The following is a 113,323-nucleotide window of genomic DNA, read 5'->3' on the forward strand; positions in this document are numbered from 1 at the left end:
CGGCGCCGTCGATCACCGGCGGGCGGTCGGCGTAGCGGGCGGCCATCTCGTCGATCACGACGCGCGCGATCTCGTCCGGGCTGAGCTGTGCGCCGAGGGTTTCCACCAGGTAGCGCGCCCATTCCGGCGTGCTCATCCCCTGTTGCGCGCGCGTCGCCTCCGGCCGCCAGGTTCCGCCGTGCTCGGCTACTACGGAGCGGCGCACCTCGTCCCACGTCGTCTCGGAGTCCACCAGTACGCCGTCGAGGTCGAAGATCACCGCATCCACCGGACCAGCCTAGGCGTACTGGCCTGGACCACCTTGTGAGCCGAATTACTTCGCCACCCTAACTAATTTTTGTTAGCCTGCCTAAGTGACTTCCTCGACGGGCGATCTGGCGCAGCGGCTGCGGCCGGTGGTGTTCCGGCTGTACTACCTGGTGCGCCGCGAATCCGCGCAGCTGCTGACCTTGACCCAGGGGTCGGTGCTGTCGGAGCTGGTCGGCCGGGGGCCGAGCCGGATGAGCAGGCTCTCCCGGCTCGAGCGCGTGCGGATGCCGTCGATGACGGACGTCGTGCGCAGGCTCGAACGGCTCGGCATGGTGACCCGGCGCCCCGATCCGGAGGACGGGCGCGCCGTGCTCGTGGAGGCCACACCGGAAGGCGAGCGGTTCTACGCCGAGATGATCGCCGGCCGGGAGGCGGAGCTGCGGGCGCTGCTCGACCGTCTCGACCCGGGCGAGCGCGCCGCCATCGACGCCGCGCTTCCCGCTCTCACCAAGCTGATCGCCGATTTCCACCGCGACGACCCGCACTCCACAGAAGCCCCCGAACTCCCGAAGGAGGAACTGATCCGCAATGAGCGCTGAGCACCACTCAAGCCTGCTGGACGCGGTCAAAGGCCAGCCAAAACAGGTGTGGATCACCGCGTTCGCCGCGGTCATCGCGTTCATGGGCATCGGCCTCGTCGACCCGATCCTGCTGTCCATCGCCAAGGGCCTGAACGCTTCGCCGTCCCAGGTCACGCTGCTGTTCACGTCGTATCTCGGCGTGCAGGTGATCGCGATGCTCTTCACCGGCGCGATGTCGGCCCGGTTCGGGGCCAAGCGGACCGTGCTGGTCGGGCTGACGCTGATCGTCGCCGCGACCGCGCTGTGCGCCGCGGCTGGTTCGATCGAACAGCTCGTCGGCCTGCGCGCGGTGTGGGGGCTCGGCAACGCCTTCTTCATCGCGACCGCGCTGTCGGTGATCGTCGGAGCGGCGACCGGCGGCCAATCCGGCGCGATCCTGCTGTACGAGGCCGCGCTGGGCGTCGGGCTCGCGGTTGGCCCGCTGCTCGGCGCGCTGCTGGGCACGATCTCGTGGCGCGGTCCGTTCCTCGGCACCGCGGTGCTGATGATCGCCGCGCTGGTGCTGTGCTCGATCTTCCTGAAGAGCGATTCGCACGAGAAACGCGAACCGATCAAGCTGCTCGACCCGATCCGCGCGCTCAAGCACCCCGGCCTGCTGCGCACGTCGATCGCCTCGGCGCTCTACACCGCCGCGTTCTTCGCGGTGCTCGCCTGGTCCCCGTTCGTGCTCGGCTGGAACGCCATCGCCGTCGGCCTGATCTTCTGCGGCTGGGGCCTGTGCGTGGCGATCGCCGGGGTGGTGCTCGCCCCGAAGATGGCCGCCCGCTTCGGCGAACGGCACGCGGCCGCGCTGGCGGTGACCGGCTACACCGTGCTGATGCTGGTGCTCGCCATTCCGAGCAAGCCGGTGGTGGTCGTCGGGATCATCGTGTCCGGGCTGGTCTCCGGGCTGCTGAACACGCTGTTCACCGGTACCGCGATGTCGATCAGCGACGCGCCCCGGCCGGTCGCGAGCGCCGGGTACAACTTCTGCCGCTGGTTCGGCGGCGCGGTCGCGGCCACGCTCGTCGGGCACATCGCCGAGTGGATGGGCTGGGAGCAGGGTCCGTTCCTGGTCGCCGCCGTGCTCTGCGTGATCGCCGCAGTCCTGCTTTCGCAGCGCGAGAAGAAGGCCGATCCGCACACCGTGCCGAAGGAGGCCGCGCTCGTCGGCGACGAGGAGTTCTGAGCCACCTTCACCACACTCGGCGATCGCCCCCGGACTGTCTGTTCGGGGGCGATCGTCGTCTTTGGCGGAATACACCCGCTGTTCACCTTTTAGTCCGGTTCAGGGGGTTTTCGCCGCATACGGTCGCTCCGTTCCCACCGAGAAGCGACCCTGGAGGCCCCGTGTCCCTGGAGCCCGGACGACTGCTGCCCTTGTTCACCGCGCATTCCGGCGGCCGGTCACCGATCACCTGCGAATACCGCTGCGGCAACGCCTGCGCGCACGAGGCCCCGAACCCGACCGGCAACGAGTACTTCGGCGACATCGCCAAGGGCGTCTCGCGGCGCGGCGTGTTCAAGGCCGGTGCGGTGATGGCCGCGGCGGCGGGCGGGTTCGCCGCGCTGTCCGGCACTGCGGCGGCAGCCACGCCGACCCAGGCGCAGGCCCCGGCTCCGCTGGCGAAGGGCCGCGCGGTGCCCGGCACCGACTTCACGCCGGTACCGCCGAACAAGCTCGACGTCGTCAGCATCCCCGACGGTTACGCCCAGCACGTGGTGATCCGCTGGGGCGACCCGGTGGTCCCCGGCGCGCCGAAGTTCGATTTCCGCAAGCAGACCGCGGCCGCGCAGGCCAAGCAGTTCGGCTACAACAACGACTTCGTCGGCCTGATCCCGCAGGATCCGCTCGGCCTGCGCAACCTGCTGGTGGTCAACCACGAGTACACCACCGAGGTGCACCTCTTCCCGGCTGATCAGTACGACCCGGCCAATCCCACCGAGGAGCAGGTGAAGATCGCCTGGGCGGCGCACGGATTGTCGGTGCTGCAGACGCTTCGCGACCCGATCGGCGGCGCGCTGCGCACCGTCCCGAGCCCGCTGAACCGGCGGATCACGCTCGACACGATCTTCGAGGTGCGCGGTCCGGCGGCCGGCTCGAAGTACCTCAAGACGTCGGCCGATCCGTCCGGCAAGCGCGTGCGCGGCACGCAGAACAACTGCTCCGGCGGCGTCACGCCGTGGGGCACCGTGCTGTCCGGCGAGGAGAACTTCCACCAGTACTTCGCTCACGCGGACAAGGTTTCCGAACCGACGGAGGCCGCGCGGCTCAAGCGGTACGCGATCGGTACCGGCGAGAGCACGCGCAAATGGGAGCGCTTCGACAAGCGCTGGGACGTCTCCCGCGAGCCCAACGAGCCCAACCGGTTCGGCTGGGTCGTGGAAATCGACCCGAACGACCCGAACTCCACGCCGGTGAAACACACCGCGCTCGGCCGGTTCAAGCACGAGGCGGCGAACGTCAAGATCACCGCCGACGGCCGGGTCGCGGTGTACTCCGGCGACGACGAGCGGTTCGAGTACATCTACAAGTTCGTGTCGAAGGGCAAGTACAAGAAGGGACATTCCGCGCTCGCCCGGCGGCACAACTCGGCGCTGCTGGACGACGGAACCCTGTACGTCGCCAAGTTCTCCGGCAACAGCCCCGGCGAGATCGACGGCTCCGGCAAGCTGCCCGCCGACGGCGAATTCGACGGCGCCGGCGAGTGGATTCCCCTTGCCAGCGGCGACAAGTCCTTTGTGGACGGATTCACCGCGGAGGAGGTCTACGTGTTCACCCGGCAGGCCGCCGACCACGCCGGGGCGACCAAAATGGACCGTCCGGAGGACATCGAGCCGAACCCGGTCAACGGCCGGATCTACGCCGCGCTCACCAACAACTCCGACCGCGGCGCGGCGGGCAAGGCGGCCCCGGACGAGGCGAACCCGCGCACCCGCAACAAAAACGGGCACATCCTCGAATGGGACGAGGACCGCGGAGACAGCGCCGCGACCCGGTTCTCCTGGCGGCTGCTGCTCGTCTGCGGCGATCCGGCCACGGCCGACACCTACTTCGGCGGTTTCCCGAAGGACCAGGTCAGCCCGATCTCGTGCCCGGACAACGTGGCCTTCGACCCGCACGGCAACCTGTGGATCTCGACCGACGGCAACACCCTCGGCGCGAACGACGGCCTCTTCTCGGTTCCGGTGACCGGTCCCGAGCGCGGGCACGTGAAGCAGTTCCTGTCCGTGCCGGTCGGCGCCGAGACGTGCGGTCCGGTCGTCACCGAAAACCTCGTGCTCGTCGCCGTGCAGCATCCGGGCGAGGACGCGCCGAGTTCGGCGAACCCGACCTCGCACTGGCCGGACGGCGGCAGCTCTCAGCCGCGGCCGGCGATCGTGTCGGTGTGGAAGAAGGGCGCCTTCGGATTGCCCGGCCGGATCGGCCGCAAGTAACTCTTTGGGGTGTTTCTCACCGCCGATCGGCCTTCCTGGGTCTAGCTTCACCGCGTGAGGCGGGCAAGGAAAGTCGCGATCGGACGCACGGCGGGCGCGGCGGCCAGTACTGCGATGCTGGTCGGCGCGCTCGCCGTCGTTTCTCCAGGGTCTGCTCCCGCCGAGGGGGCTCCGGATTGCGGCGGCATCGCGGCCAACCCGAGCATGGAGGACGCCGGTTCGCCCGGCGGACCGCCGCGGGGGTACCTGTTCAGCCCCGCCGCACCGGTTCCGCGCAGCACCCCGCCGGACCGGGTGCCGAAGCTGGGCACCAGCACCGCGCACGCGGTCGACGGGCAGGTCAACGCCCAGATCCAGACGCCGGACGGCCGGGTCAGCTCGGCCAGCCAGCAGGTGAAGTCGGTGCCCGGCGGGCAATACTCGCTGTCGGTGTGGGCGGGCACGGCGCAATCCGGTCTCGGCTCGCACGCGAGCGCGACCACCGGCTTGCGCTTCGCTGACAGCACCGGCCGGGTGCTGGTGGAGAAACCGCTCGCGGTGACGCACGACGTCGCGTCCGACGGCAAGCTCGCGCAGCAGGAGCTGGCACCGGTCATCGCGCCGGACGACACCGCGGCGGTCTCGTTTTTCGCCAGCACCAACCACAACTGGGTGTTGTGGGATTGCGTGCACGTTGCTCTCGCCGCGTTCGCGGTGAAGATGGAGGTGCGGAATCCGGCGGACGGAACGTGGGGCTCGTCGGCTGCCATCCCGGCCGGCGATGCCGCGCACTTCCGCATCTCCGTCTCCAACACCGGTTCCCAGCCGCTCACCGGGTTGCTCGTGAAGGACCCGTGGTGCGCTGGTCTTCCCGGCGCGTTCGACCTCGCCGCCAGCGCGTCCCGGGAACTCACCTGCGATCACCCGAACCTCACCGAGGACGACAACGGGCACGTCAACACCGCGAAGGTCACCGCCACCGCTGCGGGCGGCCCGCTTGCCGAGCAGAAGGCGACCGCGACGGTCACGGTCACGCCGCAGCCCGCGGTCGGCAAGGTCGGCGACCGGGCGTGGAAAGACGTGAACCGCAACGGCATGCAGGACGACGACGAACCCGGCTACCCGGACCTGCCGGTGACGCTCAAGGACGGCGCGGGCGGCACGGTCGCCGCCGCACGCACGAACTCCGACGGCAGCTACCTGTTCGACCAGCGCAAGGACGGCACCTACCAGGTGTGCTTCGACGTCTCGAAGCTGCCGGACGGCCTCACCGTCACCCAGCGCGGCGCGGGCGCACCGGGTCTCGACTCGGCCGTCGACCCGGCGACCGGCTGCACCTCGCCGTTCACCCTCGGCGGCAAAGACCGCGAGCGGATGGACCTGGACATCGGCCTCGCCCCGCCAGCACCGACCGTCCCGCCTGCACCGCCTGCACCGACCGCGTCACCCTCGCCGAGCGTCCCGCCCTCGCCGACCGCCTCCGCCGCGTCTGTCCCGGAGTAGCCGTCCGCGAAAGTTCTTCACGAACCTTGGCCGACCACTGAGCGTCACGTCCAGCCGGATGCGAGACTGTGGCTGCACACCACGTCTCGGGGAGGTCTGGACCAATCATGACCGCGTCCGCCGGCGCGCCGCCGGACGACCCGACTCCGTGGTACCGCCGCCCGATGACCTGGACGTGGGCCGCCACTGGGGCGGTCCTCGTGCTGTACACGGTGCTGGCTTGGCAGCGCCGGTGGATGAGCGACGACGGGCTGCTCGTGCTCCGCACCGTCCGGCAGATCCTCGCCGGGAACGGGCCGGTGTTCAACGTCGGCGAGCGCGTCGAGGCGAGCACGAGTCCGTTGTGGACCTGGCTTCTCGCCGGAGTCGGCACGATCCCCGGCCCGTCGCTGGAATGGGTCGCGGTGATCACCGGTCTGCTGTGCGCGGTCGGCGGTCTCTTCTTCGGCCTCGACGGCGCCCGTCGCCTCTACGCCGGACCGGTCGCCCCCGCCGGGGCGCTGGTCGTGTGCGCGCTCCCGCCGTTCCGGGACTTCGCGACCTCCGGACTTGAAACCGGTTTGGTGCTGCTGTGGCTAGGACTGAGCTGGTGGCTGCTGGTGCGCGGCAAAACGCCGGTCGCCACCGCGATCGTGCTCGGACTGGGCCCGCTCGTGCGGCCGGATCTGGCGTTGTTCAGCGTGACTGGCTTCATCGCACTCGTCCTGCTGCACCGTCCGCGATGGCTTGCCGCGCTGGGCTGGCTCGGCGCAGGCGTCGCGATTCCGTTGGCGTATCAGGTGTTCCGGATGGGCTACTACGGACTGCTCACGCCGAACACCGCACTCGCCAAGGAAGCGGCCAACAGCGACTGGCCGCGCGGCTTCGCGTACCTGGTCGACTTGATCAGCCCGTACGTGCTGTGGATTCCGTTGCTGCTGCTCGTGATCGTCGCGATCCTGGTACGCCGGTCGCGGATCCTGTTGCTGACTTCGTTGGTGGGCGGGCTTTTGCTCGCGCTGTATGTCGTCCGCGTCGGCGGCGATTTCATGCACGGCCGGATGCTGCTGCCCGCGCTGTTCGTGCTGGTGCTTCCGGTCATGGCGATTCCGTTGACCCAGAAGACGATCGCGGTCGCCGCCGGGGTCGCGGCGTGGGCCGCGGTCGCGGGCGGCTGGCTGCGCGTGCCGTACGAGAACACCCATCAAGCAGTGAGCGTCACTGACGAACGCGGCTACTGGGCGTGGGCGACCAGCCGCGATCACCCGGTGCTGGCAACGGATTACCTAGGCCAGGATGTCATCCGCCACGCCGTCGACGCGGTGGAAGGGACGAAGCAGCCAGCGGTGCTCGTCTACAGCTACGGCGACGTGAAGAAGTGGTTCCGCTTCCCGACCGACCGGCCGTACGTGACCATGGCGGCCGACAGCATGGGCGCGATCAGCAACATCGTGTCCTTGGACGTCCGCATCCACGACGGCTACGGCCTGGCGAGCGACCTGGCCGCGCACTCGTCGTCCATCCCGAACGGCCGCCCTGGGCACTCGAAGTGGCTGGTCGGGGCGTGGGAGGTCGCCGAAGCCGGGCACGGCGATTTCGCCACCGACGGTCAGATCCGGATGTTCCAGCCCACCGAGATCGACGCCGCCCGCCGAGCGCTGCGCTGCCCGGACGTCCAGGAGGTGCTCGCCTCGACCCGCGAGCCGCTCACCTGGAGTCGGTTTATCGACAATCTCACCGGCGCGCTGCATCGGACGGAAATCCGCTACCCGCGCGACCCGTTGGCCGCGGCCTCCTGCGCCCCGGCGAAGTGATCGCCGCCTCCCCGGACTGGCGAATCAGCGGCGGACGCCTACCGTGGCCGGTATGACCGACCTCCCGCTCGCCCTGATCACCGGTGCCTCCCGGGGCATCGGCGCGGCCATCGCGCACCAGCTGTCCCCGACGCACCGTCTCCTCCTGGGCGGCCGCGACACCGACGCACTGGCGAAGGTGGCCGAGGAACTCCCCGGAGCCGAGCCCTGGCAGGTCGACCTCACCGACGCCGCGTCCCTGGAGGCCGCCGCGAGCAAGATCGACCGCCTGGACGTTCTCGTCCACTCCGCGGGAATCGGGAAGATCGGCACTGTCGCCGACTCGCCGTCCTCCGTCTGGCGCACGAACCTCGAGGTGAACGTCATCGCGGTAGCCGAACTGACCCGGCTGCTGCTGCCCGCGCTCCGCGCCGCGAACGGCCACGTCGTCGTGATCAACTCCGGAGCCGGCTACACCGCCCGCCCCGGTTGGGGTCCTTACGCCGCAAGCAAATTCGCCGTCCGCGCCTTCACCGACTCACTCCGCGCCGAAGAGCCGGACCTGCGCGTCACGTCGATCTTCCCCGGCCGCACCGACACCGACATGCAACGCGAGGCCCGCGCCCAAGAAGGCGGCGACTACGAAGCCGACAAATACCTGCGCCCGGATTCCGTGGCGACGGCCGTGCTCACCGCGGTAACCGCCACCCCGGAAGCCCACTTCACCGAAATCCAGGTCCGGCCTCGCTGAAGTCCGTGAAGGACTCCTTGAGGGAACCAGATTCCCTCAAGGAGTCCTTCACGGACCGGGTCAGGCCCGCAGCCGGGCGGCGGTGTCGGCCACCGTCGCCTGGATCTCGCGGCGGTCGACCCGCGTCGGCTCGGCGTCGGCGACGACCTGCTCGCCCGCGACCCACACGTCCCGCACCCGACGAGAGCCGGCCGCCCACACGAGGTTCGCCAGCAGCTGCTCGTCCGGCACGTCCAGGCCAGTCGCGAACGCCGGGTCGTCGAGGTCGACGTGCACCAGATCCGCCCAGCGGCCCGGTTCCAGCACGCCGAGGTCGTGCCGGCCGAGCGCTTCGGCGCCGCCGCGGGTGGCCATCAGGAACATGTCCTTCGCGGTCACCACGGTGGAATCGTTGTCCGCCAGCCGGGCCAGCATCGCCGTCAGCTGCAGCTCTTCCCACAGGTCGATGTCGTCGTTCGACGCGGGCCCGTCGGTCCCAAGCCCGATCGCGACCCCGGCCGCCCGCAAATCCTTGATCCGCGCGATCCCCGAAGCCAGCTTCGCGTTCGACCCAGGGCAGTGCGCCATCCCGACCCCGCGCGCGGCGAAGATCGCGATGTCCTCATCCGACAAATGCACCGAATGCGCCGCCAGAGTGCGCCCGTCGAACATCCCCAGCGAATCCAGCAGCTTCGGCACCGACCCGTGCTCCTTGCGCTGCTCAAGATCCTCCGCGGCCGCCTCGGCCACGTGAATCTGCACCAGCGCGCCCCGCGCAGCCGCGGATTCCGCGGTCGCCCGCAGGCCGTCCGGGTTCAGCATGTACGCCGAATGCGGGCCGTAACCCAGCTCGATCCGTTCCCCTGGCCCGAACCGCAGCCCGTCGGCGTCGATCCACCGGTCGATCGCGGCCAGCGTCTCGCGCCAGTCCATCCCGGGCAGCTCGATCACCGGCGGCGCGACGAGCACCCGGCCGCCGGTGGTGAGCACCGCGTCCACGAGCTGTTCGCCCTCGAAATACATTTCCGCGCTGGTCGTCACGCCGTGCCGGAGCATTTCGACCGACCCGAGCAGCATGCCGGTGCGCACGTCGGCCGGCTTCAGCTTCGCCTCGGTCGGCCAGATGATCTCGCGCAGCCAGCGCAGCAGCGGAAGGTCGCCGCCCATGCCGCGCAGCAGCGTCATCGGGCTGTGCGCGTGCGAGTTCACCAAGCCCGGCAACAGGATTCCGGTCAGCCGGGTTTCCTCGCCAGCGAACTCCGGCGCGCTCGAAGCCGGTCCGACGAACGAAATCCGGCCCTCGTCGTCGACATCCACGACGGCGTCGCGGAGCAGCGAGCAGGACAGGTCGGCGGGCAGAACTACCGGGGCATGGAATCGACGCGACATAGCGAGATAGTACGGCCGTGCCAGTAGCGGTTAATCCACTACGCCGCTACGCCAAGCCCAAGCTGCGATTTCCACTCGGTTACGCGCGCCGACTTTGCCCTGCACCGAAGCCAAATGCGTCTTGACCGTCGACAGCGACAGGAACAGCTCCGCGCCGATCTCGGTGTTCGTGAGCCCGCGGGCGGCGGCCTTCACCACGTCCATCTCGCGCGCGGTCAGCGGTTCCGACGGCGCCGGAGCCTCGCGCTTGGCGGTGGTGCCGCCGTCGAAATGCTTCAACAGCCGCACGGTGATCTGCGGCGACACCAGCGCGTCGCCGCGATCGGCCGCGCGCACCGCCTCGATCAGCAGCGCGGGACCGGCGTCCTTGAGCAGGAAGCCGCTCGCGCCGTTGCGCAGTGCGGTGTGCACGTATTCGTCGAGGTCGAAGGTGGTGACCACGACGACCTTCAACGGGTCGGCGACGTCCGGTCCGGCCAGCTGGCGGGTGACCTCCAGCCCGTCGAGCCCCGGCATGCGGATGTCCAGCAGGCAGACGTCCGGGCGCAGTTCGCGCGCCTTCGAGACCGCGGAGATCCCGTCCGGCACGTCCGCGACCACCTCGATGTCGTCCTGGGCGTCCAGGATCATGCGGAAGCCCATCCGCACCATTTCCTGGTCGTCCGCGATCAGTACCCGGATCACCCGTCTGTCTCCCCGTTCGCCTCGAGCGGCAGCCACGCCTCGACCCGCCAGCCGCCGTTCGGCTCGCGGCCTGCCGAAAGCCTGCCGTGCAGCAGCGCGACGCGTTCGCGCATGCCGACCAGACCGTATCCGCCCGACCCGCCCGCCGGACGATGAGTCTGCCCGCTGCCGTTGTCGGTCACCCGCAAGTGCAGTTCGCCGTCGACGACCTCGGCCAGCGCGAGCGCCTCGGTGGCGTCCGAGGCGTGCTTGCCGACGTTGGTGAGTGACTCCTGGATCAGCCGCAGCGCCGACCGGCCGACCTCGTGCGGCAGGTCCGGCGGAAGGTTGAGCTCCAGCTTCGTGGGCACGCCGTGGTTGCCCGCGTCGACGAGCCGGTGCAGGTCGGCGGCCAGATCGGTGGTCGCCTGCTCGGTGAACTCGCCCGAACCGGCCTGCGCGTCGCCGCGCATGCTGCGGACCAGGCGGCGCATCGCGGCGAGCGCCTCCACGCCGGCGTTCTCGATCCGGCCCATCGCCTCCAGCGCGAGCTCCGGGTTCTTCTCCCCCATCATCCGCGCGGCCTGCGCCTGCACGACGATCCCGGTCACGTGGTGTGCGACCACGTCGTGCAGCTCCCTGGCCAGCGCCATCCGCTCGGACGTCTGCGCGTCGGTGACCGCCGATTTCACCACCTGCGCGCGCTCGGAATCGCGGGAGCGCAGGTAGAGGCCGATCGCGATGGCGATGCCGAGCAGCAGGACCGCGACGGTGGCGAGCATTCCAAGCGTCGCCGGGTCGGTGAGCAGGCGGCCGGTGCGGTACTGGCTGAAGTTCAGGATCGTGCCGACCGCGACCACGCCGGACAGCAGCGCGATCCGCGGCCACGCCCGCGCGAGCGGCACCGCGCGCACGACGTTCACGACCACGCCGAAGGCGGCCACGATCTGGGTCGGCGGGATGCCGCCGAGAAGCTGATAGCTGTGGCTGGGATGCAGGAACGGCGTCGCGAGCGCGGACAGCAGCAGGATCCCGGCCACCACCAGGATCGAATCGCGAGGACGGCGCGGCGACAGCGCGGTCACCGCGGCGGCGCCGATCGAGCAGGCCAGCAGCGGGAAACCGCGGCTGCCGCTTTCGTAGGTGTAGCCGAATTCGATCAGCACGCCGACGGCGAGCATGCCGATCAACGGCCACTGGCCGCGCACTAATTCGGTGAACCGGTGCATATTGCGCAGGCGTTCCACCGTCGCCGGGTCGCGTTCGCGGCGCGGACGCCCGACCGCGCCGGTGATCACCGTTCCGACGAGGAACAGGAAGCCGAACAGCATGGTCTGTGCGATGGAGCTGGTGCTCAGCTCGCGGTAGGAGCCGCGGCCGAAGACCGCGGTGAGCGCGCCCATCACCAGCGCGCTGATCACCGCGAAGGCGACCCCGGGACGGGCCCGGCGGGCGAGGAAATAGACCATCTCGATCCCGGCGACGAACTCGGTGACGGTCAGGTTCGCCAGCACGCTGGAGTAAGTCGGGACGCCGAGATAGCGGATGACGAAGGTGCAGAACATCAGCGTCAGCGCGCCGAATACGCCCGCCACCGCCGCGCGTTTGCGGGCCCAGAACGCGCACGCCGCCATCGAGAAAACGCCAGGGAACAGGCCGAGGTCGACGAATCGAGGGCCGACGTTGTCGAGTGCCGCGTCGGTCACGAACACGAGGTCGAACGCCAATGCGGCGAGCAACACGAGGACGGACATGTCGAGGCGGCGGGCGAGTTCGGTCGCCCGCGCGGCAAGCGTTTTCGACGGCGGGGAGTGCGGCACACCGTGACGGTAGATGATTCGCGCCCGCTCGCACCTTGGCCAGGTGGTTCGTCGCCATCGGCCGATCGGCCGATGGCGGCCCCGCCGTTACCGGCCGTCTGCCCGAAGTGGACCTCCGCTCGAATCCGCGAAGCTGCCTTCCGTCGCAGTCGAAGACGAATGACGGAAACAGGGAGAGAGCTGGCGGATGACGAATCCACAGTGGAGTGCCGGACCGGTGTTGTCGGGGCGCGGGCTGGTGAAGCGCTACGGGCAGCAGCACGCGCTGGCCGGAATCGACATCGACGTCCAGCCGGGCGAGGCGATCGCCATCGTCGGCCCGTCCGGATCCGGCAAAACGTCGCTGCTGCACGTGCTGGCCGGCATCCTGCGCGCCGATTCCGGCGAGATCTGGTTGCAGGGACAGCGGATCGACCAGTTCGGCGAAAAGCGGCGCAGCGAACTGCGGCGTACCGAATTCGGTTTCGTCTTCCAGTCCGGAATGCTCGTGTCCGAACTGACCGCCGAAGAGAATGTCGCACTTCCTTCGCTGCTGGCCGGCGGAACTCGTGGCGAAGCGATGGCCGCGGCGAAGGAATGGCTCGGCAAACTCGGGCTGGCGGGGAAGGAAGCCCGTCTTCCCGGCGAGCTTTCCGGCGGCGAGGCGCAGCGCGTGGCGATCGCCCGCGCGCTCACCCACCGGCCGAAGGTGATCTTCGCCGACGAGCCGACCGGCGCGCTCGACACCCGCACCGGCCGCGAGACGATGGACGCGCTGCTGGCCGCCGCGCAGGCGTCCGGCGCCGCGGTGCTCGTGGTGACGCACGACCGGGAACTCGCCGAATCGATGCCGCGCACCGTGGCGATCCGCGACGGCCTGATCGCGACGAGGCTCGCGGCATGAACCCGTTCCAGCTCGCCCTTCGGGTGCTGCGCGGCGACCGGCGCACGCGCACCTCGGCGATCCTCACCGCGGTCGGCGTCGCCGTCGCGACCGGGCTCGTCCTGCTGCTGGCGACGCTGCCGTACGCCACTCAGGCGCGCGAGCAGCGGGCGCTGTGGCAGAGCAGCGGCCGGTACGACTCCGGTCAGCAGAACGCTCTGCTCGTCAACTCCTCCAAGGACTACTTCGACGGCAAGCAGGTCGCCCGCGTCGACATCGCGGTCACCGGTCCGGTCGACTCGCTGCGACTGCCCCCGGGCATTCCGCAGCTGCCCGGCCCCGGCGAGACGATCGTGTCGCCCGCGCTCGGGAAACTGCTCAACGCCACCCCGGCCGACCAGCTGGGGAACCGCTTCGGCAAACCGGTCGCGGCCTTCGGCGACGAGGCGCTGCGGTACCCGGAACAGCTCGTCGCGCTCGTCGGGCACAGCACGCAGGAGATGCGTCCCTACGGCCACAAGGACCTGCCCGGCCAGGACGCGTTCCCGGCCTCGGCCTTCCCCGGGGGACAGGGACATCCGGACGGCCTGCTCACGGTCTTGTCCTGGGTCGGCATCATCGTGCTGCTCGTGCCGAGCCTGGTGCTCGTCGCGTCGTCGGCCCGGCTCACCGCCGCCCGCCGCGAACAACGGCTCGCCGCGATCCGCTTGGCTGGAGCGACCCCGGGCCAGGTGACCGCGATGGTCGCCGCCGAAACCGGATTGTCCGCGGGCGTCGGCGCGCTGCTCGGCCTGCTGCTGAGCCCGGCGCTGCGCGGAATGGCCACGTTCGTGCCGTGGGACGGCGGGACCTGGCTGGCGTCGGACTTCGCGCTGCCGGTCGGGCTGACCGTGCTCGCCGTGCTGCTGGTCCCGGTGCTTGTCGTGCTCGCCGGGGTGCTCGGCCTCCGCCGGGTGGTGCGCACGCCGCTGTTCGCGAGCGGCGGGCACACGGTGAAACCGTTGCGCTGGTGGAGGTTGCTCGCCCTGCCCGCGGCCGGATTGTTCTTCTTCTACACCGTTTTCGGCGCGCGGAGCGGCGGCAGCAGCAACCTGGTTTTGTTCGGCTTGTTGCTGGTGGTCGCTTCGGCGATGGTGGTCGGACCGTGGGTGACCTCGGCGGTCGGCGGCACGTTCGTGCGGATCTGGCGGCGGCCGTCGTCGCTGCTGGCCGGACGTCGGCTGCGCAACGACCCGAAGGGCTCCTACCGGGCTTCGGCGGGGATCGTGCTCGCGGTGTTCACCGGGTCGATGGCGCTCACCTTGCTGCCGTCGATCGAATCCCTCGCCGGCGGCGGACGCCAATACGTGGACTCGGCGCTGTACGCCGACGTCAACGCGGACCGGGCTCCCGAGGCGACCGAGCGGACCAACACGACGCTCGCGAAGGCCGGACTGTCCGAACGCGTCGTCCAGGTGGCCAGCGTCTACGTGATGCAGGGCGAGGGGAACTACCGGTCGATGCAGCGCGCGTACGTCATGACCTGCGCCGACGCCGCCAAGCTGACCCGGCTCGGGATCAGCCAGCAGGACTGCAAGCCCGGGGTCGGGCTGTACACGCCGTACCAGCTGGACACGAGCAACCTGCGCGTCGCGCGATACGGCGGCGAGGACAGCACGGGCACTCCGCTCGGCGCGGTCACCACGGGCACGTATCACCCGGAAAGGCACAACAACTACGGCGAGTACGTGATCGACCCGTCCGCGGTGCCCGCCGGCGTCAAACCGAGCCAGGTCACTCTGGTCGTGCCGACCGCCGAAGCGAACCGCGAGATCGTGCGGACCGCTCTGGTGCCCAACGCGGTCGGGAAGGAAATCGGCAGCCGCGAGCAGTACCTCTACGGACAGCAGGTGCAGCTCAGCGACCTGCGCCGGGTCACCGTGATCGGCCTGATCGCGGCGGGCATTCTCGCCGGCTGCAGCGCCGCCGTCGCGACCGCTGGCTCAGTCATGGACCGTCGCCGGACGTTCGGCGCCCTGATGGCGGCAGGCACGCCGGTGCGGGTGCTGTCGCGGGCGTTGCGGATGGAGGCCGCGCTGCCCGCGCTGGTGGCGACCATCGGAGCGGGCGTGACCGGCGTCGTGGTGGGGCTGGGGCTGTTCATGGCGACGATGGAACGGGGGTCGGTCGTGTTCAGCCCGTGGATCGCCGCGCCGGTGGTGCTGGGAATCGGGGTCGCACTGCTCGGCGCGTCGGTCTGCACGCCCGCGCTGAAGCGGGTGCAGACGGAACCACTGGCCGACGAATAGCTGGCGGCCGCCCCTCGTCGGGGGAGGGGCGGCACCGGGGGTGAAGGAAACGAAGGGCCGTTGCCGGGGATGGGAACCCGGCGACGGCCCTTCGTCACGCTCACCCGCTCCGCCGGTCCGTGAAGGACTCCTTGCGGGAATCAGATTCCTTCAAGGAGTCCTTCACGGATTTCTGGCATCACCCCGGCGGGGCGCTTCAGTCCAGGGTCAGCGCTTCTCGAAGATCAAGTCGTGCGAGACCCGGCCTTCCCGGTCCGCCCGCTGTTCGAACTTCGTCACCGGCCGCCATTCCGGCCGGGGCGCCCAGCCGCCGGGCTCGTCGGCGTAGCGATTGCGCAGCGCGGGCTCCGCCGAGCACACCTCGAGCATCTGCTCCGCGTAGTGCTCCCAGTCCGTCGCCATATGGAACGTCCCGCCGGTCGCCAGCCGCGAAGCGATCAGCGCCACGAACTCCGGCTGCACGATCCGCCGCTTGTGGTGGCGCTTCTTCGGCCACGGGTCCGGGAAGAACAACCGCACGCCGGACAGCGTGCCGGGCTCGACGTGCGACGTCAGCAGGACCACCGCGTCACCGTGCATCAGCCGCAGGTTCGTCACGCCCAGCTTTTCCGCGCGCAGCATCAGCTGCCCGAGCCCGGGGTCGTACACCTCGGCGGCGACATAGTTCAGCTCCGGCGCGGCGGCGGCCAGCTGCGACGTCGTCTCGCCCATGCCGGACCCGATCTCCAGCATGACCGGCGCTTCCCTGCCGAACCATGCGGTGAAGTCGACCGGTCCCTCCGGCAGCTGCGATACCGTCCGGCCGAGCCGCGGCCAGTGTTCTTCCCAGGCTCGCTGCTGGCCGACGGTCATCCGTCCGCCGCGTTTGACGTAGCTGACCACGCTGCGCAGCCGTGGCTGGTCCTCGTTTTCCACCACGACAACATACGGGCGGGTCAGCGGACCGCTTCGAACTCCCCGAGCCGGGAGCGCAGTCCGGCCAGTCCGGCGACCGCCACCGGCTCCGGAGCGCGGGCGGAATGCGCGGGCAGCACGTCGATCCAGCCGTCGTGCCGGTCGGTGTTCAGCACGGTCGTCGGGATCGAGTGCCCGGAGGCGCCGCGTTCGGACGGCATGAATTCCCAGTACCCGGATTCGCCGTCGGCCGCCCACGGCACGAACTCCCAGCCCATCCGCTTGCCGAGCAGCTGGGCCACCCGGTCCTCGATGCGGAAGCCGAGTTCGCGCGATTCGAGCCGTCCGCTCGCGACGGCGCGCAGCCACCACGGCGCGGGGAGCGTGTCGTCCGTGCCGCTCGTCCGCCGGTACAGCCCGAGCACCGCGTCCTCGGGGGCTCGGTGCACCCACGCCTGGCGCAGTTCGGCGGGCCGGGTCGCGGGCAGCGCGAACCGGGGCAGTTCGATCGCCTGGGACCATTCGAGGTCCAGCATCGGCTCGAGCCGGGGGGTCGGTACCGCAGCGTCGCGGGAAATGAGTTCCTGATCAACGTCCACCGTCACGGTTCACCTCCGGAGAGCTGAGACGGGGCTCTGCAATGAATATCCGTGGCTTTCCGACAGTATGTCCGCTCCCTGTGAGAGAAGCCACACCGGTTTACGTGAATTTAATCCGATTGCCTGCCGCGCAATCGGGAATGTGCACGTGCAGGTCAGGCGTCCCGCCGATTCGCGGTGGCCACCCCCACGGCGAACAACACCACGCTGATCGCTGCGAAATACGCGAGATAACCCCACGGCCCGAAAGGCGGCGACAGTTTCAGCGTCGTCCTGGTGAAATCGCCACCGGCGAACTGCGAGGCGGCGTAGAACGGCATCCACTGGTAGAGATCGCTGCCGATCTTGGGAATCAGCAGCACCAGGCCCTCGACCAGCTGGGTCCACACGAGCACGATCGCCAGGGTCAGCGCGGAACTGCGCAGCAGCAGGCCGACGCCGACGCCGAGCAGACCGGTCAGCGCGAACGTCAGGATCTGGCCGAACACGATCCGCCAGTCCGCTCCCGAATGCAGGCCGAGGTCGGCGTCCGGCCGCACGAGATGCGCCATCCCCCACGAGCCGACGCCGGCGAGCAGGCCGAGCACCGCGCAGGCCGCGAACACCACGGCGCCCTTGGCGAGCAGCGCCGGCGTCCGCGTCGGCACTGCTTGAAAAGTCAACCGCAGCGTGCCCCAGGTGAAGTCGGCGGTCGCGGCGAGCACCGCCAGCACCAGCGCGACCGTGCGGCCGGTGCTCGTGGCGAGCTGAGTGTTGCTCACGTCCGCGGTGATTTCCGCCCCGGAAAGCCCGAGGAACAACGCGGTGAACGCGATCGGCGCGGCCACCGCGATCAGTGCGCACCACCACGGCGCGCGAGTGCTGAAAAGCTTGATCCGTTCCGCCCGCAGCAGATTCACCGCGCACCTCCACTGGTGAATTCGGCCGCCTGGCCGGTCAATTCGAGGTAGGCGTGTTCGAGGGAACCGGCCAGCGGGCTCAGCTCGTGCAGCGTGGCGCGCGCGGCGTAGGCGAGTTCGCCGATCGCGTCACTGTCCATTTCGGACACCAGGAACGCACCGGAATCCTCGGTGAAAACCGCGCGTGCTTCGGTGAGCGCTTTCCGCAGCGCGTCGGCGTGCGGCGTGCGCACCCGGACGCCGCGAGAACCGGCGCGGGCCACGAAATCGGCCATGGTGCCCTGATAGATGAGCTGTCCGCGGCCGATCACCACGAGATCCTGCGCGGTCTGCTCCATCTCCGGCAGCAGATGGCTCGACACGAACACCGTGCGGCCTTCCGCGGCGAGCCCGTGCAGCAGCTGGCGCACCCAGTGCACGCCTTCGGGGTCGAGGCCGTTCACCGGTTCGTCGAACAGCAGCACGCGCGGGTCGCCGAGCAATGCGCTCGCGATGCCGAGCCGCTGCAGCATGCCGAGCGAGAACGTGCCCGCTCGCTTGCGTGCCACCGCGGACAGCCCGACGAGATCCAGCACCTCGTCGGCGCGCCGGTCCGGAAGTCCGTTCGTCGCGGCGAGGAAACGCAGGTGCTGGCGGGCGGAGCGACCGGGGTGCCGCCACGTCGCGTCGAGCAGCGCGCCGACCGTGCGCAGCGGATCGGACAGCTGCCGGTACGGCTTGCCCTCGATGTGCGCGGTGCCCGCGGTGGGTGCGTCGAGCCCGAGCAGCAGCCGCATCGTGGTGGATTTTCCGGCCCCGTTCGGGCCGAGGAATCCGGTGACGCGACCGGCCTGCGCGGTGAACGTCAGGTCCCGCACCGCGACGGTGTCGCCGTAGGACTTGGTGAGTCCAGTCGCTTGGAGCACGCCGTCCCCCTTCTCGTGGACCCGAACTCTACCGAAACGGAAAGATCCGGGCCGCCCCCCGAATGGCGACCCGGATCTTGTTCCCCTTTTCCCCTTTTTCCCCTTGTTCGGCTCCGCCGGCCCCCGCCTGACTCGTCCGAACGTTCCCTGTGGGTCTTTACGCGTCGCGCTTCTTCGCGACGCCGATCGCGATGGCCAGCAGCACCACGGACACGCCGGCGAAGTAGGCCAGCGAGCCCCACTGCGACAGGGCCGCGTCCGGCAGGCCCGGACCTCGCGAGGAAGCCGAACCGCCGAGGAAGCGCTCCGCGACGTTGAACGGCATCCACTGGTGGATCTTCGGGCCGACCGTCGGGATCAGCTGCACGAGGCTTTCCACTGCCAGCACGTAGATCAGCAGCAGGGAGAGCGCGCCGGCGCTGTGCCGGATCAGCGTGCCGACCGCCACCGCGATGACCGCGGCGAAAGCGAACACGATGCCGACGCCCGCGACGTTGATCCAGTCCGCGGAGGTGTGCAGCGCCACCGAGTCCGACGGACGGATCGCGTAGCCGAGCGCCCACGCGCCGAAGGCGGCGATCTCGCCGATCACGAACGACAGCAGCGCGACGACGGTGGCCTTGGCGACGAGCACGCTGCCCCGGTGCGGCACCGCCTGGAACGTGGTGCGGATCGTGCCGAAGCGGTATTCGGTGGTCACCGCGAGCGCCGCCAGCACCATGATCACCGCGATGCCGAACTGGTGCCCGACCTGGGTGTTGGCGACGGTGAGCTGCTCCCCGCTCGGGGCGGCGCCTGCCATCAGGCCGGCGAATCCGATGGTGAGGCCCAGCGCGATGAGGGCGCACCACCACGGCGACCGGGTGGTGAAGAGCTTGATGCGTTCGACCGCGAGCAAAGTCATGATGTTTCTCTTCCCAACGAGAGTGTGGTCAGCGGATGGCCGCGGCCTGCTGCGCCTCTGCCTCGAGCCCGGTGTGGTACTCGACGGAGTCGCCGGTGATCTGCATGAAGGCCTGCTCGAGCGAGCCGGTCTGCGGGCTCAGCTCGTGCAGCACGAGGTTCGCCGAAGCGGCGATCTCGCCGATCTTCGCACTGTCCATTCCGGACACGATGAGCGCTTCGCCGGAATCGGTGACCTGCGCGCTGGCGGAGATCAGCTGCTGGCGCAGCGCCGGAAGCTGCGGCGAGCGCACCTTCACGGTGTTCTCCGCGGCCCGCGCCACGAATTCCTCAGTGGTGGACTGCGCGATCAGCTGGCCCTTGCCGATGACCACGAGATCGGTCGCGGTGAGCGCCATCTCCGAAAGCAGGTGGCTCGACACGAACACGGTGCGGCCCTCGGCGGCGAGGCGCTGCATGAACTTCCGGATCCAGAGGATGCCCTCCGGGTCGAGGCCGTTCACCGGCTCGTCGAACAGCAGCACCTCCGGGTCGCCGAGCAGCGCGGCGGCGATCCCCAGCCGCTGCGACATGCCGAGCGAGAACCCGCCCGCCCGCTTGCCCGCGACGCTGGTGAGGCCGACGGTGTCGAGCACCTCGTCCACCCGCGCCGCCGGGATCCGGTTGGACCGGGCCATCCACTGCAGGTGCGCGCGGGCCGAGCGGTTGGGGTGCACCCATTTCGCGTCGAGCAGCGCGCCGACCGTGCGCAGCGGTTCCTTCAGGTCGTGGTACAGCTTTCCGCCGATCCGGACCTGGCCCCCGGTGGGGTTGTCCAGGCCGAGGATCATGCGCATCGTGGTGGACTTGCCGGCGCCGTTCGGGCCGAGGAATCCGGTGACTTTCCCCGCTGCCACGCTGAACGACAGGTTGTTCACCGCGAGCGTGCTCCCGTAACGCTTGGTGAGACCTGTTGCCTCGATCATCCCCTGCTCCCTCTACGGCGGTGCTAACGGAATTCATCCTGTCTCAGCGCGGCCGTTTTCGCGTCATCCTGTGGATCGAACTGGCTACCCGACCTGAGTAGTACTCAATCGTGTCGCGAGGTGGAGCACGATGGGGGATGCCCCTGAGCCGACCCTGAGTTTTGCCGGATACGCCGGGACCCCGCCGCGGAATCCGCAGCGGGGTCCGGTGTGGACAGTGTCCGAATCGGACGGTTCAGCCGATCCCCGGCCGGGCGAGCCCGGTCTCGTACGCGAGGACGACCGCCTGCACCCGGTCGCGCAGGTCGAGCTTCGACAGGATCCGCCCCACGTGTGTTTTCACCGTAGCCTCGGAAAGGAACAACGTCTCGGCGATTTCGATGTTCGACATGCCTTTCGCGATCAGCACGAGCACTTCGCGTTCGCGGTCGGTCAGCACGTCGAGTTCGGCCGGGTCGCGCATTTCCGCGCCGCCGGAGCCGACGAACCGGTCGAGCAACCGCCGCGTGACCGAGGGCGACATCACCGCGTCGCCGTCGGCGACCGAACGCAGCGCGGACACCAGGTAGTCCGGCTGGGTGTCCTTGAGCAGGAAGCCGGAAGCCCCGCCCTGCAGCGCGGCGTAGACGTACTCGTCGAGGTCGAAGGTGGTCATCACGAGCACCCGCGCGGTGCCGGCCGCGACGATCTGTTTCGTCGCCTCGACGCCGTCGAGCACCGGCATCCGCACGTCCATCAGCACGACGTCGGGCCGCAGTTCCGCGGCCATCCGCACGGCTTGCGCGCCGTCGCCCGCCTCCCCGACCACGTCGATGTCGGCCTGCGCGCCCAGCACCATCCGGAACCCGACGCGCATCAGTTCCTGGTCGTCGACGACCACCACTCGGATCACGAGTTCAACCTAACCGGCAGCACCGCTCGCACCTGCCAGCCACCGCCGGCGGCGGGGCCCACCTCCAGTGTTCCGCCGTACACGTTCGCCCGCTCCCGCATCCCGATCAGCCCGTTCCCGCCCGCGACCGACAGTCGCGGCGCCGGTTGCCGAGCCGTCGCAGTCGTTCCCGCCGCGCCCGCGCCGACTTGTTCCAGCCTCCGGGCCCGGCCCGCGCCGTCGTCGCGCACGAGCACCTCGACCTGGTCGCCGGTCCGCTGCACCCGCACCGCCGCGCTCGCTCCGGAACCGGCGTGCTTGAGCGTGTTGGTGAGCGATTCCTGGACGATCCGGTAGATCCCGAGCGACACCCCGGCGGGCAGTTCGTCCAGCCCGTCGCCGAGGACGAGGTCCACCGGGACGCCCGCGGCACGCATCCGCTCGGCGAGGTCGCCCAGCGCGGTCGCGTCCGGCTGCGGCACCCGCGGTTCGTCGTCACCGCTGTCGTTGCGCAGCACGTCGAGCAACCGGCGCAGTTCGCCGAGCGCGCCGCGGCCGGTTTCGGAGATCGTCCCCAGCGCGCGCCCGGCCAGCTCCGGATTGGACTTAAGGGCGAGCGCCGCGCCGTCGGCCTGCACGACCATCACGCTCACCGAATGCGCCACCACGTCGTGCAGTTCCCTGGCGATCCGGCCGCGCTCCTCGGCCACCGCGATGCGCGCGGCCTGGTCGCGTTCGGTCTCCAGCAGATGCAGCCGGGCCTCCAGCTCGCGCTGGTAGGCGCGGCGGGCGTACATGAATTCGCCGAGCAGCCAGCAGAAGGCGATGGTGAAGGCGCTGAACAGCAACTGGGCCGCCATCGACGGCTCGGGTTTGACGATCGCGGTGACGACCATGGCCACCACGAACGCGCCGCCGTAGAGCAGCCCCTGCTTGCGTCCGACGTAGACCTGGACCGAGTAGAGGCTGATCGCGAGCGCGGCCAGACCGGATACTCCGAGGTCGAGCGCGCTGTGCGCGTACGAAATCACGTACACGATGTACGCGGCGAGGACCGGCCGTTTGCGGCGGAAGACCAGCGGCGCGACCACGGCGAGGTCGATCGGGACCGCGACGTACCACTCGGGGCCGGGCAGTTCGGGGTCGATGCCGCCGGTGGCGAACACCAGGATGTCGAACGCCGCGAGAAAGAGCGCGAGCAGCGAGTCCCCCACCATCGGGTGGGCACGCATCCAGAGACTGAGCCGTCGCACGATTCAACAGTAGGTCGCGCGACCGGCGGCCGCGTCGGTCGCGGGTAGCACCTTCGGTGCGACCGAAGGATGACCGGCATGCGACGATTCCTGCTCGGGTGAGCGAACGAGCCGGAAGGGGGCCGGGGCGGTGACGGCAGCGGCGGAACGGGGACGGCTCGCCGGCCCACTGTCCGCGTCGGTGGCGGAGCTGTGCCACCGGCTGAGGTCCCAGGTGTCCCCGCGCACGGCCGCCGGGTTCGCCGAGGTGCTGCGCCGGCTGGGCGCACCGCTGCAGGTGGCGGTCGCCGGGCGGATCAAATCGGGCAAGTCGACGCTGGTCAACGCGCTGATCGGACGGCTCGTCGCGCCCACCGACGTCGGCGAGTGCACGCGGCTGGTCACGCGGTTTCAGTACGGCACGGTCGACCGCGTCGAGGTGGTGTTCCTCGACGGCCGCAAGCAGGTGCTGCCGTTCGCGGCGGACGGGTCGATCCCGGCCGAGCTCGGCGTCGACATCTCCGAGGTCTCGCACCTTGAGGCGTACCTGACCAACGCGGTGCTGCAGGACATGACGGTGATCGACACGCCGGGCCTCGGCTCGCTGGACGCGGCGTCGGTGTCGCGGACCGAGCAGCTGCTGGGCGCGGCCGAGCAGGACGAGGGTTCCGACGACCTCGACGACACCTCGCGCAACGCCGTCGCGGGCGCGGAGGCCGTGCTCTACGTGGTGACCCAGGGCGTGCGCGCGGACGATCAGCAAGCGCTGGCCGCGTTCACCGCCGCCACCGCGAGCCGCGAAGCGGGGCCGGTCAACGCGATCGCGGTGTTGAACAAGGCGGACACGGTCGTCGCGGAATCTGTCGAAGGCTCCGGTGGGGACGTCTGGAAGGCCGCGCAACTGCTCGCCGAGAAACAGGCGTCGACGCTGAAGCCGCGCGTCGCGGACGTCCTGCCGGTGATCGGCCTGATCGCCGAATCGGCCGAGTCCGGCGGTTTTACTTCCGCGGACGCCGAAGCCCTCGGCCAGCTAGCCGCGCTCGACGACGACATTCTCGAAACGATGCTCATCGCGGCGGACATCTTCACCAGCTGGGAGTGCGACATCCCGACCGGAATCCGGTTGCGGTTGCTGGAAAAGCTCGATCTCTTCGGAATCCGCTGCGCGGTCGACGCGATCCGCGCGGAACCGGAGATCACCGCGGGAGCGTTGCGCCGCAAGCTTCTCGACATCTCGGGCCTCGACGCGGTCCGCCGCCGCTTGTCGATCGTCTTCGCCGCGCGCGCGGACGGAATCAAGGCCGCGGCCGCGCTGGCGTCGGTGACCGCGCTTGCGCACACGTCCGGCGATCCGGGCGAACGGCAGCGCGTGCACGACGCGATCGAGGTGCTGCTGGCCCGCCCGGAAGCGCATCAGCTGCGGTTGCTGGAGGCGTTGACGCTCGTCGCCTCGGGTGCTGTCGCGATGCCGGAAGACCTGGCGGAAGAGGTGCTTCGGGTCGGCAGCAACGCCGACATCGGCGCGCAGCTCGGCCTTCCCGGCGCCCCGCGGCCGGAGCTGGCGGCGCACGCGCTGGAACGCGCCGGCTGGTGGCGTTCTTTCGCGTCCTTCGGCGCGACTCCGGCGCAAAGCCGCGTGGCTCACGTCGTGCACCGCGCCTATTTCCTGATCTGGCAACAGATTCGCGAACAGTAAACAACTCGCCCGCGACGCGTAGGCTGAATGTCGTGCGGCTGGAGGACACCACCTCGTGGCGGGTGAACTGGGGGAGCGACCACGACGTCGACGTGGCGTTGTTCCTCCGGGACGTGCTCGCGCTCTCGATCGCCGACGGCCAGCTGCTACCCCCGGTGGAGCCCGCGGTCCCGGTGCACGTCCCGCCCGCTCTCGACCGCGCGGCGGTGCAGGTGCAGTGGGAACCGTGGTGGAACGGCCTGCTGACCTTCCTGCGCGAGCGCGGTTCCGCGCGCACCCGACGGAAAAGCCCTGCTCCCGGCGACGGTTCGGCGATCGACCTCGCGGCACAGCACTTCGCTCCCGCGGCGGCTGAACACTTCGCCACCGCACGCCGTCCGGTCTCGTCCGGCTTCCACCGCCGCCAGATCCTCGCCGGCGAACGGCTGGGCCGCCTCGTCCGCGAAACCGAGGTCGAACTGGGCCGCCGCGCCCGGCCGTTCCGGCTGTCGGTGCTGGAGATCCCGGTCGCGGGCCGGGTGTGGCTGCGCACGGCGGAGCATCAGCTGCTGGTGTCGTCCCGGCTGGCCGCGGACGTCCCGGCGCTGGATCAGGCCATGCGCTCGCTGATCCGCGAAATCGCCTAACCCCTGCCGCAGATGCGCTGACCTGGGTTTTCGTACCCTGCTTTTGATAAACCGAGTGCTCGGTCTAATAATGATCGACATGGAGACAGTGGTCGACGAACCGGCGTGGGTGCGCCGCGGGTCCTGGCTGGCCTGCCCGGTCGCCGGGGCGCTGCTGGGCTGGGGCGTGCAAGCGCTCGCGGACTGGATCACGTCGCTGGAATGGTTCCCCGTGCAGTACGTGTTCCGGCTGCTGCATTCGGTTCCGCAGCCGTGGCGGCTGATCGGCGCGGTCGCTGTCGGCGTGCTGCTCGGGGTGGCGTTCGCCTGGTTCTGGGCGTGGGACCGGCTGATCGTGACGGTGTCCGCCACCCGCGTCACCCTCGAACGACGTGAGCGCCGCCGGAGGATCGACACTCCCCTCGCCGCCGTGTTCGTGGACGACGGCAAGCTCGTGCTGCTCGGCGAGAACGACCGGGAAATCGCGCGGGAGAAGACGGACTTGCCTCGCCGCCAACTGGCCGAAGCGTTCACCTCGCACGGTCGTCCGTGGCTCGACGAACCGCCGCCCGAGCGATGAGGACCGTCGATCCCGAGAAGCACGCGGCGAAACGGCGCGCGATTCTCGACGCGGCAGCCGGTTGCTTCGCCCGCAACGGCTTCGAAAAGACCTCCACCGCGGACATCTGCCGCGCCGCGGAGATCAGCTCCGGCAGCCTGTTCCACTACTTCCCCAGCAAACGCGCGGTTTTCATCGGCATTTTCGAGGCGGACACCGCCGACAACGAGGAACTGCTTGCCGCGGCGGCGGAAATGGCCGACCCGTGGGAAGGCGTGCTCGCCGTGGTCGCGCAGATGACGTCGCCGCTCGTGCTGCCCGGCGTCGTGCGGCTGATCCTCGAAGCAGCCGCGCAGGCCGCTCGCGATCCGGAGTTCGCCCAGCTGATCCGCGGCAATGACGACCGCATGCGCACCGGTCTCGCCGGACTGGTCGAGCACGGCGTCCGTACCGGCCGCTTCTCCCCCGTGCTGGCTCCGGCCGACGCGGGAAACTGGATCTTCGCGCTGGTCGATGCCCTGCTTTCCCGCGCGAGCCTCGATCCCGACCTGGACGTCGAGCACGAGCAGGCGGTGCTGCGGCAGTTGCTGACGCGGATTCTCGGCCCGTCTGAGTGATCCGCCCCCGCCGCGCGGCGCAGTGCCGCAAACTGGTGAAATCACCCGGACGACCAGGGGAGGGTCTTGATGGCGTGGTTCGGCCACGAGGAACCCGCCGACGCGGCGGAGGCGCCGACCGGCGAGATCAGCGCGGAAGCCCTCGCGCGGATCATCGCCGAAGCGGACGGAACCGACGCCGCGGCGGATGCGTCGGATCCCGATGTGGACCTCGTAGCCGCCCCGGGTGACCTCGAACGCGCGCTTTCCGACCGGCAGGCGCTCATCCAGCTTTGCCTGTACGCGCTGGACCGTGCCCGCAGCAACGGCGTCGTGGAACGGCTCGAACACGGGCTCGCCGCCATCGGCGTCACCGCGTTGCGCGCCGAGGGCGAGCGATTCGACCCGGCTCGCCACGAGGCGGGCGGTGCCGTGCCCACCGACGATCCGGAGCTGGAAGGCGTCGTCGCGGAGACCGAGGTCGTCGGGTTCGCCGATCAGGAACGGCTGTTGCGCGCGCCGATCGTCACCGTCTACGCGAAGCGGGCGCAGTGACCGCACCGACGCTTCCCGCCCAGGTCCAGGCCGCTCGCGAACAGCTGCTCGGTGTCGTCCGCGAGGCTGACCCGCAGGCCGCCAAATGGGTCGAGGACCAGCGCAAGGCCCGGTCGGAGAAACCGTCCGTGGTGGTCGTCGGCGAGACGAACCGCGGGAAGAGTTCGCTGGTCAACGCCCTGCTCGCGACCCCGGGACTGTCCCCTGTGGACGCTGACGTGGCCACCGCGACCTACCTCGTTTTCGAGCACGCGCAGCAGTGGGGCGCGCAGGCCTGCTACCCCGGTCAGCTGGCTTCGGTGCCGTTCGACCTGACGCAGCTGGTCGACTGGGTGTCCGCCGCGCACGAACTGCCGCCGGGACAGCTGCCGCCGCGCTACGTCGAGGTGTCCGGCCCGGTCCCGCTCCTGGAACGGCTGACCCTGGTCGACACCCCGGGCGTCGGCGGGCTCGATTCGCTGCACGGCGAGCTGGCCAAGGAGGCCGCCGCGGGCGCGACCGCGCTGGTGTTCGTGGTCGACGCGTCGGCCCCGTTCACCTCCACTGAGCTGCAGTTCCTGCGCGAGGTCGCGGACCGCGTCGAGACGGTTGTCTTCGTGCTGGCCAAAACCGACGCCTTCCGCGGCTGGCGCGAGATCCTGGAAGCCGACCGGCAACTGCTCGCCGAACACGCGCCGCGCTTCGCCGACGCGGTGTTCCACCCGGTGTCGGCGCGCGTGTTCGAGACCGCGGCGAAGGCTCCGAACGAGCAGGTCGCCGCCATGCTGCGGGAGAAGTCCGGCATCGCCGCGGTGCAGGTCGCGCTGCAGGAGCTGCTGGTCGGCCGGTCGATGATGTTGAAGGAAGCCAACACGCTCCGCTCGCTTTCGAGTGCGCTGGCCGGCATCAAAGCGAAGCTGCAAGCCGAAAGCCGGGCCCTGTCGGCAGGCGAAGCGGAAGCCGAACAACTCCGCGCCCGCCGCGACGATCTCCAGTCCCAGCGCCGCACTTCCACCCGTGGCTGGCAGTTGCGGCTGCGCGGCGAAATCCAGCGCACGCGGGTCGAGGTCGGCCACGAGAGCAGCCGCGAAATGCGCGAGGCGCAGGCGCATTTCCGCCAGCGCATCGACGGCGCCAAGCGCGACGAGCTGGCCGCGCTGCCGCAGGAAGTGGACATCGCGCTGCAGACCGCGTCGCAGCGAGTGTCGATGCAGCTGTCGCAACGGCTGAACCAGGTCACGAACACGGCGCTGTCGGAGCTGTTCTCCGCTGAGGAACTGGACGTGATCCGCGCCCAGTTCGCCCGCGCCGGCGGCCCGCCGGTCGTGCTGCGCCCGCCGGACAAGAAACCGCCGACGGCCGAAGACAAACTGCTGGTGTTCATGGGCATTTCCGGTGGTGTCGGCGCGGGAAAGATCGCCGCGCTGCCGCTGGCCGGGGTCGCGATCCTCAACCCGGTAGTGCTTCCGGCGACGATCGTGATCGGCCTCGGCGCGGGCTGGTGGATGGCGCGTACTCGCAAGCACGCCTCGGACAAGCAGCACCTGAAGCAATGGCTGGTCGAAGCCATCGCCGACGCCCGCTCGACGCTTGACCAGCTGATCGCCGAACAGCTCATCGAGGCCGAACAGCAGTTGTCGCTGGCCCTCGACGAGGCGTTGGGCCGCCGCATCGAGGCGATCGAGGCGGAGCTGAAGGAGGTGGACCAGACGATCAAAATGAGCGCGCAGGAGCGGGCGAAGAAGATCGCGATCGTCTCGAAACGCCTGAAGGACGTGACCGAGAGCCACACCCGGGCCGAAACTCTGCTTTCCCGCATCCGCACGGTCCGCGATCGGGCATGATCAGCGGGTGACGTACGGACCTGGATCTCCGCCTGGGCCGCAGCCGCCGCAGTGCTTCTCGCTGGTGGCGGCGTCGCCATCTTCATCGTCGCGACCGACGACAGCGTCGAGGTGCATCGCCCGGCAGGCGGTCCCGGGTCGTCGTCCGGGCTTACGTCGACGCGGTCAGCAAACGCGACCCGATCGGCCTGCAGAACGTGGATTGCCACGCGTCCACCGAGTACCCGGCGACCCGGTCGGTCCAGCGCTTCGCCCAGGACAACGTCGCGATCCGCCTCGGCAAGCCGACCACCGGACCCGGCGACGGCGCGTTCTTCGAGGTCGAGGTCAGCCGGAACGCGCATCCGCCGGCCACCACCCGGCTGGATCTGAACCGCGAGGAAGCCGGGACCTGGTGCGTCTTCGTCACCGGCAGCGGCCTGCCGGTCAACCTGCCGCCGTGACCCCGTGATCGGCTTGTGGACGGGAACCGAACCGGCCTAACGTGAGTCATACCGAGCGAACCAGCGGCAGACCCGGCGTAATGAGGGGGACCAACCCATGTGGGTCGACGAGAGCGGCGGCACTGACTCGACCGGCCACGAGGCCTTGACCGTCCACGTCGACGGCCAGGAGTACCAGGCCGAGGTCAACTACGACACCGACCACGACGGGGTCTCCGACACCGCGGTCGTCGAGCACGACGACGGCACCGCGCAGGCGTTCGCCGACACCGACCACGACGGCGTCGCCGACCACTACGCGGTGCTCGACTCGACCGGGCACGTCGTGGACCAGGCGGTTTACGACGAGAAGACCGGCAGCTGGGTCGAATCCGGCCACGGCCAGTCCGGCTCGGACGGCACCGACACGCATTCGCAGGACACCTCGACCACCGGTCACATCCACGCCGACCTGCCGGACGGCAACGTCGACGCCGGGGTCGCCACCATCGACACCGACCACGACGGGCACAACGACACCGCGGTCGTCGAGACGAAGTCCGGCGGCACGATCGCCTTCACCGACACCAACGGCGACGGCCAGGCCGACGTCGCGGTGCAGGTCGGCGCGGACGGTTCCACCCACACCTTCGAGCACACCGGCCAGGGCCAGTGGACCGAGACCGACGGCGCGAACCACGCGCTCGACTCGGCGGCCGCGGCCGACCCTGGCAGCGATTCGGCCTGGGGCGGCGAGGGCGCGCAGCTGCTCAGCGGCGTCGCGAAGATCGACAGCGGAACTGGGCAGTGGATCAGCCCCAACTGAACCTTCGGTAACTGACGTCACACGAACGGGTCCGGCCGCGCGCCGGGCCCGTTTCGTCGTCTCCGGGACGTCAAAGCCCGGCGCCGTCCGCCCGGGTCCGGCGAACCGGCGCCCGGCAGCGTCCGGCGAAGATCAGGACTGATCAGCCCAGCTCCGGCATCCGGCACGAATGCGACGCGGGCCACGCGGAAAGATTTTCGGCGCTGGCCCGTTCCGGTGAAACTGAATCGATTCCCTTATCGTTCTTGTGAGAGAACCGACAGGTCAGCTCTCGGTTACCTGCCGTCCATCCGGCTACAGTCGGGGAATCCCAAAACCCGCACACCGGTCTTCCGCCGGTGTGCGAAGCCATTCGGTCGCCGGCAACGAAGCCCGCACCAAGAACACTGTCGTTCGCGGTGTGGGCTCTTTTGTCGTCGGAAGTCAGGAGTAGAGATGACCGCAGTCGCCATCCCCGGACTGGACACAGCGCCGACGACGCACAGTGGCGTGCTGTCCTGGGTCCGGGAGGTCGCCGAGCTGACCACCCCGGACCGCGTGGTGTGGGTCGACGGGTCTGACGAGGAAGCCGCCCGGATCAACCAGGAGCTGGTCGACGCCGGCACCTTCGTGAAGCTGGACGCGAAGCCGAACTCCTACTGGGCCACCTCGGACCCCGACGACGTCGCGCGGGTCGAGAACCGCACCTTCATCTGTTCGAAGGAAGAGAAGGACGCGGGCCCGACGAACAACTGGGTGGCCCCGGCCGAGATGAAGGCCACCATGACGGAGCTGTACCGCGGCTGCATGGCCGGCCGGACGATGTACGTCATCCCGTTCTGCATGGGCCCGCTCGGCGACGAAAACCCCAAGCTGGGCATCGAAATCACCGACTTCGCCTACGTCGTCGCGTCGATGCGCGTGATGACCCGCGCCGGCAAGGCCGCGCTGGACAAGTTCGTCAAGGCGGACGGCACCGAGGCCGAGTTCGTGCCCGCGCTGCACTCGGTCGGCAAGCCGCTGGCCCCCGGCGAGAAGGACGTCGCCTGGCCGTGCAGCGAGACCAAGTACATCTCGCACTTCCCGGAGGAGCGGCTGATCTGGAGCTACGGCTCTGGCTACGGCGGCAACTCGTTGCTGGGCAAGAAGTGCTACTCGCTGCGCATCGGCTCGGTCATCGCGCGCGACGAGGGCTGGCTCGCCGAGCACATGCTGATCCTCAAGCTGATCTCGCCCGAGGACAAGGTCCACTACGTCGCGGCGGCGTTCCCGAGCGCCTGCGGCAAGACCAACCTCGCCATGCTGCAGCCGACCATCCCGGGCTGGCGCGCGGAGACCCTCGGCGACGACATCGCGTGGATGCGCTTCGGCGAGGACGGCCGGCTGTACGCGGTGAACCCGGAGTTCGGCTTCTTCGGCGTCGCGCCGGGCACCGACAACCACACGAACCCGAACGCCATGCGCACCATCGAGAAGGGCAACACGGTCTTCACGAACGTGGCGCTCACCGACGACGGCGACGTGTGGTGGGAGGGCATGGAGAACAAGCCCGCGCACGCCACCTCGTGGAAGCACCAGGACTGGACGCCCGACTCCGAGGAGAAGGCCGCCCACCCGAACTCGCGCTACTGCGTGCCGATGTCGCAGTGCCCGATCCTCGCGCCGGAGTGGGACGATCCGAAGGGCGTGCCGATCTCGGCGATCCTGTTCGGCGGCCGCCGCAAGACCACGGTGCCGCTGGTGAACCAGGCCCGCGACTGGCAGCACGGCGTGTTCATGGGCGCGACCATGTCGTCGGAGACCACCGCCGCGGCGGTCGGCGCGGTCGGCAACGTCCGCCGCGACCCGATGGCGATGCTGCCGTTCCTCGGCTACCACGCCGGCGACTACTTCAAGCACTGGCTGGACCTCGGCAAGAACGCCGACGCGAACAAGCTGCCGAAGATCTTCTACGTCAACTGGTTCCGCCGCGGCGACGACGGCCGTTTCCTGTGGCCGGGCTTCAGCGAGAACTCGCGCGTGCTCAAGTGGGTGCTCGAGCGCGTCGAGGGCACTGGCAACGCGGTCGAGACTCCGATCGGCTTCGTGCCGAACGCCCAGGACCTCGACCTGGACGGCCTGTCCGAGCCGGTCGAGGACATCCAGGCCGCGCTGGAGGTGCGCAACGAGGAGTGGCGCGAGGAGCTGCCGCTCATCGAGGAGTGGTTCGCGAAGATCGGCGAGGTGCCGTCCTCGCTGCGCGACGAGCTGGACGCGCTGGCCCAGCGCCTCGGCTGAGGTAGCTGCTTGAAGAAGGGGACGTTCGCGCCGGACGCGGACGTCCCCTTCTTCGTGCGCGGGGAAACGGTAGCGTGGCCGCATGGTCTCTGATGGGGAGAAGACTTTCCGGTTCGGCGTGAACATGGTGCTGCCGGGCTCGCGCGACGAGTGGATCGCGAAGTGCCGGCGGGTCGAAGAACTCGGCTACGACGTGTTGAGCGTGGCCGACCATCTCGGCATCGCGCCGCCGTTTCCTGCGCTCGTGCTCGCCGGTGCGGTCACCGAACGGGTGCGGCTCAACACTTTCGTGCTCAACGCGCCGTTCTACAACCCGGTGCTGCTCGCGCGGGACGTCGCGGGCACGGACCAATTCGTGTCCGGACGGCTCGAACTCGGCCTCGGCGCCGGATATGTGAAAGCGGAGTTCGAAGCGGCCGGAATGCCGTTTCCGAGCGCGAGCGCGCGGGTTGATCATCTCGAACTCACGATCAAGGAACTCCGGCGGTTGTACGCGGATCCGGAATACGCGCCTCAGCCCGCGCAATCCGGCGGTCCCCCGTTGATGATCGGCGGCCGCGGAGACCGGCTGCTTTCGCTCGCCGCCGAGCACGCGGCGACGATTGCCTTCAGCGGCACGGCAAAGGTGCGCGACGGTGCGCCGCCGGTATTGGCACCGGCGGACTCGGTGGAAGAACGCACGCGGTTTGTCGCCGAGCGGCTCGCCGGCCGTGAAGCAGAATTCAACTTGCTCGTGCAATTCGTCCAGATCACCGATGATCGCGAAGGCGCATTGCGGGAAATCCATGCCCGCCTTGGCGACACGCTCACTCTCGAAGAACTGGCCGAAGTTCCCACGGTGCTGGTCGGGACGGTCGAGGAAATCGCTGACCAGCTGGTCGCGCACCGCGCCCGGTTCGGCTTCAGCTATTCCACGGTCCTCGAACCCAACCTCGAAGTGCTGGCCCCGGTGGTGGATCTGCTGTGTCCGCGATAGTCGACGCCCGCGGGCTCGGCGTGAAGGCCGGTGACCTGTGGTTGTTGGAAGATCTCGATTTCTCCGTCGATCCGGGCGAATGCGCGGTGCTCGTCGGGCCTAACGGCGTCGGCAAATCCACCCTGATGCGGTGTCTGTACGGAATGCAGGAACCGCAGCGGGGCCGGGTGCTCATCGACGGCGAGAAGCCGAACGAACGCAGTGTTTCCTTCCGTCGCAAGGTTTCCGTGCTTTTCGACGATTCCGACTTCTTCGCCGAACTCACCCCGATGCAACACTTGGAGCTGCTCTCCGGTTCGTTCGGCGAAGACCTCGGCGATTTCGAAGAACTGATCGTGGACGCGGGGCTCGCCGAACGCGCCCGCGTCACCGCCGGGCATTTCTCGGCCGGACAGCGTCGCCGGTTGCTGCTGCTGGGCGTCACCGCGCGGCCGCATCGAGTGCTGTTGCTGGACGAACCCGAACGCGCGCTCGACACCGCGGGCAAGGAATGGCTGGTCAAGCTGATCGGCCGCTCCACCGCGGCGGGTGCGGCAGTTGTCGTTGCCACGCACCATAAACCGTTGCTGGATACGGCAGACAGCGTGCTCGAACTGTGGTGACCCGGTTGCGCGTGCCCGGCCGCAAGCGGTTCGGCGGCATCTTCAGCGGCGACAGTCCCACGTTTGTGCTGATTTTCGGCGTCGGCTTCCTGTTCACCGCCTTCTTCCGTACCGACGCCTGGCATAGAGTCCTCTTTGGACCGTCCGCTGTGGACTACTCGGCGGTGCTCGGCCTGGTCGCGTTGTGCGCCGCCGTGGGCTGGCGAAGCCTGCTGCGGCGCGGTTTCGTCTGGGCCGAACCGGCCGAGCTGACCTGGATGGACTTCGCCGAGGTGGACCGCCGCCGCGTCGTCGCGACCCGGTTGGCCGGCGTGCTGACCGGATTCGTGGTGGTGATCGGATATCTCGCCGCGCTGATGCTGGCGGTCGGCGGAAGCTCGATCGACTGGTGGTGCGCCGCGGCAGCGCTCGTCGCGGGCGGCACGATTCTCGCCTTCACCACCGCTCGCCGCACTGCGTTCGTTCTCGAAGCCGCCGGACCGTTGCTCCTCGCCGTGGCTGGCGTGGTCACCGCCGCAGCTCGCCTCGACGCAATGGCCGTGCAGTACGTCGGCGCGGCGCTCGCGTTATGCGGTCTGCTGCTGGCTTTTGGCGGCGAGGCAGTAAGCGGCGCCGGGCGCGCGGTGTTGCTCGACGGCTGGAACGCGCGGGTCCTGCGCGCGATGGCGGTGACGTTCCTCGACCCGATGATGATGCTGCCGGAGTCCGCGCCCGCGGGCTCGTGGTCGCTGCGCCCGCCCACCGCGTTCCGGCTCGCGTGGGCCGGGATCGTCGGCCGTTCCCGGTACGCGGGCGCGGTCTTGTTAGTGGCTTTCGCGGTAGCCGTCGGACATGTTGCTGTCCCCACTCTGCCGGGACCGGTGCTCGTCGGGATCGGCGCGTACGTCGCGCTTACTCCTTTCGGGGCCGGTCTTGGCGTGCTGTGGCGGAATCCGGGTCGCCGGAGGTGGCTGGGTTCGTCGTCGCAGGAGCTGGTGATCGCACACGGAATCGCCCTGGTAGTGGTCGGCCTGGTCTGGTCGGCTCTGCTCTCAGTGGCTCTTTTGGCTTTGGGTACCGCGTTTTCGGCGCTCTCGTGGGTGACCGTCGCCCTGGCGGTGCTTTCGGTGTTGCGCACCGTCACGCGTGGGCCGGTCGACTACAGCAGCGCGGGTTTCGTCGACACCCCCGCCGGTCCGATGCCGGCAAACCTTATGCGGCAACTGTTCCGCGGCCCGGACCTGCTGGCGATCGGCATCTTCGTGCTGGCACAAGTCAGCTGAACGGGCGCGCTCGGGTTAGGCTCCGTGCCGACGAGAGGAGCCGAACGTGGGCGGTGGACACGCTTCCGGCATCGGCCGCAGGGCGACCTGCGAATTTCCGTCCGGCTGGAGCGACGAGCAGATCATCGCCGTGGTCAAGGACGTCGCCAACGATCCGGGCGAACCCCGGCGGCAGCAGTACAACGGCCGCTGGCGCTGCGTCGGCGAACGGTACGGCGTGCGCGTGGTCGTCCTGGTCAACGGCGACGGTCTCGTGCACACCAGCTTCCCGATGCCGGGCCCCGGCGTCGTCCGGAACCCGGACGCCGCGCGAGACCCGGCGAATCCGACCGTCGACGACCAGTCGGGCAACCGGATCAGCTACTTCGTCGACAGCGTCCTGCGCCTGCTCGCCGACCGCATGCCGGCCGACGATCTGGAGTACTACCGCGATCTGCAGTGGTCCGGCGAATGGGAAGAACTCGCCGACACCATGGCCGCGCACTTCGAGGTCACCGGCATCCAGCTCAACCCGGACGAGTACGCGGACTTCGAGAAGCTGCTGAACTCCTTCGAGCTGCCAGTCCGCGACTGCCGCTACCTCAACGACCGGGAACGGGTGCTCGCCGACCTGCGCGGTTGAGAAGTCACCAGGGGACCACCCCGGCGTCGTCGAAGAACCCGCCGCGCGGCCCGTCGTCCGGCAAGGTCGCGAGCTTGACCGCGATCGCCGCGCCCTGCTCGGGCGTGCGTGTTCCGGCGTAACCAGTGAAATCCGTTGCCACGTAACCGGGGCAGGCGGCGTTGATGATGACGTTCGTGTCGGCGAGCGTGCGGGCGTATTGCACGGTGATGCTGTTGAGCATCGACTTCGACGGGGCGTAGGCAGCGAGAACGGGCCCAGTTCGCAGTTCGAGCGAGCCCATGTTGCTGGACATGTTGACGATGCGCGGCGACTTCGCCTTGCGCAGCAGCGGCAGCATCGCGTTCGTGACCCGGACGACGCCGAAGACGTTCGTGTCGAGGACGGTGCGGACGACGTCGAGGTCGAGCGTCGTCGGGTCCTGGGCGCCGCCGTCGATCCGGCCGCCGATGCCTGCGTTGTTGACCAGGACGTCGAGCCGTTCGAGGGCCTTGGCCGCGGCGGCGACGCTTTCTTCGGAGGTGACGTCGAGCGCGACCCCGAACGCGTCGATGCCCTTACCTCGTAACTCTTCAACAGCCTTCTCGCGGTTGGTTTCGTCCCGCGCGCCCACGGCGACGGTGAAGCCGATCGAGCCGAGGCCGTGCGCGATGGCGAGGCCGATTCCCTTGTTCGCGCCGGTGACCAGCGCGATCTTCGTGTCGTTCACTCCACCCATGGTCGGCTCGGACCTCACGTTTTGGCCAAGACCGATCCGGTCCAGTGTGATACCCGCCGGGTATTACGCTGGTTGGAGTGGACGACCTCGAGACCCGCGAGCTTCGCTACTTCGCCGCAGTCGCGGATGAATTGCACTTCGGCCGCGCCGCCGAACGGCTCGGGATCGCCCAGCCGCCGCTGTCCCGCGCGATCGCGCAGCTGGAGCGTCGGCTCGGCGTCCAGCTCCTCGACCGAAACCGCCGCGGCGTCGCGCTGACCGAGGCCGGTCGGGTGCTGCTCCGCGAATCCCGCCTGGCTCTCGACGCAGTCGCGGCCGCCGCCCGCCGCACGCGTCGAGCCGGGACTCATCCGCTGGTGCTGGCGACCAAAGCCGGAGCGTCGCACGAAGTTCTGCAACGGCTGCTGGACGCCCCGGACGCGCCGCCGGTCGAGGTTTTGCTGTGCGAGGTCGGCGAACAGGCCGGACTGCTCCGCGACGGTTCCGCGGACGTGGCGATCGTGCACCACCCGTACGACGACCTCGCCGGATTCGACACCGAGGCGCTGCAGACGGAGGGCCAGGTCGCGATCCTCCCGGCGGCTCATCCGCTCGCCGCCCGGGAAACGCTCACGCTCGCCGAGGTCAGCGACGTGCCGGACCTGCCGATCGCCCGCTGGCCCCGCCTCGACGGCAGCTATCCGGACGGTCCAGGGCCGGAGGTGCGCACCCAGTCGAAACTCGCCCAGCTCGTCGCACTCGGCCGGACGCTGCTGGTCATCCCGGCATCGAGCCGCGCCTGGCAGTGGCCAGAGCACGTCGCGGTCCCGGTCGTCGACGCAGCGGAGGTCACGACGATGCTTGCCTGGCCGTCCACGAGCCGCTCCCCGGGAGTGGCGGCGTTTGTCCGGGCTGCGGTTGCGCTTCGCTTCGAGGCTTGAGCTGTCCACCGATGTCGGGTGCCAGCCTCTCGCCGGAGGTGGTCGCTTTTGCCCGGGCTGAGGCCGCGCTTCGCGTCGGGTCCTGAGTTGTCCACAGTTGCCAACCGACATCGGGCTCCGGCTGCTCGCCGGAGGTGGCCGCGTTTATCCGGCCCGTGGTCGCGCTTCGCTTCGAGGCTTGAGCTGTCCCGCAACTGCCCACAGGGCGCTTGCCGCTCCCCGGAGGCGGCCGCCTTTGTCCGATCCGTGGTCGCGCTTCGCACCGAGGCTTGAGCTGTCCACAGTTGTCCACAGGCCGCTTGCCCGTTCTGCTCGCCGAGCCTGCCCCCGGCGGCCGGACTCAGCCGCTCTGCCCGTCCGTCTCGACCGGCTGCCCGATCACCCCCGCAAGCCCGGCAAACGTCAACTGGCCTGCGAAAACGCCGCCGGATCGCCGTCGCACGCGACGCGCAGCCGGTCCAGCGGCATGCCCACCGCGTCGGCGATCGCCGCGACGGTGAAGAACGCGGGCGTCGGAATCCGGCCGGTTTCGATTTTGCGCAGGGTTTCGACCGAAATGCCCGCTTCGGCGGCCACGTCGACCATGCTGCGGCTGGCCCGGGCGGCGCGCAGCACCAGGCCGAGCCGCTCGCCGCGGGAGCGTTCTTCGTCGGTGAGGGGCACGCGGACCATGCCGCCCAGTTTAGCCACAGAGTTGTCCACTGCCTGTGGATAACTCTGTGCACAAGCTGCCGAACCCCGTGGACAACCGCCGGTCGGCACAAGTTCTTGGGTCATTCGGAGCGGCCCGGTCCCGCCGATAGGGGTAGCGAACGGCCCGCCGAGGCGGTGCGGGAGCGGGTTGTCCCCGAGGTTGTCCACACCCTGGAACGTGTTCGTAGTGCTGATCGAATCGATATCGAAGTCGTATGACGGCGGGATGAGCGCGGTCTAGGGTCAGGCGGTCGCGTGTCACGTGAGTGTTAGGTGAGGTTCGATGTCCACTGCCAAACCGGGCGGTCGGGTGCGCGGGTTCCAGTTCAGTGCCTGGAACCTGCTGTTGCTGATCCCGTTGCTGATCCTGGTCACGCCGCTGTTCAACTTCGACGGGCCGCGGCTGTTCGGCCTTCCGTTCTTCTACTGGTTCCAGCTGGCGTTCGTCGTGCTGGGCGTGCTGTGCACCGGCATCGTCTACCTGGCGACCAAGGACAAGCCGCGCAACCAGGGCCAGGACGAGCTGAGCGTTGACGACTTGGACGAGGGGGACGCCCGATGAACAACATTCAGTGGGTCGAACTGATCGTCTTCGCGTTCCTGTTCGTCGTCGTCACCGTGCTCGGCTTCGTCGCCTCGCGCTGGAAGGCCGGCGGCAGCCTCGACCACCTCGACGAATGGGGTCTCGGCGGGCGCAAGTTCGGTTCGTGGATCACCTGGTTCCTGCTCGGCGGCGACCTCTACACCGCCTATACCTTCGTCGCCGTGCCCGCGCTCGTGTTCAGCGCCGGCGCGCTCGGCCTGTACGCGCTGCCTTACACGATCGTCGTCTACCCGATCGTCCTGCTGCCCGCGCTGCGCATGTGGTCGGTCAGCCGTTCGCGCGGCTACGTGACTCCCGCCGACTTCGTCCGCGGTCGTTTCGGTTCGCCGACTCTGGCGTTGCTGATCGCGATCACCGGCATCGTCGCGACCATGCCGTACATCGCGTTGCAGCTGGTCGGCCTCGAAGCCGTGCTGCGCACGATGGGCATCAACGGTTCCGGCATCGTCGGGCACCTGCCGCTGCTGATCGCGTTCGTGATCCTGGCGCTCTACACGTATCAGTCGGGCCTGCGCGCGCCCGCGCTGATCGCGTTCGTCAAGGACATCCTGATCTACATCGTGATCATCGTGGCGATCATCTACCTGCCCTCGAAACTCGGCGGCTGGGACCACATTTTCAGCACCGCCAAGGAAACGCTCGCCAAGCCGAACCCGAAGACGGGCAAGCCGGCCGGGTCGATCCTGCTGACGTCGAGCAACCAGCTGCAGTACGCGACGCTGGCGCTCGGTTCGGCGCTCGCGCTGTTCCTGTACCCGCACTCGCTCACGAGCGTGCTCGCCTCGCGCGGCCGCAACGTGATCAAGCGGAACATGGTGGCGCTGCCGGCTTACTCGTTCGTGCTGGGTCTGCTGGCGCTGCTGGGCTACGTCGCGATTTCGGCAGGCGTCAAGCCGCTGACGAACGCGGCCACCGGCAAGCCGGACGGCAACACGATCGTCCCGCTGCTGTTCGATTCGCAGTTCACGAACTGGTTCGCGGGCATCGCCTTCGCCGCGATCGGCATCGGTGCGCTGGTGCCCGCCGCGATCATGTCGATCGCCGCGGCGAACCTGTGGACGCGCAACATCTACAAGGAGTACATCCGCAAGGACGCGACGCCGAAGCAGGAGGCGAAGCAGGCCAAACTGGCGTCGCTGGTGGTCAAGCTGGGCGCGGTGCTGGTGATCATCCTCATCGACCCGCAGTTCTCGATCGACCTGCAGCTCATCGGCGGCGTGCTGATCCTGCAGACCCTGCCCGCGGTCGCCATCGCCCTGTACACGCGCTGGTTCCACAAGGCGGGCCTCATCGCCGGCTGGATCGTCGGCATGGGCTGGGGCCTGATCATGCTGTACGGAATCCCCAACCCAGCCAACGGAAAACTCCACTTCGGCGGCTCCGCGCTGGCGATGGGCAACCTGTCGATCTTCGGCTGGCACCCGTTCAGCGGCACCGGTCTCGCGGTGGTGCAGATCTACCCCGGTTTCGTGGCTTTGATCGCGAACATCGTGGTAGCCGCGGTGGTTTCGGTCATCGCACGGGCGCTGAAGTGGAGCCCGGGCAACGACGAAACCGCGCCCGAGGACTACCACGCCGACGAACACGACAAGGACCTGCGCCCGATCGGCGCGCACTGAGTCCTTTTTAGACAGAGGCCCCCTCGCCGTCGTCCGGCGAGGGGGCCTCTTCTGTTTTGCCGATCATTGCCTTCGCGACGATGTAGAGCACAACCGAGTTCAGCACATGCCAGAGGAAATGCGTGCCCGCTGGGAAGTCCCCGCAGACCACCTCGTCAATGCTCCGAAACGCCAAGGACAACGCGAACACCGCGGCAGCCATGGTGAAGTCCAGCCAGTACGAATCGCGCTTGACCCCCAATGCGACGGCGAACCCCGCGAGCCCGACGAGCGCCGGCAGGTACAACCCGCCGCCGAGCGCCACTGACGCGACCGTGAGTGCGAGGAACGCCGGTGCGCCGAGCCAGGCCCACTTGGCTTTGGCTTTAAAGAAGACCCGGGGAAAGAGCGCGGCGTAGAACAGCACGAAGAGCAAGATGGCGGTGGAGTCGGCGACCGCGCCCCATCGGGTGGCGACCAGGTGAAACACGCTGCTGGCAACGAAGACCAACCCGATCAGGACGGCGAGCACCCGCCCGGTTCGCTGCCCGTTGGCATACCACCAGACCATCCCGGCGGCGACGAGAAAGGCCAGGTTGGCCACGTCGTTGAGCGGCTCGCCCCAGAGTCCGGGCGCGGTGCGCTCGCAGTAACCGTCCACGTACGCGGTCCAGTTCACGGGGGTAAGCAAACCCCTTCCGGGTGAACGGGGTACATCCGGGGGTCAGGTGGTTCGGGTCAGCGGGGCCCAGCCGTCCTCGGGGTCGCCGAGAGTCCATCCTTCCGGCCAGTTGTGCAGCACCGGTCCCTCGCGGTCCAGCCGCACTAGGGTGCGTCCAAGTTCGGATGCCCCGGTGAACTCCGACTCTCCGAAATCGAAGTCTCCACCGAATCGGACCTCGTAAAAACTCACCGGGCCGTCGAAACGGATCGAGCGCAGACCCGCATAGCGCTGGAAGGACACGCCCGCAAAGGACGTGCTGTCGGCGAAACGTGACCTGTGCAGGGAGACGTCGTGCCTGAACTTCGCGTGGTCGAACGAGGTGTGCCCGCCGAACCTGGCTTGCTGGAACGCGGCGGGTTCGGCGAACACTGAGCCGTCGAAGGAAGTTCTGCCGCGGAACTTCGCGTCGCGAAAACGTGCGTCGGCGAAGGTCGCCATGTCGAAATGCGCGTCGGCGAAGCGGACACTCGAGAACGTCGCGGTGCCGGTGAAGTCCGCACCGCGGAAGTCAGCCTCTACGGGAAATCTCGCGTTCTCGAAGTCCGCCGCCTCGCCGAAACTCGCTCCGATGAAACCGGCGCGGACGGTGAACACCGCGCCCGCGAAGTTGGCGATGCCGGTGAAGGTGGTTCCGGTGAAGAGGATGGTGTCGAACCGGCATTGGCCGAAATCGACCTGGTCGAGGTTCGCCCCGGAGAAATCGAGGTGCAGCCCCGGCCAGTGTCGCCCGTCAGCCGGGCGGGAATGGTTCGCGATGATCTTCTGCGCAGTCCGCCGAACCTGCACCTCCTCCACTGTGTCATCGGACGGCATCCGGAGATAAGCGCACAACACATCGGCGATCATCTGCCGCAGCCGACCATCCGCATGGTCCTGCCCAAGCCGCTCCAGCGCGTACAACCCGCCCAACCGCACCGGCGCTCGGTCCGACCCAAGCTGGTCGACAGCCTTCCCATACTGCTCAGTCACCCGCCGAGCGAGCGCATCCTCCCGAGTATCAGCGGCCGTACGAAGCTGATGTTCCCGAGTGTCCGCGGCGACCTGTTCCGCAAGCCGATGCGCCGCCTCCTTCTGCAGCAAGTCCAACTCCGTCGACCGCTGCCGTCGCACGGCCAACCACAACGCCACCGCGCCACCCAGCCCGACCCCGAGCGTGCCACCAGTCCGGATTGCATCCAGCTGGGCCGAATCCGGCGCGAAGGCGAGCAACACCCACACCGCCACCGCGGCAAGCGCCACCATCGCCGGAAGCCCAGCCCAGATCACCCACCGCGGTATCGGCCGCAACGCCGGTCGCTCGTCCATCCGGCTACCTTGGCCCACCCGACCCCCTGCCGTCCGCCGATCGCGCGGGTTAGCGTGGGCGGCATGACCAACCCCGTGAGCCGGTTCCCCGTGACGGAACTCGAAGACCTTCCCGACGATCTCCGCGAGCGCATCGGTGCCATCGCGGAGAAATCCGGCTTCACACCGAACATCTTCCGCGCGCTGGGTCACCGCCCAGCCGAGCTGAGGGCTTTCCTCGACTACCACGACGCGCTCATGGAACGCGACGGTGGACTCACCAAAGCCGAACGCGAACTGGTCGTCGTAGCCACCTCCGGCGCGAACCACTGCACTTACTGCATCGTCGCGCACGGAGCGATCCTGCGGATCCGCGCGAAGGACCCCGAACTGTCCGACCAGGTCGCGACGAACCCGTGGCAGGTCGAACTCGACGAGCGCGGCCGGGCGATTGTCGATCTCGCCTTGGCGTTGTCCCGCGATTCCGCGTTGTTCGGCGAGGGCGACCTCGCGATGGCGCGCGAGGCGGGGCTGTCGGAGGACGAGATCTGGGACGTCGGCGCGATCACCGCGTTGTTCGCGATGTCCAACCGGCTCGCGCATCTGACCGCGCTCAAGCCGAATCCGGAGTTTTACTTGATGGGGCGTCAGAAACGGTAGAACGGGCCTGGCAGGTCGCGGCTCATCTCGAACCGGGTTCGCAGCCAGCCGCGCAGGCGGTGCACCGGTTTCGTCCACGCTCGCGGCGCGGGCCCGAAATACCTCGGGTCCGCGTGCGGGGTGAACGCGTCGCCGGTCAGGATGACCGCGGCGTGGCCCAGCGGGCAGTGGCCGGACACGGAGATCACGCCGCGCGTCAGGTTCTCGACCCAATCGACCTCGTCGACGCCCAGCAGCGTCCGGCGATCGCACACCGGGCAGTACAAGACGAACATCTATAACTCCCGCCGCCAGGTTTCGCCGGTCACGAGGGGGCCGAACGCGTCCGTCTTCTCCTCGCCGACGAGTTCGAATCCGGCGCTGCGGTAGATCCCGCGCGCGGCGGCGAGCAGCGACAGCGTCCACAGTTCCATCGCGCGATACCCCTGCGCCGCGGCGAATTCGACGCATTCGCGCACCAGGCGTTTGCCGACGCCGTGTCCGCGCGCGGCCGGTTCCAGCAGGAGCAGCCGGAGTTTCGCGGTGTCTTCCTCGTCGCCGGGGGTGCAGAAAATGCTGCCGACCCGTTCGCCGTCGAGTTCGGCGATCCAGCCGGCCTGGCGCGGGTCGTCGCGGCGTTCGGCGAAATCGGCGACCACGCGCGCGACCATGGCTTCGAAGCGTTCGTCGAGGTCGTACTCCTCGGCGTACAGCGCGCCGTGCCGGTGCACCACCCAGCCGAGGTCGCCCGGCCGTGGCGCGCGCACGGTGACCGCCGGTTCCGGTGCCTGTTCGCCGACGAGCGCGGTGATGGTCCCCATCGCGCCGAGCAGGCGGCGCTGGTCGGCGTCCGCGAACTGGTCGAGGAGACCGCCGATCTGGCTGGCCGACCGGTGGTCGAGATCGGCGAACGCGGCGTGCCCTTCGGCGGTGAGCGTGACGAGCTGGCGGCGCGCGTCGTCCGCGCAGCGTTCGCGGGTGACGAGGCCGCGGGTTTCCAGGCGGCCGAGCAGCCTGCTCGCGTAGCCGCCGTCCAGTGCCAGCCGTTTGCGCAGATCGCTGACCTGCAGCTGGTCCTGTTGGGCCAGTTCGAACAGCACCCGCGCTTCACTCAGCGAGTACTCGGCGTCGGCCGGTCCCTCGTCGAGGACGCCGATCACTCCGGTGTAGAGCCGGTTGAAAGCGCGAACCGTGGCGACGCGTTCGGTGAGGACTGAATCCGGCACGGGGACCACCTTGACTCGATCGTTGACTGAGTCAAGCATCTCCCCGCCGCCCGCTCGGGGCAAGGGAATTCCCCCGGTGGTGGACACGGGGCGAGAATGGTCCAGACATATGGAAACCCCGTGATGCTGCCAGGTCGGGGGTCCGCCAGCATCACGGGGTCGTAGTGGGTATCGACGCGGCTCTCCGCGGCGTTACACCCAGGATTCGCTGTGGTCTAGATCACTCACGTGAGTGACACACCAACAGGTTGGTTGTGCAGGTCAGCGCATGAACGGCTGACGCGCCTGGGCGAGGGCGATGAGCTCCTGCCGGACCGTCGAGGTGGCCGCGGTGTCGATCGCCCGGTTCAGCGCCCGGCGAGTGCGAGCCTCGGCGCGACGGGCACGGAGCTTGGCGGCGATGTTGCTCATGGTCTCTTGCATCCCCTTCAGAGATCTTCGGTGGCTGTGTCTCTAGTATGCACCTTTTTTCACAAGGAAGCCAACGAATCTACGGTGACATGGGGCACTTGCCGAAGAATCATCGGCACTCTCCTGAAGATCGCCGGACAGATCGCGTGTCGGCAGTCACAAGCCGCTAACGCGCTAACGTCCTCTACGGCTATCTAGCAAAATTCCTATAAATAGCTAGGCAGCCGCATAGACCGGTAGCGAGAGGAAGATTCGCTCAGTCGCGGCCGAGCAGGTAGTGCCCGAAGTGCGGCACGGTGAAGGCGATCTGCCCGCGTTCGGCGGAGTAGACCAGGCCTTTCTTCATCAGACTGTCGCGCGCCGGCGACAGAGACGAAGGCTTGCGCCCCAGGTAGACGGCCACATCGGCGGTGCCGGCGGCCTCGTCGCGGCCTTGGGTCATCTCCGCCATTGCGAGCAGGTACTCGCGTTCGGCGGGCGTCGCGCGTTCGTAGCGCGACCCGAAGAACCCGACCGCCAGCTCAGACTCCGCCTCAGGCGCGGCGACCTGCACGTCCTTGACTGTGATCGGGTCCGCGGGCGCGGCGTCCCAGGCGGCCTTGCCGTAGGCCTGGATGAAGTACGGGTAGCCGCCGGAGGCGTCGAAGAGCGCGTCGAGCGCCTCCGGTTCGATCCCGGCCTCCTCGCGTTCTATCGGAGCCATCACCGCGTAGTCGGCGTCCTCGCGGCTGAGCCGGTCGATGCGCGAGTACCGGAAGAGCCGCTCGGAGTACGACTTCGACGCCGACAGCACCGCCGGCACATGCGGCAGCCCCGCCCCGACCACGACCAGCGGCGCGCCGGATTGCGACAGCTCATGGCAAGCCGCGCACAGCGCCGAAACGTCGTCCGGCTGCAGGTCTTGGATCTCGTCGATCAGCAGCGCGACGCCGGTGCCGACGTCCGCGGCCAGCTCGGCGACATCGGTGAACAGCTCGACCAGGTCGATCTCGATGTCGCCGGAGTCCGCCCGGCCCTGTGCGGCGGGCACGTCGATGCCGGGTTGCCAGCGGTCGCGCAGTTTCGCGTCCGGCTTGTTCGCCTTGAGCGCGAACGCCTTCAGCACCCCGAGCACTTCCTCGACCCGGTCCGGCGCGCGATGCCGCACGGCGAGGTCGCGGATCGCCCGATGCAGGGCCGCCGACAGCGGACGCCGCAGTTCCGCGTCCGGTCGCGCCTCGATCTTGCCCGCACCCCACCGGTGCCGGACGGCCATCGACCGCAGCTCCCCCAGCAGCACCGTCTTGCCGACGCCACGCAGGCCGGTCAGCACGAGACTGCGTTCCGGCCGTCCGCGAGCGACGCGTTCGAGAACGACCTCGAACGCCTTCAGCTCCCTTTCCCGGCCTGCCAGCTCCGGCGGCCGCTGCCCGGCGCCGGGCGCGAAGGGATTGCGGATGGGGTCCACTCTGTCACCGTATCGAGGTATCTAGAGCTAGCCCGATATTCGCGCATATACAGCTAGTGCGTGTCGTAGAAAGATGGCCGGGTCTGCAGCCCCGTCCATCCTTACCCCCAGCGCCTACTCTGACGGAGCGTTAGTCCGTCAGGTTCCGCTCCGCGTAGATCTTCATCGCGTCGCGGATGTACTCGGCGGTGCCGGGGCCGTGCTTCTCGTCGTACGAGCCGTACCGCGGGTCGTCGACATACATCTGTCCGAGACCGGTGAAGTAGCACTTCGAGACGGTCCCCGCGGCGGGTTGCAGCCAGGCGTGCAGCCGTGCGGTGACAGCCTGCGTCTCGTCCGAACCAGGGTCGTAGCCGTCCTTGCGGGCAGCTCCGAACGCGGCCGAGATGTCCAGCTGTTCCTGCTGGAAAGCCTTCTTGTCGGCCTCGGTCAGCGACTTCCACCACTGGTTGCTCTTGCGGTAGGCGTCGGCGCCCCAGCGCTGGGTGACCTCTTCCTTGTACTGGGTGTGGTCGAACCCGTCGAACATTTCCTCTGCCATCAGTTGTTCACCTCCCTTCAGTTTCCGAAGCGTGGTCCGTACGGAATCGATCTGCCGCCCGATCCGCTGCTGCTCTTGCTTCAGCAGCGCCAGGTGCGTCTCGAGTGCCGCGACACCGTCGCGTTCTCCGTCGAGCACCTCGGCGATCGCGGGCAGACCCAAGCCCAGTTCGCGCAGCAGCAGGATCCGCTGCAACCGGACGAGTGAGTTCTCGTCGTAGTAGCGGTAGCCGTTGCCGCCGATCCGCGTCGGCGGCAGGAGCCCGACGGCGTCGTAATGCCGCAGGGTCCTGCTCGTCGTGCCCGCGGACCGGGCGATGTCCTGGATCGACCATTCCGTCCTGACCACGGCTTCGACGGTAGAGGTTGACGCAGCGTCAAGGTCAAGCCCGAAGCCCGATAGAACTGTCTAGGGGAATCTAGGGTCAGAGCAATATTCGCCTAGGTATCGCTAGCTCGGTTCGGCGGGGAGCGTGGCGGGCAATCCCGGTTGTAGGTTCTTCTTCAGGGATTCCAGACCAGAGAGGCGAGACCGTGATACTGCGCCGGGTGGCACGTCCACTGCTCGCGTCGATCTTCGTGTTCGGTGGCATCGGTGCCCTGCGCGACACCCAGGGCCACGCGAAGGCGGCCGAGCCGTTCCTCACCGAGACCTTCGACAAGGTCGAGGGCCTGGTTCCGGACCAGGTCCCGCGCGATCCGGCCACGCTGGTGCGGATCGACGCGGCGGTCAAGATCGGAGCCGGGCTCGCACTGGCGAGCGGCAAGGCCCCGCGGCTGGCGGCGGTGGCGCTGCTCGGGTCGCTGGTGCCGACGACCCTGTCCGCGCACCGGTTCTGGGCGCTGACCGATCCGGCCGAGAAGCAGGCTCAGCAGATCCAGTTCATCAAGAACGCGTCGCTGGCCGGCGGGCTGCTGCTGGCTGCCGGCGACACGGCGGGCAAGCCGTCGCTGGGCTGGCGGGCCCGGCGCGCGGCGAAGAAAGCGGGCAAGCGCGCCGACAAACTGGCCAAGCGCGCGGAGAAGTCGCTCACCGACTGAACGCACGAAAAAGGCCGCCGCCCGAGTGTTCGGGCGGCGGCCTTTCGCGCGCTTACTTCTCCAGGATCGCGGTGACGCCCTGGCCGCCTGCCGCGCAAATGGAGATCAGGCCGCGTCCGGAACCCTTCTCGTTCAGCAGCTTCGCGAGCGTCGCGACGATCCGGCCGCCGGTCGCGGCGAACGGGTGTCCAGCCGCCAGCGAGGAGCCGTTGACGTTGAGCTTCGTCCGGTCGATCGAGCCGAGCGGCGCGTCGAGGCCGAGCTTCTCCTTGGCGAACGCCGGGTCCTCCCACGCCTTGAGCGTGGCGAGCACCTGCGAAGCGAACGCCTCGTGGATCTCGTAGAAGTCGAAGTCCTGCAACGTCAATCCGGCGCGCTCGAGCATCCGCGGCACGGCGTACGCCGGGGCCATCAGCAGACCCTCGTCGCCGTGCACGTAGTCGACAGCGGCGGTCTGGCTGAATGTCAGGTACGCCAGCACCGGCAGCTTGTGCGCCTTCGCCCACTGCTCGGTCGCGAGCAGGACGGTCGACGCGCCGTCGGTGAGCGGCGTCGAGTTGCCCGCCGTCATCGTTCCGTCCGGGCCGCCGTAGACCGGCTTGAGCTTGGCGAGCTTTTCGACCGAGGAGTCCGGGCGGAGGTTCTGGTCGCGGGCGAGCTTGAGATACGGCGTGACCAGGTCGTCGAAGAATCCGCGGTCGTAGGCGGCGGCGAGGTTGCGATGGCTGGTCGCGGCCAGTTCGTCCTGCGCCTCGCGGGTGACGTCCCAGACCTGCGCGGTGAGCGCGGCGTGCTCCCCCATCGACAGGCCGGTGCGCGGTTCGGCGTTGCGCGGGATCTCCGGCACGATGTGGCCCGGACGGAGCTTCGCGACCAGCTTGAGCCGGTCGCCGAGCGTCTTCGCCGCGTTGAGCTGCACGAGGATCTGGCGCAGGTTGGCGTTCACCGCCAGCGGGGCGTCACTCGTGGTGTCCACGCCGCCCGCGATCGCCGAATCGATTTCCCCGAGGGCGATCTTGTGGGCGACGTTGATGACTGCCTGCAAGCCGGTGCCGCACGCCATCTGGACGTCCGAGGCCGGGGTCGCGGGCGAGAGCTTGCTGCCCAGCACGCTCTCGCGGGCGAGGTTGAAGTCCTTGGAGTGCTTGAGCACCGCGCCGGCGGCGACCTCCCCGATCACCTCGCCCTGCAGCGAAAACCGGCTGACCAGACCGTCCAGCGCGGCGGTGAACATGTCCTGGTTCGAGGCCCGGGAGTACGGGCCGTTCGACCGCGCGAAGGGGATCCGGTTCCCGCCGACGATCGCGACCTTGCGCACCGCCGGGGTTTTCCTGGTCGCCATGCCGTCCACCTCTCTGGAGTCGTGCCTTTCACACTGTAACCTACTAGCGAGTAGGTTAGACTGCGACGTGACGCAGACTGCACGGGAGGCACGTGATGGCGGACAGGTACCAGCAGTTCACGAGGACCCCGCTGGGGAAATTCGTGGTGCCGAAGCTCGGCCTGCCCAACCCCGCGACGTTGCGCCGGTACCGTCCCGGCCAACCCGCACTCGAGGGTCCCGCACTTCTCGGCGCCGCGCCTGGCGGACGGCTGGAGAAGAGCGTTCGGGCGCAGCTCACCGAGGCCGGCATCGAGGTGATCAGCGCGCCCGCCGACCGGCACGCGGCGCTGGTTTTCGACGCCACCGGCGTGAAGGATCCGGGACAGCTGCGTGAGGTCTACCGGTTCTTCCACCCGGTAATCCGCAAGGTGGGTTCCTCCGGCCGGGTGGTCGTGCTCGGCACGCCGCCGGAGCTGGCCGAGGGCCGCGAGCGGATCGCGCAGCGCGCGCTGGAGGGTTTCGTCCGCTCGGTCGGCAAGGAACTGAAGCGCGGCGCGACGGCGCAGCTGGTGTACGTCGCCGAAGGGGCGGAGGACGCGGCCGAGTCGACGCTGCGGTTCCTGCTGTCGGCGAAGTCGGCGTTCGTCGATGGCCAGGTCATCCGCGTCGGCACGCACGCGAAGACCGCGCCCACGCCGGAGAACTGGGACAAGCCGCTGGACGGAAAGGTCGCGCTGGTCACCGGTGCGTCGCGCGGCATCGGCGAGGCGATCGCCGAAACGCTCGCCCGCGACGGCGCGCACGTGGTCGCGCTGGACATCCCGGCTCAGGGTGGCGATCTGTCCACTGTGGCCAATCGGATCGGCGGTTCGGCGCTGCAGCTGGACATCACTGCCGCCGACGCGCCGGCCAAACTCGCCGAGTACCTGACTTCCCGCCACGGCGGCGTGGATGTCGTGGTGCACAACGCCGGCATCACCCGCGACAAGACGCTCGGCAACATGACCGAGGGCGGCTGGGATTCGGTGATCTCGGTGAACCTCGCCGCGCAGCTCGCGGTGAACGACAAGCTCCTCGGCGACAAGATCCTGCGCGAAAACGGCCGGGTCATCGGGGTTTCCTCGATCGCGGGTATCGCGGGCAACGTCGGCCAGACGAACTACGCGACGTCGAAGGCGGGCGTGATCGGGATGGTGAACGTCGGCGCGCCGCAGCTCGCGGAGTACGGCGGCACGATCAACGCGGTCGCGCCCGGGTTCATCGAGACCAAGATGACCGCCGCGGTACCGCTGTTCATTCGCGAGGCCGGACGTCGGCTGTCCAGCCTCGGTCAGGGCGGACTGCCGGTGGACGTCGCGGAAACCATTGCCTGGTATGCCAATCCGGCGTCGGCCGCGGTCAACGGGAACCTGGTCCGCGTGTGCGGCCAGGCGCTGCTGGGGGCGTGAGCTATGGCCGTTCGTGAAGTGACGAGCGCGCCAAGCCTGGCGACGCTGTACCCGAAAGCCCTGCTCCGCCGAGGCGGCGGCTCGACTCTGCCGACTACGGAGTTGGTGCGGCCCGAGGTCGTCGTAGACCCGGCACATGTCGCGGCCTACAACGAAGTTTGCGGATTCCGCTTTTCGGACGAGCTTCCGGCGACGTATCCGCACATGTTGGTGTTCGGACTGCAGATGGCGTTGATGACCGAACCGGGTTTCCCGTTCCCGCTGCTGGGTTTGGTGCACGTCGAGAACCGGATCACGCAACACCGTCCGTTGCTGCTCGGCGAGACGTTCCGAGTGAGCGTGCGCGCGGAAAACCTGCGCCCGCACGAAAAAGGCAGCCAGTTCGACATGGTGAGCGAGGTCCGCTCCGGCGCGGACACCGTGTGGAGCGAGGTGTCGACTTATCTCCGCCGCACCGGCTCAGGCTCTGGCTCTGGGGGTCCGCGCACTCAGCTGACACCCCCGAAACCGTCCGCGTTGTGGCACGTCCCGGGCGACATCGGCCGCCGCTACGCCGAGGTTTCCGGCGACCGCAACCCGATCCACCTGCACCCGCTGACCGCGCGCCTGTTCGGCTTCCCGCAGGCGATCGCGCACGGGATGTGGACGAAGGCGCACGCGCTGGCGTCGTTCGAGGGCCGGCTGCCGGACGCGTACAGCGTGGCGGTGCGGTTCAAGCAGCCTGTGTTGTTGCCCGGTCGCGCGGCGTTCACGACGTGGCAGACCGACGACGGGTGGGCCTTCGAGCTGTGGCACGCGCGGAAGCCGAAGCCCCATTTGGACGGGGTGATCTCAGCCCTCTGAGGGCTTCCAGACCTGCCCCTCCACGAGGTCGTTGAACCCCAGCCACACCAGGTTCATCAGCCACGACGCGAGCACGCCGTCGGAGATCTCCGGGTGGTCCAGCGCCCAGTCGGCCAGCGATTCCGCCGCGCCGACCAGCGCGGCCGCCAACCCGGGCCCGGAGAACTCCGTCTGCTCGCCGAGGCCCTTGCGCGTGCCCGCAGCCACCACCAGCGCCGCGACCAGCTCGATCGCGCGCGTGCGCATCGCGGTGATCTCCGCCGCGAACCCGCCTCCGACCGTCAGCGCCTGGCGGTGCAGCACCGTCCAGGACTCGCGGTATTCGGCGACGAAGCGGTAGAACGAGCGCAGGCCGTGCCACAGCTGCATGTCCGGCGGGAGGTCGGGCTGCACGCCGGCCTGGATGGCTTCCAGCAGGCGGGTCGCCTCGCGCTGGATGCTCTTGCCGAAGAGGTCTTCCTTCGAGCCGAGGTAGGTGTAGATCATCGGCTTGGAGACGCCCGCGACCTCGGAGATCTCGTCCATCGACGCCGAGTGGTAGCCGTGCTGGGAGAACACCTGCACCGCGGCGTCCAGGATCTGGCGTTCACGGACCGCCCTCGGCAGCCGTCTCGCTCGCTCGGGTGGGCGCTGATCTTCGTCGGGCACGGTGGTTGTTTCCTCCCTCTCGCTGGCACGGACGGTACCCGGAGCCAGGCCCCCGGCGTTGCTTGCCGGGCTACCTACTCACCGGTAGCCTTACGGCGGAAAGTTTCGGAAGGGGTGGAAGATGGCCGACAACCCGGAGGCGACCAGCTCTGACCTGGCCGGCCTGCGCGGGGTCGCGCTGCTGGACGCGCTGGACCGCACCGAAGCCGTCGACGCGAGCGCGCTCGACGTCAACGCGGTCGCGGACGCCATTGACCCCCGTGAGCTGGGCCGTTCCGACATGAACCGGCTGCTGGCGGCGCTGGTGCGGCTGTCTGAGCAGGTGCCGGCGTTCTCGCTGGACAAGGTCGACCCGACGAAGTTCGCCACGCTGGTCGCGCGGGCGTCGCGGGCGCAGCTGGAGGCCGTGGTCGCCGAACGCGCGCTGCGGGAGCGGGTGCTGGACGAAATCTTCGCGCGCATGGGAGCGCACATCCGTGCGAAGTCGCTGCACGCGGTCGTGCACTGGCGGCTTTCCGGCGGCACCGGAGAGGGCGGCTACGACCGCTACGAGACGGTGCTTTCCGACGGCACCTGCACCGTGTCCCGCGAAATGCGCGAGAAACCCCGCGTGACGATTACGCTTTCGCCCGTGGACTTCTTCCGCATCATTACTCATCAGGCAACGCCCGCGGTCCTGTTCGTGACCGGAAAACTGAAGGTCAAGGGCGATCTGGCCTTCGCAGCCGGGTTGGTCGGCCACTTCGACCTCCCCCGACCGGCCTGAGCCGCTCCGTGTCCCGCTGGCGCTCGCGCATGCGTGCCGCGCACTCACCCGGTGAGCACGCGGTGAACGGTTTCGCCCGCACCCTCGAGGTGGGCAAACTGACGCCGGAGCAGTTCGTGCAGGTCCTGGAGACGCTGCACATGCTCGGCACGGCCGGAGCCGGCATCGACATCGGCTCGCTGACCACCCAGGCCCTGGTGGACGTCGTCGCGTCGGCGACCCGCGAGCAGCTGAAAGGCATCGCCGACCACGACGAACTGCGCGCGGTCTTCCTGGACGAGATCTTCCGCCGGATGTCGGAACACTTCCGCCCGGAACGAGCCCGGCACGTGGACATCGTGGTCTCCTGGCGCTTCCCGGCTGGGGACGATTTCGACCGCTACCAAACGGTCATCGAGGACGGCCTGTGCGTATCGAGCACCGACCTGGCCCGCACCCCGGACACGACGATCACGGTCGCCGTCGAGGACTTCATCCGGATGGCGACGGGGAACGCGGCGGTGGCGGCGATGTTCGTGACGGGGAAGGTGAAGGTCAAGGGCGAGTACGCGCCTGCGGTGCGGTTGTCGGGGTATTTCGACATTCCTAAGCCGACTGGGGCGGACTAAACCGCGGTCTCCAAGCTCATCTCCCCACGCGCCAACGGCATCAGGTAATTCTCCGACAGCCACTGCACCACCGGCACGCACACCGCGTCCCCGAAGCCGAACAGCGCCTGGTTGTTCCGCAGCCCGTCCAGCGCGTACTTCCCCGCGCCCATCAGCCGCGCATACTCCCGGGGCGTCATCCATCGGACTCGCACCGAGCCCCGTCCAGCCTGAACAACGGCCTGCTTAGAAGACCCGCCGCGGGCAGTGCGCAGGCAGCCGGAGATGTCGTCCGGCCGGACTTCCCACACCGGCTTCCCATTCCGGGTCCGGCGGTAAGCCGTCCGGTACACCAGCGTCTTTCCCGCCTTGAGCTGCGTCAATCGCTCCAACTGGAGCGGCGAAAGGGACCCGATAAATCCCGAGGTACGAAGCGGATTCCACCAACGCTCGTCGTCGGCGGGCAGGCGTTCGACAGCGGCAGACAGCCCGGTGACCAGCAGCGGAGGCGGCGCGGGCAAGGCGGCGCGATGTGTCCGCAACGCAGGATCAAGCGCCAGCCAAGGCGGGCGGAGCGGCGACGGCGCAGGTGAGTCAGGGGGCGGATTCTGCGCACCAACGATGAACAACCGCGGCCGCGATTGCGGGACGAACCGCCGGGCGTCCAGGGCCAGGACGTCGGCCGAGTAGCCGAGGCGGTTGAGTTCCTGGATCGCCGCGCGGAGATCGTCGCCGCCGTGGCTGGTGGCTAGGCCGACCACGTTTTCCAGCGCTACGACGGGCGGACGATCCGGGCCCAGTTCGTCGAGGATGCGGGTGAATTCCCAGAACGTCGACGAGTGCGAGCCCGCTAATCCGCGACGCCAGCCGGCCAGCGAAAGATCCGTGCAGGGGAAGGACGCCCAGGCCAGGCTGAGGCCCGAGGGCAGGTCAGCGCCGCGCAGGGCAGCGACATCGCCCAGGACGTACTCGTGCGCGCCTCGGTCGTTGAAGTGTGCCTCGTACATGGCTTGCTTCGCCGGTTCGATGTCGTTGGACCACGCGACGTCGAAGCCGGCCGGTTCCAGGCCTAGGCGCACGAGACCGATGCCGGCGAAGAATTCCGCGGCGGTGGGCTGACCCGGTAGAGGCATGGCACCAACATTAATGGGGCCGACGTTCCTTCACGGTCTCGATCACCCGAGACGCGGCGACATCGGTCGCTTCGTGTTCCCAGATTCGCACGGACAGCCAGCCCGCTTCGAGCAGCAGTGCGTCGGTATTCGCGTCCCGGCGGCGGTTGGTTTCGATCTTGGTCCGCCAATAATCCGCATTGTTCTTCGGCCACGTGCCGTGTTCCGGGCAGCCGTGCCAGAAGCAACCGTCCACGAAAACCGCCACTCGGGCTGGGCCGAACACCAGGTCAGCCTCGCGGCGAACACCTTTGACCGGACGTCGGTGCACTCGATAGCGGAACCCGGCGGCGTGCAGGATCTTGCGCAGCGCCATTTCGATCCCGGTGTTGCGGGACTTCTGTTTGCTCATGCGGGCGCTCACCGCGGAAGTCGTTACCAGCCGCTCCACGGGAGTCATTGTGGCAAAGGCTCAGCCTTCGACGATCCGGCCTTCGATCACCGGGTGGTTCGACGGCCGCGGTTCCTCAGTGACGACCTCGCTGTCCACCACCATCACCGGGCCCCGACGCTGGTTGGCGTACCGGACGGCGCGCTTCTCCGCACGGCGCAGCCAAAACCGCCGGGCGACGGAACGGGTCGGCGGGAGCAGGAACAGCAGGCCCAGCACGTCGCTGACGAAGCCGGGCACCATGATCAGCACGCCGCCGAGCGCGACGAGCATGCCGTCGGTCAGTTCCTTCTCCGGATTGCGGCCGGACTGCGCGGTCGCCATGAACGCGCGCATCGCCTTGCCGCCCTCGCGGCGCGCGAGCCACGAGCCCACGAACGCGCCCGCGATCAGCAGACCGATCGTGCCGAGCACACCGACGACCGAGCCGACCGCCCAGATGGCGGCGACTTCAGCGATGACGTAGAGCAGGAACACGACAGCCATATCCAGTGAACGAACGAGTGCCGTGATTTGCTCCCGAGTAGGGATAAGCGCAGGTCAGCTGGCCGCCGTACGCGGTCAGGAGAGGTTAGGACGGCCGCAGCACTTCTTGTATTTCGCGCCCGAGCCGCACCAGCAGGGCTCGTTGCGCGCGGGGGGCCAGCTCAGCGTGCAGCCTTCCTCGAAGATCTCGTTCATGCAGGCCAGCCGGGTGTCTTCCGCGGCTGGGTCGCTACCGGTACGGGTCGCGAACTCCCGGAGTTTCGCGGTGGTCAACGGGACCATCAAGATCCGGGCGATGCCCGTCTCGGACAGCTCCCGGTTGTCCGCCTCTCGGTCGGCGACGATGGCGTCCGCGTCGGCGTGTGGAACCAGGTGCGGCCAAGCCTCGTACGCGAGGGGAATCTCGTCGCGGGGCCAGAACAGCACTCGCACTTCCCCCGGAGGCGCGGGCGGGGCGGCAGCAGGGTCCAGATCCGAAGGGCCCTGGACCGACTCGTCCTGCTCGTCCGGAGGCAACCCCAGCGCGCGGCGCACCCGCCGGCGAGCGGTCAAGATGTGGTTCGCGTGGGTGAAGAACCCGGACTCCGTGTTCCGGCCGGCCGGCTCTTGCTCGGACAGCCGGGCTACGGCCAGGTCGAACCAGGCCAGCGCCTGCTGAAGCTCTCCACGGTGCTCCAGCAGCTCTGCGGCCAGGTGATACGGCACCGGTGAGGACAGTCGCTCACTCCGCAACTCGTCCAGGCAGGACTGGGCCTCCTCGGCCCGGCCCAGGTCGAACAGCACCTCGGCGAGTTCGACCCGGGCGTTGCCCCCTTCCTCGCCGCCCAGCACGACAGCCTGGGTCAGCAGTGCGACGGCGCGGTCGTCGTCACCGGCCTGACGCCATGCCTGTGCCGCTTCGAACAGGATCTCTCCCCGCTCATCGGGATAATTCTCCAGCTCGGCTTCCAGTTGTGCGGCGGTCTCCGCGGCCGTTCCCGTCCTCATGGAAGGCACTTTATTGCTGGCCCGGCAAGCGATCACCGCAGGCGCTGCAGGAAGGCGGACACCTCGCGGGGCGAGCGCAGCAGCACCTGCCGCGCCGCCGGGGCTTCGGTGGCGATCCGGTGCAGCATCAGCGGACGGCGGGTCGGCCACTTCCAGATCCACTGGACCAGCTCGGCGTCGATCTTCGACACGCATCCGGGAGCCTGCGTTTCCTGGCCCCATTCGCGCAGCTGCCGCCGCACGACGCGGGACAGGCAGACGTAGCGCGAGGCGTCCAGCAGCACGACGGTGTCGGCGAACGGCAGGCGCAGGTCGAAGGTTTTGCTGTAGTTGCCGTCGATCACCCAGCTGTCCGTGCTGGCGGCCTCGGCGACGGAAGCGCGGAACTCCTCTGGCGAGGCCGGGACCCAGCCGGGACGCCAGTAGAGCCGGTCCAGATGTGTGACCGGGAGGTCGAGGGCGGTGCCGATTTGCCTGGCCAGGGTGGATTTTCCGGCCCCGGAGCATCCGGTGACCATGATGCGTCGGCCCATGGCGGGAAAGCCTAAAGCTAGATCGGGACGAAACTCGCGGCAATTAATCCGAGCACCAGGAGACGCTGTCGCGTCAGTGCGCCGTCGCAAGACGCAAGGGGCGGCCGAGTGCGCAGTTGGTGGGGACGACAGCGATGAATCGCGGTCTGCTGATGTCTCACCGCCCTGTTCGCCAGCCTAGTAGTAACCAGATCTTCGCCTCTGACCAGCAAGAACGCTGCTATTAGGGGTCGGTTGCGGCTTGCCTAGACATGCAGGTCTTGCTGACGTCGAGCGGCAGCAGCAAGTTCGGCAGGGTGCCCTGGCAAGGCTGCGCCGGGAGATCCGATCTCGTGAACTTTACCGATGCGGCGGCTAACTGCGGCTGTTTTGAGCGCTCTCCCCTATACGGTCGCGCGGTTGCCCGCTCGGGGCAGCGAACGTGAAAGGATGGAACTTGGCTAGAACTGACCAGATCGAGTCTGGCTTCGGTGCCGAGGGGGGGAAGCTCAGCACCTCCGTCATGAAGATCTCGCCTCGGGTTGCGGAGCAACTCCTGGAACTCAACAAAGAGAACCGCAAGCTCGATCGCGAGACAGTAGACCTGTACGCCGGTGCGATGGCTCGTGGTGAGTGGATGTTGAGCCACCAGTCCTTGGCCATCGATGACTGCGGCGTCTTGTTGGACGGCCAGCATCGGCTTGCTGCTGTGGTCAAGTCGGGCATGACCGTGTCGATGTTGGTGGTGCGCGGCGTCAGCCGGGCCACATTCAGCGTTGTCGACACTGGGCGGCGCCGCAGCGCAAGCGACAGTCTCCGGATGCGTGGTGCGACAGACGTTTACAACCTCGGTGCGTCTCTTCGTTACTTGCACCTTTACAACACGGTGGCTCCGAATGCGACATGGACGGGAAGCAAGTCGAGGTTGAGCAATGACCAGGTGCTAGTTGAGCATGAAAAGCATCCTGAAATGATCAATTGTATTCGCAAGGCCCGTCCGGTGGCGGCGGCAACGGGGATCATCACCTCGGCCTGTGCAACGGCGATTTACGTCGCTTCTACAGCTGCGCCTGAGATCGATGCGGATCTGTGGTTCATCGGACTGATCACCGGTGCGAACCTCGCCGAGGACGACATAAGGCTGAAGTTCAGAACGTACTTCGCCAACGCGCGTGCGGCGAGGGGCAGGCGGCGGATGGATGCTCGCGAGCATGTGGCCGTGTACCTGAAAGGGTGGAATGCCTGGGTCCGTGGCGAAAAACGGCAGTATCTTGCCTTTAAGAAAGGAGAGCCTATGCCCAAGCCGATCATGGCATTGTAAAAGATGCGCCGGACAGGAGATGGCCCTCCTGTCCGACGCGGAGGGAGCCGTGTAACAGTGACTCGTCGGCAGGCCCCGGCTGCAGTTTAGACCGGGTGAATCACAAAATCCAGTTATGCCTGAAAATTGAAAGGGTAAAGTGCGCAAGCAAGGGCGTGTGCCGGTCGTGCAGCTTGAACGGACCATAAACGATGTGCTGGCAGAAAATCAGAGCATCGCTGATGGGGCGAAGAAGCTTGGTGTAACGCAGGAAAGTCTCGTGAAGCGCGTGAACGGTTACAGTAGGGTGGGGCGGGAGTTTCTTGAGCAGGAGGAGCGGCTGACTGGACGCTGATGAGTACATCGCATCGGCAAGAAGTATCGGTTCGATAGTATTCATTATGAATGAAGGAGCGGGGGCCTGCTGCTTTCTGTTGATCTTGAATCAACGGACTTCGGGCCCCTGCTCCGTCAACCTATACCGCTAGCCTATTTGCCAAGCATCATGTCCGATGTCGGCAAGTTCGCCGCGGATACTCGCTCGGGATTGAACTTGCAGCCCGAGCTGTCGAAAACGAATATGAGGTCGGTGGCTAGACCGGGATGAAACCCGCCGCTGCCAGCCCGAGCACCAGGAGATCCGGGCCCCGGACGAGCTGCCGCACCAGTCCGGCGGGGATCAGGACTCCCTCGTACAGCACCATCCCCATCGAGCTGAAGTCCAGCGGGCCGCGGGTCACCGAGCGCACCGCGGACAGTGCGGCGATGAGGACGGCGACGACCGCGTTGACCGAAGCCGGAATGCCCAGCAGCAGGACCACGCCCGCCCAGACCAAGGCGAGCAGGCAGAGAAAAGCGCAGGTCACGGCATGCAGACGGAGGTTCGACGCGTCCAGCCAGCGCCGCAGCCCGGGCACTCGATGCAGCTGCGCGACCGGCGCGGTGAACGGCAGCAGCGCCAGGTAGCCGCCGATGCCGAGTAGCCACACCGACGTTACGGCGGGGAAGGTCGCGTGGGTCGCGACTACGGCGAGTGCCAGGAAGACCGGCAGACCCAGCGTGTACCGGCGTGCGAGAGTCCCCGTGACGACATACCGGGTGACGATGAAGCGACCGGCCAGCGCGTTCCGCCACGGTACTGGGCGTCCGGCCGGGAGCAGCGCCCAGACGTCCAGGAAGGCGGCGGACGTCCGGCGCACCATGCGTTCGGTGTAGTGCCGGATCAAGGTGTCGCGAGAAACCGTGTGCGGCAACGGAGAGGACCGCGCCAACGCGCAGGCGGCGACGGCGGCGGCGGCCACGTATGTCCACAGTGGAACGACCAGGGCCACTGCGAGGGTAAGCGGGAGAAGGGATTCGCCGGGTAACGAGCGGCGGCGGCCCATCGCCAGCGCCAGCGCGGCGACGACCACGAAAAGCACCACTGGACCGACGAGCGAACTGGGGAAGCCGATGAGCATGCCCGACACCGCGAAGAAATACGCGGCGACCCCGAAGCGGGCGGCCCAGTCCAGCACGAGCCGGTGAGTGAGCGCGGAAGGACGCTGGCCGTCGAAATCGTCCCAGGTCAGCGTGGCCGGATGGGCCCACAGGTAGCCGCGGCGCAAGGTCGCGCGCCAGGCCAATGCGAGGCCGGTGCACAGCACGAGCAGGCTGCCGAGCGCGCCTACCGGAGCACCGCCGATCAGCTGGCTCCGCACCAGTTCGGTGTTGTAGAACGGCGATCCCAGCAGCCCGACCGCGATCACCAGCGCCAGCACCAGGTCCGGACGTTTCACAGGTCCACCACGTAATCCGCGACCTCGTCCGCGAGCGGCGGGTGATGGCTCGCCACGACCACCGCCGCGCCGCGTTCCGTGCTGGTGCGGACCAGGGTGGACAGCCAGGCGCGACCGTCGGCGTCCAGGGCGCGTTCCGGTTCGTCCAGCAGCAGCACCTCGTGCGGACGCGCGACCGCGGCGTGCAGCAGGAGCCGGCGCCGTTGTCCGGCGGAGAGTTCCGACGCGGGCACATCGGGAGCCGGTACCGGACCGTCGGCCAGTTCGCCGCCGAAGGAATTGCGCAGCAGGTCGAGATGCTGGCGCGGGGTGAGCTCGTCGAAGAGCGCCGAATCGTCGAAAAGCACCGAAACCCGGCGGCGGAAAGCGGCGGACCGCTCGTCGGGCGGTCCGCCGCAGACGGACACGGAGCCGGACGTCGGCACCTGGTTCCCGTAGAGACAGCGCAGCAACGTCGACTTGCCCGTCCCGTTGGCACCGCGGACGACCAGGCATTCGCCGGCGTCGACGGCCAGGTCGAGACCGCTGAACAGCTCAGTCTCGCCCGCGGTGACCCCCAGGTCTTGAGTGGTGATGAGCACGAAACCCCCTCGGCTGATCATCCCAAGATAATCACTTCAAGTACGCCTCCGCTTGCAGCGTGAACAATTCCGCGTACCCGGCGTCGGCCGCCATCAGCGCGTCGTGCGTTCCGTACTCCGCGACCTTGCCGTGGTCCAGCAGCAGAATGCGCTCGGCCTGGCGGACCGTCGAGAAGCGATGCGAGATGTAGAGTGTCGTCCGCCCGTGCGACAACGTGTCCAGCCGGTCGAACAGGTCGTGCTCGGCTTGGGCGTCCAAAGCCGAGGTCGGCTCGTCCAGGATCAGGATCGGAGCCTCGCGCTGGAAGGCTCTGGCCAGCGCGATTTTCTGCCATTCCCCGCCGGACAGCGACACGCCCTGGTCGAACCACCGGCCGAGCGGGCTGTCGTACCCCGTCGGCAGCCGGGCGATGCGCTCGTCGGCTCCGGCGCGGCGGGCGGACTCCTCGATGTGCTCGCGATCGGTGAGCCGGTTCAGGTCGCCGAGGCCGATGTTCTCCGCCGCGGTGCCTTGGTAGGTCACGTAATCCTGGAACATCGCGCTGATCTTGGTGCGCAGCTGAACCGGGTCGTACTCGCGGATGTCCACGCCGTCCAGCAGGATCCGGCCCGCGGTCGGGTCGTACAGCCGGCACAGCAGTTTGAACAAAGTCGACTTGCCCGCGCCGTTGCGGCCGACCACGGCGACGGTTTCGCCGGGACGGATCTCGAAACTCACCCCGTGCAGCGCCGGTTCGTCCGCGCCGGGATAACTGAAGCTCACCGACTCGAACTGGATGTGTCCATCCACAGTGGACGGAAGCGGCCGCGGCTTCGCGGGCGCGGTGATTTCCGGTTTGGTGTCGAGGAATTTGTACAGCGTGTCCAGGTAGAGATTGTTCTCGTACATCCCGGAAAACGCGGTGAACAACCCGGTCACCGAGCTTTGCACGGACGTCGCGGCGGCGGTGTACAGCGCCAGGTCGCCCAGCGTCAGCCGCCCGCCCACCGCTTCCAGCGCGATGTACAACGCGATCCCCGAGCCGACCAGCGTGCTCAGCAATCCCCATGACGTCGAGCTGAAATTCCGTTTCACTGTCAGCTTTCGCTGTCGTTCGTAGGCCACCACACCGAGCTTCCGGAACCGGTCCACGAAGTACGGGCCGAGGCCGAACAGCTTGGTCTCCTTGGCATACGTGTCCGTAGTGACCAAAGAGGACAGATAGTCCATCCGCCGTTTGATCGGCGACATCATGAAGGTGAGCCAGAACGCCCGCGAGCCGTACTTCGACTGCGAGATGAACGCCGGAATCGGGGCCAGCAAAGCGACCAGCGCGAGCAGCGGACTGATCGACACCAGCAGCGCGATCATGCTGGCGAAGGTGATCAGCGTCCGGATCAGGCCGAGCGCCGAGGTCATCATCGACAACGGCCGCGTCGGCGCTTCCTGCGCGGCCTGGCGCAGCATGTCGTACGACGTCGAACCCTCGAAGTACGACAGGTGCAGGTCGCTCGCGTGCTGCATGACCTGGTGCCGGATGGTGAGCGTCATCCGTTCCTGCAGCAGGGATTGCGCGATCGTGGTGAGCGCGCTGCTGATCGCGGTCGCCGCCAGCACTCCGAACTGCAGCAGCGTGATGCGCACGATGTCCGCCGTCGACCCGCGATGCTGGATCGCCGCGACCACCGAGTCCAGCAGGATTTTCGCGAGATACGCGGTGACCGTCGGCAACAGGCCGGACGCCAGCGTGATCACCGCGAGCATGATCGTCAGCGTCGGACTGGCCTGCCAGGTCAGCTTCGCGACTTTCGGCAGGCCTCGGACGGTGCCTGCCACCGAAGTCCGCATGCGTGACAGCCGGGCGCGCAGGCCTTTCGCCTGTTCCGGCTGTTCTGGTTCCGGGATGTCGACCGGTCCGGTGAGGCCGCTGTCCGGCACGGATTGCGCCATCCGGCGGCGACCGCGGCGGCCGAGGGCCATCTCGATCCCGCCCCCACCGCCGGGGATCACGCCAGCACCGAACCGTGCAGGAAGACGTCGATGACCTCGTTGGTGGTCGGGGAACCCGGCATCGGGCGGGATTGCGTGAACAGCAGTGCCAGGAACAGCGAAGCGGCCTTGTCCACCGGCAGCCGCAGCCGGGCGGCGTCCGGAACGAACAGTTCCCGTACCGCGCGCTGCATCGCCTCGAGCGACTCGCGCCGGCTGTCCCCAGTCACTGACTTGCGGTTGCGCGCCTCTTCCGCCGCCGCGCGCGGACGCCCCTTCATGGTCGCGGCCATCACCGCGCTCATTCGCTGCAGATGCGCGTTCATCGCTTCGGCGGCCTCCGCCAGCCGCTTCTCCAGCGGCAGCTCGGGTGGGATCTCCCCGATCATCTCCAACGCCTCCGCCGGATCGAGCGCGGCTTCCACACACGCGTCGAACAGTTCGTCCTTGTCCTTGAAGACCCGGAAGATGGTGCCCTCGCCGATCCCGGCGGCGCGGGCGATCTGCGCGGTCGTGACCCCGCGGCCGTGCTCGACGACCAGCGGGAGCACCGCGCGGACGATCATCCGCCGCCGGTCGTCCGGGGCCATCCCCGGTGCTCTTTTCCTCGTTTCCATGCTCGCCACGTTACGGAGTGAGCGCTCACTCCGTCAACTCGACAAAGCGAAGGGGCCGCGCTCCCACGGCCCCTTCGGCTCAGTACGTGATCGCGACCGCCGGATCGGCGAGCAGCGCGCCGACGTCGGCGAGGAACTCCGACCCCTGCTGCCCGTCGACCACCCGGTGGTCGAAGCTCAGCGACAGCTGCATCACCTTGCGCACCTTGATCTCGCCGTCGACCACCCACGCGGTGTCGCGGATCGCCCCGACCGCCAGGATCGCCGACTCGCCCGGGTTGATGATGGGCGTGCCGGTGTCGACGCCGAACACGCCGACGTTGGTGATCGTGAACGTCCCGCCCAGCATCGCCGCCGGCGTGGTCTTGCCCTCGCGCGCGACGTCGGTCAGCTCGGTGAGCGCGACCGCGAGTTCCTTGAGCGACAAGGAATCCGCGTCCCGGATCTTCGGCACCACGAGACCGCGCGGGGTCGCCGCCGCGATGCCGAGGTGTACGTAGTCCTTGTAGACGATCTCCTGCGCGGCCTCGTCCCACACTGCGTTGACGTCCGGCGTGCGCTTCGCCGCGAGGCACACGGCCTTCGCCGCGAACGCGAGCGGAGTGAGCTTGACGCCGCTGAATTCACGCGACTTCTTGAGCTTCTCGCGCAGTTCCATCATCGGCGTGACGTCGATGGTGAGGAACTCCGTGACGTGCGGAGCGGTGTACGCGCTCTGCACCATCGCGGCCGCGGTCGCCTTGCGGACACCCTTGATCGGCACGCGCCGCTCGCGGGTGGCCGGGTCGTAACCGGTGTCCACAGTGGACACTGTGGACACTGCGGGTGCGGCGGAGCCGTTCGCGGCACGGTGGACGTCGTCGCGGGTGATCACGCCGCCGTCCGCGCTGCCGGTGAGCGAGTGCAGGTCGACACCGAGGTCCTTGGCCAGCTTGCGGACCGGCGGTTTGGCCAGCGGGACGTAACCGCCGCGCGGGGTTTCCGCCACCGGCGCGGGTGCGGCCGCGACGGGAGCGGGTGCCGGAGCCGCGGCGGGAGCAGGAGCCGTGGTGGCGCCCTTGCGCGCCCGCCGGGTAGTCCCGGCCGCCTTGGAGCCGTAGCCGACCAGCGGCTTCATCTCCTCCTCGGCCGGAGCGGCCGGAGCGGACTCCGCGGCAGCGGCGGGAGCGGGCGCGGCTTTCCCGTCGGGATCCACGTCCATGGTCAGGATCGTCGTCCCGACCTCCACCGTCTGTCCCGGCTCCACGTGCAGCTCGGTGACCACCCCGGCCCACGGGATCGGCAGCTCGACCGCCGCCTTAGCGGTCTCGACCTCGACCACGATCTGGTTGACCGTGACCGTGTCGCCCGGCTTGACGCGCCAGGCGAGGATGTCGGCCTCGGTGAGCCCCTCCGCCGTGTCCGACAGGGGGAATTGTTTGTACTCGGGCATTTCTGAAGGAACCCCCTTACCAGGCGAGCGAACGGTCGACAGCGTGCAGTACCCGGTCGAGGTCGGGGAGGTAGTGCTCCTCGAGCTTCGCAGGCGGGTACGGCGTGTCGAATCCGGTCACGCGCAGGACGGGGGACTCAAGGGAGTAGAAGCATTCCTGCTGAACGCGGGCGGCGATTTCCGACGTCAGCGAGGATTCCGACGGCGCTTCGCTGACCGCGATGAGCCGTCCGGTCTTGCGCACCGACTCGAAGACCGGCCCGAGGTCGAGCGGCGAAAGCGTGCGCAGGTCGATGACCTCCAGCGATTTGCCCTCGGACTCGGCGGCCGTGGCGGCTTCGAGCGCCACCTTCACTGACGGGCCGTACGCGACCACCGTGGCGGACGTGCCCTCTCGCACCACCTGCGACGCGAAGACTCGCGACGGTGCCGTCGAGGTGTCGACCTCCATCTTCAGCGCGCCCGAGTGGTAGAGCTTCTTGGGCTCGAAGAAGAGGATCGGGTCGTCCGAGCGGATCGCCTCCTGGATGCCCCAGTAGGCGTCCACGGCGTTCGAAATCGACACTACCTTGAGGCCGGCGATGTGCGAGAACAGCGATTCCGGCGATTCCGAGTGGTGCTCCACCGCGCCGATCCCGCCGCCGAACGGCACCCGGATCACGACGGGCATTTTGACCTTGCCCTGCGTGCGGTAGTGCAGTTTCGCCAGCTGCGAGGAGATCTGGTCGAAGCCGGGGAAGATGAAGCCTTCGAACTGGATCTCGCACACCGGCCGGAATCCGCGCACGGCGAGGCCGACCGCGGTGCCGATAATGCCCGATTCGGCGAGCGGCGTGTCCAGCACGCGCTGCTCGCCGAAGTCCTTCTGCAGTCCGTCGGTGATCCGGAAGACGCCGCCGAGCTTGCCGACGTCCTCCCCCATGATCAGGACCTTCGGGTCCTCTTCCATCGCGCGACGGAGACCGAGGTTGAGCGCCTTGCCGATGGTGAGCTTCTGCAGATCAGTCATCAGTGCTCACCTGCCGCGGCGAAACCGTCGAGATAGGACAGATACTCCTCGCGCTGCGCTTCCAGCACCGGCGAAGGTTCTGCGTACACCTGGGAAAACACCCGCTCCGGCGGCGGCTCGGGCATGTTGAACGTGTAGTCGCGCAGTTCGGCGGCGAACTTGTCCGCCTCGGCCTGGACGCTGTCGAAGAACGCCTGGTCGGCGTGCCCGTTCCGAGCCAGGAACGCGCGCACGCGCTCGATCGGGTCCTTGAGCTTCCACTCCTCCAGCTCGTCGGAGAGCCGGTAGCGGGTGGGGTCGTCGGTCGTGGTGTGCGCGTCCATCCGGTAGGTGAACGCCTCGATCAGCACCGGGCCGTTGCCGTGCCGGCATTCCTCCAGCGCCCACCGGGTGACGGCGAGGCAGGCGAGAACGTCGTTGCCGTCCACGCGGATGCCGGGGAAGCCGTAGCCGCGGGCGCGCTGGTAGAGCGGCAGCCGCGACTGGCGTTCGGTCGGCTCGGAAATCGCCCACTGGTTGTTCTGGCAGAAGAAGACCAGCGGCGCGTCGTACACCGCGGCCCAGACGAAACCTTCGTGCACGTCGCCCTGCGAAGTCGCGCCGTCACCGAAGTAACAGATGGTGGCCTCGTCAGTGCTTGATGGAGAACCGTCGCCGTCTGTGTTTCCAACCCTGCCCTCGAACTTCTGGCCCATCGCGTAACCAGCCGCGTTGAGCACCTGGTTGCCGATGACGATGGTGTACGGGTGGAACCCGTGTGCCCAGTAGTCCCAGCCGCTGTGGTCGGTGCACCGGAAAATCCCGATCAGGTCGCGCATGTCGACGCCGCGGGTGTAGGCGACGCCGTGCTCGCGGTAGCTCGGGAAAGCCATGTCCCGCGGCTGCAGCGCGCGACCGGACCCGACCTGCGCGGCTTCCTGGCCGAGCAGCGGCACCCAGATGCCCAGCTGTCCCTGGCGCTGCATCGCGTTGGCCTCGCGGTCCGCGCGGCGCACCAGCACCATGTCGCGGTAGAGGTTCTTCAGCGTTTCGTCGTCGACGTCCTCGACGTAGCGGTCGAACCGCTCGGACGGGACCCGCTGGCCCTCGGGGGTGAGCAGCTGAGTCAGCTCAGCGCCACCTTCGCTTGTCGCTCGCAAACCGGCGATCACCTGTTCAGGGGAAGGCTGGGCCGCTACGGCGGCTGGCCCGTCTCCAGGTTCCGGGTGCGTCCACTGTTCGGACGGCATGAGCTGTTCTCCTCGGTGTCGGCGCCTCTGACGGCCGCTTGTGGCGGCCACAGCGACTGCACCGGCGGGGACCGGCGCCTCGGGTCCGAGGCACCCCGGTCACCGTCGGCGTTGACGGTTCGTGGCCACATCCTGGCACGAGAATTGCTCCGATGGAGAGCGACAGTTGCTGATTTGTTGCTGAGAAAACCTCGCTGAACAGGGAAAACGTTTGGACGCCCGAGTATGGGAGAGGCGATGGTCGGTCGGCCATCCCGCGTCCTACCTGCCCTCGCGGGCGACGGCGGCGGGCCTGACCGGACTGAGCAGCCGAGACGTTCACTCGTGCCGGTGACGTCGGTCACCGTGGCAAGATGGCGCTGTGGAACAAAAATCCGTACGCGAATCCGTGGTCTCGACGTGGATCAACGACGTCACGCCGAGCCTGTCCGGTCTGGTCGCGATCCCCGCGCTGTCCCCGGCGTTCGACGCGGACTGGGCGTCGACCGGGCATCTCGCCGCCGCCGTCCAGCACGTCAAGGCCTACCTCGAAGGGCGCGATCTGCCGGGCGCGCGGATCGAGGTCATCGAGCTGGAAGGCCGTTCTCCGCTGCTGTTCGTCGACGTACCGGCCACCCCGGGCGCGACGAACAAGGGCACTGTCCTGATGTATGGCCACCTCGACAAGCAGCCTCCGGTCGGCGGCTGGTCCGAGGGCCTCGACCCGTGGACGCCGGTCATCCGCGACGGTCGCTTGTACGGCCGCGGTTCGGTGGACGACGGCTACTCCGGGTACGCGGCCAGTGCCGCGCTGGAAGCAGTGCACGCGGCCGGCGGCGAGCACGCGCGCATCGCGCTGCTGCTGGAAACCGGCGAGGAATCCGGCAGCCCCGACCTGCCCGCTTACCTTGAACACCTGAGCGCACGGCTCGGCGAAGTCAGCCTCGTCGTCTGTCTCGACGCGGGCGGCATGGACTACGAGCGGCTGTGGCTCACCACCAGCCTGCGCGGCATGGTGCACCTGACGGTCAACGTCCAGCTGCTCGCCACCGCGCAGCACTCCGGCCTGGCCAGCGGTGTCGTCGCGAGTTCGTTCCGCGTGCTGCGGCAGCTGCTGGAGCGCATCGAGAACGCGGAAACCGGCGAGATCAAGCTGTCCGAGCTGAACGTCGAGGTGCCGGCCAGCCGTCGCGCCGAGATCGAGGCGGTCGCGGAGGTGGCTCCGGAAGCGCTGCGCACCGCGTTCCCGTTGGTGAGCGGCGGAAAGACGGTGTCCGAGGACGCGCTTGAGCTGCTGCTGAACAACTACTGGCGGCCGACGCTGTCGATCATCGGCGGCGAGGGGCTTCCGCTGCCCGCCGAAGCGGGCAACGTGCTGCGGCAGAGCACCACGCTCACGCTGAGCTTCCGCCTGCCGCCCACCGCGGTCGCGGACGACGCGCTGGCGGCGATCAAGCGGGTGCTGACCACGGATGTTCCGTACGGCGCGAAGGTCACCATCGCCGAGGACCAGCAGGCGGAGAACGGCTGGAACGCGCCGGAGGAAGCCGCGTGGCTGACCGACGCGCTGCGCCGGGTCGACGACGAGGTGTTCGGCCGTCCGCACCGCGCGGCGGGCATGGGCGGGTCGATCCCGTTCATGGGCCTGCTCGGCGAGAAGTACCCGGAGGCGCAGTTCCTGGTCACCGGCGCGTGCGGGGCGGATTCGAACATCCACGTGCCCGACGAGTGGCTGAACCTGGACTACGCCCAGCAGGTCACCGAAGCGGTGGCGCACCTGCTGGACGCGCACGCCCGCAGCTGACGTTCCCTCGTGAGTGCCTACGCCGGTTAGAACCGGCGTAGGCACTCACGAGAGTTTGGCCAAGGCGTTGGCGATGCGGGTCTGCTCCGGCGCGAACCGCTGGTACGAGAACGGTGTCTCGTTGTTCCACGGGATCAGCTTGCCGGCCTTCACCGCGGGCAGCTGCTGCCAGGTCGGGACGCCGCCGAGCCCGTCCGGGCCGAGCGAGAGCGAACCGCCGCGCGAGTCGTACATGATCACGTCGGCCGCGTACTTGCCGACGTTCTCCCAGCTCACCTGCTCGTAGTAGCCGCCCTGGCTTTCGTCGGGCTTCTCCGGCAGGACGAACTGCATCCCCTTCTCCTGGTAGTGCTTCGAGGTCGCGAACTTCGCCGGGTTGGCCACGTACGTCGTGTCCTTCTGCGCCGACAGCAGCAGCACCTTGAGCCCGGCCGTCTTCTTGACCGCCTCGGCGAACTTGGCGTCCGCCTCCTCGTACTTCTCCTTCGCCTGCTGGATTTCCGGCGTCGCGACGTTCGCGCCGAGCGCCTTCGCCAGCGCCTCGAACTTCGCGATCCCCTGCGGCATCGCGATGTCCTGCAGTCCAATGCCGACACTCGGCGCGGCCTTGTCGACCTTGTCCGCCATCGTGTCCGGCACGTACCACATCTGCTGCTTCAGGTAGATCACGCTGACCAGCAGCTGCGGGTTCAACGAGACGAACTTGTCGAAGTTGAACTCGTTCCAGACGTTGCCGAGCGAGGTCACCGACTTCAGGTCGACGCCGCCCGCCTGCGGGTCGGTCTTGCCGTCCGGGAGCTTCGACGGGCCGAAGATGCCCACCGATTTCACGCCGAAGTCCCACAACGCGGCCGCGGCGGTCACCTGTGCGACGATCCGTTGTGGACGCTCGCCGCTGAGCTTGCGGCCGCGGTCGTCGGTGAAGGACCAGGTGTCGCCGCCGCCCGCCGCCGGCTGGTCGTCTTTGTACCCGCAGGCGCTCAGCAGGCCGAGGGTGCCCGCGGCGGCGGTGCCCGCGAGAAAGCCGCGACGGGACAGCCGCGCCGGTGAGAAGGTCATCGGAACTCCGGAGGATCGGGTGAGGTACAGCCTGAGGTTAGCCTTGCCTTAGGGTGAATGCCATGGTCCTGCTTGGGGAGCGCGTCACATCACGGCGCTGGGGCGTCCGCGCGACAGTCCTGGTCGCGGCGCTCGTCGCACTCGTCGCGGTGGTGGTGCTGTCCATCGCCTTCGGCTCCAACCGGTTGCCGCTCGGCAGCGTCTGGCACGCGTTGTTCTCCTACAGCGGCACCTTCGAAGACGTTGTGATCCGCGACGACCGATTGCCGCGGACGCTGCTCGGGCTGGCGGTTGGCGTCGGTCTCGGGCTGGCTGGCGCGTTGCTGCAGGCGATCACCCGCAACCCGGTCGCCGATCCCGGCCTGCTCGGCATCAACCACGGCGCGGCGGTCGCGATCGTCCTGGGCGGCGCGGTGTTCTCGGTGTCTTCGCCGGAGCAGCTGGTGTGGTTCGCTTTCTTCGGCGCGCTGGCCGGAACGGTCCTGGTCACGGTCATCGGCGGCTCGGTGAGCCCGCTGCGGCTGGTGCTCGCGGGCGTCGCGGTGCAGGCCGTGTTCGTCGGGATCAACCAGGGCATGCAGATGATCAACACGCGCAGCCTCGACCAGATGCGGTACTGGCTCGTCGGCTCGCTGGTGAACCGGAACCTCGACAGCCTCGCCGGGTTGCTGCCGTTTTTCCTGGCCGCCTTGGTGATCGCGGGAGTACTCGCCCGGCCGCTCAACGCCGTCGCGCTCGGCGACGACAGCGCGCGCGGCCTCGGCGCGAACCCGGCCTTGACCCGCGCGGTCGGCATGGTCGCGGTCGGCTTGCTGTCGGCGACAGCGACCGCGGCGTGCGGACCGATTGCTTTTGTCGGGCTGATGATCCCGCACGTCGTACGCGCGCTGGTCGGCCAGGACGAACGGTGGGTGCTGCCGTTGTCCGCGCTGCTCGGTCCGGTGTTGCTGCTCGGCTGCGACGTGCTCGGCCGGCTGCTCGGCGGTAACGGCGAAATCCAGGTGGGCGTGATGACAGACGTGATCGGCGGCGTCGCCTTCGTGATCGTGGCGCGGCGGCTGAAGGCGGTGCGGCGATGAGGACGTGGGTGGTCGTCGGACTGCTGACCCTGGTGGCGGCGGTGCTTCTGGTGCTCGCCGTGGGCACCGGCGATTACGAGATGACGCCGATGGAAGTCCTGCGCACGCTCGCCGGATCCGGTACGAAGGCGCAGTACCTAGTGGTCACCGGCCGTCTGCCGCGCGCGTTGGTGGCGATCTTCGTCGGCATCGCGCTAGCGCTGGCGGGTTCGGTTTTCCAGACGGTGACGCGGAATCCGCTCGGCAGTCCCGACATCATCGGCTTCACCACCGGCTCGGCGACTGGCGGGATCATGATGATCCTGCTGTTCGGCGCTGGCCCCGGGCTGGTCTCCGTCGGTGCGGTCGTGGGTGGCCTGCTCACGGCATTGGTGGTCACCGCGCTCTGCGCCCCGCACGGTTTGCTCAGCTCACGGCTGGTGCTGCTGGGCATCGCGGTCAGCGCCGTGCTGGCTGGGGTGAACGGTTATCTGCTGGTGCAAGCGAAACTCGAGGCCGCGGCACAGGCCGTGGGCTGGCTGACCGGTGACCTCGCGGGCCGCGACTGGAACTACTTCATCCCGTTGTGCCTGGCTGTCCTGGTGCTTTCGCCGTTCATCTTCGTGCACCAGCCCGCGTTGCGAATGCTGGAAATGGGCGATGACGCGGCTGTCGCGGTCGGCGTCGCGCTGCCGCGCGTGCGTGCGGTGGTGCTGCTGGCGGCTGTCGCGCTCGCCGCTTCCGCGACCGCCGCGGCCGGTCCGATCCCGTTCGTCGCCCTTGCCGCACCACAACTTGCTCGCCGCCTGACCCGACGCCCGGGACCGAACCTGGTCGCGTCCGCGGCGATGGGCGCGGTGCTGGTGCTGGCGGCGGACTTCGTGGGGCAGCGGGTTCTGGACGCTTCGCTGCTTCCGGTGGGCGTGGTCGCGGCGGCGCTGGGCGGCGGGTATCTGTTGTGGCTGTTGACGGTTTCCCGTCGCCGGCAGACCGCGTGACTAAGCCATCCTGGTCAGTTCGACCGAAACATCCAAAGTGGACTGACTGGCCCCGGTGAAGATCCCCTTCAGCGGAGCCACATCCGCGTAATCCCGGCCGGTTGCGACCCACACGTGCCGCGGCCCGACCGGGATCGCGTTCGTCGGGTCGTGCGCCCACCAGCCGCCGGTCCACACGTCGACCCAGGCATGGCTTTCGCCCTCCACCTTCTCGCCGAGCTTGGCCTCCGGCTTCGTGTGCAGATACCCCGAGCAATACCGCGCCGGAATGCCGATCGCCCGCAGCATCACCAGCGTGACGTGCGCGAAGTCCTGACACACGCCCTCTCGCGCCCGCCACGAATCGGTCGCCGTGCTGTGTACGCCAGTGGTTCCGGGCTGGTATTTCAACTGCTCGTTCACCCAGCCGCAGATCGAGAGCACCGCGTCCGCCGGGTCCAATCCCTTGCGCAGCGCACGGGCCTGTTTAGACAGTTCCTGATCATTCGGAGTGTACGGCGTCGGCGTCAGATACTCCGTGCGCTGGTCGCGGACGGTCTCGCTCTGCAAGTCCTTCCACGTCGCCGAGCGCACTGGCTCCGCTTCGTCCGCGGTCTCCACCACGGACGTCGCGAGGACGGTGAACTCGGTGTGCGGCGCGTGCAAGTCGAACGACGTGACGTCGGTGCCCCAGTAATCGGTGTAGCGATAGGCCCGCGTGGCAGGGGAGGTTTCGATGCGAGTGGCCAAAGTGGTCTGCCGCCGGTCCGAACGCGGGGTGAGCCGGGCTTCGTTGTACGACTGGGTGGCCGGCGTCGCGTACCGGTAGCCGGTCCGGTGCGTCACCCGCAATTGCCAGGTCACAGGGACACCTCCGCACCGCTCCACGCCACCCACGGCGACGTGTGGAAGTACTGCATGGACACCGCTTCCCCGATTTCCTTGATCGCTTCCTGCAGCCCGCGCAGCCGTCGCGGCAGGTCGTCCAGCAGTGCCGCCGGGTGGAGGAATTCCAGCTCGCTGCGGGCACGGCCGAGCAGCCGGACGGCCTCGGACTTTTCGTTGCCCCGCGCGTTGATTCCCGGATCCAGCTGACGCAGGCAATCCTCCGCCTGGCGCAAGGCGTGGAAGACCGAACGCGGGAACAAGGTGTCCCTGAGCAGGAATTGCACCACGCGTGCGGCATCAAGCGCGCCACGGTTGGTGCGCAGATACGTGTCCTGTGCGCCCGCCGAGCGAAGCACCGTCATCCATCCCGGCGACGACGCCCGATCCGAAACCCGCGAAAGCAGCAGCCGCACCACCATGTCCGCGCGTTCGACCGACCGGCCGAGCACCAGGAAAAGCCAGCCGTCGTCGCGGCTCATCGTGGAATCGGCGAGCCCGGCGAACATCGCCGCCCGTTCCTCCACAAAGGACAGAAAGGAGTGCGGTCCCGCACGGCGGGCGTAACGTTGCCGGTCCGGCACCGCGTTCCAGGTCGCGTTCAGGCATTCCCACAGCTCAGTCGAGACGACCTCGCGCGCGCCGCGAGTGTTCTCCCGCGCGGAGTTGATCGAGCCGACGATGGACGACGGATTGTCCTTCGCGTAGGCGACCAGCTCGGTCAGCTTCCATACGTCGAGCGCGTCGCCGGCGTCGAACGGGATGCCGAGCACGGCGAGCAGCTGACGGCTGACATGGTCCGGGTCCACGCTCGCGTCTTCCAGCAGCTGATGCACCGAGACGTTCAGGATGCGGGAGGTGTCGTCGGCGCGTTCGACGTAACGGCCGATCCAGTACAGCGACTCCGCGTTGCGGGCCAGCATCATGATTCCCTCCCTCAGCTCTGCTGTTGCTGTTGTTGCTGCTGCGACGTGGAAAGCTCCGGACCCTGCTCCGCGGCGACACCGTCCACAACGGACACATCACCGAGTGCGGGACGGTCCAATTCCTGCTCCGACGTCGAGGATCGCGAAGCGAGCACCCAGGTGTCCTTCGATCCGCCGCCTTGGGACGAGTTCACCACGAGGCTGCCCTCGGGCAGTGCGACCCGGGTGAGGCCGCCGGGCAGCACGAAGATTTCTTTGCCGTCGTTGACCGCGAACGGCCGCAGGTCGACATGCCGCGGCGCGAGCCGATCGTCCACCTTGGACGGAACCGTGGACAGCTGCACCACTGGCTGTGCGATCCAGCCGCGCCGGTTCGCGCGGACCTTGCGGCGCAACGCGTCCAGTTCCTTTTTGGACGCGTCCGGCCCGAAAACGATGCCGTACCCGCCGGAACCCTCCACCGGTTTGATCACCAATTCGTCGGCGTGCTGCATGACGTAGTCGAACTCGTCGGGCAGCCAGCAGCGGAAAGTGTCCACATTGGGCAGAATCGGCTTCTCGTTCAGGTAGTACCGCACCATTTCCGGCACGTAGGTGTAGACGAGCTTGTCGTCGCCCACGCCGTTGCCGACCGCGTTCGCCACCACCACGTTGCCCGCGCGGGCGGCGTTGAGGACGCCGGCGACGCCGAGCACCGAGTCCGGCCGGTGGTGCACCGGATCGAGGAAATCGTCGTCGATCCGCCGGTAGATCACGTCGACCTGGCGCTCGCCTTCGGTGGTGCGCAGGTAGACCACGTTGTCGCGGCAGAACATGTCGCGACCCTCGACCAGCTCCACGCCCATCAGCCGGGCCAGCAGCGAATGCTCGAAGTAAGCCGAGTTGTAGACGCCCGGGGTGAGCACGACGACCATCGGATCCGCGACGTTCGGCGCGGCCGCCGCTCGCAGTGCGCGAAGCAGGTGTGACGCGTAGTCACCGACCGGACGGACCCGGTGTCGCGCGAACAGGTCCGGGAACACGCGCGCCATCGTGCGCCGGTTCTCCATCACGTAGGACACGCCGGACGGGTTGCGGAGATTGTCCTCCAGGACACGAAAGGTGCCCTCTTCGTCGCGGACGAGGTCCACTCCGGACACATGGATTCGCACCCCGTTGGGCGGTTTGATCCCGTACGCCTCGCGGTGGAAGTGCTCGCACGAGGTGATCAGCCGGCGCGGCAGCACGCCGTCGCGGAGGATCTGCCGGTCGCCGTAGACGTCGGCGAGGAACGCCTCCAGCGCGCGGACACGCTGTGTCACGCCGCGTTCGAGCCGGGACCATTCGGTCGCCTGGATGACGCGGGGCACGAGGTCGAGCGGAAACGGCCGCTCCTGACCCGACAGCGAGAACGTGATCCCCTGGTCCACCATCGCGCGGTCGAGCGCCTGCGAGCGGTTGGTGAGATCGCCGGCGTCGAGCGCGGCGATCGAACCGTAGAGCGCTCGGTAAGGGCCGCGGACCATGCCGTCGGGCGCGAACATCTCGTCGTACGCGCCGGCGTGCGGCCGCTCCGGGGCGAGGTATCCGTCGAACTGCGCGCCGGGCCGGGCCGCGCGGCGGCCTTTCACCGTTCGCGCACGTCGTCCGGCTGGAGGCAGCCGGGGACCGGGGTTGCTGTTCATGGAGGACATCCTGACTTACCGCGTCGAGCGGCCGCGACACCCGTCTTCCCGGCAAGTCCTGTGCGAAACTTCCCCGTGACGCAGCAGTGCTGTGCATACCCGCTTACGAGTGGCAATATGCCAGCTCTCAGCCCTTGAGAACTACGAGGAGTGACGAAGTGGCCCGAGGACAGCAAATGAAGGCACTCGCCCTTCTCCCCGCCTTCGCGCTCGTCGGCATGACGATGGCGTGCGGTGCGGGCGGAAACGGTGCCGGCGGCGATGCGGGAGCCAGCCAGGCTCCCGGCGGTGCCGACAGTGCGCCGACCGCGCAGAAGGACGCGGCGCTGGCCGGGCTCGTGCCCGCCGAGATCAAAGCCGACGGCAAGATCGTGATCGGGCAGGACCAGACCTACCCGCCGAACGAATTCGTCGAGAACGGCAAGGCGACCGGCTTCGACGTCGACGTCGCCACCGCGGTCGGCCAGGTGCTCGGCGTGCAGACGGAGTTCCAGAACTCGGCGTTCGACGGCATCATTCCCGGTATTTCGGCGAAGAAGTACGAAATGGGCATCTCGTCGTTCACGATCAACGCCGAGCGGATGCAGACCGTCGACATGATCTCGTACTACAGCGCGGGCACCTCGCTGGCGGTGCTCAAGGGCAATCCGGACAAACTGTCGGTGGACGACCTGTGCGGTAAGAATGTGGCCGTGCAGAAGGGCACCACGCAGGTCGACGACCTCGGCAAGCGCAACACCGCGTGCACCAAGGCGGGCAAGCAGGCCATCAACATCACCCAGTTCCAAGCGCAGACCGACGTGAACCTGGCGCTGACCGCGAAGCGCGTGCAGGCCGAGCTGGCAGACTCGCCGGTGATCGACTACGCGGTTAAGCAGACCGGCGGTCAGCTCGAGTCCTCCGGCGCGCCGTACGACACCGCGCCGTACGGGATCGTGCTGCCGAAGGGCAGCGGCGAGTTCGGCAAGGCGATCCAGGGTGCCGTCCAGAAGCTGATCGACACCGGAATCTACAAGAAGATCCTGGACAAGTGGGGCTTGTCGGGTTCCGGTGCCATCACCAAGTCGGAGATCAACCCGTCCGCTTCCTGACGAAACTGAGGACTTAGTTACTCGTGTCCACTCCCCCCGGTCCCGCCGATTCCTGGCAGGAGGCCGACACCACCCCGATCAAGGCGATCCCGGTCCGGCATTACGGACGCTGGATCGCCGGCGTGATCATCGTGTTCGTCGCGTTCGTCGTGATCCGCAGCGTCGTCACGAATTCCGCGTTGCAGTGGCCGGTCGTCGGCCAGTATCTCTTCGACAACCGGATTCTCAACGGCCTGCGGAACACGTTGCTGCTCACGGTGCTCTCGATGCTCATCGGCATTGTCGGCGGCGTGCTGCTCGCGGTGATGCGACTGTCGCCGAACCTGCTGATGTCGGGCGCGGCGTCGATCTACATCTGGCTGTTCCGCGGCACGCCGTTGATCGCTCAGCTGGTGATCTGGAACTTCCTGGCGCTGGCGTATCCGAAGATCGGTCTCGGCATTCCGTTCGGGCCGACCTTCATCAGCTGGGACACGAACACGCTGATCAACCAGTTCGTCGCCTCGTTGCTGGGCCTCGGCCTCAACGAGGCGGCGTACATGGCGGAAATCGTCCGCGGCGGGCTCCAGTCGGTAGACAGCGGTCAGCTGGAAGCGTCGTCCGCGCTGGGCATGAGCCGGGGCAAGACCCTGCGCCGGATCATCCTGCCGCAGGCGATGCGGGTGATCATCCCGCCCACCGGCAACGAGACCATCTCGATGTTGAAGACCACGTCGCTGGTGGTCGTCATCGGATACTTCGAGCTGTTCGTGTCGGCGCAGACGATTTATTCGCAGAACTACAAGACAGTTCCGCTGCTGATCGTCGCGGCGACGTGGTATCTGTTCATGACGTCGGTGCTGACGGTCGTGCAGTATTACATCGAGCGGTACTTCGCCCGCGGCACTTCACGGGCGACCGCGCAGAAGAACAAGTGGGGAGCGCGAATGCTGGGCTTCCGCTTCGGCAGCGGCGGCAGCGGCTCCGGAGGTGGCGTGCAGTGACTCCCGTTGTTTCCGCGCAAAAGGTGTGCAAGAGCTTCGGCTCCCTGGACGTGCTCAAGGGCATCGACCTGGAAGTGCACGACCGAGAGGTGCTCTGCCTGATCGGCCCGTCCGGTTCCGGCAAGTCCACTTTGCTGCGCTGTATCAATCACCTGGAGAAAATCGACGCGGGTCGGCTGTATGTCGATGGTGTGCTGGTCGGCTACCGCGAACGCGGCGGCAGGCTGCATGAGCTGCGGGACAAGGAAATCGCGGCTCAGCGCAAGAACATCGGCATGGTTTTCCAGCGGTTCAACCTGTTCCCGCACATGACGGCGCTGGAAAACGTCATGGAGGCCCCGGTCCAGGTTCGCCGGGAGCCGAAGGCGCAGGTCCGGGAACGCGCGCTGGAACTGCTGGACCGAGTCGGCCTGGCCGACAAGGCACGTGCCTACCCCGGTCAGCTTTCCGGTGGCCAGCAGCAACGCGTCGCCATCGCGCGGGCGCTGGCCATGCAACCGAAGCTGATGCTCTTCGACGAGCCGACGTCCGCATTGGACCCAGAGCTGGTGGGTGACGTCCTGGGCGTCATGCGCCAACTGGCCAAGGACGGCATGACGATGGTCGTGGTAACCCACGAAATGCAGTTCGCCCGCGAGGTAGCCGACAAGGTCTTCTTCATGGACGGCGGGGTTGTCGTCGAGTCCGGTGCTCCGGATGAGGTTATCGGTGATCCGAAGCATGAACGGACCAAGGCGTTCTTGGCTCGGGTGTTGAATCCGAACGCTTGAGTTTTGCCGAGGCCGCCCGGAGATTCTCCGGGCGGCCTTTTCACTTTCGCAGCTCGTTCTCGAGCTGCTGCACCTTCTTCGCCATCTCCTGCGGCCCAGCGCCGGTCAAGCTGATCCATCCGGATTTGTCCACTCCGAACAGGATCCGCCCCTCCTCCATATCCGCCCACCCTGGCGGATTCTCGTTACGCCAACCGGCCGAAGTAGGTATGCGGCTTATCAAGCCATTGCAGTACCTGCTTGGCGTCCCGAATACTCGGACTCGTCCGTCCAGACGGTTGGCTACCGCTTTTGACCAGGTTCAGGTCCTCGTCGGAACAGTTGAGCGAGAGCACTCGCGCCGCCGGAGTCTCCGGCAGCAACGCGATGAACTCGCGAACCAACGTATCCGCCGAACACGGCGCGATGTACAGCTTCTGGTTCACCGCAACAACAGTCGCCGCGTCCCGGCCACTCGCCGCCGCGCGTACTGTCCGCTCGCCGCGCTCCGATTTGACCCACGAGTAGTACTCGATACCCGGCCGCTGCAGCAAATGCATCGTCTCGACGAAGTCGTCGCTAAGACGTCCACGTTGCATCAGACCGACATTGTGCAATTCGCGATCAGTGTCGGCAGCCAGCTGCCGCCGCTCGTCCGGCGAGTACCAGAGTGCTCCGCGGACCAGAGTCGGGTGGATGTCGCCGAGATTCAGCCGCTCCAGCAGTACTTCGAAGGTCTGCAGGCTCAGCTCAACGGGCTTGCGCAGCACCGACTTTCCCTCCCCCTAGCCATTCCGCTAAGCCCCGATCACCGGCGGCGTAGGCCGATTGCCGTCATAACCCCCGAAAATCGAGTCCGGGTCCTCTTCGGCGAGCAGGATTTTGCGCTGGTGCTCTTCGTCCTCGGGGCCTTTGCCGCCCTTGCCGCCGCCACCCATGCCGCCCATTCCCGGCTGACCCTTCGCTCCAGCCGAGCCAGCGCCGCCACCCATAGCGGGGCGACCCGCGCTCTCGCCGAGCGCTCCCGCACCGGTACCCCCGCCGACGCCTCGCGGCCCGGCACCGCCCGGGCTTCCCGCACCACCGGAACCGGATCCGGACCCGCCTGGGCCGAACCCGCCGCCGCTCGTGGGCCCGAAACCACCGAGCCCGCCGACCGGCCCGAACGCACCGTTCACCCCGCCGTTCCCGGTGTTCCCACCGCCAGGAAGAGCGGACGGCGACTGCCAAGTCTGCGGCGGAGGAGGCGGCGTGGGATTAGCCCAAGCCGCACTGGTGTGATCGTTCTGCGGCGGAGCGACAGCCCCGCCGTGACCGGGCGGCGGAGGCACCTGCATGCCAGCCGCACCGGGAGGAGCGGAGTAGGTGCTCGGCCCACTGCTGTAGCCATGCGACGGGCCGCCGCCGTAGTTGTGCGAGGAACTGCCGCCGGACGAATGGTGGCCAGTACTCGAGCCCACCCGCCCGCTAGTCCCAGGCGGCGGCTGATCCGGGGTGATGCCGCCCGCGGACACATTCGGATCGTGCGCGGCCGGATAGTCCATCGGCATCGTCTGGGTTCGAGGATCGGTGCTCAGCTGGTACTGGCCGTACGCTTCGACGTTCTTCTTGGTCTTGTCGTCGAACTCCGCGGCGGCGATCTCGTCGTCGCTCGCTCCGAGCGAAACGTAGTCCGTGAGCTTCTGATCGTCAGGCCTGCTTGTCGCGACGGGAACAACAGCGTTCTTCACATAGTTGAACGCCGCCGACTGTTCCGCGATGGACTTCTGCATCGAGTCCATCTTTTCCGCGGCGAGATGGGAAGTGGCGATCAACGGGGCAAGCCCGGCCTTGCCGGTCTCGGCGGCCTGCCCCTTCCAGAAGGAATTGAGCGCCGCCTGGCTTTCGGTGAGCTTGGCGGCTACCTCGTTGTGGATGGATTTGAGATCGCCGCAGCCGCCGCCCATCGCGTCCAGGCCGGTCGTGTCGCCCGGGCTGTGGATCTGGTTGTAGATGTCATGCCCGTTCAGCGCCATGTCACCCTGCCTTCAGCCGAGTGATCTCGGCCGCGGCCAGCTTCTCCGCCATCCCGCACGGGTCGGCGACCGCGGGGCTTCCCGACCGCAGCTGAGTGTTGACGGTGTAGGTGAGGTCGTCGCGCACCCCGACCGCCAGCGCACACGATCCGGTCCCCTCGTCGCCCTTGCTGTAGACGACCGACGGGTAGCCCAGTACCGGCGCGTGCGGCTTGAAAGTGGTCAGCCTGCCTGCTTGGTTCTCCAGGTAGAGGCTGTTGAGGCCACGCTTGTTGCCTGAGAAGAAACCGGCGCTCACGTTGCCGCCGCTTCCGTCGAACGTCCACTGACAGGATTTGCCGACGATCGATTGGGCGACCGAACTGCTTTTGACCTTGCCGCCCGCCTTTTCTACCTCGGACGTCGGGAGAGCCGAGCAGGGGTCCGCCTCGTATGGGGCGGTGTTGGTCAGCGGCACGGCGACCTTCGGAGCCAGCATGGCCTCCGACGACTGCGAGCTTGGCGGCGCTGATGTCGGTTGCCCTCCGGTCGAGCCCCCTCCGCAAGCCGTCAGCAGTGTCGCACCCGCGCTGGCGAGTACGAGTTGGCAGACGCTACGAATTCGCATTCAGTCGACCTTTCGGGTTCCGCGCAGGGCGTCGATCGCAGCATGGTCCTGCTTTACGTACGCGGTTCGGATATCTTTCAGGGTTTGGACATAAGAATCCAGGTAATCGACCGTTCCGCGGAGAAATTCGTTGTACGCGATGGTGGCGCGGTCCGCTGCCTTCGAGTATTCCGTCGTGACGGTGTCCGAACCCGGACTGCCGAGCTGTGCGAACTGAATCGCGATGGTCCGGGCCCTCGAGTACTCGTTGTCCAAGCTGTCCTCGAGTTGCCGGATCACCTTGTCCATCGCCTCCGGGTTGAATTCCCAGCCGCCGTTGGACGCAGCCGCCGCAAAGTCCGCTTTTGCCTGGCCTGACCCGAGGGCTCCGAAATTCGGCGGAGGCGGCGGCGCGGCCGCGTTAGCCCCCGGGATCAACCCGGATCCGGGCGGCGGCGCGGTCGGGGCCGTCGAGATGATCTGGTTTTGGACGCCCTGCAGCCCGCTGTTCGTTCCGTCTGGCATGTCGTGCCTCCCCGCACGGGCCGCGGCTTCCTGGGTGCGGCCTACCCTCTGCTCTTGATCAACTCCGGGAAGTGACCTTAGCAGGCACGAACCGCCCACAAGGGACGTTCGGGCAAGATCGTCTGGAACAAGCTCACGTCGAGTGAATCGATCACGTAGTCATCCACATGCGCAAAGTGACCGAACCGCAAGACGAACACGCACTACTCCGCCCAGCCCCTTGCTCATCCGCCGTTGATCCGATTCCCTGAGGGCCGACGATCGTGGGGAGAAGGGGCTCGTGCCGACCGATACGACCTTGCCGCCGCTTGATCCGTTTGCCGGGGTTCCCGACAAGCGGTACGAGGTGAAGGCCGCGGACCTGCTCAAACCTGGCACCAGTGGCATCCTTCGCTGGCGACGGCAGGCCACCAACGCGCCGATCGTGCAGGTCGAGGACGCCTACATCACCGGGACTCTCGATCTGCGCGCCGCCGACCTCAATTTCCTCTTTCAATTCGAACGGTGCCGCTTCGAGCATCCGCCGGACGTGCGCGAGGCGACTCTTCTCGGGCTCGTTTTCCGCAAATGCTGGCTCCCCGGGCTGAGGGCCCGTAATTTGCGCAGCCGGAATGACGTGCGCTTGGTTCGCAGTGTCGTGGAAATCGCGGCCGACCAATTCGAGCTGGAGACCACGACCGTGCAGCGCGGCGACGATCGCGAGCGCGGGATGCCCAATGCGGCGGTCAACCTCACCGACGCGGTGATCGACGGGTCCGTGGTGCTCACCAGGACCACGATCAGCCATCCGCACGGCAAGGCGATCCAGGGCGACCGGTTGGTGATTACCGGCGCTCTCCTCGCGTATCGGATGGTCGCCAAGGGCGAGGTGCGGCTGCCGGGCATGCGAACCGGCGGTAACGTCAACTTCTCCGGGGCGACGTTCGACAACCCGGATGGTTTCGCGTTCAACGGGAACGGACTCCACATCGGCGGAAGCCTGCTGTGCGAGGTCGACAACTACGGACCGGCCAGCGAGCGGAAACGGTTCTCCGCCAAGGGGGTCCTCTACCTCCCCAGCGCCACTGTGGACAGTGACATCGTCATGCGCGAGGCGCGGCTTCAGGTCGACCAGCACGGGCCGATCGTCGTGGACGCCTGGAAGTCCGGGGATCCCTACCTCGATCCTCGACCGGCGTTGGTCGCGGATCGGCTGAAGGTGGACGGCAATCTCGAGTTGTCCGACGGGCTGAGGGCATTCGGCACGCTGCGCATGGTCAACGCGCGCATCGGCGGGTCGCTCAGGCTCGCGGGCGCGGAGATCACCATGGTGCGCGGCCGCGCGACGCCGTATTACGACCGGGCGCTGCACCTCGACGGGTCCACGATCGGCGGCGACATCGAGGCGACCAATCTCCGGGTGCCGATCGGGCAGTTGAGGCTCGCTGACGTCACCGTCGGGGGTAACTTCCTCGCCTGGAATTCGATGTTCCTCCATCCGGGACGAGACGTGTTTTCCGCGCGGAGAGCGAAAATCTCCGGGAATTTCCAGCTGACCGACGCCACCTTGCAGGGCACGCTGAGGCTGCAAGGGGCGGAAATCGGCGGCAGCGTGAACATGTTCGGCACGTTGCTCACCGAGCCGGGGCAACGGAAATCGAGCAGTTTCTCCCTCGACATCCGCACCGCGCGGATCGGGAGGGACGTCGTGCTCACCGAGGACAAGGACCGTCCCTTCCTGGCGGAGGGCGGCGTGAACCTCGACGGCGCGCAGATCGCCAGGCGGCTCGACATGAACGGTGCGAAGCTGGGATCGCTTGCCCCGCACGACATAGCGCTCGACGCCAGTGACGTCACCGCGGACGAGTTCATCCTGTCTCCCGCCGAGCCGCCGACTGGTTCAGTACGCCTGCGCCGGGCGCATTGCGGCGCGCTGGCCGACAACGAGGAGATCTGGAAGGCCACCGACGGTCTCGAACTGGAAGACTTCCGTTACGACGCACTGAAACACGGCATCGCGCTCGACGACGACAACGCGCTGGACCACCGGATCGACTTGCTCCGCAACGCAATGCGCGGCTACCGCCCAGGACCATACGACCAGCTCGCCGCGACCCTGCGCGCAGCCGGAAACGAAGAGCACGCCTCGACAGTCGCCCTCAGAAAGCAGCAGTTCCGCTACGAAGCGCTCGCCAAGGGCTTCAAGTTCTTCGGCCCCGGCGTCCGACTGTGGAGCTGGCTGCAACGGTCGATGGTCGGCTACGGCTTCCGTCCGGTACGCGCGCTCGGCTGGCTCCTCACGCTCCTGGTGCTCGGCAGCCTCTGGTTCGGCCTCGGCAAGGACGACTGCGTCAACGACCGCACCGGCCGCTACATGACCAGCGGCCCGCGCTGCCTCGTCAACCAGCAGGACTCCGGGCTGCAGTGGAATCCGGTCATCTACACCGCCGACCTGCTGGTGCCGATCGTCGACTTCGGCAACAAGTCGCGCTGGTACATGCACGGCGCGGACAACTGGGTAGCGGCCGGGTTCACCGCATCCGGCTGGATTCTCGCGACGACCGTCGCGGCAGGCGTCAGCCGGATGCTGCGCAGGGAGTCGTGATGTTTGGCGCCGGCTGTGTCTATGGCGCCGGCTCCGCCGTCGCGGCGGGATCGCTGTGTTTGATGGCGTCGGCTCCGCCGTCGCGGCGGGATCGCCTTTAAGTCGGCGTCTGGCGGGAACGACGCACCCGGCCCGGGGGCCGTGCACGCCGCTCCCGCCAGACGCCGACGCGATCCCGCGTTCGGGTCGGGTTGGGTGGTGGTCTTTGGTCGGTTTGGGTCAGACCAGGCCCGACGCCGACTTGACCCGAACGGCGGGATCGCGTCGGGGGGGTGGGGAGGGGAAGGGGATGAAGCCCCCGGCCGGGGGGGTGTTTTCCCCCCCCCCCCCCCCCCCAAAAAGCCCCCCCCCACAACGGGGGGGGGCGGGTTTGGGGGGGTGGGGGGAAACTGCAAACGGCCCCCCGGGCCGGGTGCGCTGCTCCCCGACCCGCCGACTTAAAGGCGATCCCGCACGCGACGGCGGAGCCGGCGCCAACAACACAGCGATCCCGCACGCGACGGCGGAGCCGGCGCCAAAGACACGGAGCCGGCACCAAAGACACTCCTCATTCCACGAATCGCGACCAGAACTCCACGACCCGGACGTCCGCGGGTTCCTCCCCCAGCGGCTCCCCGCCGAACTCGTGCCGCAGGTAGCTGCGCAGGTCCCAGCCGTAATAGACCACGTCGGTCTGATACACCGACAGCACCGGATACCCGGATTCCCCCGGCGTCGCGGGCAGATACCGGTGCCCGCACACCGGCACCAGCTGCGGGACCGCCGCCAGATGCCGTCGGGCGACCGCCAGCGCGTTGCACATCGACCGTGGCTGGTTGCCCCACTCGGGAAGCCACAGGTCGTTGTTCTCCACGTCGTAGAGGACGCCGTCGACCGGCCAGTCGAGGCGTTTGCGCAGCTGGTCCGGGTCGCCGTGGCGCCAATCCGGCCAGCGGTCGCCGACCGGAACGCCCGCGGTGAGGAAAATCCGGTGGTCGTCGGAAAAGGTGAAGCCGAACTGGTCCTCGACGTCGCTCAGTTCGGCGGGCGTGAGGCCAGGCCGCAAGGGCTCGCCGAGATTCTGCTGCAGGATGCGGGCCTCCTCCACGGTGAAGGCTTCGGCCGGCTGAACGTGTGCCATGCCAGAAGCGTACGTAGCGCCCGGCCGCGTCCGCGCGTCCTTTTTTGCCCGGAATGGGCTCCCTCGCCGGGGTGAGGTTCTTCTCTCCGGCCGTGGTTGACGGAACACCGAGTGACCGGATGTAGTTCACTCCTCCCGTGACTTCCTCACCGCAAGCCCGGCAAGCCCGCGTACGCGCGCCCGAGCTGACCGGCGACGTCTGGCTGAACACCGGCGGCCGCCGGCTCACTCTGGCGCAGCTGCGCGGACGCGTGGTGCTGCTGGACTTCTGGACCAGCGGCTGCGTCAACTGCCTGCACGTTCTCGACGAACTGCGTCCGCTGGAACAGGAATTCGCGGATGTCCTGGTCACGGTGGGGGTGCACTCGCCGAAGTTCAGCCGCGAGGGCGAGCGCACGTCGATCGAGGCCGCGGTGCGCCGGTACGAGGTGCACCATCCGGTGGTCAACGACCCGAAGATGGAGCTGTGGTCGCAGTACGCCGTGCGGGCCTGGCCGACGCTGGTCGTCGTCGATCCCGAGGGCTATGTCGTGCATGTCGCGGCTGGTGAGGGCCACGGCGAAGCGTTACGCCGCGTGATCGCCGACCTCGTCGCCAAGCACGACGCGAAGGGCACGCTCCGCCGAGGCGGCAACCCGTACGTGCCGGTCGAGGAGCAGCGCACCGAACTGCGTTTCCCCAGCAAGGCCGTCGTCACCGCGGGCGGCCGGATTCTGGTGGCGGACACCGGACATCACTCGATCGTCGAGTTCGCTTCGGACGGCGAGACCGTCATCCGCCGCTTCGGCAGCGGCACCCGGGGCACGCTGGACGGACCGTTCGACGTGGCCGAGTTCGTCGAACCGTCCGGAATCGCCTTGCTGCCCAACGAGGTCGCCCAGCGCGCCGGGTACCACGCGATCGTCGCGGACACCGCCGGGCACCGTCTGCGCGGCCTCGACCTCAACACCGGCGAGGTGAAAACCGTTGCCGGAACCGGGAAACAGTGGCGCGACGGCACCGACACCGGCAAGGCGCCGGACATCGACCTCACCAGCCCGTGGGACGTCACGTGGTGGGCCCCGGCCGGCGGCGTCGTCGTCGCGATGGCCGGAAACCACACGCTGAGCGTGTTCGACCCGGTCTCGGGCAGCATCCGCCGGTTCGCTGGCACCACCGTCGAGGGTCTGCGCGACGGCGACGTGCACGAGGCGTTCTTCGCCCAGCCGTCCGGATTCGCCGTGGACGGGCAGAAACTGTGGTTCGTCGACGCGGAAACCTCGGCTCTGCGCTGGATCGAACCGGCGGACGAGTCGTTCGTCGTGCACACCGCGGTCGGCACGGACCTGTTCACCTTCGGCCACGCCGACGGCCCGTCCGACCAGGCGTTGCTGCAGCATCCGCTCGGCCTCGCCGTGCTGTCCGACGGCCGGGTCGCGATCGCCGACACCTACAACGGCGCGATCCGCCGCTACGACCCGTTCACCCGCGACGTCACGACGCTCGCGACCGGGTTCGCCGAACCGCAAGGCCTGGTGCGCCACGACGGCGAGCTGTACGTCGTGGAGTCGGCGGGCAACCGGGTTACCCCGCTCGGGGGCAATGGCCAGGCGACCGCGGTCGCGGGAACTCGCCAGGCCGTGCAACGTCCGCCGACGGTGCTCGCGCCCGGCGAAGTCGAGTTTTCCGTCGTCTTCACCCCGCCGCCCGGCGAGAAGCTCGACGAGCGTTACGGGCCTTCGACGCGGCTGGAGATCACCTCGTCGCCGCCGGAACTGCTCGCCGACGGAGCCGGAGTCGGAACTGATCTCGTTCGGCGGATCAAGTTCGCCGAGGGCGTGACCGAAGGTGTGTTGCAGGTAGTGGCGCAGGCCGCGAGCTGCGATGACGGCGGCGAGCACCCGGCGTGCCGGATCACCCGGCAGGACTGGGGCGTCCCGGTGCGTTTCGAGAGCGGAGGAGGGAAGGCGCTGAGCCTGATGATGGCGGGCGAGCCCAAGGCTCCGGCAACCGGTCAGTAGCATGGCTGGCGTGCCGGACACGCCCAAGCTCGAGATCCAGATGCTGCACGACCGCGTCCTCGTGCGGTTGTCGCAGGAGGAAGGCGAGCGTCGCAGCAGCGGCGGCATCGTGATTCCCGCCACCGCGCAAGTCGCGCGCAGGCTGGTGTGGGGTGATGTACTGGGTGTCGGCAACAGCGTGCGGAACGTCAAGCACGGCGACCGGGTGCTCTTCAATCCGGAGGACCAGCTCGAGGTCGAGATCCAGGGCGAGGGCCACCTGGTGATGCGCGAACGCGACATCCACGCGGTGGCCACGGAGCGGACCGAACACGGCACGGGGCTGTACCTGTAGCTCCCGTACCAGGGGAGGCAGGCGTTGCGTGAAGAAGACCGTTCGTCGGCTTTCGCCGACGACCTGCTGAGCGACGAGCTGCTGAACGACCCCGCACTGGCCGGCGAATCCGATCTGGCCACGGAGATCTTCGCGGTGGCCGACGCGCCCCCGCCGCCGGACACCCGCTTCCGCCGTTTCCGCAAACGCGTCGGCCGCTCGTTCATGATCGTCGGCTGCCTGCTCGGGCTGTTCGTGCTGGCCTACACCATCGACCTGATGACCAGCGCCGGCGACGTGCCGCGCGGCGTCCAGGTGGCCGGCATCGACGTCGGCGATCTGTCCTACGCCGAGGCCGAAGCCAAGCTGCACAGCGAACTCCAGCCCCGGCTGACCCGTCCGGTGGCGATCCACGCCGGCGACGTCACCGGGACGCTCGTGCCCGCGGATTCCGGGCTCGGCCTCGACTGGCCGGGCACGCTCGCCCAGGCCGGGCACCAGCCGTGGAGCCCGGTCACGCGGCTGTTGTCGTTTTTCACCACCCGCGAGGTGGGCGTCGTGACGCGAAGCGACCAGCTCGAGGTGACCGACGCGGTCCAGCAGCTCGCCGGGAAGCAGCTCAACCATCCGCTGGTCGAGGGCAACATCGGGTTCACGCCGAAGGAATCGAACGGGGTCGCCGCTTATGCGGTCGAACCGCGCCAGGGCCAGGAGCTGACCGACGTCCCGGCCGCCGTGCAAACCGTGGTGGCGGACTGGCTTTCGCCGCGCGGGGTCACGCTGAAGATGGCCGTGACGCCAGCCAAAACCACCTCCGCCGACGTGCACCGGCTGCTCGACACCGTGGTCGCGCCCGCGGTCGCCTCGCCGGTCGTGCTGCACGGACAGGGCAAGGACAGCACGCTGCAGCCGTCGGCGATCGCGTCGTCGTTCCAGTTCCAGCCGAACGGCGGCGGCGGTCTCGAACTGCGGATCGATCAGGAGAAGCTGCGCGCGGCCGTTCAGCCGGACCTGGCGTCCACCGAGGCGAACAGCAAGGACGCGCAGATCAGCCTCGACTCCGGCGCACCGGCCGTCACGCCGTCCGAGGACGGGCGAAAGATCAACTGGGCCAACACTTTCAAGTCCCTCACCGAGGTGCTCGCCAAGCCGTCCGGCCGTGACCTGCCGGTCGCCTACGACCAGAAGCACCCGACCTTGACCACCGACGGCGCGAACGCGCTGGGCGTCAAGGAGGTCGTCGGCGAGTACACCACCGGCGGGCTCAGCGGTCCGGCCGCGGCGAACGTCGCCACGCTCGCCGGACGCATCAACGGCGTCCTCGTGAAACCGGGAGAATCCTTCAGCCTCAACGACTATCGCGGCGGCGGTTACGCGCCCGCGCCGGTCGACGAGGACGGCACCGGCCCGGCGGTGACCGGCGGCGGCCTGTCGCAGCTTTCGTCCACTTTGTACAACGCGGCCTACCTGGCAGGCCTCGGCGACGGCGGGCACGCGGCACACGACCACTTCGTCAACCGCTACCCAGCAGGTCGTGACGCGGTGGCGGTCGACAGCTCCGGCAACGCCGTGGATCTCAAGCTGGCCAACAACGATCCGACCGGATTCGCGATCCAGGCGAGCGCCAGCGGCGGTTCGGTGACGGTGAAGATCTGGGGTACCAAGCACTTCCGGGTCGAAGGCCGTAGCGGCGCACCGTCGAATCAGGTGCCGCCGCCGGTGCAGCTCGGGCCCGGTCCGGACGGTCAGTGCCACGCGTCGCCGGGCGCGTCCGGGTTCACGGTCAGCGACACCCGAGTGTTCTACGACCTGGCCAGCGGCGGCGAGGTCCGCGAGGAAAGCCGCAGCACGACGTACTCGCCGCAGCCGATCGTCATTTGCTGAGCCGGGCCGGGGCTTTCGACCGCCAGGACTCGGTGAGCAGTTCCCGCAGCTGCTGCGGATCGACGCGGTCGAGGTGGACGAGGATCGAGCCGTGGCCGTCGTAGTGCGGGGTGGTGAAAAAGGCCGGATCGCCTGAGGCGAGCAGGGCGGACTTCTCGTCGAGGCCGACGAACAGCACCAGCCCGCCTTCAGCCTCGGTGCGCAGCCGCGCGTAGCCCTTGCCCGCCACCTTCAGCGCGGGCGTGCGGTACCAGGTGGACACCTCGGTTTCCGGCAGCTCCTCCTGCGCCCAAGCGGTCACGTCGTCCCAGGTCATCGTCATGCCGTCCATCGTGGCCCGGCAGCGGCAAGTTGTCTTGGAGAAACGAGAGGAGCCCCCGCCCGGGTGGGGCGAGGGCTCCGCTGACTTACTGAGCTACTGACTTACTTATCTGCTGACTTACTGATTTACGGAGTCGCGGTGATCCGGTCCGCGGGCGGAGGAGCGATGCCCGGATGCGCGCCGAGGTAAGCGATGAACGCGTCCAGGTCCACCGGCCCGCCAGCCAGGTCGGTGCCCTTCTTGAACTCGGTGAACCCGTCCCCGCCTGCGGCGAGGAAGTTGTTCACCGACACCCGGTACTTGGCCGCCGGGTCGACCGCCGTGCCGTTGACCGTGATGTTCGAGACCCGCGAGCCGACCGGAGCGGCCGCCGAGTACGTGTAGTGCAGCGACTTCGAGATCTGCAGGATCTTGGTGCCGCCGGACTGGCCCCACTGCTGTTCCAGCACGTTCTTCAGGTTCGCGCCGGTGAGCGTGATCGTCTGCATGATGTTCGAGAACGGCTGCACGGTGAACGCCTCGCCGTAGGTGACGACGCCGTCTCCTTCACCGGCCGACGACGACTTGTACGTCAGGTCGGCGCGGATGCCGCCCGGGTTCGTCATCGCGATCACGGCGTTGTTCGACTTGGTCGCTTCGAGCTGGGCGTCGGCGATCACGTCGCCGAGCGGCGATTCGCCGGAAGCCGCACCCGCCGCGGGCAGGTCCGCGGTGATGGTGCCGACCTGCTTGTTCGCGATCGGCGCGGCCTTCGTCTTGGCCTCGTCGACGAGCTTCGTCACGGCCGGATCGGGCGTGACGTCGCGGGTGACGATCTCGTTGTGCGCCTTGGTCTGCGACCGGACGACGTCGCGCGTGCGGCGGTCGATCTTCAGGTCCACGACCGACAGCAGCCTGCCGAACGACGCGCCCTGGATCACCGGCCGCGGCTGGCCCGCCGGGTCGTTGACGACGCAGTTGTACTGCTGGTGGCTGTGCGCGGTGAAGATCGCGTCGACCTTCGGCGTCACGTTCTTCGCGATGGCCGCGGCGTCGCCGTCCGGCTGGACCTTGCAGTCGTTCGGACCCGAGCCGGGCAGCGCCTCGTCGCCCTGGTGCAGCAGTACGACCTGGGCCTTGACGCCGAGCCGGTCGAGGATGTTCGCGGTGCGGTTGATCGCCTCGACCTCGTCGCCGAACTTGAGGCCCTTGATGGCTTCCGGCGTCACGACCGACGGGAGGTCCTTGAGCGTCGCGCCGATGACGCCGACCGGAACGCCGCCGGAGTACTGGATGCTGAACGGCAGCAGCGCGGGCAGCCCGTTGTCGAAGTACACATTGGACCCGAGCAGCGGGAAGCGCGCGCCGTCGTAGCTCTTGCGGAACTGGCAGCCGTCGGTCTTGTTGCAGCCGCCGAACTGCATGCGCAGCAGTTCCCGGTAGCCCTCGTCGAACTCGTGGTTGCCGACCACGGACGCCTTCACGCCGAGTTCGTTGAGGAAGTCCATGGTCGGTTCGTCGTGGAACAGCGCCGAGATCACCGGTGACGCGCCGACGTTGTCGCCCGAGGACAGCACCATCGAATTGCGCACCTGCGCTTCGAGCTGCTTGACGTGCGTCGCGAGGTAGGCCGCGCCGCCCGCGTCCACCTTGGACCTGTCCGGGAGCGTGATCTTCCCGCCCGATCCGGACGGCGGTTCGAGGTTCCCGTGCAGGTCGTTGAACGCGATGATCCGGACGTCGGCGGTCTGTGCGGCCTCGGCGGGCGCGCTCGTGACGGCCACGGCGGCCAGTGCGGCCGCGGCGGTGGCCGCGAGCCGGGTGAAGAGCTTCATGTTTCCTCCGGTGTTCGCGCCCGCTCGACCCCTGATGCGGACGCCCGGCGAAGCAGTCTGCCCAAACCGGACGGTCCTGACCAGGGCAGAACGGCGGTGCCGGATGAAAGTTTCGGTAACGTTCGCGCGCGCCGCGCCGATCTGTGCGTTGGGTGCAGAGGGGGACAAATGGAACTTCAGCTCGTCGTGCTGGTGCTCGGCGTGGTCCTCTTGCTGATCGCCGGCACCGTCTTCGCGGCTTGGCGCTCGGAGCGCGCGGAACGGGACGACGAACCGCCTTCGCGGGAGCGCTGACCGATCGGTCGGCGAGCACTCGGCCATCTGGCCGACCCGCCCGGAAGGCGTCCGGCTCTTCGACCGAAGTGCGCGCGCGGCAAGATCAATAGCGTTCTCGGTATGACGAACGCACAGGTCACCGCCCTGCAGTACGGGTTCATCGGGTTCCTCGCCGTATGGGCGACGATCTTGATCCCGCAGCTCGTGCTCCAGTTCGCGCGCCACGGCCGGCTGCGGCTGCGCGGCCTGGTGACCACCGCGGCGGTCGTCTTCTACGCGTGCATGGCGCTGGCGGTCGTCTTCCTGCCGCTGCCCGGCCCGAATAGCCGACGGCTGGAGCAGACCGTGCAGCTGGAGCCGTTCCAGTGGATCGCGGACATCCACACCGAGCTGGTGAAGCACGGGCTGTCGGCGGCGGACTGGTTCACTACGCAGACGTTCCAGCAGGCCGCGATGAACGTGCTCTTGTTCGTCCCGCTCGGTTTCTTCGCCCGGGTGCTGTGGCGGCGCGGCCTGGTCGGCGCGGTGGCGATCGGCTTCGCGGCCTCACTGGCCGTCGAGATCACCCAGCTCACGGCGAACTTCGGGACCGCGCCGTTCGTCTACCGGATTTTCGACGTCGACGACCTCATGACCAACACCTTCGGCGCCGGGTTCGGCTGGCTGGCCGGTGCGCTGCTGCTCGCTCTCCGGCCGATCTCTTCAACCCTCCGCGTGGAGCCTGCCCGGAGCGAGCGGGTCGACCTCGCCAAGACGCGCTAACCGGGCTCGTCTCGCGATCGCGGCTTGGCGCGCCGCGCGGCGGTCTTCCAGGATCACGATCAGCGAAGCTATGGCGATGATCAGTGCTACCAGGCCGAGCACTAGCCACAGTTGCATGTGCTCTCCTCATCGACGCCGTTGTGCGAGAGATCACACAGGCTACCGATCGGGGCAGCGGGTTGGCTACCCCGCGTTCGAAGGTCGTGCGGAGAACCAGTCCCGGTCAGCGGTAAGCCAGCGATCGAACCTCAGCCCGGCCTGCGCGAGCGCGGGTTCGAGGGAGAAGTTTTCGCAGGTGAAGGACTGTTTCCAGGTCCGGTCGCCGAGGGAGTAGCCGACGGTGGCGGAGAGCTGGTCGCCGTCCCGGCGGACGCCTTCGAGAGCAATGCGCACGTCGCCAAGCTGGCCGCCCGCGCCATTGGCGACCTGGTCGAACCAGGCGGGCGGATGCCATTCGACGAGCACCTGCCCGCCGGGAGCCACGTGCCGCCGTGCCGCCGCGAGCAGCGCCTGCCGGTCCGGTCCGTTGACCAGATGGCTGCCGAGCACGACGGCCGGGAATCGCCGCTCCAGCCGCAGCTCGTCGATCCGCGCGCGGACGGTCTCGGCGCCTCGGACGTGCGCGAGCATCTCCGCCGATTCATCCACCGCCACCACCGGATGTCTCAGCGCGAGCAGCGGATGCGTCACGCGCCCAGATCCGCAGCCGAGTTCCAGCACCGCGGCACCGGCCGGGACCGCGTCGTGAATCACCTCCGGTTCACCGGCGGCAGGCAGCTTCAGATAGAGGTCGACCGGGCAGCCGTCAGGCGTCACGCTCATGCCGCCCAGCGTGCCGGAAACTGACCCCATGCCCGCGAAACCCACCAAGGCCGAACAAGCCGCCGCGCACGGAACCACCATCCCGGACGTCCTGGCTCCCAATCTGAACGTGCTGTTCTGCGGCATCAACCCCGGCCTCTACTCCGGCGCGCTCGGCCTCCACTTCGCCCGCCCCGGCAACCGCTTCTGGCCCGCCCTTCACGCCAGCGGCTTCACCCCTCGCCAGCTGGACCCGAGCGAACAGGACCAGCTCCTCGGCCTGGGCCTGGGCATCACCAACGTCGTAGCCCGGACCACCGCCCGCGCCGACGAGCTGACCGACGACGAACTCCGCGAAGGCGGCGAAATCCTGACCGGGAAAGTCCGGAAGTACCGCCCGCGCTGGCTCGCAGTGGTCGGAATCACCGCCTACCGCGTCGCGTTCGGCGATCGGCGCGCCGCAGTCGGGCCGCAAGATCGGACAATGGGGACAACAAAGGTCTGGCTTCTGCCCAATCCGAGCGGTTTGAACGCCCACTGGACCCCGAAAACCCTCGCGGAGGAGTTCGGTCGGCTGCGCGCACGGGCGGTCATCGGAGATTCACCCGGGCGGTTAAACCCTCAGTAGAGCTAACCCACTTGGGCGGACCCTCGCTGCGCCGTCCTCCCGCATTTCGAGGCCACTTTTCTACTGAGAGTTTGCTGCGACCAGCCGTTACGGCCATGAGGGGGAAACCGCGTCACAAGCTGCTCTCGGCGGAGTCGAACCAGGGACAAGGTGTCGTTCCCGGCCGGTTCCGGCAGGGGGGACCGGCGGGCACGCCGAGGGGGCGTGCCGGTCACCGGGAGCGACCTCGAGGACGGAGGCCCGAGATGCGTGGCATCGAGCCCCACCGAACGCCCATGTCGGCCGGTCAGCCAGCCGGCGGTCGAAGCCTGGGAGTCGCAGTAGTCGACCCCATCCCGATTTTCCGCGAGGGCATCGCGGCGATGGTGCACCGCACGCTGGGCCTGCACTGGTCCGGCCAGGCGGCGAGTCATCACGCGGCGATGCAGTTGTGCGAGCAGGTCCGCCCGGACGTCGTGATCCTCGACTCCGCGCTCGACCCCAACTGCCATCTCGCGAAGCTGCTCAACGCGGGCGACCCGGCACTCGTGCTGGTCACCCTCGTGCGCGACACCAACCGCACCCAGCAGTACCTCGCCGCGGCCATCGGCGCTGGTGCGCACGCCATCGTGCCGCGCGCGGTCGATTCCCGGCGGCTCGCCGAAGCGGTCCGGCGCGCGCATCACGACCGGCGCTACATCGACCCGGCGTTGTCCGCGCTCACCGCGCGGCCCAAGCGCGAACCGTCGCCAAGAGCCGCTCCGGTCGACGGGCACCTCGTGCAGCCCAAGGGCGCCATGCCGCTTTCCCGGCGCGAGTACCAGGTTTTGCAGCTCGTCGCCGAAGGGCTGGAGAACTCCGGCATCGCGAAGCTGCTTTTCCTGTCCGTGGAAACCGTGCGGACCCACGTGAAGAGCATTCTCCGCAAGCTCTCCGCCCGCGACCGCACACACGCGGTGACTATCGCGTTCCGCAGCGGCATCCTCGTCCCCCAGCTTGACGACAGCGCCGGTCCCCCGGCTGTGCAGGAGGCCGTGGCGCGCAGCACCCGGTGAGGCCGCTCCCTGGTCGAACCGTCATTCCGAGCGAATTGCCACCCCTGGAAGGGCGGATTCGCTTGCTCTGGTTACTCGTAGGTAATATCCTGATGTTACCGGCGAGTAAGGGAACCAGTGCCCGGCCGGAAAGCCGAACACGACACGGAGTGACGACATGGGCCACTACAAGAGCAACGTCCGAGACCTGGAGTTCAACCTCTTCGAGGTACTCGGCGTGCAGGAACGGCTCGGCAAGGGCGTGCTCGCCGAATCGGACGAGGAGACCGCCCGCGGCGTCTTGTCGGAGCTGAACAAGCTCGCCACCGGCCCGCTCGCCGAGTCCTACGCCGACGCGGACCGCAACCCGCCGGTGTACGACCCCAAGACGTTCAGCGTGACGATCCCCGAGTCGTTCAAGAAGAGCTACAAGGCGCTTATGGACGGCGAATGGTGGCGTCTCGGCCTCACCAACGACCTGGGCGGCTTCGGCCTGCCCCCGACGGTGCAGTGGGCCGCGGCCGAGCTGATCCTCGGCGCGAACGCCCCGCTGTTCATGTACTTGGCGGGTCCGAACTTCGCCATGATCGTGGACAAGAACGGCACCGAAGAGCAGAAGCACTGGGCTCAGCTGATGATCGACCGCGGCTGGGGAGCGACCATGGTGCTCACCGAGCCGGACGCCGGTTCGGACGTCGGCGCGGGCCGCACCAAGGCGGTCAAGCAGGAGGACGGCTCCTGGCACATCGACGGCGTGAAGCGGTTCATCACCTCGGCCGAGAACGACATGGTCGAGAACATCATGCACCTGGTGCTGGCCCGTCCCGAGGGTCCCGGCATCGAGACCAAGCCGGGCACCAAGGGCCTTTCGCTGTTCCTGGTCCCGAAGTTCCACTTCGACTCGAAGACCGGCGAGTTGGGCGAGCGCAACGGCGCCTACGTCACCAACATCGAGCACAAGATGGGCATCAAGGTGTCCACCACGTGCGAGCTGACCTTCGGCCAGCACGGCACCCCGGCCAAGGGCTGGCTGCTCGGCGAGGTGCACGACGGCATCGCGCAGATGTTCCAGGTCATCGAGTACGCCCGGATGATGGTCGGCACCAAGGCGATCGCCACGCTGTCCACCGGTTACCTGAACGCGCTGGAGTACGCCAAGGAGCGCGTGCAGGGCGCTGACCTGCCGAACATGCTGAACAAGGCCGCGCCGCGCGTCACGATCACGCACCACCCCGACGTGCGTCGTTCGCTGATGCTGCAGAAGGCGTACGCCGAAGGCCTGCGCGCGATCTACCTGTACACCGCGTCCTTCCAGGACCAGCTGTGGACCGGCGAAGGCGACGAAGCGGCTCTGAAGCTGGCGCACGGCGTCAACGACCTGCTGCTGCCGATCGTCAAGGGTGTCGGCTCCGAGCGGGCCACCGAACAGCTCGTCCAGTCCCTGCAGACGCTGGGCGGTTCGGGCTTCCTGCAGGACTACCCGATCGAGCAGTACATCCGCGACGCGAAGATCGACTCGCTGTACGAGGGCACCACGGCCATCCAGTCGCTGGACTTCTTCTTCCGGAAGATCGTCCGCGACAAGGGCCAGGCGCTCGCGTTCGTCGCGGGCGAGATCACGAAGTTCATCGAGTCCGAGGCGGGCAACGGCCGGCTCAAGAACGAGCGCGCGCTGCTCAAGCAGGCGCTCGAGGACACCCAGGGCATGCTGGGCTCGCTGATCGGCTACCTGACCTCGTCGCAGGAAGACCCGCAGAACATCAACAAGGTCGGCCAGCACACCGTGCGGCTGCTGATGTCGGTGGGCGACCTGCTGGTCGGCTGGAAGCTGCTGCAGGGCGCCGAGGTCGCGCTGGCGAAGCTCGACAACGGCGCGTCGGCCAAGGACAAGCCGTTCTACGAGGGCAAGCTGGCGGTGGCGTCGTTCTTCGCGAAGAGCGTGCTGCCGGAGCTGACCTCGCGCCGCGCCATCGTCGAGGCCGCGGACAACGCGCTGATGGAGATCGACGAAGCCGCTTTCTGATCGCACTGACTGGAAAAATGCCCCGCTCCGCACCCGGACCGGGGCATTTTTCGTGCTTCCAGTGGCGGTGACCCCATGCGGGCGGTAAGCCGGGTTTGGCGCCCCGGGTTCCGGGTTAAACCGGTCGGGCCCGGTCCTCTCGGCAGAAGGAGCTAAGCCATGGCGGTTTCCGGAATCATCAGCGCGGTCGTGATCGGCCTGATCCTCGGCCTGCTCGGCAAGCTGGTCGCACCTGGCAAACAATCGATCCCGATCTGGCTGACGATCCTGGTGGGCATCGTGGCCGCGTTCGTCGGCACCGCGATCGCGCGCGGGCTCGGCTACGCGGACACCAAGGGCATCGACTGGCTGGAGATCATCACCCAGGTCGTGCTGGCCGCGATCGGGGTGACGCTTGCCGCGAGCCTGTGGGGCAAGCGGCAGGTCAAGAGCTAGCTCAGTCGTTCAGCTCCGGCTCGAGCAGGCTCATCAGGTACATGTCGTGGTACTGGCCGTCGGGCCCGCGATGGCATTCGCGGTGCCTGCCGTCCTCCACGAACCCGACCTTGCGGTAGACGTGCCGCGCGCGCTCGTTCTCGGCGACCACCCAGAGCGCGATCAGGTGCAGCCGCATCATGTTGAATCCGTAGCGGCACATGAGTTTCAGCGCCTCAGTGCCGTATCCGCCGTCCCAGTGGTCGGTCTCGCCGATGTAGATGTCCAGCTCGGCGCGGCCGATCTCTGGGCGTGCCTCCCGCAGGTCGACGACGCCGATCAGCTTGCCCGCTTCGATCGATTCGATGCCCAGCACGACGTTCTCGTACTTGTTGACCGGACGTTCTTCGCCCCATTTGCGCAGCTGCGCGAGCGAGCGCGGATGGTCGCTGGTCATGTACCGCCCGACCTCCGGATCGTGGATCCACCGGTAGATCGATTCGGCGTCCGACGGTTCGATCGCCCGCAGCCGCACTAGCTTCCCCGTGAGCATCTGGCCCCTTATTCTCGTTTCAGCACAAGGAAATCCGTGACGCCGACCAGTCCAAGGAACTGCCGCACCCCGGGCGGCATCGGCCGGCGCGATTCATCATGCACGAGTTCCGGATCACGCACGCGGTATTTACGGCCGCGCGTGAGCACCTCCGCCTCGCCGGCCGCGCGGACGTTGCGGACCCAGTCGGCGTCCGGCCCGTAGGTGAGCGCGACGACGAATCCGTCGTCGGTGCGGAAGACGTTCAGCGGCGTGCGGAACTCGCGGCCGGACTTGCGTCCGCGGTGCACGATCACCCCGAACCCGGGCAGCTTGTCGGCGAAGGGTTTCGTGACCCGGTTGGTGACCACGCGGTTGAACCGGGCGAGACGTTCTGGCAGCACCATGCCGTCGAGCCTAATCCAACGAGTGTGGAATTTCCTGCCGCGGACGCGCTGTGCGCCTGGGCGGGCGGGTCTGGTGGGATGGGCCCGCAGCCGAACGCGAGGTGGGGAGCGGGTATGTCGCAAGACTGGCCGATGGAGCAGGAACCGCACGTGGCGGTGCTCGTCGCGCAGGGCCTGATCGAGCATCCGGAAAAGCTGGATCACGTGCTCCTCGACGACGAGGAAGGCTGGTTCGTCAGCGACGGTTCGGAGTTCGGCGACGATCCGGAACTCGACCAGGACCAGTTCGCCACGATGTGCCTGCACGACGTCGTCGAGAAGTTGCCGCAGCTGACGGCGCTGGCCAAGCTCCCTGCCGGGATGGGCGCGAACTGGGACGCCGACAGCGCGTCCTGGGTGCTGATTTCGCCGCTCGTGCCGAGCGATGACGAAGAGGCCCGCGCGTACCTCGATGCCCGCGAAGCCGCGTGGCCGCATGCCGGGTCGCCGATGGACGAGGTGAACCTCAGCCTGGGGTTGATGGAGATCAGCACCGCGGCGGACGCTCCGGCCCGCAGCGTGCGATACGTCAGCCGGGAAGAGGACGGCACGTGGATGTTCGTCGGCTTCGAGGTGCCCGACCCGGACGAGCAGACCGAGGTCGAGGTGGACACCCTCGAGCTCGGGCACGTGGCGGAGCTGTACCCGGACGTGGTCGAGCTGCTGGACGCGGAGCCGGGCGAGGTGTTCTTCCGCGAGGCGCCGGATGCCGAGTGGTTGCAGGTAATCGACGACGGGGAGTGAACATGTCCGAGGAATGGCCGCTGCGACAGGACCCGGAATCCCCGGTGATCATCGCGCACGAACTGGTGGAGCACCCGGAGAAACTGGCCTTCGTCGTCCTCGACGATGACGACGACTGGTTCATCAGCGACGGTGCCGAGTTCGAAGAGGACATGGAGGTCAACCGCCAGGTGTTCGGGGCGATGGGCCTGCGCGAGGCGGTGGCGCTGCTGCCGCATCTGGTCGCGCTGGCCGACGTGCCGGCGGGGATGGCCGCGGACTGGGATCCGGAACGCCTCACCTGGCTGCTCAGCTCGGTGTCGGATTCCGATGACCTGGACGAGGATCTCGCGCACCGCGATGCCCGGATCGCCGCCTGGACGCATCCCGGTTCGCCGCTGGAAGAAGTCCAGCTGAGCACCGGCTTGACCGAAATCGGCACGACCGCCACAGCTCCCGCGCGAGCGGTCCGCCAGGTCGTCCGGGAGCAGGACGGGACGTGGCTGTTCGTCGGCTTCGAGGTTCCCGAGGCGGAGGACTTCGAGGTGGAAGGCCTGGAACTGGAACACGTCGTGCAGCTGTACCCGGACGTCGTGTCGGCCTTGCTCGCCGCGCCGGGCCAGGTGTTCGACCGCGCCGAGCCCGGTGCGCCGTGGGAATTGGTGGAGGGTTGAGGGTCCTTTGTGGACCGTCTGAAATCGCAGACGCTTTCCGGTAGTCGTTGGTTGGGCGGTCCCGGCCGGATCGGTTCTACTGTGCCGACCCGCCGGCGCGCCGATGCGCTCGCGGGCCGCCGAATTCGGGAGGTTGGCGTCGATGACGACGAAGTCCGGGGATGGTTTGAGCCGCCGGTTGAACGGCAGGCACATCCGGTTCATCGCCCTTGGCTCGGCGATCGGCACCGGTTTGTTCTACGGCTCGTCGGACACGATCGCGAAGGCCGGGCCGTCCGTCCTGCTCGCGTATCTCATCGGCGGCGCGGCGATTTTCTTCGTACTGCGCGCTTTGGGCGAGATGGCCGTCAACGACCCCGCGCCCGGTTCGTTCGGCGAATACGCACGGAAACACCTTGGCCCTCTGGCGGGTTTCCTGACCGGCTGGACCTACGCGTTCGAGATGGTGATCGTCTGCGTCGCCGATGTGACGGCTTTGGCTGTGTACATGGGATTCTGGTTCCCCGACGTGCCACGGTGGATCTGGGTGGTGCTGACGATCTTGGTGATCGCCGCCGCGAACCTGGTCAGCGTAAGGGTTTACGGTGAACTGGAATTCTGGTTCACCCTGGTAAAGGTAATCGCCATCGTCGCGATGATCCTCGGCGGCGCGGCAATCCTGATCTTCGGCCTCGGTGCTGATTCCGGCAGCGTCACCAACCTGTGGTCCCACGGCGGCTGGTTCCCCAATGGCATCAGCGGTTTCATCGCCTCGTTCGCCTTGGTGATGTTCGCCTTCGGCGGCACTGAGATTCTGGGCCTCACCGCCGCCGAGTCTGAAGACCCGCGCACTGCCATGCCGAAAGCGGTTAACACGGTCCCAGTTCGGGTTTTGCTTTTCTACGTGGCGACCCTGGCGGTCATCATGATGCTGAACCCGTGGAACACGATCAGCACCTCGGGAAGCCCCTTCGTCCAGATCTTCGCGGGTCTTGGCTTGCACTCCGCCGCAACGGTTCTGAACATCGTCGTGGTGACAGCAGCGTTGTCCGCCATCAACAGCGACATCTTCGGCGCTGGACGGATGATCTACGGACTGGCTCAGCGCGGCCAAGCCCCCGCCGTGATGGCCCGGGTGACGCGGAACGGTATCCCGTGGATGACGGTTCTGGTGGTTGCTGCTGCTCTTAGCCTGGCTGTTGTCTTGAACTATCTGTTGCCGGACAGCGCTTTCCTGCTGATCGCCTCGGTGGGCACGTTCGCGACGGTGTGGGTGTGGTTCATGATCCTGCTGACGCACTACCGCGCCCGTCGCCGCCTGTCGCCGTCGGATTTGGCCGGCCGGGCGTTCCCGGTGCCGTTCTGGCCGGTGGGTCAGGTTTTGACGATGGTGTTCATGGTGTTCATCTTCGTGATGATGGCGTTCGCTGAGGACACTCGCCTGGCGCTGATCGTCGGGGTGGTGTGGCTGGCGGTGTTGTGCGGGTTGTTTTGGTTCCACCGCAGGGCGACTTCATCGGCTGCGAAGGAAGACGCGATGACCGAGGCTGGATAGTCTGGAGCGTTCTGGTTGAATCGAGTCATGCCGGATCAGGACCCGGAGCTCAGCCTCGATCGGCCGGTGCTGGTCGTCCAAGGAGACGAGCGGTATAACGCGAGGCTGCGCTGCTGGACCAATCCGGACAGCAGGTCAGAGGCCTATCGGCTCAAGCTAACGATACGTCCGGAGACTGATCCCGTTGTCGCGACCGGTCCGGACGTTTTCGAAGGCCTCGTCCGGATGCGCCGCCAAGTGGAGCCTCAGGGCCTGCGCATCGCAGTCCAAGGCTCCCGACTGGACACGTACCCCAACGGCATGGCCCGAGACATGGGCGGTGGCTGGAGAATCTACGTTCTGCGCCAAGGCCAACGCGCTGGCCGCGCCGATCTGGTGGACACACTCGACGACGCGCCAGTTGATCAACTGGCGACGGTCTAGGAACAGGAGTCTTACTGGGCCGCCTGGTTCGGTCGGCGGGATGCGCACAACAACTGATCAGCTTTAAGTCCATAGCGCCGGGTCAAGGCACGTTTTCCCGGCTTGACGTGGTGGGACCAGCCGTAGTCAGAGGCCGACCTCGGGTGGAACCTGTCACCGCCCAGCGGCTCTCCGTATGAAGTACTTGCCTATCAAGGGCTGCTAAGCAGCTCCGATTAGGATGCCTGCGGCCAAGATGTGGCTGATTCGCCGTTCGCTGGGCTCGAGTTTGTCGGTCGTCACGGGTAGGCTCAAGGCGATCTTGAACGAAGGGAGTAGACGTGCCGAGCACCTTCAGGGTCGCGGGCCTCTTCGCCGGCATCGGCGGCATCGAGCTCGGCTTCCATCGGGCACTCGGCGACCGTATGGAGACCGTACTGCTGTGTGAGAACTGGGAGCCAGCGAAGCAAGTTCTGGCGGATCGCTTCCCGGCGGTCGACCTCCACTCAGACGTAAAAACTTTGAAGGACTTGCCGGGCCGGCTGGACCTGCTCACGGCAGGGTTTCCCTGCACGGATCTGTCTCAGGCGGGGCGCACCGCAGGCATCACTGGTGCCCAGTCAGGTCTCGTCGCGCACGTCTTCGAGATGCTTGAGCTGGCGAAGAAGCGTCGACGCAAGCTTCCGTGGTTGATGATCGAAAATGTGCCGAACATGCTGGCACTTGACCGCGGCAAAGCGATGGCCTACCTCGTGCACGAGCTGGGCGAACTAGGCTACCGGTGGGCATACCGGGTCGTGGATTCGCGCTTCACCGGGGTGCCGCAACGGCGCAGACGCGTCGTACTGCTCGCATCCTGTGTTCATGATCCGCGCGAGGTGTTGTTCTCCGACGAGGTCGAGGCGATCGACGAGAGCCGACTTTCGGACGACGCATTTGGGTTCTACTGGACCGAGGGACGTACGGGCGTTGGCTGGGCTCGCGATGCTATTCCCACCCTTAAAGGCGGCTCCAGCCTAGGCATCCCATCCCCACCTGCCGTCTGGCTGCCCAAAGAGTCCGAGTCGAGGTTCGTGCTGCCCACCGTGGAAGACGGTGAAGCGCTCCAGGGATTCGAACGAGGCTGGACGGCTGCTGCATCAGACGGTCGCCGAAATGGACCGCGGTGGAAGCTCGTCGGCAACGCTGTGACCGTCGGAGTCTCGGAATGGGTCGCAACGAAACTCCTGAATCCAAGCACATTTGAGATCGACTCCACCCCCTGGGAACGTGATGGAGCGTGGCCGAGTGCTGCTTGGGGTGAGGCTGGACACGCCTGGAAGGTCGAGCTGAGCGAGTTTCCACGGCAGGCGGACTATCAACACCTGCTTGAGTTCATCGAACCCGCCCGTTGCACTCCATTGTCTCACCGGGCCGCTAACGGCTTCTGGAGTCGCCTCCAGACCAGTAACCTGGGGCGCTACCCAGGGTTCAGGGAAGACATGGCCGAGTACGTGGAGAAGAGTCGGCCCCTGGCAGCCCAGGTTGCGGTTTGATCCACATCCTCGCGGTGAAGACCGGTGGTGGGCTAGAGTCGCCGCACCATGTACGGACCGAACCTCCTTGCCCGATTTTTGACGGAGCCAGCAGCCAAGGCAGACCGATACGGAAACAGGTGGCAGTATAATCCGCGTTCTGATCGGCACTCGAAGGTGGCGTGTTGGGGCGTGGCCTTGGACCTGCTGGTCACTTCGTCCTTGCTTCGCAGTCACGCAGAGTCAGGCAAGATCGTCTTGGGCGTGAACCATGCTATGACGGATTACGCCACTGGTCGAAAGAAGGTCCTGGATCTGGTCGTTGCGCGGCCAGACCACGCGGTGCCCGCAGGGACCAAGACTTTTGCTGGCTTAGCGGAGCAGTTCGGCATCTTGATGACTTCCGAAGAACAGGAAGCGCTCGCCGAGCTACCAGAGTTGCCAGTGGCACCAGTGAGTTCGGTGCTCGTCGCGCTGGAGGCCAAGGCGTGTATGACCGAGCATGTGAAGGCGTTGCCGCGTCTATACGACGAGCTGAACTCGGCCCATCTGTGTATCCATGGCTCGTCCAAAAAGGCGTTGGCGATCGGGTACGTCCAGTTGAATGCTGCGAGCGACTTCATATCGCCAGTTCGTAATCCGTATCTACTCACCGAAGAACGGGTCGAGGTGACCAAGCACCGACAACCTGCGGTGACAGAGCGCGTGCTCGATAAGGTTCGGGAGATCCCGCGACGTTCGGCCTCTTCAGAATCTGGCTATGACGGTCTTGGGGTCACCGTTCTCGACCTTCGGAACGACGGATCACCAGTTGGCTTGGTCGAGGACTCACCAGCTCCGCAGCCAGGGACTACGTTCCACTACGCTGGAATGATCACTCGAATGGCCACTGAGTACGACGCGACGTTCGCACGTATCTGAGGGCGGGTGTAGCAGGCGACCTCTGTGATCGAGCCCGGTAACGAGTTGCCAGTAGCTTCTGAGGCCGAGGACAGCAGGCTAACCTAAGTCACAGTCCGGGCTTTGGGAAGAGTCGGCCGAACACGCAGGGCTGCTCACCTCAGCGTCGATGACTGTTGCCGTATAAGCGTCGGGTAAAGTCTGACCAATTCGCTCTTTTGGTTACTTTTGCAAATTATGACCTTTGAGCCTGAGCTTGGTAGTACCATCATATGGGTGAGTAGTTCAAGCTGGGAAGATCCGTTGCTCGATGAGGTTAACCGCCTCCTTCTTGACGTAGACCATTCTGCCAAGAATAATCGCAAGTACCGTGCTCTTGAGCAGTATCTTAGCGACATCGTCGATACCTACCCAGCAGACGTCTACGCAGCATATATTTCTAAAGCCGGCAACGCCGCCGTTCGGTTCAATCAGTCCCAGCGTGCACGTAGTGCCAACTTACTCGTGGCCCTTGCTGATCCTCCCGGATCTGAATCAATCGAGCGCACTGTAGACGCCTTGGCGAAGTACTGCGGGCAAGACTTGAGACGTCCTCAGTTGCTCTTATTGACCCGTAGCGAGGGCAGGGGCAGATGGCTGCCATATTCGGTTATCTATTCGCGAGACCGAGACCCGCGACCTCGTTTTTTGAAGGTTTTTATAGGGCAATGGCCAGCGATGCGTCACGTAGAGGCCTACGAACCAGAGGGGCGAGCAGAGCTTTTCAACGTGGGCGCCGGCAAAATAGCTCGAATGGCCGAGCGTGAACGATCGATTTTGAAATCTGGCGACCTCAGTGCCAGAGGCATCACCTTTTACGCTCATGGTCATAGTGTGCCGTCTGGAATAACGAAAATCTATCCATATGCAGAAATTCTGCGCGAAAAGTGGGATGACCACTCTATCCGCACGCTTTTCTACTTGACTCTACACTTAAGTGATGAAACTCAAATCGATGTAGGTGAGGTGAAGATTGCCAGCAAGGGGCTGCTCGCTGGAGAGACTGTTCTGCCAGGCTCTTCGTTTCTGAATTTGGGGTCGGAATATTACTCGCTGGGTCAGTCGTACACGTTCTATCAAACCCTCTACGACTTGGGTCCAAAAGTATATCGTCCAGTCCTTAAGAAGCTGAACGATGTCGTCTTCGATCCCCGGCTGAGGAAGCGTGTCGACAATGAAGTGGCTTTCCAAAAATCGCTTAAACGGACTGGTAAGGCCGCACGTGCGCTTGAGGATGCCAGTGCACTATTTGAACTAGAAGATCAGTCTCCCGTAAGCGAAGGGCTCAATCTCGATTTTGAGATGCGATTCGAGGGTGCCAGCTTTGCAATTGATTTCCGGTTCGGGGACTCTTCGCGGTTGCCTGATCGAATTAATGCGGTAATTGGCTACAATGGCACGGGTAAGACTCAGTTGCTTGCACATATAGCGCTTGTCGCGACTAGTGATCTGGATCAGCGGTTAAACTTTTCTAAGTTTGGTAGAATTTTGAACTCGGAAAACGTCCGATTTAGCTCTGTGATCGCTATATCATACAGTGCGTTCGACACATTCATTCTTCCTGATTCATTCTGGCGGTCTGAAGAGAAGACCTCCGCTCAGAGGCGCCTCGAACAGACCGGCGAAGTGTGGGGCTACACCTACTGCGGCCTACGCAAGCGTACGCGGGATCAGAGGCAGAGCATGCGTGGTCCTCGCGGACTTAAGAGTATCAATGAGCTATCGGAAGAGTTTGACCAGGCAGTTCGTAAGGCTCGATCGCTAACAAAGCAGAATCTCTGGATCGACGCCCTTGCGATTATCTTCAGTGAACCATCTTTGGGGCGTATCGGGATGGATATCTTCGCTGACCAAGGTGACCAGTCGTGGAGGACTGCTTTCGACGCACTGAGTACCGGACATAAAATCGTACTGAACATTATCGCTCAGGTCATTGGGCATGCTGAGCCTGGATCACTGGTTCTGATTGATGAGCCGGAATCTCATCTTCACCCGTCACTGCTTGCGGCGCTCATTCGTGCATTGAATGTTATACTGACCCGACTCGAATCGTATTCTATTATTGCCACACATTCGCCAGTCGTTCTGCAAGAGATACCTCGACGCTATGTTCGGGTACTTCAACGATTTGAGGGCACAACCCAGGTCGATACACCCAGCGCTGAGACATTCGGTGAGAATGTAGGGTATCTTACGACCAACGTTTTTGATCTCGATAGTACGCAAACGGATTATCATTCAGTTCTTGCCGATCTTGCAGAGGATATGTCGATCGATAGGATTGAACAACTATTCGACGAAGAAATGAGCGTTCAAGCGCGAGCATACGTCGTTGCCCTTCAAAGGCGGCGCAAGTGATCTATAATTTGCAAAAGCCAACGCGAGACTGCGTGAGCGACTACGATTTCGCCCTGTCCAAGGCGGGCAGCCCTGCGCTCGAAGCACTCACTGAGGTGCGGGATAAGGTTCTGGACGCCTATCAGATCTATGACTTGTTTGAAGGGAACCCCGGCAACGTCGCACCGCTTGAAGTTCCCGGCGAGGCAAAGAAAGCGCTCCACGATAATTTTAGGTTTACGCAGAAAAGTCGATTGCTCTCCGTCTTGCGGGTCGAAGCCATGAAGCTCGCGTACAAAGGACTTTGTCCGATGTGCTGCTCGGCGCAGGTGAAGGATCTTGATCATTACCTGCCAAGGAGTCTCTACCCGGAATTCAGTTTACTATCCCTGAATCTTGTTCCAGTATGCTCTCGCTGCAATGGAACCAAAAGATCCAAGATTGGCACGGTCGACGAGAGATTTGTTCACGTGTTTTACGATGCTTTGCCGGAAGATAGGCCTGCACTCCGAGTCGATCTAATATTCGAGCCGAGGGGTGTTGTAGTGGACTTCTCGGTCAATCCGGCACTGCCAGGGGACCAGTTCAAGCTTGTCGCTTATCATTTCGATAAGCTTGAACTTGCTGATCATTATTCAGTACTGGCATCTCAGGAACTTGTTGAGAGACTTCAGACTTTGGAGAAAACGCTTACCAACGAGGGTCCAGGTGGCGTTGTCGAATTTGCGGACGATCAAAGCAGTTGGCTTCGTCGAAAATTTGGCTACCACCACTGGAAAGCTGCTCTATATGACGCCGTGAAGGTCGATAAAAGGTTCCTTGAAGGCGGCTTTCGTGTCATCTCGTAGAATCCAATCTGCTCTGTATCTCTTAGCATGAGATGGCGACAGATGCGAACGGACTGAGTTAGGTACTTTGCTAGTCGCAGGTGGGTGTCCGAGCGCCGATCATCCGACAGCGGTTCGCCGCGACCTGCAGTGCCATCAGGGGAACTGGGTCGAACCGCAGCGCGGTGCGCTGCTCGTCAGAGGTAAGTGAGCTGGGCAGGTTCCGTTCAGTTAGCCAGCGCGGACCAGATGGACTGAGGTGATGGAGAAGACGAGTCTTCAAGAGCCTGGGCTTCCATAGTCTCCGACACGCCGGGCCTATCTGAGCGTTGAAGCCCGGCACCTCGACCAATGACCTGATGGCGCGGACGGGGTATGGCGGCATACGGACGGCGCTGATCTACCAATTGGCGAACTGAGGACGCGGACGATCAGATCGCGGGCAGGCTGTCCAAGTTCGTCGACCGGCACCTCAAGGGCACCATTCCGGACGATGGCGAAGATCGGGCCGGTCAACCGGTTCCCCTCGGCTAATCGCGGATTAATGGAAGAAGTGGAGTGAGCACTTGAGGCAGATAAACCCCAGGTCACGCAGTAGACACCGTGTGACCTGGGGCTTTCGCAAGAGAGCGGATGACGGGAATCGAACCCGCGTATTCAGCTTGGGAAGCTGATGTTCTACCATTGAACTACATCCGCAGTGCCCAGCCAGCATACACAACCACGGCACCCCCATGTCCAGCGGGGGCCTACGCCTTGACGCCCCCGCCTCAAAGTGACAACACTTGTTGTCGACCCACGGAGGTGCGCGATGGACGACCCCGAGATGTTCCGCCAAGGCGGGTTCCGGCTGGCTGCCCGGACCCGAGGCGCCACCGCCGACGAAGCGCAGCTCAAGCGGCTCCGGAGCTTCGCCCAGCAGGAAGACGCCCTGGCCGACGCCGTCGTCGAGTGGCTGCACCGCGAACCCCACAACCAAAGCCGAGTCGACCAGGCGCTAGCGGGGGAACAAGTCCCGCCGGAACTCGCAGCCTTCATGGAGCAAGTCGAGGCCACTCCGTACTGGGTCGATCAACGAAGGCTGATCAGCGGCGCGAAGGCGATCACCCGCGCCGGGCTCCTCGGCCTCTTCCCCCTCGGCGACATGTCGCTCATGGGCGGCTACCTAGCCTCCCGGGCGACGAAATCCCTGGTCGGCACTGGGGAAATCGAGTACCGGGCACCGCGGCGGCTGGTGGAGACCGCGGCGTGGTGGATCGATGTCACGACTCCGGGGGCGCTCGAGAAGCACGGCACGGGGTATCAGGCGGCGCTGCGGATCCGGCTGGTGCACGCGCACGTCCGGAGCGCGATGAACAACCGCCCCGACTGGGATTACGACCGGTGGGATCGTCCGGTCAATCAGGTCCAGACCGCGGGCACGCTCCTCCTCTTCTCGCTCGTCTACGTCTTCGGCACGCAACTCCTCGGCCTCCGCTACACCGCTCGCGAGAAGGCCGACATCCTCCATCTCTGGCGCTACGTCGGCTGGCTGATGGGCGTCTCCGACGAACTGCTGCCCGCCGACGAGGACGACGCCTGGCGGTTGCTCTGGATGCTGGCCGCCACCGAATTCATCCCGGACGACGACTCCAAGCGGCTCGCCCGCGCCCTTGTCGATACGCACGCGGCGATCGGCGAGGGGCGCGGGGCGGCAGGCAAAGTCCTCGCGCAGGTGAACGTCGGCGTGCATTCCGCGATCAGCCGGCTCGTGCTCGGGCGGGACAACGCGGACTTCCTCGGGCTGCCCGACAACCCGGTCGCGCAGGCCGCGGTGCTCGCCGCCGCAGGGGTGAATTACGCCGCCGAGACTGTCCGCCAGCTTGTCCCCGGCGCGACTGCGCTGCAGGAAGCGCTGGGGGCGTTCGGGCGCCGGCGGTACCTCAAGCGGATGAACGCGGTGTTCGGGCGGAGGGGTGCCCCGGTGCCGCCTGCCCGCCCGATAGGCTGCATCCGTGCTGCTCAGTGACCGTGACCTCCGCAAAGAGCTCGACGCCGACCGTCTCGGCATCGACCCCTTCGACCCTGCCATGGTCCAGCCGTCCAGCATCGACGTCCGGCTCGACCGTTACTTCCGGGTCTTCGACAACAGCAAGTACACCCACATCGACCCGCAGCTGCAGCAGGACGAGCTGACCTCGCTGGTCGAAAAAGAAGGCGACGAGCCGTTCGTGCTGCACCCCGGCGAGTTCGTGCTCGGGTCCACGTTCGAGCAGGTCCGGCTCGCCGACGACCTCGCCGGGCGGCTCGAGGGCAAGTCCTCGCTCGGCAGGCTCGGGCTGCTCACCCACTCCACCGCCGGCTTCATCGACCCCGGCTTCTCCGGGCACATCACGCTCGAGCTGTCGAATGTCGCGAACCTGCCGATCACGCTGTGGCCGGGGATGAAAATCGGCCAGCTGTGCATTTTCCGGCTGTCCAGCTCGGCGGAATTCCCGTACGGCTCCAGCGAAGCGGGCTCCCGCTACCAGGGGCAGCGCGGGCCGACGCCGAGCCGGGCGTACAAGAACTTCCACCGCGTCGACACCTGGCGCTAAGCCGCCTTGACCGGGGCCGCCCAGTCGATCCGGTGGTCCCACATGAACCGGTTCGGATCTTCGGCGGGCGGTTTGCGCACGGCGCGCGAGATGAAGAAGTCCCGAAGCACGCGACCGAGCGGGCCGGGAGCTTTGCCGTCGCCGTTGCGTTTGCCTTGGGCCACAACTGCTTCCACTCGTTCGCGGCGCAAGGCCTCGAAGGTCGTCAACGCGGCCGCCGGGTCGGACACGTCGCGCAGGCACATCGCGAGCGTCACCGCGTCCTCGATCGCCATCGCCGCGCCTTGACCTGCCGCCGGTGAGGTCGCGTGCGCGGCGTCGCCGATGAGGCCGATCCGGCCGCGGTGCCACACCGGGACCGTCGGGAAGTCGTACGTCGCCCACGGTTCGTAGATGTTTTCGCTGGCCTCGATGATCGCGGTGGCCGGAGTGCGGTCGCGGCGAGCCAGGTCGAGCAGTCGCTTCCGCCAGCCGGGGCCGCCTAGCGCGCTGAGGTCGGATTCGGTCGGTTCGCTGGCGTGCGGAACGTTCGCGAACCACCAGATCGCACCGTCCGGGGCGAGCACGTGCGCGAAGAATGCCTTGCGGCCGAACACCATGTGCATGACGCCCGGCTCGTCGCCGAGATCGAGGCCGTGCGCGAAACCGCCGGTGTTGAGCAGCGGCACGTATCGGGGCGACGGCGCGGAGGGATCAAGGATCCGGCGGACTGTCGACCGCAGGCCGTCAGCGCCGATCAGCAGGTCGCCGTGGGTTTTCGTGCCGTCGGCGAAGATCGCGGCGACGCCGTCCGCCGTCTGCTTGGCGTCGGTCAGCCGCTTGCCGAACTCCGTGTGTACGCCACGTCTGGCCGCTTCGTCGCGCAGTGCCACGTAGAGGTCGGAGCGCAGCACGGTCTGGCTCACCGTGCCGTCCGGCAGCGGCCCGCCGAGCGGGAACTCGCAGAGCCGGCGGCCGTTGCCGAGCCCGAGCGACATTCGCGGCGTATCGAAACCCAGGTCTTTGACCAGCGGTTTCAGGCCTAACGGGGTCAGTGCGTCGAGACCGTTCACGGCGAGCGTCAGGAACGCGCCGACCCCCTCCGCACTGCGGTCGTACGCCTCGTACAGCACCGGTTCGTGGCCCACCTCGTGCAGCGCGATCGCGGTGATCGCCCCCGCGATGCCCCCGCCCGCGATCAAGACTCGTGCCATGGTTCGCCCCCTCGAATATCTTAGAAAGTAATTCGTTCTGTCGAACTAAATAGTCGGCTAGACTCTCGGGCATGTCAAGCGAACGCGAGGATCTGGTCGCTGAGCTGCTGCATCGTTCGCGGGTGCTGTCGACCGAGACGGTCATGTTCCACACCGCGCTCGCCGAGCAGAACGGGCTCTCGACGGTCGAGAGCAAGGTCACCGACTACCTCGCCCGGCTCGGTCCGCTCACACCGAAGGAGCTGGCCGAGTACGCCGGGCTCGCGCCCGCCTCCGTCACCGCGCTGGTCGACCGGCTCGAACGCAAGGGCGTCGTCAACCGGATGCCGCATCCGGACGACCGGCGGAAAGTCCTCGTCGGCGTCGACCCGGCGAACGTTGAGCGCGCCGCGCCGCTGTGGGACCACATCGTCGCGGCGATGAAGTCGATCGCGGCGGGCTACTCCGACGAGCAACTCCAAACGGTGATCGGCTTCCTCGATCAGGCAGCGGCGATCACCCACGAGTCAACCGTGCGTCTCACCCATCGCTCAGCGGAGTGAGGTAATCCCACTGCCGGGTAGGAAATCGCCGCGACGTCACCGGATGGTGGAAAACTTGCGCGCATGGTTTCGGCCGGGAAACGTCTGCTCTTAGTCCTCGGCCTGACGGCCACTCTGCTGCCCCCGGTCGCGTCCGCGGCGCAAGCCCGGCCGGCGCAGGATTTGCAGGTCACCGCAGTCGCTGAACCGCATCGGGTGCACGCCGGCGACCAGGTGACGTTCACGGTGAGCGTGACGAACCCGGCCGCGACCCCGGTGTCCGATGTAGAGGTTTCGGACGAGCAGAACCCGCAGTGCGGCAAGAAGATCGGCTCCCTGGCTCCTGGTGCCGCCACGCGCTATCAATGCACGTTCGCCGCGCCGGAGAAGGGTTTCGTCTCGACGGTCAAGGTGACTGGCGTGGGCTCCGGCGGGCACCAGCTGTCGGCTTCGGCGGGCAGCAACGTCGACGTCCTCCGCCCGGCCGTGACGTTGAGCCAGCAGGTCGACAAACCGGCTTACCGCGCTGGCGATCAGGCGACCTTCACACTCAAGACCGTCAACACCGGCGATGTTCCGCTGCACGACGTGACCATCGGCGACCCAGCGGTCCCCTCGTGCGCACGCGCCATCGGATCCCTCGCGCCGGGGCAGTCGGTGGTAGGCACCTGCACGGCGACGGTTCCGCTGCCGGACGGAGCCAGCGCGACGGTCAAGGGGATCGACCCGCTCGGCAAGGTCGTCTCGTCGACTGCGGAAGCGAAAGTCCCCCTCATCACGCCCGCGTTGTCCGTCTCGAAGGCGGCCGTCCCGCCGGTGGTGCACGGCGGGGACCAGGTCACCTGGAATGTCACCGTGCGCAACACCGGCGACAGTCCGCTCAATCCGGTCGACGTCACTGATGACACCAATCCGGCGTGCTCGCGGTCCTTCGGGGTGCTCACGCCCGGCACCCAGCAGACCTATTCCTGCACCGCGAAACCCGCGCAGACCACCACAAACACCGTCACTGCGACGGGTACTGACGGCACCGGCCGACCGGTCACCGCCAAGTCCTCGGCGACCGTCACGGTGATCCACCCGGCCTTGGCGGTCACCGCAGCCGTGTCTCCTGCGCAGGTGCGTGAAGGGGACCGTGTCACCTTCACCGTCACGGTGCGCAACCCTGGCGACGTACCGCTCGATGATGTCGCGGTGGCAGACGACAGCGTGCCGGGTTGTGTCCGCAACTTCGGCACCATGGCTCCCAGCGCGGTCGAGACCTACAAGTGCGAACAGTTAGCGCCGGCGGACGACGTGACCAATACCGTTGTCGCGACTGGCAAAGATCAGCTCGGTACGACACAGCGTGCAACCGCAGACGCGCGAGTCGACGTGGTTCATCCGGCGCTGGAGGCCACCGTCGCCGCCGCGCCTTCGCAGGTGCGCGAGGGGGACCGTGTCACGTTCACGGTCACGGTAAGCAACGCCGGTGACGCGGAGTTCCATAACGTCGCGGTGGCAGACGACCGTGTTGCGGAATGCGCGCGAACCTTAGGAACCGTTGCCGCGCAAGGTAAACAGATCTTCACCTGTGCCACGGTGGCTGGAGCGCAAGGCTTCACGAACGACCTGACCGTGACCGGCACGGACCCGACCGGCCACCCGGTCACGGCAAAGGCGAGCGCAGCGTTCACCGTGCAGCACCCAGCGGTGACCCTGACCGCGACTGTCCAAGGTGGACCGTTCCGTGAGAATGACGCCGTCGCAGTGCACGTGATCGTCGCGAACACCGGCGACGTGCCGCTCACGGGCCTGGCTGTCACGTCGATGGCCCGCGCCGAAGGCTGTACGCAGCAACACGATGCACTCGACCCCGGAGCCAACTGGACGTTCGACTGTGCCACGACCGCGCCGAGTGCCGACGTGACCGAAGCGCTGCAGGTCACCGCGAAACCGCCGGTCGGAGCACCGGTGACAGCCGCGACCGAGGCAGCGATCGACGTGATCCACCCGCTCGTCACGCTCGCGCAAAGCGTGTCGGCGCCCGTCGTGCACCCGGGCGAGCCCGCGACCTTCACCCTGACCGTGACCAACGCCGGCGACACCGAACTCCACGACACCCAGGTCGTCGACCCGGCCGTCCCGGAATGCGCAAAGCGGCTGGGAACCCTTGCCCCGCAAGCCAAACAGACCTACACCTGCACTCATCCCGCGACCGACGACCTCACCAGCGACGCGACGGCGACCGGCACCGATCCGTCCGGCCGCCCGGTGACCGCGAACGCGAGCGCGCACGTCGACGTCATCCACCCCGCCGTCCAGATCGCCCAGACCGTCGCGCCGACGCAGGTGCGAGAGGGAGACGAAGTCACCTTCACCGTCACCGTGCGCAACAGCGGAGACGTCCCGCTGACCAAGGTGTCCATTGTGGACCAGAACACCCCAGGCTGCGCCCGCGACTTCCCCGCCCTGGCCGCAGGAGAAGAACAGCACTACACCTGCACCACCAAGGCCGGCCATGACGGCTACTCGAACACCACCAAGGTGACCGCCGCAGACCCGC

At 67.4% G+C, this 113,323-nt stretch carries 110 protein-coding genes and 1 tRNA gene (2 of these 111 only partly in view); 60 read left to right on the forward strand and 51 right to left on the reverse strand.

Features of this window, described 5'->3' with window-relative positions; all coding sequences use genetic code 11:
- On the reverse strand, positions 1-268 hold the 5' portion of the coding sequence (locus tag ACZ7OI_RS03140; protein ID WP_470262557.1) for an HAD family hydrolase. It extends 371 nt beyond the left edge of the window; only the first 268 of its 639 coding nucleotides appear in the window; the start codon lies at positions 266-268; its stop codon lies off the left edge, out of view.
- Positions 269-353: 85 nt separating this feature from the next.
- Here ACZ7OI_RS03140 and ACZ7OI_RS03145 point away from each other — a divergent pair, with 85 nt between their 5' ends.
- The 6 genes from ACZ7OI_RS03145 (at position 354) to ACZ7OI_RS03170 (ending at position 8,312) form a co-directional block, all read left to right on the forward strand.
- Positions 354-848, forward strand: a complete 495-nt coding sequence (locus tag ACZ7OI_RS03145) for a MarR family winged helix-turn-helix transcriptional regulator (protein WP_470262558.1) — start codon at positions 354-356, stop codon at positions 846-848.
- Positions 838-2,058, forward strand: a complete 1,221-nt coding sequence (locus ACZ7OI_RS03150) for an MFS transporter (protein ID WP_470262559.1) — start codon at positions 838-840, stop codon at positions 2,056-2,058. The genes ACZ7OI_RS03145 and ACZ7OI_RS03150 overlap by 11 nt, the downstream gene beginning before the upstream one ends.
- Positions 2,059-2,219: 161 nt before the next feature.
- Complete coding sequence (locus tag ACZ7OI_RS03155) at positions 2,220-4,307, forward strand: PhoX family protein (protein WP_470262560.1); 2,088 nt, start codon at positions 2,220-2,222, stop codon at positions 4,305-4,307.
- 54 nt (positions 4,308-4,361) lie between these two features.
- Positions 4,362-5,789 carry a DUF7850 domain-containing protein gene (locus ACZ7OI_RS03160; RefSeq protein ID WP_470262561.1) on the forward strand — a complete coding sequence of 476 codons (1,428 nt, stop codon included), beginning with the start codon at positions 4,362-4,364 and terminating at the stop codon, positions 5,787-5,789.
- Between the two features lie 107 nt (positions 5,790-5,896).
- Positions 5,897-7,582, forward strand: coding sequence for an arabinofuranosyltransferase AftB family protein (locus ACZ7OI_RS03165; protein WP_470262562.1), 1,686 nt, complete (start codon positions 5,897-5,899; stop codon positions 7,580-7,582).
- Positions 7,583-7,634: 52 nt separating this feature from the next.
- On the forward strand, positions 7,635-8,312 hold the full coding sequence (locus ACZ7OI_RS03170; RefSeq protein WP_378402340.1) for an SDR family oxidoreductase: 678 nt from the start codon (positions 7,635-7,637) through the stop codon (positions 8,310-8,312).
- A 60-nt stretch (positions 8,313-8,372) separates the two neighbouring features.
- Here ACZ7OI_RS03170 and ACZ7OI_RS03175 read toward each other — a convergent pair whose 3' ends face one another.
- Genes ACZ7OI_RS03175 through ACZ7OI_RS03185 form a run of 3 tightly spaced genes read right to left on the reverse strand, consistent with a single transcriptional unit; the run spans position 8,373 to position 12,163 of the window.
- On the reverse strand, positions 8,373-9,680 hold the full coding sequence (locus tag ACZ7OI_RS03175; RefSeq protein WP_470262563.1) for an amidohydrolase family protein: 1,308 nt from the start codon (positions 9,678-9,680) through the stop codon (positions 8,373-8,375).
- Between the two features lie 30 nt (positions 9,681-9,710).
- Positions 9,711-10,364, reverse strand: coding sequence for a response regulator (locus ACZ7OI_RS03180; protein WP_116199491.1), 654 nt, complete (start codon positions 10,362-10,364; stop codon positions 9,711-9,713).
- Positions 10,361-12,163 carry a sensor histidine kinase gene (locus ACZ7OI_RS03185; RefSeq protein WP_470262564.1) on the reverse strand — a complete coding sequence of 601 codons (1,803 nt, stop codon included), beginning with the start codon at positions 12,161-12,163 and terminating at the stop codon, positions 10,361-10,363. The genes ACZ7OI_RS03180 and ACZ7OI_RS03185 overlap by 4 nt, the downstream gene beginning before the upstream one ends.
- Positions 12,164-12,350: 187 nt before the next feature.
- Between ACZ7OI_RS03185 and ACZ7OI_RS03190 the strand changes: the two genes are divergently transcribed.
- Together ACZ7OI_RS03190 and ACZ7OI_RS03195 are read left to right on the forward strand one after the other, a co-directional pair.
- Positions 12,351-13,046 (forward strand): ABC transporter ATP-binding protein, encoded by a 696-nt coding sequence (locus tag ACZ7OI_RS03190; protein WP_470262565.1) that lies wholly within the window; start codon positions 12,351-12,353, stop codon positions 13,044-13,046.
- Entirely contained in the window at positions 13,043-15,313 is a 2,271-nt protein-coding gene (locus ACZ7OI_RS03195; RefSeq protein WP_470262566.1) for an FtsX-like permease family protein, read from the forward strand. The genes ACZ7OI_RS03190 and ACZ7OI_RS03195 overlap by 4 nt, the downstream gene beginning before the upstream one ends.
- 207 nt (positions 15,314-15,520) lie before the next feature.
- Here the strand turns inward: ACZ7OI_RS03195 and trmB are convergent, their stop codons facing one another.
- The 8 genes from trmB to ACZ7OI_RS03235 all read right to left on the reverse strand — a co-directional run bounded on the left by trmB (position 15,521) and on the right by ACZ7OI_RS03235 (position 22,581).
- Entirely contained in the window at positions 15,521-16,228 is a 708-nt protein-coding gene (trmB, locus tag ACZ7OI_RS03200) for a tRNA (guanosine(46)-N7)-methyltransferase TrmB (protein WP_470262567.1), read from the reverse strand.
- A gap of 20 nt (positions 16,229-16,248) precedes the next feature.
- On the reverse strand, positions 16,249-16,743 hold the full coding sequence (locus ACZ7OI_RS03205; RefSeq protein WP_470263429.1) for a hypothetical protein: 495 nt from the start codon (positions 16,741-16,743) through the stop codon (positions 16,249-16,251).
- A gap of 218 nt (positions 16,744-16,961) precedes the next feature.
- Positions 16,962-17,705, reverse strand: a complete 744-nt coding sequence (locus tag ACZ7OI_RS03210; protein ID WP_470262568.1) for a hypothetical protein — start codon at positions 17,703-17,705, stop codon at positions 16,962-16,964.
- Positions 17,702-18,610 carry an ABC transporter ATP-binding protein gene (locus ACZ7OI_RS03215; RefSeq protein ID WP_470262569.1) on the reverse strand — a complete coding sequence of 303 codons (909 nt, stop codon included), beginning with the start codon at positions 18,608-18,610 and terminating at the stop codon, positions 17,702-17,704. Before ACZ7OI_RS03215 ends, ACZ7OI_RS03210 begins: the two co-directional genes overlap by 4 nt.
- A gap of 157 nt (positions 18,611-18,767) precedes the next feature.
- Entirely contained in the window at positions 18,768-19,514 is a 747-nt protein-coding gene (locus ACZ7OI_RS03220) for a hypothetical protein (protein ID WP_470262570.1), read from the reverse strand.
- A gap of 28 nt (positions 19,515-19,542) precedes the next feature.
- A complete protein-coding gene (locus ACZ7OI_RS03225; RefSeq protein WP_470262571.1) occupies positions 19,543-20,478 on the reverse strand; it encodes an ABC transporter ATP-binding protein in 936 nt (311 codons plus the stop codon).
- A gap of 235 nt (positions 20,479-20,713) precedes the next feature.
- A complete protein-coding gene (locus ACZ7OI_RS03230) occupies positions 20,714-21,370 on the reverse strand; it encodes a response regulator transcription factor (protein WP_344282690.1) in 657 nt (218 codons plus the stop codon).
- Positions 21,367-22,581 (reverse strand): sensor histidine kinase, encoded by a 1,215-nt coding sequence (locus tag ACZ7OI_RS03235; protein ID WP_470263430.1) that lies wholly within the window; start codon positions 22,579-22,581, stop codon positions 21,367-21,369. The genes ACZ7OI_RS03230 and ACZ7OI_RS03235 overlap by 4 nt, the downstream gene beginning before the upstream one ends.
- Positions 22,582-22,732: 151 nt before the next feature.
- Between ACZ7OI_RS03235 and ACZ7OI_RS03240 the strand changes: the two genes are divergently transcribed.
- From ACZ7OI_RS03240 to ACZ7OI_RS03300, 13 genes are all read left to right on the forward strand, one after another.
- Complete coding sequence (locus ACZ7OI_RS03240) at positions 22,733-24,277, forward strand: dynamin family protein (RefSeq protein ID WP_470262572.1); 1,545 nt, start codon at positions 22,733-22,735, stop codon at positions 24,275-24,277.
- 32 nt (positions 24,278-24,309) lie between these two features.
- On the forward strand, positions 24,310-24,903 hold the full coding sequence (locus tag ACZ7OI_RS03245) for a hypothetical protein (RefSeq protein ID WP_470262573.1): 594 nt from the start codon (positions 24,310-24,312) through the stop codon (positions 24,901-24,903).
- A gap of 79 nt (positions 24,904-24,982) precedes the next feature.
- Positions 24,983-25,462, forward strand: coding sequence for a YqeB family protein (locus ACZ7OI_RS03250; protein WP_470262574.1), 480 nt, complete (start codon positions 24,983-24,985; stop codon positions 25,460-25,462).
- Positions 25,459-26,058, forward strand: coding sequence for a TetR/AcrR family transcriptional regulator (locus tag ACZ7OI_RS03255; protein WP_470262575.1), 600 nt, complete (start codon positions 25,459-25,461; stop codon positions 26,056-26,058). Before ACZ7OI_RS03250 ends, ACZ7OI_RS03255 begins: the two co-directional genes overlap by 4 nt.
- Before the next feature lie 69 nt (positions 26,059-26,127).
- A complete protein-coding gene (gene grpE / locus ACZ7OI_RS03260; protein ID WP_470262576.1) occupies positions 26,128-26,592 on the forward strand; it encodes a nucleotide exchange factor GrpE in 465 nt (154 codons plus the stop codon).
- Positions 26,589-28,415 carry a dynamin family protein gene (locus tag ACZ7OI_RS03265; protein WP_470262577.1) on the forward strand — a complete coding sequence of 609 codons (1,827 nt, stop codon included), beginning with the start codon at positions 26,589-26,591 and terminating at the stop codon, positions 28,413-28,415. The genes grpE and ACZ7OI_RS03265 overlap by 4 nt, the downstream gene beginning before the upstream one ends.
- A 197-nt stretch (positions 28,416-28,612) precedes the next feature.
- A complete protein-coding gene (locus ACZ7OI_RS03270) occupies positions 28,613-28,858 on the forward strand; it encodes a hypothetical protein (RefSeq protein ID WP_470262578.1) in 246 nt (81 codons plus the stop codon).
- A 97-nt stretch (positions 28,859-28,955) separates the two neighbouring features.
- Entirely contained in the window at positions 28,956-29,663 is a 708-nt protein-coding gene (locus ACZ7OI_RS03275; RefSeq protein WP_470262579.1) for a hypothetical protein, read from the forward strand.
- Between the two features lie 435 nt (positions 29,664-30,098).
- A complete protein-coding gene (locus tag ACZ7OI_RS03280; protein ID WP_470262580.1) occupies positions 30,099-31,919 on the forward strand; it encodes a phosphoenolpyruvate carboxykinase (GTP) in 1,821 nt (606 codons plus the stop codon).
- An 82-nt stretch (positions 31,920-32,001) separates the two neighbouring features.
- The gene (locus ACZ7OI_RS03285) at positions 32,002-32,895 is read left to right on the forward strand and encodes a TIGR03621 family F420-dependent LLM class oxidoreductase (RefSeq protein WP_470262581.1); all 894 of its coding nucleotides are present in this window, start codon (positions 32,002-32,004) and stop codon (positions 32,893-32,895) included.
- On the forward strand, positions 32,892-33,497 hold the full coding sequence (locus ACZ7OI_RS03290) for an ABC transporter ATP-binding protein (protein ID WP_470263431.1): 606 nt from the start codon (positions 32,892-32,894) through the stop codon (positions 33,495-33,497). Before ACZ7OI_RS03285 ends, ACZ7OI_RS03290 begins: the two co-directional genes overlap by 4 nt.
- Positions 33,491-34,759, forward strand: coding sequence for a hypothetical protein (locus ACZ7OI_RS03295; RefSeq protein ID WP_470262582.1), 1,269 nt, complete (start codon positions 33,491-33,493; stop codon positions 34,757-34,759). Before ACZ7OI_RS03290 ends, ACZ7OI_RS03295 begins: the two co-directional genes overlap by 7 nt.
- Before the next feature lie 46 nt (positions 34,760-34,805).
- The gene (locus ACZ7OI_RS03300; RefSeq protein WP_470262583.1) at positions 34,806-35,381 is read left to right on the forward strand and encodes an EndoU domain-containing protein; all 576 of its coding nucleotides are present in this window, start codon (positions 34,806-34,808) and stop codon (positions 35,379-35,381) included.
- A 4-nt stretch (positions 35,382-35,385) separates the two neighbouring features.
- On the opposite strand, the gene ACZ7OI_RS03305 is transcribed toward ACZ7OI_RS03300, so the two are convergent.
- A complete protein-coding gene (locus tag ACZ7OI_RS03305) occupies positions 35,386-36,099 on the reverse strand; it encodes an SDR family oxidoreductase (protein ID WP_470262584.1) in 714 nt (237 codons plus the stop codon).
- Between the two features lie 77 nt (positions 36,100-36,176).
- On the opposite strand from ACZ7OI_RS03305, the gene ACZ7OI_RS03310 reads away from it, so the two are divergent.
- Positions 36,177-37,019: a LysR family transcriptional regulator gene (locus ACZ7OI_RS03310; protein ID WP_470262585.1), complete on the forward strand. Its 843-nt coding sequence runs from the start codon at positions 36,177-36,179 to the stop codon at positions 37,017-37,019.
- Between the two features lie 402 nt (positions 37,020-37,421).
- Here ACZ7OI_RS03310 and ACZ7OI_RS03315 read toward each other — a convergent pair whose 3' ends face one another.
- Positions 37,422-37,691, reverse strand: a complete 270-nt coding sequence (locus ACZ7OI_RS03315; RefSeq protein ID WP_116199468.1) for a helix-turn-helix domain-containing protein — start codon at positions 37,689-37,691, stop codon at positions 37,422-37,424.
- A 304-nt stretch (positions 37,692-37,995) separates the two neighbouring features.
- Here ACZ7OI_RS03315 and ACZ7OI_RS03320 point away from each other — a divergent pair, with 304 nt between their 5' ends.
- Together ACZ7OI_RS03320 and mctP are read left to right on the forward strand one after the other, a co-directional pair.
- The gene (locus ACZ7OI_RS03320) at positions 37,996-38,274 is read left to right on the forward strand and encodes a DUF3311 domain-containing protein (protein ID WP_344282736.1); all 279 of its coding nucleotides are present in this window, start codon (positions 37,996-37,998) and stop codon (positions 38,272-38,274) included.
- Positions 38,271-39,935, forward strand: a complete 1,665-nt coding sequence (gene mctP, locus ACZ7OI_RS03325; protein WP_470262586.1) for a monocarboxylate uptake permease MctP — start codon at positions 38,271-38,273, stop codon at positions 39,933-39,935. Before ACZ7OI_RS03320 ends, mctP begins: the two co-directional genes overlap by 4 nt.
- A 7-nt stretch (positions 39,936-39,942) precedes the next feature.
- Here the strand turns inward: mctP and ACZ7OI_RS03330 are convergent, their stop codons facing one another.
- Both ACZ7OI_RS03330 and ACZ7OI_RS03335 read right to left on the reverse strand, forming a co-directional pair.
- Positions 39,943-40,593 carry a hypothetical protein gene (locus tag ACZ7OI_RS03330; protein WP_470262588.1) on the reverse strand — a complete coding sequence of 217 codons (651 nt, stop codon included), beginning with the start codon at positions 40,591-40,593 and terminating at the stop codon, positions 39,943-39,945.
- 45 nt (positions 40,594-40,638) lie between these two features.
- Positions 40,639-41,943: a pentapeptide repeat-containing protein gene (locus tag ACZ7OI_RS03335; protein ID WP_470262589.1), complete on the reverse strand. Its 1,305-nt coding sequence runs from the start codon at positions 41,941-41,943 to the stop codon at positions 40,639-40,641.
- A gap of 63 nt (positions 41,944-42,006) precedes the next feature.
- On the opposite strand from ACZ7OI_RS03335, the gene ACZ7OI_RS03340 reads away from it, so the two are divergent.
- The gene (locus tag ACZ7OI_RS03340; RefSeq protein WP_470262590.1) at positions 42,007-42,582 is read left to right on the forward strand and encodes a peroxidase-related enzyme; all 576 of its coding nucleotides are present in this window, start codon (positions 42,007-42,009) and stop codon (positions 42,580-42,582) included.
- On the opposite strand, the gene ACZ7OI_RS03345 is transcribed toward ACZ7OI_RS03340, so the two are convergent.
- From ACZ7OI_RS03345 to ACZ7OI_RS03365, 5 genes are all read right to left on the reverse strand, one after another.
- Positions 42,570-42,857: a hypothetical protein gene (locus ACZ7OI_RS03345; protein WP_470262591.1), complete on the reverse strand. Its 288-nt coding sequence runs from the start codon at positions 42,855-42,857 to the stop codon at positions 42,570-42,572. The genes ACZ7OI_RS03340 and ACZ7OI_RS03345 overlap by 13 nt on opposite strands.
- Positions 42,858-43,787: a bifunctional helix-turn-helix transcriptional regulator/GNAT family N-acetyltransferase gene (locus ACZ7OI_RS03350; RefSeq protein WP_470262592.1), complete on the reverse strand. Its 930-nt coding sequence runs from the start codon at positions 43,785-43,787 to the stop codon at positions 42,858-42,860.
- Positions 43,788-44,048: 261 nt separating this feature from the next.
- Positions 44,049-44,198, reverse strand: a complete 150-nt coding sequence (locus ACZ7OI_RS03355) for a hypothetical protein (protein WP_162836041.1) — start codon at positions 44,196-44,198, stop codon at positions 44,049-44,051.
- A 256-nt stretch (positions 44,199-44,454) separates the two neighbouring features.
- Positions 44,455-45,645, reverse strand: a complete 1,191-nt coding sequence (locus tag ACZ7OI_RS03360) for an AAA family ATPase (protein WP_470262593.1) — start codon at positions 45,643-45,645, stop codon at positions 44,455-44,457.
- A 130-nt stretch (positions 45,646-45,775) separates the two neighbouring features.
- On the reverse strand, positions 45,776-46,534 hold the full coding sequence (locus tag ACZ7OI_RS03365) for a MerR family transcriptional regulator (RefSeq protein ID WP_470262594.1): 759 nt from the start codon (positions 46,532-46,534) through the stop codon (positions 45,776-45,778).
- A gap of 185 nt (positions 46,535-46,719) precedes the next feature.
- Between ACZ7OI_RS03365 and ACZ7OI_RS03370 the strand changes: the two genes are divergently transcribed.
- A complete protein-coding gene (locus ACZ7OI_RS03370; RefSeq protein WP_470262595.1) occupies positions 46,720-47,226 on the forward strand; it encodes a DoxX family protein in 507 nt (168 codons plus the stop codon).
- Positions 47,227-47,278: 52 nt separating this feature from the next.
- Here the strand turns inward: ACZ7OI_RS03370 and ACZ7OI_RS03375 are convergent, their stop codons facing one another.
- Positions 47,279-48,568 carry an acetyl-CoA C-acetyltransferase gene (locus ACZ7OI_RS03375; RefSeq protein ID WP_470262596.1) on the reverse strand — a complete coding sequence of 430 codons (1,290 nt, stop codon included), beginning with the start codon at positions 48,566-48,568 and terminating at the stop codon, positions 47,279-47,281.
- A 95-nt stretch (positions 48,569-48,663) separates the two neighbouring features.
- Here ACZ7OI_RS03375 and ACZ7OI_RS03380 point away from each other — a divergent pair, with 95 nt between their 5' ends.
- Positions 48,664-49,998, forward strand: coding sequence for a 3-oxoacyl-ACP reductase (locus ACZ7OI_RS03380; RefSeq protein ID WP_470262597.1), 1,335 nt, complete (start codon positions 48,664-48,666; stop codon positions 49,996-49,998).
- A gap of 3 nt (positions 49,999-50,001) precedes the next feature.
- Complete coding sequence (locus tag ACZ7OI_RS03385) at positions 50,002-50,841, forward strand: MaoC/PaaZ C-terminal domain-containing protein (RefSeq protein WP_470262598.1); 840 nt, start codon at positions 50,002-50,004, stop codon at positions 50,839-50,841.
- Here ACZ7OI_RS03385 and ACZ7OI_RS03390 read toward each other — a convergent pair.
- The gene (locus ACZ7OI_RS03390; RefSeq protein ID WP_101436807.1) at positions 50,830-51,489 is read right to left on the reverse strand and encodes a TetR/AcrR family transcriptional regulator; all 660 of its coding nucleotides are present in this window, start codon (positions 51,487-51,489) and stop codon (positions 50,830-50,832) included. The genes ACZ7OI_RS03385 and ACZ7OI_RS03390 overlap by 12 nt on opposite strands.
- Positions 51,490-51,610: 121 nt before the next feature.
- Between ACZ7OI_RS03390 and ACZ7OI_RS03395 the strand changes: the two genes are divergently transcribed.
- Together ACZ7OI_RS03395 and ACZ7OI_RS03400 are read left to right on the forward strand one after the other, a co-directional pair.
- The gene (locus ACZ7OI_RS03395) at positions 51,611-52,255 is read left to right on the forward strand and encodes an SCP2 sterol-binding domain-containing protein (RefSeq protein WP_470262599.1); all 645 of its coding nucleotides are present in this window, start codon (positions 51,611-51,613) and stop codon (positions 52,253-52,255) included.
- Positions 52,256-52,284: 29 nt separating this feature from the next.
- Positions 52,285-52,863, forward strand: a complete 579-nt coding sequence (locus ACZ7OI_RS03400; protein WP_470262600.1) for an SCP2 sterol-binding domain-containing protein — start codon at positions 52,285-52,287, stop codon at positions 52,861-52,863.
- Here the strand turns inward: ACZ7OI_RS03400 and ACZ7OI_RS03405 are convergent.
- The 5 genes from ACZ7OI_RS03405 to ACZ7OI_RS03425 all read right to left on the reverse strand — a co-directional run bounded on the left by ACZ7OI_RS03405 (position 52,860) and on the right by ACZ7OI_RS03425 (position 56,411).
- On the reverse strand, positions 52,860-53,975 hold the full coding sequence (locus ACZ7OI_RS03405) for a DNA cytosine methyltransferase (protein ID WP_470262601.1): 1,116 nt from the start codon (positions 53,973-53,975) through the stop codon (positions 52,860-52,862). The genes ACZ7OI_RS03400 and ACZ7OI_RS03405 overlap by 4 nt on opposite strands.
- A 10-nt stretch (positions 53,976-53,985) precedes the next feature.
- On the reverse strand, positions 53,986-54,414 hold the full coding sequence (locus ACZ7OI_RS03410; protein WP_470262602.1) for a very short patch repair endonuclease: 429 nt from the start codon (positions 54,412-54,414) through the stop codon (positions 53,986-53,988).
- A 12-nt stretch (positions 54,415-54,426) separates the two neighbouring features.
- The gene (locus ACZ7OI_RS03415) at positions 54,427-54,891 is read right to left on the reverse strand and encodes an FxsA family protein (RefSeq protein ID WP_378399322.1); all 465 of its coding nucleotides are present in this window, start codon (positions 54,889-54,891) and stop codon (positions 54,427-54,429) included.
- A 75-nt stretch (positions 54,892-54,966) separates the two neighbouring features.
- A complete protein-coding gene (locus ACZ7OI_RS03420; RefSeq protein ID WP_470262603.1) occupies positions 54,967-55,878 on the reverse strand; it encodes an SEC-C metal-binding domain-containing protein in 912 nt (303 codons plus the stop codon).
- A gap of 32 nt (positions 55,879-55,910) precedes the next feature.
- Complete coding sequence (locus ACZ7OI_RS03425; protein WP_470262604.1) at positions 55,911-56,411, reverse strand: P-loop NTPase family protein; 501 nt, start codon at positions 56,409-56,411, stop codon at positions 55,911-55,913.
- Between the two features lie 436 nt (positions 56,412-56,847).
- On the opposite strand from ACZ7OI_RS03425, the gene ACZ7OI_RS03430 reads away from it, so the two are divergent.
- Positions 56,848-57,711: a hypothetical protein gene (locus ACZ7OI_RS03430; protein WP_470262605.1), complete on the forward strand. Its 864-nt coding sequence runs from the start codon at positions 56,848-56,850 to the stop codon at positions 57,709-57,711.
- Positions 57,712-57,868: 157 nt separating this feature from the next.
- On the forward strand, positions 57,869-58,045 hold the full coding sequence (locus ACZ7OI_RS03435; RefSeq protein WP_470262606.1) for a hypothetical protein: 177 nt from the start codon (positions 57,869-57,871) through the stop codon (positions 58,043-58,045).
- A 238-nt stretch (positions 58,046-58,283) separates the two neighbouring features.
- Here ACZ7OI_RS03435 and ACZ7OI_RS03440 read toward each other — a convergent pair whose 3' ends face one another.
- From ACZ7OI_RS03440 to pdhA, 7 genes are all read right to left on the reverse strand, one after another.
- Positions 58,284-59,468, reverse strand: coding sequence for a hypothetical protein (locus ACZ7OI_RS03440; protein WP_470262607.1), 1,185 nt, complete (start codon positions 59,466-59,468; stop codon positions 58,284-58,286).
- Positions 59,465-60,070: an ABC transporter ATP-binding protein gene (locus ACZ7OI_RS03445; protein ID WP_470262608.1), complete on the reverse strand. Its 606-nt coding sequence runs from the start codon at positions 60,068-60,070 to the stop codon at positions 59,465-59,467. Before ACZ7OI_RS03445 ends, ACZ7OI_RS03440 begins: the two co-directional genes overlap by 4 nt.
- Positions 60,071-60,080: 10 nt before the next feature.
- Positions 60,081-62,015 carry an ABC transporter ATP-binding protein gene (locus ACZ7OI_RS03450; RefSeq protein ID WP_470263432.1) on the reverse strand — a complete coding sequence of 645 codons (1,935 nt, stop codon included), beginning with the start codon at positions 62,013-62,015 and terminating at the stop codon, positions 60,081-60,083.
- Positions 62,016-62,035: 20 nt separating this feature from the next.
- Positions 62,036-62,608 carry a TetR/AcrR family transcriptional regulator gene (locus tag ACZ7OI_RS03455; RefSeq protein ID WP_470263433.1) on the reverse strand — a complete coding sequence of 191 codons (573 nt, stop codon included), beginning with the start codon at positions 62,606-62,608 and terminating at the stop codon, positions 62,036-62,038.
- 106 nt (positions 62,609-62,714) lie between these two features.
- A complete protein-coding gene (locus tag ACZ7OI_RS03460) occupies positions 62,715-64,067 on the reverse strand; it encodes a dihydrolipoamide acetyltransferase family protein (RefSeq protein ID WP_470262609.1) in 1,353 nt (450 codons plus the stop codon).
- A 16-nt stretch (positions 64,068-64,083) separates the two neighbouring features.
- Positions 64,084-65,076 carry an alpha-ketoacid dehydrogenase subunit beta gene (locus tag ACZ7OI_RS03465; protein WP_470228550.1) on the reverse strand — a complete coding sequence of 331 codons (993 nt, stop codon included), beginning with the start codon at positions 65,074-65,076 and terminating at the stop codon, positions 64,084-64,086.
- On the reverse strand, positions 65,076-66,305 hold the full coding sequence (pdhA, locus tag ACZ7OI_RS03470; RefSeq protein WP_470262610.1) for a pyruvate dehydrogenase (acetyl-transferring) E1 component subunit alpha: 1,230 nt from the start codon (positions 66,303-66,305) through the stop codon (positions 65,076-65,078). Before pdhA ends, ACZ7OI_RS03465 begins: the two co-directional genes overlap by 1 nt.
- A 361-nt stretch (positions 66,306-66,666) precedes the next feature.
- Between pdhA and ACZ7OI_RS03475 the strand changes: the two genes are divergently transcribed.
- Positions 66,667-68,088: a M20/M25/M40 family metallo-hydrolase gene (locus ACZ7OI_RS03475; RefSeq protein ID WP_470262611.1), complete on the forward strand. Its 1,422-nt coding sequence runs from the start codon at positions 66,667-66,669 to the stop codon at positions 68,086-68,088.
- Positions 68,089-68,133: 45 nt separating this feature from the next.
- On the opposite strand, the gene ACZ7OI_RS03480 is transcribed toward ACZ7OI_RS03475, so the two are convergent.
- Positions 68,134-69,147: an ABC transporter substrate-binding protein gene (locus ACZ7OI_RS03480; protein ID WP_470262612.1), complete on the reverse strand. Its 1,014-nt coding sequence runs from the start codon at positions 69,145-69,147 to the stop codon at positions 68,134-68,136.
- A 62-nt stretch (positions 69,148-69,209) separates the two neighbouring features.
- Between ACZ7OI_RS03480 and ACZ7OI_RS03485 the strand changes: the two genes are divergently transcribed.
- Complete coding sequence (locus ACZ7OI_RS03485; RefSeq protein ID WP_470262613.1) at positions 69,210-70,226, forward strand: FecCD family ABC transporter permease; 1,017 nt, start codon at positions 69,210-69,212, stop codon at positions 70,224-70,226.
- Positions 70,223-71,203 carry a FecCD family ABC transporter permease gene (locus tag ACZ7OI_RS03490; protein ID WP_470262614.1) on the forward strand — a complete coding sequence of 327 codons (981 nt, stop codon included), beginning with the start codon at positions 70,223-70,225 and terminating at the stop codon, positions 71,201-71,203. The genes ACZ7OI_RS03485 and ACZ7OI_RS03490 overlap by 4 nt, the downstream gene beginning before the upstream one ends.
- Here the strand turns inward: ACZ7OI_RS03490 and ACZ7OI_RS03495 are convergent, their stop codons facing one another.
- From ACZ7OI_RS03495 to ACZ7OI_RS03505, 3 genes are read right to left on the reverse strand one after another with little or no spacing between them, the layout of a single operon-like run.
- Positions 71,204-72,046 carry a transglutaminase family protein gene (locus ACZ7OI_RS03495; RefSeq protein WP_470262615.1) on the reverse strand — a complete coding sequence of 281 codons (843 nt, stop codon included), beginning with the start codon at positions 72,044-72,046 and terminating at the stop codon, positions 71,204-71,206. It lies immediately after the preceding gene.
- Positions 72,043-72,990, reverse strand: coding sequence for an alpha-E domain-containing protein (locus ACZ7OI_RS03500; RefSeq protein ID WP_470263434.1), 948 nt, complete (start codon positions 72,988-72,990; stop codon positions 72,043-72,045). Before ACZ7OI_RS03500 ends, ACZ7OI_RS03495 begins: the two co-directional genes overlap by 4 nt.
- Before the next feature lie 14 nt (positions 72,991-73,004).
- Positions 73,005-74,666 carry a circularly permuted type 2 ATP-grasp protein gene (locus tag ACZ7OI_RS03505; protein ID WP_470262616.1) on the reverse strand — a complete coding sequence of 554 codons (1,662 nt, stop codon included), beginning with the start codon at positions 74,664-74,666 and terminating at the stop codon, positions 73,005-73,007.
- Positions 74,667-74,833: 167 nt separating this feature from the next.
- Here ACZ7OI_RS03505 and ACZ7OI_RS03510 point away from each other — a divergent pair, with 167 nt between their 5' ends.
- The 3 genes from ACZ7OI_RS03510 to ACZ7OI_RS03520 are packed head-to-tail and all read left to right on the forward strand — an operon-like array spanning position 74,834 to position 77,501.
- Positions 74,834-75,748, forward strand: coding sequence for an ABC transporter substrate-binding protein (locus ACZ7OI_RS03510; RefSeq protein WP_470262617.1), 915 nt, complete (start codon positions 74,834-74,836; stop codon positions 75,746-75,748).
- 23 nt (positions 75,749-75,771) lie between these two features.
- Positions 75,772-76,731: an amino acid ABC transporter permease gene (locus ACZ7OI_RS03515; protein ID WP_470262618.1), complete on the forward strand. Its 960-nt coding sequence runs from the start codon at positions 75,772-75,774 to the stop codon at positions 76,729-76,731.
- A complete protein-coding gene (locus tag ACZ7OI_RS03520; protein WP_470262619.1) occupies positions 76,728-77,501 on the forward strand; it encodes an amino acid ABC transporter ATP-binding protein in 774 nt (257 codons plus the stop codon). Before ACZ7OI_RS03515 ends, ACZ7OI_RS03520 begins: the two co-directional genes overlap by 4 nt.
- Positions 77,502-77,686: 185 nt before the next feature.
- Here the strand turns inward: ACZ7OI_RS03520 and ACZ7OI_RS03525 are convergent, their stop codons facing one another.
- The 4 genes from ACZ7OI_RS03525 to ACZ7OI_RS03540 are packed head-to-tail and all read right to left on the reverse strand — an operon-like array spanning position 77,687 to position 80,606.
- Positions 77,687-78,250: an ESX secretion-associated protein EspG gene (locus ACZ7OI_RS03525; RefSeq protein ID WP_470262620.1), complete on the reverse strand. Its 564-nt coding sequence runs from the start codon at positions 78,248-78,250 to the stop codon at positions 77,687-77,689.
- 27 nt (positions 78,251-78,277) lie between these two features.
- Positions 78,278-79,495 (reverse strand): hypothetical protein, encoded by a 1,218-nt coding sequence (locus ACZ7OI_RS03530; RefSeq protein ID WP_470262621.1) that lies wholly within the window; start codon positions 79,493-79,495, stop codon positions 78,278-78,280.
- Position 79,496: 1 nt separating this feature from the next.
- Positions 79,497-80,102 carry a DUF3558 domain-containing protein gene (locus ACZ7OI_RS03535; RefSeq protein WP_470262622.1) on the reverse strand — a complete coding sequence of 202 codons (606 nt, stop codon included), beginning with the start codon at positions 80,100-80,102 and terminating at the stop codon, positions 79,497-79,499.
- Entirely contained in the window at positions 80,103-80,606 is a 504-nt protein-coding gene (locus ACZ7OI_RS03540; RefSeq protein WP_470262623.1) for a hypothetical protein, read from the reverse strand. It lies immediately after the preceding gene.
- 280 nt (positions 80,607-80,886) lie between these two features.
- On the opposite strand from ACZ7OI_RS03540, the gene ACZ7OI_RS03545 reads away from it, so the two are divergent.
- A complete protein-coding gene (locus tag ACZ7OI_RS03545) occupies positions 80,887-83,190 on the forward strand; it encodes an oxidoreductase (RefSeq protein WP_470262624.1) in 2,304 nt (767 codons plus the stop codon).
- A gap of 547 nt (positions 83,191-83,737) precedes the next feature.
- Here the strand turns inward: ACZ7OI_RS03545 and ACZ7OI_RS03550 are convergent.
- Positions 83,738-84,310, reverse strand: coding sequence for a hypothetical protein (locus tag ACZ7OI_RS03550; protein ID WP_470262625.1), 573 nt, complete (start codon positions 84,308-84,310; stop codon positions 83,738-83,740).
- A 137-nt stretch (positions 84,311-84,447) separates the two neighbouring features.
- Here ACZ7OI_RS03550 and ACZ7OI_RS03555 point away from each other — a divergent pair, with 137 nt between their 5' ends.
- Genes ACZ7OI_RS03555 through ACZ7OI_RS03565 form a run of 3 tightly spaced genes read left to right on the forward strand, consistent with a single transcriptional unit; the run spans position 84,448 to position 88,507 of the window.
- A complete protein-coding gene (locus tag ACZ7OI_RS03555; RefSeq protein WP_470262626.1) occupies positions 84,448-86,310 on the forward strand; it encodes a thioredoxin-like domain-containing protein in 1,863 nt (620 codons plus the stop codon).
- A gap of 1 nt (position 86,311) precedes the next feature.
- Positions 86,312-86,644: a GroES family chaperonin gene (locus tag ACZ7OI_RS03560; RefSeq protein WP_116199430.1), complete on the forward strand. Its 333-nt coding sequence runs from the start codon at positions 86,312-86,314 to the stop codon at positions 86,642-86,644.
- A gap of 24 nt (positions 86,645-86,668) precedes the next feature.
- Complete coding sequence (locus tag ACZ7OI_RS03565; RefSeq protein WP_470262627.1) at positions 86,669-88,507, forward strand: VanW family protein; 1,839 nt, start codon at positions 86,669-86,671, stop codon at positions 88,505-88,507.
- Here ACZ7OI_RS03565 and ACZ7OI_RS03570 read toward each other — a convergent pair.
- Complete coding sequence (locus ACZ7OI_RS03570) at positions 88,497-88,838, reverse strand: MmcQ/YjbR family DNA-binding protein (protein WP_470262628.1); 342 nt, start codon at positions 88,836-88,838, stop codon at positions 88,497-88,499. The genes ACZ7OI_RS03565 and ACZ7OI_RS03570 overlap by 11 nt on opposite strands.
- A 116-nt stretch (positions 88,839-88,954) precedes the next feature.
- Entirely contained in the window at positions 88,955-90,643 is a 1,689-nt protein-coding gene (locus ACZ7OI_RS03575) for a bifunctional metallophosphatase/5'-nucleotidase (RefSeq protein ID WP_470262629.1), read from the reverse strand.
- Positions 90,644-90,811: 168 nt separating this feature from the next.
- Between ACZ7OI_RS03575 and ACZ7OI_RS03580 the strand changes: the two genes are divergently transcribed.
- Positions 90,812-90,937, forward strand: coding sequence for a hypothetical protein (locus ACZ7OI_RS03580; RefSeq protein WP_470262630.1), 126 nt, complete (start codon positions 90,812-90,814; stop codon positions 90,935-90,937).
- Positions 90,938-91,039: 102 nt separating this feature from the next.
- Positions 91,040-91,681, forward strand: coding sequence for a VanZ family protein (locus tag ACZ7OI_RS03585; RefSeq protein ID WP_470262631.1), 642 nt, complete (start codon positions 91,040-91,042; stop codon positions 91,679-91,681).
- A 183-nt stretch (positions 91,682-91,864) separates the two neighbouring features.
- Here ACZ7OI_RS03585 and ACZ7OI_RS03590 read toward each other — a convergent pair whose 3' ends face one another.
- Entirely contained in the window at positions 91,865-92,503 is a 639-nt protein-coding gene (locus ACZ7OI_RS03590) for a class I SAM-dependent methyltransferase (protein ID WP_470262632.1), read from the reverse strand.
- A gap of 28 nt (positions 92,504-92,531) precedes the next feature.
- Between ACZ7OI_RS03590 and mug the strand changes: the two genes are divergently transcribed.
- From mug to ACZ7OI_RS03610, 4 genes are all read left to right on the forward strand, one after another.
- On the forward strand, positions 92,532-93,110 hold the full coding sequence (gene mug / locus ACZ7OI_RS03595; RefSeq protein WP_470262633.1) for a G/U mismatch-specific DNA glycosylase: 579 nt from the start codon (positions 92,532-92,534) through the stop codon (positions 93,108-93,110).
- A gap of 245 nt (positions 93,111-93,355) precedes the next feature.
- Complete coding sequence (locus ACZ7OI_RS03600; RefSeq protein ID WP_344287626.1) at positions 93,356-94,144, forward strand: response regulator transcription factor; 789 nt, start codon at positions 93,356-93,358, stop codon at positions 94,142-94,144.
- Between the two features lie 157 nt (positions 94,145-94,301).
- Positions 94,302-96,146 carry an acyl-CoA dehydrogenase gene (locus ACZ7OI_RS03605; protein WP_470262634.1) on the forward strand — a complete coding sequence of 615 codons (1,845 nt, stop codon included), beginning with the start codon at positions 94,302-94,304 and terminating at the stop codon, positions 96,144-96,146.
- 159 nt (positions 96,147-96,305) lie between these two features.
- Positions 96,306-96,581, forward strand: coding sequence for a GlsB/YeaQ/YmgE family stress response membrane protein (locus ACZ7OI_RS03610; RefSeq protein ID WP_370932973.1), 276 nt, complete (start codon positions 96,306-96,308; stop codon positions 96,579-96,581).
- 1 nt (position 96,582) lies between these two features.
- Here ACZ7OI_RS03610 and ACZ7OI_RS03615 read toward each other — a convergent pair whose 3' ends face one another.
- Together ACZ7OI_RS03615 and ACZ7OI_RS03620 are read right to left on the reverse strand one after the other, a co-directional pair.
- A complete protein-coding gene (locus ACZ7OI_RS03615; RefSeq protein ID WP_470262635.1) occupies positions 96,583-97,113 on the reverse strand; it encodes a GNAT family N-acetyltransferase in 531 nt (176 codons plus the stop codon).
- A gap of 8 nt (positions 97,114-97,121) precedes the next feature.
- The gene (locus tag ACZ7OI_RS03620; protein WP_470262636.1) at positions 97,122-97,499 is read right to left on the reverse strand and encodes a nitroreductase family deazaflavin-dependent oxidoreductase; all 378 of its coding nucleotides are present in this window, start codon (positions 97,497-97,499) and stop codon (positions 97,122-97,124) included.
- Positions 97,500-97,613: 114 nt separating this feature from the next.
- On the opposite strand from ACZ7OI_RS03620, the gene ACZ7OI_RS03625 reads away from it, so the two are divergent.
- From ACZ7OI_RS03625 to ACZ7OI_RS03660, 8 genes are all read left to right on the forward strand, one after another.
- Positions 97,614-98,282, forward strand: a complete 669-nt coding sequence (locus tag ACZ7OI_RS03625) for a hypothetical protein (protein ID WP_470262637.1) — start codon at positions 97,614-97,616, stop codon at positions 98,280-98,282.
- A gap of 2 nt (positions 98,283-98,284) precedes the next feature.
- On the forward strand, positions 98,285-98,935 hold the full coding sequence (locus tag ACZ7OI_RS03630) for a hypothetical protein (RefSeq protein WP_470262638.1): 651 nt from the start codon (positions 98,285-98,287) through the stop codon (positions 98,933-98,935).
- A gap of 142 nt (positions 98,936-99,077) precedes the next feature.
- The gene (locus tag ACZ7OI_RS03635; protein ID WP_470262639.1) at positions 99,078-100,469 is read left to right on the forward strand and encodes an amino acid permease; all 1,392 of its coding nucleotides are present in this window, start codon (positions 99,078-99,080) and stop codon (positions 100,467-100,469) included.
- Positions 100,470-100,496: 27 nt separating this feature from the next.
- Positions 100,497-100,892 (forward strand): hypothetical protein, encoded by a 396-nt coding sequence (locus ACZ7OI_RS03640; protein WP_470262640.1) that lies wholly within the window; start codon positions 100,497-100,499, stop codon positions 100,890-100,892.
- Between the two features lie 320 nt (positions 100,893-101,212).
- Positions 101,213-102,406 carry a DNA cytosine methyltransferase gene (locus tag ACZ7OI_RS03645; protein ID WP_470262641.1) on the forward strand — a complete coding sequence of 398 codons (1,194 nt, stop codon included), beginning with the start codon at positions 101,213-101,215 and terminating at the stop codon, positions 102,404-102,406.
- Between the two features lie 171 nt (positions 102,407-102,577).
- Positions 102,578-103,306 carry a hypothetical protein gene (locus tag ACZ7OI_RS03650; protein WP_470262642.1) on the forward strand — a complete coding sequence of 243 codons (729 nt, stop codon included), beginning with the start codon at positions 102,578-102,580 and terminating at the stop codon, positions 103,304-103,306.
- A gap of 255 nt (positions 103,307-103,561) precedes the next feature.
- Entirely contained in the window at positions 103,562-105,682 is a 2,121-nt protein-coding gene (locus ACZ7OI_RS03655) for an AAA family ATPase (protein ID WP_470262643.1), read from the forward strand.
- Positions 105,683-105,714: 32 nt separating this feature from the next.
- Positions 105,715-106,509 carry an HNH endonuclease gene (locus tag ACZ7OI_RS03660; protein WP_470262644.1) on the forward strand — a complete coding sequence of 265 codons (795 nt, stop codon included), beginning with the start codon at positions 105,715-105,717 and terminating at the stop codon, positions 106,507-106,509.
- 607 nt (positions 106,510-107,116) lie between these two features.
- Here the strand turns inward: ACZ7OI_RS03660 and ACZ7OI_RS03665 are convergent.
- A tRNA-Gly gene (locus ACZ7OI_RS03665) sits at positions 107,117-107,187 on the reverse strand.
- A 112-nt stretch (positions 107,188-107,299) separates the two neighbouring features.
- On the opposite strand from ACZ7OI_RS03665, the gene ACZ7OI_RS03670 reads away from it, so the two are divergent.
- Together ACZ7OI_RS03670 and dcd are read left to right on the forward strand one after the other, a co-directional pair.
- The gene (locus ACZ7OI_RS03670) at positions 107,300-108,496 is read left to right on the forward strand and encodes an oxygenase MpaB family protein (protein WP_470262645.1); all 1,197 of its coding nucleotides are present in this window, start codon (positions 107,300-107,302) and stop codon (positions 108,494-108,496) included.
- Positions 108,483-109,064 carry a dCTP deaminase gene (gene dcd / locus ACZ7OI_RS03675; protein ID WP_037354328.1) on the forward strand — a complete coding sequence of 194 codons (582 nt, stop codon included), beginning with the start codon at positions 108,483-108,485 and terminating at the stop codon, positions 109,062-109,064. Before ACZ7OI_RS03670 ends, dcd begins: the two co-directional genes overlap by 14 nt.
- Here the strand turns inward: dcd and ACZ7OI_RS03680 are convergent.
- Positions 109,061-110,257 carry an FAD-dependent oxidoreductase gene (locus tag ACZ7OI_RS03680; RefSeq protein WP_470262646.1) on the reverse strand — a complete coding sequence of 399 codons (1,197 nt, stop codon included), beginning with the start codon at positions 110,255-110,257 and terminating at the stop codon, positions 109,061-109,063. The two genes, dcd and ACZ7OI_RS03680, sit on opposite strands and share 4 nt — an antisense overlap.
- A 71-nt stretch (positions 110,258-110,328) precedes the next feature.
- On the opposite strand from ACZ7OI_RS03680, the gene ACZ7OI_RS03685 reads away from it, so the two are divergent.
- Positions 110,329-110,799, forward strand: coding sequence for a MarR family winged helix-turn-helix transcriptional regulator (locus ACZ7OI_RS03685; RefSeq protein WP_470262647.1), 471 nt, complete (start codon positions 110,329-110,331; stop codon positions 110,797-110,799).
- 63 nt (positions 110,800-110,862) lie between these two features.
- Positions 110,863-113,323 carry the 5' portion of a DUF7507 domain-containing protein gene (locus tag ACZ7OI_RS03690; RefSeq protein ID WP_470262648.1) on the forward strand. Its footprint extends 1,526 nt past the window's final position, so the window shows 2,461 of its 3,987 coding nt (coding positions 1-2,461); it begins with the start codon at positions 110,863-110,865; the stop codon falls past the right edge of the window.

This window comes from Amycolatopsis sp. NPDC114503 (assembly GCF_055633655.1).

Bases quoted from the DNA above. Each gene is read 5' to 3' on its own strand.
- ACZ7OI_RS03425 (WP_470262604.1), bottom strand. From the start codon at position 56,411: ATGGGCCGACGCATCATGGTCACCGGATGCTCCGGGGCCGGAAAATCC.
- ACZ7OI_RS03255 (WP_470262575.1), top strand. From the start codon at position 25,459: ATGAGGACCGTCGATCCCGAGAAGCACGCGGCGAAACGGCGCGCGATT.
- ACZ7OI_RS03510 (WP_470262617.1), top strand. From the start codon at position 74,834: ATGAAGGCACTCGCCCTTCTCCCCGCCTTCGCGCTCGTCGGCATGACG.
- ACZ7OI_RS03150 (WP_470262559.1), top strand. From the start codon at position 838: ATGAGCGCTGAGCACCACTCAAGCCTGCTGGACGCGGTCAAAGGCCAG.
- ACZ7OI_RS03340 (WP_470262590.1), top strand. From the start codon at position 42,007: ATGACCAACCCCGTGAGCCGGTTCCCCGTGACGGAACTCGAAGACCTT.
- ACZ7OI_RS03530 (WP_470262621.1), bottom strand. From the start codon at position 79,495: ATGGCGCTGAACGGGCATGACATCTACAACCAGATCCACAGCCCGGGC.
- ACZ7OI_RS03165 (WP_470262562.1), top strand. From the start codon at position 5,897: ATGACCGCGTCCGCCGGCGCGCCGCCGGACGACCCGACTCCGTGGTAC.
- ACZ7OI_RS03205 (WP_470263429.1), bottom strand. From the start codon at position 16,743: ATGCTGGACCTCGAATGGTCCCAGGCGATCGAACTGCCCCGGTTCGCG.
- ACZ7OI_RS03540 (WP_470262623.1), bottom strand. From the start codon at position 80,606: ATGCCAGACGGAACGAACAGCGGGCTGCAGGGCGTCCAAAACCAGATC.
- ACZ7OI_RS03385 (WP_470262598.1), top strand. From the start codon at position 50,002: ATGGCCGTTCGTGAAGTGACGAGCGCGCCAAGCCTGGCGACGCTGTAC.
- ACZ7OI_RS03535 (WP_470262622.1), bottom strand. From the start codon at position 80,102: ATGCGAATTCGTAGCGTCTGCCAACTCGTACTCGCCAGCGCGGGTGCG.
- ACZ7OI_RS03600 (WP_344287626.1), top strand. From the start codon at position 93,356: ATGCGTGGCATCGAGCCCCACCGAACGCCCATGTCGGCCGGTCAGCCA.
- ACZ7OI_RS03355 (WP_162836041.1), bottom strand. From the start codon at position 44,198: ATGAGCAACATCGCCGCCAAGCTCCGTGCCCGTCGCGCCGAGGCTCGC.
- mug (WP_470262633.1), top strand. From the start codon at position 92,532: ATGCCCGCGAAACCCACCAAGGCCGAACAAGCCGCCGCGCACGGAACC.
- ACZ7OI_RS03195 (WP_470262566.1), top strand. From the start codon at position 13,043: ATGAACCCGTTCCAGCTCGCCCTTCGGGTGCTGCGCGGCGACCGGCGC.
- ACZ7OI_RS03250 (WP_470262574.1), top strand. From the start codon at position 24,983: ATGGAGACAGTGGTCGACGAACCGGCGTGGGTGCGCCGCGGGTCCTGG.
- ACZ7OI_RS03380 (WP_470262597.1), top strand. From the start codon at position 48,664: ATGGCGGACAGGTACCAGCAGTTCACGAGGACCCCGCTGGGGAAATTC.
- ACZ7OI_RS03410 (WP_470262602.1), bottom strand. From the start codon at position 54,414: ATGACTCCCGTGGAGCGGCTGGTAACGACTTCCGCGGTGAGCGCCCGC.
- ACZ7OI_RS03280 (WP_470262580.1), top strand. From the start codon at position 30,099: ATGACCGCAGTCGCCATCCCCGGACTGGACACAGCGCCGACGACGCAC.
- ACZ7OI_RS03445 (WP_470262608.1), bottom strand. From the start codon at position 60,070: ATGATCAGCCGAGGGGGTTTCGTGCTCATCACCACTCAAGACCTGGGG.
- ACZ7OI_RS03680 (WP_470262646.1), bottom strand. From the start codon at position 110,257: ATGGCACGAGTCTTGATCGCGGGCGGGGGCATCGCGGGGGCGATCACC.
- ACZ7OI_RS03630 (WP_470262638.1), top strand. From the start codon at position 98,285: ATGTCCGAGGAATGGCCGCTGCGACAGGACCCGGAATCCCCGGTGATC.
- ACZ7OI_RS03490 (WP_470262614.1), top strand. From the start codon at position 70,223: ATGAGGACGTGGGTGGTCGTCGGACTGCTGACCCTGGTGGCGGCGGTG.
- ACZ7OI_RS03570 (WP_470262628.1), bottom strand. From the start codon at position 88,838: ATGGACGGCATGACGATGACCTGGGACGACGTGACCGCTTGGGCGCAG.
- ACZ7OI_RS03575 (WP_470262629.1), bottom strand. From the start codon at position 90,643: ATGAAGCTCTTCACCCGGCTCGCGGCCACCGCCGCGGCCGCACTGGCC.
- ACZ7OI_RS03315 (WP_116199468.1), bottom strand. From the start codon at position 37,691: ATGGTCCGCGTGCCCCTCACCGACGAAGAACGCTCCCGCGGCGAGCGG.
- ACZ7OI_RS03395 (WP_470262599.1), top strand. From the start codon at position 51,611: ATGGCCGACAACCCGGAGGCGACCAGCTCTGACCTGGCCGGCCTGCGC.
- ACZ7OI_RS03585 (WP_470262631.1), top strand. From the start codon at position 91,040: ATGACGAACGCACAGGTCACCGCCCTGCAGTACGGGTTCATCGGGTTC.
- grpE (WP_470262576.1), top strand. From the start codon at position 26,128: ATGGCGTGGTTCGGCCACGAGGAACCCGCCGACGCGGCGGAGGCGCCG.
- ACZ7OI_RS03460 (WP_470262609.1), bottom strand. From the start codon at position 64,067: ATGCCCGAGTACAAACAATTCCCCCTGTCGGACACGGCGGAGGGGCTC.
- ACZ7OI_RS03405 (WP_470262601.1), bottom strand. From the start codon at position 53,975: ATGCCTCTACCGGGTCAGCCCACCGCCGCGGAATTCTTCGCCGGCATC.
- ACZ7OI_RS03640 (WP_470262640.1), top strand. From the start codon at position 100,497: ATGCCGGATCAGGACCCGGAGCTCAGCCTCGATCGGCCGGTGCTGGTC.
- ACZ7OI_RS03620 (WP_470262636.1), bottom strand. From the start codon at position 97,499: ATGGTGCTGCCAGAACGTCTCGCCCGGTTCAACCGCGTGGTCACCAAC.
- ACZ7OI_RS03480 (WP_470262612.1), bottom strand. From the start codon at position 69,147: ATGACCTTCTCACCGGCGCGGCTGTCCCGTCGCGGCTTTCTCGCGGGC.
- ACZ7OI_RS03235 (WP_470263430.1), bottom strand. From the start codon at position 22,581: ATGCGTGCCCACCCGATGGTGGGGGACTCGCTGCTCGCGCTCTTTCTC.
- ACZ7OI_RS03190 (WP_470262565.1), top strand. From the start codon at position 12,351: ATGACGAATCCACAGTGGAGTGCCGGACCGGTGTTGTCGGGGCGCGGG.
- ACZ7OI_RS03685 (WP_470262647.1), top strand. From the start codon at position 110,329: ATGTCAAGCGAACGCGAGGATCTGGTCGCTGAGCTGCTGCATCGTTCG.
- ACZ7OI_RS03455 (WP_470263433.1), bottom strand. From the start codon at position 62,608: ATGGCCCCGGACGACCGGCGGCGGATGATCGTCCGCGCGGTGCTCCCG.
- ACZ7OI_RS03345 (WP_470262591.1), bottom strand. From the start codon at position 42,857: ATGTTCGTCTTGTACTGCCCGGTGTGCGATCGCCGGACGCTGCTGGGC.
- ACZ7OI_RS03560 (WP_116199430.1), top strand. From the start codon at position 86,312: ATGGCTGGCGTGCCGGACACGCCCAAGCTCGAGATCCAGATGCTGCAC.
- ACZ7OI_RS03320 (WP_344282736.1), top strand. From the start codon at position 37,996: ATGTCCACTGCCAAACCGGGCGGTCGGGTGCGCGGGTTCCAGTTCAGT.
- ACZ7OI_RS03550 (WP_470262625.1), bottom strand. From the start codon at position 84,310: ATGGCACACGTTCAGCCGGCCGAAGCCTTCACCGTGGAGGAGGCCCGC.
- ACZ7OI_RS03420 (WP_470262603.1), bottom strand. From the start codon at position 55,878: ATGAGGACGGGAACGGCCGCGGAGACCGCCGCACAACTGGAAGCCGAG.
- pdhA (WP_470262610.1), bottom strand. From the start codon at position 66,305: ATGCCGTCCGAACAGTGGACGCACCCGGAACCTGGAGACGGGCCAGCC.
- ACZ7OI_RS03485 (WP_470262613.1), top strand. From the start codon at position 69,210: ATGGTCCTGCTTGGGGAGCGCGTCACATCACGGCGCTGGGGCGTCCGC.
- ACZ7OI_RS03670 (WP_470262645.1), top strand. From the start codon at position 107,300: ATGGACGACCCCGAGATGTTCCGCCAAGGCGGGTTCCGGCTGGCTGCC.
- ACZ7OI_RS03415 (WP_378399322.1), bottom strand. From the start codon at position 54,891: ATGGCTGTCGTGTTCCTGCTCTACGTCATCGCTGAAGTCGCCGCCATC.
- ACZ7OI_RS03635 (WP_470262639.1), top strand. From the start codon at position 99,078: ATGACGACGAAGTCCGGGGATGGTTTGAGCCGCCGGTTGAACGGCAGG.
- mctP (WP_470262586.1), top strand. From the start codon at position 38,271: ATGAACAACATTCAGTGGGTCGAACTGATCGTCTTCGCGTTCCTGTTC.
- ACZ7OI_RS03400 (WP_470262600.1), top strand. From the start codon at position 52,285: ATGCGTGCCGCGCACTCACCCGGTGAGCACGCGGTGAACGGTTTCGCC.
- ACZ7OI_RS03465 (WP_470228550.1), bottom strand. From the start codon at position 65,076: ATGACTGATCTGCAGAAGCTCACCATCGGCAAGGCGCTCAACCTCGGT.
- ACZ7OI_RS03305 (WP_470262584.1), bottom strand. From the start codon at position 36,099: ATGGGTGGAGTGAACGACACGAAGATCGCGCTGGTCACCGGCGCGAAC.
- ACZ7OI_RS03335 (WP_470262589.1), bottom strand. From the start codon at position 41,943: ATGGACGAGCGACCGGCGTTGCGGCCGATACCGCGGTGGGTGATCTGG.
- ACZ7OI_RS03625 (WP_470262637.1), top strand. From the start codon at position 97,614: ATGTCGCAAGACTGGCCGATGGAGCAGGAACCGCACGTGGCGGTGCTC.
- ACZ7OI_RS03175 (WP_470262563.1), bottom strand. From the start codon at position 9,680: ATGTCGCGTCGATTCCATGCCCCGGTAGTTCTGCCCGCCGACCTGTCC.
- ACZ7OI_RS03220 (WP_470262570.1), bottom strand. From the start codon at position 19,514: ATGACTTTGCTCGCGGTCGAACGCATCAAGCTCTTCACCACCCGGTCG.
- ACZ7OI_RS03610 (WP_370932973.1), top strand. From the start codon at position 96,306: ATGGCGGTTTCCGGAATCATCAGCGCGGTCGTGATCGGCCTGATCCTC.
- ACZ7OI_RS03615 (WP_470262635.1), bottom strand. From the start codon at position 97,113: ATGCTCACGGGGAAGCTAGTGCGGCTGCGGGCGATCGAACCGTCGGAC.
- ACZ7OI_RS03275 (WP_470262579.1), top strand. From the start codon at position 28,956: ATGTGGGTCGACGAGAGCGGCGGCACTGACTCGACCGGCCACGAGGCC.
- ACZ7OI_RS03500 (WP_470263434.1), bottom strand. From the start codon at position 72,990: ATGCTGGCCCGCAACGCGGAGTCGCTGTACTGGATCGGCCGTTACGTC.
- ACZ7OI_RS03225 (WP_470262571.1), bottom strand. From the start codon at position 20,478: ATGATCGAGGCAACAGGTCTCACCAAGCGTTACGGGAGCACGCTCGCG.
- ACZ7OI_RS03580 (WP_470262630.1), top strand. From the start codon at position 90,812: ATGGAACTTCAGCTCGTCGTGCTGGTGCTCGGCGTGGTCCTCTTGCTG.
- ACZ7OI_RS03170 (WP_378402340.1), top strand. From the start codon at position 7,635: ATGACCGACCTCCCGCTCGCCCTGATCACCGGTGCCTCCCGGGGCATC.
- ACZ7OI_RS03285 (WP_470262581.1), top strand. From the start codon at position 32,002: ATGGTCTCTGATGGGGAGAAGACTTTCCGGTTCGGCGTGAACATGGTG.
- ACZ7OI_RS03505 (WP_470262616.1), bottom strand. From the start codon at position 74,666: ATGTCCTCCATGAACAGCAACCCCGGTCCCCGGCTGCCTCCAGCCGGA.
- ACZ7OI_RS03605 (WP_470262634.1), top strand. From the start codon at position 94,302: ATGGGCCACTACAAGAGCAACGTCCGAGACCTGGAGTTCAACCTCTTC.
- ACZ7OI_RS03375 (WP_470262596.1), bottom strand. From the start codon at position 48,568: ATGGCGACCAGGAAAACCCCGGCGGTGCGCAAGGTCGCGATCGTCGGC.
- ACZ7OI_RS03590 (WP_470262632.1), bottom strand. From the start codon at position 92,503: ATGAGCGTGACGCCTGACGGCTGCCCGGTCGACCTCTATCTGAAGCTG.